We start from the raw sequence: 115,343 nt of genomic DNA on the forward strand, positions 1-115,343 counted from the left end.
TCATAAACTACAAACCGCCACGGCTGGCTGTTCATACTGGAAGGAGCCAGACGTGCGGAATCCAGAAGCTGCTTCATCCACTGCCTCGGAACCTCCTTGTACACACAGAGGTCCTGCAGGTCCATGCGCTTGGCCTCCACGGCCTTTCTGGTATGGCTGCCCCGGCTGTATCCAAATGCCATGAGGATCACAAATTTCAGATTCCCCTTGTGCGGATTCCCTGCCTTTGGCTTCACACCGCCAAAGAAACAGGTCCCCAGCCCTTTGGCACACATAAAGAGCGCAAGCTGCTCCATAATATAACCCGCGTTCATCATGGCCCGGTCTTTCTCCTCTGAGTAAAAGGCAATATAATACGGAGCCTTTATGCCCAGCAGATGTATTCTTTTATTTTGTCCCTTAGTATTATCTATAATAGAAATCTCCGTATGGATACCGGGATTTAACCCTTCAATCTGGCTGTAATACTCTCTGATCTCATTCAGCAGAGCAGCCTTCACCGGTTCCATCTCATAGCTTCGGACTGATTTCCTTGAAAATATCGCTTCGTATAAGTTCATACTCTCACCTTTTAATTTTTCCGTAACAATATTGTAACATATAATCGGGGAATTGCAATGCCTAAATCGAGGGTTTTTCAAATTCTTTTGTATTTTTTTTAAAACTTATTGACAATGGGCTTATAAACGCGTATTATTGTATTAAGCAATTAGTACAGTAATACAGGAGGTGTTACATTATATGTCGTGGAAACTAAATCCAGATCGGCCTGTCTATGTACAGCTGATCGAGCGTATCACAACCGATATCATCGCCGGCATCTATCTGCCGGGGAGTAAACTTCCATCTGTGCGGGACCTGGCACAGACTGCCGGTGTGAATCCCAACACAATGCAGAAAGCCTTGTCAGAGATGGAACGTACGAACCTGGTATACAGCCAGAGAACCAGCGGAAGATTCATTACGGAGGACCTTAGTATGATAGATAGTCTGAAAACAGAACTTGCATCTGAACAAGTCAAAGAGTTTCTTGAAAAAATGGAAAAAATAGGCCTGTCTAAAGAGGACATCATAGGGCTGATCCAAAAAGTGAGCGAGGAGGAGAAAAAATGAGTACGATTTTTGACTGCCGGGGCCTGACAAAACGTTACGGCAATAAACTGGCACTCGACCACATCGACTTATCACTGGAGCGTGGTAAAATTATCGGTCTGCTTGGCCCTAACGGCAGCGGCAAGACCACATTGATCAAACTGCTGAACGGGCTTCTGGTTCCCACTGAGGGTGAAATCTTTATTGACGGCAAGGCACCCGGTGTGGAGACAAAGAAGATCGTATCCTATCTGCCGGAACGCACTTATCTGAACCGATGGATGAAGGTCTCTGATCTGATCTCCTATTTCTGTGACTTTTATGCGGATTTCGACAGGTCCCGGGCTTATGATATGCTGCAGAAGCTGAATATCAACCCTAACGACCGTTTAAGCACCATGTCCAAAGGTACTAAGGAAAAAGTACAGCTCATACTGGTCATGAGCCGCAGAGCCAGCCTGTACTGCCTGGATGAGCCAATCGCGGGCGTGGACCCTGCAGCCAGGGATTATATCCTTTCCACTATTATCAACAACTACGACGAAAATGCAACCATCCTTATTTCCACTCATTTGATCTCCGATGTGGAAAACATTCTGGATGATGTGATCTTTATTCAGAACGGCCATATCCGCATGCAGGACAGTGTGGACAATATCCGCCTTGCAAAAGGCATTTCTGTGGATAGTCTGTTCCGGGAGGTGTTCAAATGTTAAAGAAACTATTCAAATATGAGTGGAGGTCTGTTTCCACACTACTATTTATTGTACACGGAGCGCTTTTAGTTTATGCACTTATCGGGCGTATGGGATATCAAATTTATTTTTCAAAATATCTCTCTGATTCCAGCAACACCGTCATGGGAATCACAACTATGTTTTATGTGACCGTTTATGTTTTGGGGATCATGGCGGTCCTGCTCATGACCATGCTCTATCTGGCGATGCATATACAGAAGAGTTTCTTTTCCGATGAGGGCTACCTGACCCACACGCTTCCGGTATCACCCACACAGCTTTTGCTGTCTAAAATGTTTATCTATTGGATCTGGACAATACTTGACATTATTTTTGTAGTCATCTCCATCGGTATCCTGCTGATCAATAAGGATACCTGGCCTGCTTTCACTCATGTATTGGGGGAAATGTGGCACTCCCTCAGTTCCCTGAGCGGATTTTCGGATATCATGAATACCATTATCTACCTGCTGTCCATTTTCATTGATTTCTTCTGCTTCTCTACGGGGCTGTTGATCTTTGCCATCTGCCTGGGCAGCCAATTTAAGACTCATAAAGTCATGGGGTCCGTACTGTCCTTCTTTGGCATTGTTATTGTAAGCAATATCGTAAATCTTATCATTAGCGGAATCACTCTTCCCGGTGGGATCGGAGCAACCCTAATGGTCACACGTGCCGGTGAGACTGTCGTAAACTATTCTTATATCGTGGAAACTATATGGTATCTCTTAGCCGGTATTTTCTTCTTCTTTGGCAGCAGATACATCTTGTCAAAAAAACTGAATCTGGAGTAAGGTATCAGAAAAAAATGGCACAGAACCTGTTCGCAAGGTTCTGTGCCATCTCTTTTTATATCCTGCTGCAATGGATACAGCATCTTTACAGATACATTTCTTATACCATTCTGATCTTCTGTCCCACAAGGCTCTTCACTGAGTAATTACCGTTTCCACCTTCCACATGTACCAGGATCTCTCCGTCACAGCACCGGGCATGGGCTTTCATTACGGTATTTCCTTTGCAGTCCGGAATTTCCACTTCCGCCTCTTTTCCATCCGCAAATACGGACAGAAGGAGGGTCACACCGTCCGCAAAATCATACTCCGCTTCCCGGTCATTGTTTCCTATGGGCAGAATAGTATTTTCTTTCACCATGAGCGGCAGAGAATGATAGTCATGGACTTCCTTATACCAGGTTCCGCCTTCCCGTGTCTCCCCTGTGATCAGGTTCACCCAGGTTCCCTTTGGCAGATAGTAATCCACTTCGCCTGACTCCTTAAAGATGGGAGCAGCAAGCAGAGAAGGACCGAACATATACTGGCGGTCCAGTGTGTCGCAGGCTCTGTCCTGGGGGAAATCCAGGAACATGGGCCGCAGAACCGGTGTCCCGTATGTATGGGAGCGCACAGCCTGCCCGTACAGATACGGCATAAGACGACATTTTAGGTTGACAAATTCTTTCAGCACCACGCAGGCTTCCTCATCAAAAAGCCACGGCACGCGGTAAGAGGAAGAACCGTGCAGACGGCTGTGTGAACTTAAAAGCCCGAATTGGCACCAGCGTTTGTAAATATCCGCGGGAGCTGTCTGCTCAAATCCACTGATATCATGGCTCCAGAAACCGAAACCGCTGAGAGAAAGGGACAATCCGCCCCGCAGGGTCTCCGCCATGGAAACATAGGTAGCTGAGCAGTCACCACCCCAGTGTGCCGGGAATTTCTGTCCGCCTACGGTGGCAGAACGGGCAAAGAGGACAGCATCGCCTTTTCCTCTTTCTTCCTCCAAAAGTTGGAATACCGTCTGATTATATAAATAGGTATAGTAATTGTGCATCTTAACCGGGTCTGAGCCGTCAAAATAAGCAATATCCTTTACAGGCACCCTTTCACCGAAGTCTGTCTTAAAGCAGTCCACCCCCATGTCCAAAAGTGTCTTCAGTTTGCTCTGATACCATGCACAGGCATCCGGATTGGTGAAATCCACAAGTCCCATTCCCGGCTGCCACAGATCTGTCTGCCATACACTTCCGTCTGTGCGTTTTACCAGATATCCATTCTTACTGCCTTCCTCAAACAGACAGGATCTCTGGGCAATATAAGGGTTGATCCATACGCAGATTTTCAAACCTCTGTCATGGTACCTCTGCAGCATGGATTTGGGATCAGTAGTCACATTTGGATCCCATTTGAAGTTACACCACTCAAAAGCCTCCATCCAGTAACAGTCAAAATGGAACACATGCAGCGGAATATCCCTGTCAGCCATCCCCTGTATAAACCCGGAGGTGGTGTCCTCATCATAATCTGTTGTGAAGGAAGTGGTGAGCCAAAGGCCAAAGGACCAGGCCGGAGGCAGTGCCGGTTTTCCGGTCAGCTCTGTATATTTTTCCACGGTCCCCATTGGGCTTTGCCCGCTGATGAAATAATAGTCCAGGCGCTCCCCTTCCACGGAGAACTGGATCCTCTCCACCTTCTCGCTGGCGATCTCGTAAGCCACGTCCCCCTCATTGTCCACCAGGACGCCATATCCCTTGTTGGTAATGTAAAACGGTATATTTTTGTAGGCGATCTCACTGGCTGTGCCGCCGTCTTCATTCCACATCTCAACAGTCTGCCCGTTTTTCACAAACGGTGTAAAACGCTCGCCAAGGCCGTATACATACTCATCCACATCAATGAGGAGCTGTTCCACCATATAATTCTTACCGGTTTCCCTGTTATGCATGTGTGCAAGATTGCGGAAGCTGGACTCTGTCAGGAATTTCTCCCCCTCATAAAAAGCAAGCTTGTACGCATTGGGGGTCTTGTGGATCACAGCTTTCAAACTGCCGCTTGCAAAGGTAAGACAATCCTCTGTCTCGGTGATCTCTGCATGGGGATGGTTATTTTTTATTTCCGCAAAAGGCCCTTTATAAAGCGCGCCTGCATGGTGAACGGCAGACACCTTGATAACCCCCTCCATGGGTGTTGAAAGAGTGACGGTCAGCATGGGAATATTAAGGGCATCCCCTCTGCCCGCAATATGCTTTCCGGGAAGATAAACCACAAGTTCATCTCCCTTAACGGTATGGCCCGCGTATTCTACGGCGTAGGCCGGGGTCATTTCGTCTCTTAACAGCCAATATCCATTGGTAAATCTCATAGCTGTGATTCCTCCAGTTCTTCTATTTTTGGTTCATGCTTTTTCAGTACCCGCTCCATAAATTCAGAACAAAGCAAAGCCGCTCCTCCCGGCACAACGATCATGGTATAGGGTATCCATGCCACGATGGCGGCGGAGGATACCAAAATAAACAGCAGCACAACCGTTGTCAGGAAATAACGCCCTGTCATGAACATGGACAGCTTCAAAATCCATCCCATCGGCATTTCAAATCTGGAAAGCGCAGGGAAGGCATAGCAGAGCATGCCTGCTGCATATATACTGACACCATAGTACAGACAGATAAAAAACAATCCTATATATCCTGAAGTCTCTGCCTGCAGGATCCCCACATTTAACTGCAGGATAAACAATACCACCGCAAAAAGGATTTCAAGAAGGATACCGTCCTTTAAATTCCTTCTGTATGATCTCAGAAACTCTTCCAGTACATATCCCTCTTCTTTTTTGATCACCTTCACTGCAGTATAGTACATGGCAGTTGTAGATACACCGATCGTTATGATGGGGAGACATCCAATCAGCCAGAATAAACTCAATACAATTGTATTGAATATCTTATCTATCACCTTTACATATTTACCGTCATAACCAAATATCGTACCATTGCCCATATGTCATCCCTGCTTTCTTTCCTTTTCTTTCACCTGCCGGCAGACAGCCTGCTCTGCCCGGCTGCCGGATCCGTTTAAAAAATGTCTTCCAGTTCCCCTGCCTTTACAAATACCGGAATGCTGTCATACGGAGCAGCGCACGTATACCCGGCACCGCCGTCGTATATCCTGTTGTCATTGATGTTCTTCCATTTTCCCTCCGGCAGATAAACATTCCGTTCTCTGACCCCTTCATACAGTACAGGGCAGACCAGCACTTTACTTCCGAACATATATTGGTCCTCGATCTCCCATGCTTTTTTGTCATCCGGGAAATCATAGAACAACGGACGCATGATGGGTGTCCCTTTTTCATGGGCATCCTGCATCAGTGTCTTCACATACGGGCGCATCTTCTCACGCAGTTCCATATACTTTTTGCAGATTTCGTATACTTCTTCCCCGTAGCTCCACACCTCGTTTTCCGCTCCGCTTATATGTTTTCCTCCTCCCGTAGTTCCAAGAGGCTCTTTGAACGGTTCACGGAATCCGTGCAGCCTCATGACCGGGCAGAACGCACCAAAGGCAAACCATCTGACAAAGCACTCTTTAAATGCATCATCATGGATGTTGCCGCCATGGAAGCCGCCGATATCAGTTGTCCACCACGGAATACCGGCGATTCCCATGTTAAGTCCTGCTGCAAGCTGGTTTCTCAGCGCGCGGAAAGAGGAGTCAATATCACCGGACCAAACAAGCGCACCGTATTTCTGGCTGCCTGCCCATGCGCAGCGGAGAAGATTCACAATGTTCTCCTGCCCCTGTGCCTCCATGCCCTCATACGCCATACGCGCGTAATATTTGGGATATAAATTTCCCACTTCCATATCTGCACCCAGGAAATAGCGGTAATGTTCAAATTCATATCCTGTAAATTCAGGCTCTGCCTCATCCAGCCAGAAGATTTTAATACCCAGGTCATAATAATTTTTCTTTATCTTTTCCCACACATAATTTCTCCCGTCAGGGTTGGTCACATCTATGATGCAGGCATCCCCAAGCTGTCCAATCCGTTTTCCATACTCCGAGCGGGTCAGATAGCCCAGTTCCGTCATTTCCTCATAATTCTCGCTCTCCGCATCCACGGTAGGCCAGATGGATACCATCAGTTCAATCCCCATCTCTTTTAATTCCCTGACCATGGCTGCCGGGTCCGGCCAATAGTCTTGATCGAATTTCCAGTCTCCCTGATGGGGCCAGTGGAAGAAATCTACAACGATGACATCTATGGGAAGGCCTCTCCTCTTATATTCCCTGGCAACCTCCAGAATCTCATCCTGGGTCTGGTAACGCAGCTTACACTGCCAGAATCCCATGCCGTAATCCGGCATCATGGGAACTTTTCCGGTGGCATCCGCATAGGCCTCCTCGATCTCAGCCGGGGTATCCCCCGCGGTGATCCAGTAATCCATCTGCTTGGTTGACTCTGCGATCCATTCCGTAACGTTTTTTCCGAAAGTCACCTGACCAATAGCCGGGTTATTCCAGAGGATCCCATATCCCCTGTCTGACAGGGCAAACGGAACACTTGCCTGTGAGTTCCTGTGAGCAAGCTCAATGATACAGCCCTTCACATTCAGATATGGCTGCTGGTACTGTCCCATACCGTAAAATTTCTCATTCTCATATGCTTCAAACCGAACGGTCAGTTTAAAATTATCGGAGCACTGGCGGGGATGGAAGGTGCGGGGTACGATCTCCAGCGCGCTGGCAAATTTGCCGCTTCCCTCATACATGTCCCTGGTGCGGTCATACTCTTCCAAAAGGAGCTTTCCATCCTGATTATAATATTGAAGCACCCCGTTGTCCATGACTTTACAGGTTAATCTGCCGTTGGTGATAACCGCCTTTTTCCCCTCAATGGAAATCTGTACATCTGTGTCCTTTGGCTCAAGAAGCGCACTGTCTGTATCAGGAATAAATTCACTTCGCTGTGTGGCACGCACACGCAGGCTGTTCTCCCCCCACGGCTCGATCAGGAGTAATTCCTTATCCTGCCTTCTGTATAACTTGTTACCCACTTGTTTCAGCATTCCAATACCTCCTCTTTCCAGAGCTTTTTTAGCCTGTCCAAATCCGTTATCAGGCACACTCCGGTCTTGTTTTCATATTTTGCAAAAGGGCTGCCCCAGTTTTACGTGCAGCAGCCCCTTCCATTTAGAAGTTCAATTCATAATCATCTTAGAAGTTCAATTCATAATCATCTTAGAAGTTCAATTCATAATCATCTTTTGTAAAGAGCGGAATCTGATCAATAGGTGCAGCCACAGCCACTGTCTGTCCGCCCTGATAAGTCTCGCCTGTCCATACATGTTTCCAGGAAGCCCCTGCAGGAAGATATACTTCTTTTTCCTTCTGGCCTTTTTCCATGACCGGGGCAACTAATAGTTCAGGTCCGAACATATACTGTGTCTCATTTTCCCAGCACATTTTGTCCTCCGGGAAATCATAGAACAGAGGCCTCATGACAGGAGTTCCCTTTTCATGGGCTTCCTCCATCAGACTGCGCACATAGGGGCGCATGGCTTCCCGCATTTCAATGTATTTCCTGCAGATTTCATAAACCTTATCCCCGTAGGACCAGATTTCATTGGGTGCTCCGGATACACACGCTGCGCCGCCTGTTGTCCCATACTGAGGCTGATATGGCATACGGTAGCCGTGCAGCCGCATAACCGGGCAGAAGGTACCGTATTCAAACCATCGGATCAGCACTTCATGGAAATCCTCGTCGTAGATGTTTGCTCCGAAAAATCCTCCGATATCCGTTGTCCACCACGGAATCCCCGCGATTCCCATATTAAGCCCTGCTGCGAACTGGTTCTGAAGGCTCTCAAAGGAGGAATGAATATCCCCTGACCATACCAGTGCTCCGTATCTCTGGCTTCCTGCCCATGCACAACGCAGCAGATTGACAATATTCTCCTGCCCCTCTTTTTTCATACCTTCAAAGAAGGTCTGTGCATACATTGCCGGATAGATATTTCCGATCTGGACATTCGGCCCCAGATGATAGCGGTAGTTCTCAAAATCATACACCGTATATTCCGGTTCTGCTTCATCCAGCCAGAAAATCTTCACACCCTTGTCATAATAGTTCTGCTTTGCCTTATTCCACACATACTCTCTGGCTTCCGGATTGGTCGGGTCATACTGGATGGTGTTGCCCATATAAGTGTTGTCAATGCGGACACCTTTTTCCACCCGTGTGAGAAGGCCTTTTGCCTTCATCTCCTCAAAATTCTCACTTTTATAGTCCACCATAGGCCAGATGGAAACCATCAGTTCTATTCCCATCTCCTTCAGCTCTGCGATCATAGCATCCGGGTCAGGCCAGTATGTCTCATCAAATCTCCAGTCCCCCTGTTTCGGCCAGTGGAAGAAATCCACGACAATGACGTCAATGGGAATCTGGCGGCGTTTATACTCTCTGGCCACCTCCAAAAGTTCTTCCTGTGTCTGGTATCTGAGCTTACACTGCCAGAATCCCATGCCGTATTCAGGCATCATGGGAACTTTTCCTGTGGCATCCGCATAGGCTTCTTCAATTTCGGCGGGGGTATCTCCTGCTGTGATCCAATAATCCAATTTCTTAGTGGATCTTGCTTCCCATGTGGTGATATTTTTATTAAAGCTCACACGGCCCACTGCCGGATTATTCCATAAAAATCCATAACCCAGAGATGACAATGCAAAGGGCACGCTGGCCTGTGAATTTCTGTGTGCCAGCTCCAGCTCCGCCCCTTTTACGTTTAAGAACTTCTGCTGGTACTGTCCCATACCGTAAAGCTTCTCCTCAGGATTGGATTCAAACCGCATGGTGAGCTGGTAATCGCCTCCGATGATAGGTTTAAATTCCCTCGCCTCAACCTCCAGAGAACTGCAGGTATCTGCAAACATGTCCTCTCTGTTGCGGACATATTCTTCCAGAAGCACTTCCCCTTTCCGGTTGTAAAAGGTTATCTTTCCGATATTATTTACTACTGCTTTGATATCCCCATTGGTGATCTCTGCGGAAAAATCATGTATCACAACTTTGGCTTCCTGGCATCCCTCCGGTTTACCGTCCAGTGCCCAAAGCTCCTCCGGCATCTGGGGCATCTTGGAGGCGCGGACACGGAGGCTGTTTCGCCCCCAGGGTTCCACAATGACACGCTCCGCATCGTAACGGTAATACAGTGCATGATCCTTTTCCTCAAAATATCCCAGCAAAAACTGATTGTCTGAACGAAAATCTCCTGTTGATGCATCTTCTCTTTTTATAATATCCGTCATTTCTTGTCCTCACTGTTATAATAAACTGCTGCTTTTTATTCTTTCACCGCACCTGCCGTCAGGCCGCCTACAATGTATTTCTGCAGGAAGACAAACAACAGGATGACCGGCAGTACTAAAATCGCTCCATATGCCATGATACAGTTCCATTTTGTGCCGTATTTACTCTGGAATTTATAGATGTTGGCAGTCAATGGACGCATATCCGGTTTCACGTTAAATGTCATGGAGTATGCCAGGTCATTCCAGCCGCCCAGGAAGGATATGACCACAACCGTGATAACACCCGTCTTGATCGCCGGGATCATGATCTTGAAGAAGGACCGGAACACACCACAGCCGTCAATCCTGGCAGCATCATCCAGGGACGTGGGCACACTCTTGAAATATGGCCTCAGGGTTACAACAATAAACGGTACCGATCCGGAAGCGATTGCCAGGGATGGGCCTAAGTAGGTTCCTAATAAATGCAGTTTGTTGAAGATCAAGTACATAGGTGTCAGCATAAGGGATGCGGGAAGCATCTGTGTTACAAGGAAAGTGAGCAGGAATACTTTTCTGCCCGGTACTTTATAACGCCCCATACCGTAAGCTGCCGGAATACCAAATACCAGCGAGATCACCATGGATAAAAATGCAATACAGATACTGTTCTTCAGGGATGACAAAAACTCTGCATCCTGGAAGTTTTTGATCCATGGCTCTAATGTGAAGGTGTGCGGATAATATGTCACCAGCTTGCCAAAAGATTCCGCGTCTGATTTAAACGACATTGCCAGGATCCAGTAGATTGGAAACAGGAACAGAATGGCAACGATAACCGCAATAACACAGTTGATAATATTTTTTCTTTTCTCTTTGGAACTTGTTATTTTTACTTTTCCTGCCATTCTAATCATCCTCCTTTGATATGAGCCGCAAGTAGAATAGTCCGACAATGAACAGACATGCGAATAAAATGATCGCTGCTGTGGAACCTAAGGAAAATTCATACTGTTTGAAGGACAACGTATAAGCATAAGTACCGAGAACATCCGTCGAGTTCAAAGGTCCGCCGCTTGTCATGACAAACATCAGATCGAATGCTTTAAATGTATAAATAAAACCTAACATAAGCACAGATAAAATTGCCGGTTTCATAAGCGGAAGCGTGATATAAAGAAATCTCTGGATCGGGTTTGCACCGTCAACCTCCGCACTCTCATAAATCTCCGTTGAAATTCCTGTAAGACCCGAGGTCAGAAGCAGCATATTAAACGGAATACCAACCCAGCAGTTGACTGCAATGATAGCGATCATAGCCGTACTTCCATTGAGAAGCCATTCCACCGGAGCATTGATCAGCCCTATCTTCATCAACAGATCATTGATCACACCGCTGGATACATCGAACATATTCTTGCCCAGCAAAGCCGTAACGGACATTGGCATCATATATCCCACCAAGATCATACCACGGATCGGGCCGGCAAGTGTAAATTTCTTTGAGAAAAACAGTGCAAAAATAAATCCGATCGTAAACTGGACAACCAAACATCCGATGGTAAAGATAAAAGTATTTTTGAATACCATCAAAAATGTTTCATTGTGAAATAATTCTATGTAGTTAGACAGGCCGACAAAGACATCCGTTCCGCCTTTGAAGGTTTTCACATTTACGTTCCTAAAACTGAGTACAAAGTTATAAACAAGCGGATATCCCAGAACAACCAGCATATAAATGAATCCCGGAAGGATAAAGGTATAACCTTCTCTTCTCTTTTTCGCCGCCATGGACATTTTCATGGATTTCACCCCTCTTCCAAATTCCTATCAATTTCTTTTAAAAAGGTTTAAGATGTATCGCTGTGATACACCTTAAACCTTGTCTTACAGTCAGCATCCAGACTTGTTGTAACCCTTCGGACATCTGAGCGGTTACAGCTTATTCTGTTTTACTTCTGTACAGCAATAGGTGTTTCTTCCAAAATAGGTGAAATCGTTGCCTGCGCCTCTTTCAGTGCTTCTGCCGGGTCTTTGTCACCCAGTAAAGCTGCCTGCTCCGCTTTGTACAGTGCTTCGGAAATTGTAGGCCATGACTCGTGAGGTCCCCTTGCCACTGCAAATTCCATGGAATCGTTGAATACTTTGTATCTTTCATCTGCTGTCCAGAAATCTTTCAGCTCAACTGCGTCTGCACGAACTGGTAATTTGCCTGCGATCTCACACCAGTCTGCAGTGTTCTGTGCGGACTGCATATATTTCAGGAATTCAGCACATTCCTCCACATTCTCGGAACCGCTGCATACGCCGAAGTTCTCACCGCCGATAACTGTAGCCTGCTCCTCACCTTTTGGCATCGGAGCATACTTGTATTCCCATGTCACATCCTCTTTATTATCTGTATCTAAGGTAGCGATCTGCCATGTACCGGATTCCAGCATGGCTGCTTTGCCTGCGATCCAGGCATTATAAGCATCGCCCTGTCCCCAGTTTACAGCTTCTTTACTCATATACCCGTCTTTTACCAGGTCACTTAAAAATGTCAGGGCATTTACTGCCTTGTCGCTGGAGACATCTGTGATGTCTGCGCCTGCGCCATACAGCCACGGTATGAACTGGAATGTTCCCTCTTCGTTTGCGATGGCTGACATAGCAAATCCGTAAACTCCGTTTGCCTCGTCTGTGGTCTTTTCACAAGCTTCTTTGAACTCATCCCATGTTGTGGGCGGATTTTCAATGCCTGCGGCTTTCAGAAGATCCATGTTGCACAGCAGTGCCAGACAGTTTGAGTTATTGGGCAGTCCGTAATATTTTCCGTCCGCATCCATACAACTGCTCAGAGGTCCTTCATAGAACTGGTCCAGATCAGACCATCCTTCCAGATACTCCGAGATATCTGCAAACACACCCAGAGAAATGTAGGAAGCCATATCCGGTGAATCCACCATTCCGATATCGGGCAGCTCTCCTGATACAGCACCGATAGTATACTGTTTCATCAATTCGTCACGTGATACAAAAGTAGGTACAATGTAGATGTCACTCTGCTCCTCGTTGTATTTCTTTACAACTGCGTTTAAGGCGTCAGCCTCGTGCTCAAAATAATGCCAGAGGGTAACTTCTTTTCCGCCATTCGGTTCACCTATGTCTGCTGCGGTGGCTTCTGTTCCTGTTTCCGTCTCCGCCGCCCCGGTATCCGCATCGTCCGTGGTATCCTCTGCCCCGGTATCCGCACTGTCGGTTTTCGTGTCACCGCCTCCGGAACTGCCGCAGCCTGCGGTCATGGTCAGCACCATTGCAGATGTCATGGTCAACGCCAATGTCTTAACAACTTTCCTCTTCATTTTGTTTCCTCCTTTTGTTTTTTCGTTTCTTAGGATGTCATTATTATAGCGTTTATATCATATTTCAAAAACCGACGCTTTTAATATGGGGATTAATTTTTTAGGGTATTTTTTTAATATCGGAGTAAAAAATTAATATTTATTATTTTCCCTTGTATATTTTGTACATCATATTCATATAATAACAGCATTTTACACACAAAAAAGCGAGACATTATCGTCTCGCTTTTATAAACTCCGTCACATTGACTCCAGTCTCTTCCTTAAAACATTTGTTGAAATACTTTGGGTCTGAAAATCCTACACTATACAGCACTTCGTCCTTTGAAATTTCCCCTTCCAGCAGCAGCTCCTGGGCTTTCTCGATGCGGTACCTTCTGAGAAATCTGGAAAAATTCTCCCCCACGTCCCGGCTGAACAGATAACTGAAATATTCCGCACTGACTCCCAGGTCTGCAGCCAGGTCTTTCTGAGAGATCTTAGAGGCATAGGAACATTCTATAATATGCATTGCCTTTAAGATCAGCGGGTGCGCGTTGGGGTATCTGCTTTTTAAATCCCTGTTCTCCTTATCCCAGGTAACGCTGCTGCATTCTTCCAGCCTGTGGATCACGTCCTCTATATCTTCAGGTACCAGGGGTTTGACCAGATAATCCGTAACCCCCAGAGAGATTGCCTGCCTGGCAAGTTCAAACTCCTCATACGCACTGATAATAACAAATTTTATCTTCATATCCTGGGCTCTGGCAGCCCTGATCAGCGATATTCCATCCATATAAGGCATTTTAATATCAGTAAAGACCACATCAGGCTCCAGAATCTTCATAAGTTCAAATGCTTCTTTCCCGTCTGCAGCCTCACCGACTATTTCGTGCTTATCTGACACCATCATGATCAGATTTCTAAGGCCTCTGCTTGCCCTCTTCTCATCTTCCGCAATAAGTATTCTCACATCAATTCCTCCTCCTGGCATATCTCACTTTCGCTCTGCTTTTTCAGCTCTGATTCCGGGATGGGAATCCAGAATGTAAAGGAGGTTCCGGATTCCGGACATGTGTGCATCTGAATATCCAGGTTTTCTCCATAATACATACGCATTCTTGTAACAACATTCAAAATTCCGATGCCTACCTTTTGACGCTGCAGTACAGGCGCCTTTCCTTTTGACTCCAGGATATTCTTTATGACTTTTTCCGTATCTGCATCAATTCCGCTTCCATTGTCCTTTATCTCTATCCTCAAACGGCCTTTTTCCTCCGACACGGTAATTTTGACCATTCCTCCCTCATGCCTTCCCTCAAACCCATGAAGGATAGAGTTTTCTACAAAAGGCTGGAACATAAGCTTGCAGCACGGCCAATAACCATATTCCTCCTCAAAATCAATAGAATATTCAAATACATTCTCAAATCTTGTCTTCTGCAGGTAGAGGTACTGGTCGATCCAGGCAATCTCCTGGTACAGGTACACATCCTGGCATTTCTGGTCAAAGGTATAGCGGAGGATATTAGACAGCTTCTTGATGAGGACAGATACCTGCCTGTTTCCCGCTTCTATGGCTTCATAATTAATAGTGCCCAGAGTATTGCATATAAAATGGGCATTTATCTGGGATTCCAATGCCTCCCGCTCGGCCTGGTGCTGCCGTTCGATGGAAGCAAGCGTCTCCTCATGCTGCCTTCTCATAGCTATGTTCTTTTCTTCCAGAGCTTCTATCATTCGGTTGTACTCGTCTGCCAGCTGCCAGATCTCATGTTTTCCTTCTATGGATATCTTACTGTGAAAATTTCCCTTTTTTACAGTTTTAATGGACTCTGAAATCTTTGTGACCGGCTTTAGCAGATAGCGCATAAAGAAAACCGTCAGAAATATGTAGGCAGCCAGAATCAAAATATAGATGATCACACCCCTGTTATAGATCTGGTCCACATGTTCCTGCATTTTCCGTTCATCCATCAGAATGTTCATGGTCCATCCGAAATAGCCCAGCTGGCGGCTGATGACCTGTATATCATCATCCCGCACCAGGTCATCTTCTGAGGTGCCGATATATTTGTCCATATTATGATACAAGATCTGTCCATTCTCGTCTGCAATGTATCCCTGGGCATATTTCACTTTCGGTATCTCCACTGTGTTCAGAAATTCTTTGAAAACATCCATATTATAGCTGACGATCAGGACATACTTCACCTTTTTCAGACCGGTCCTGTTGCCAATCAGGGGATAAGCCACGTGAAAAAGCTTCAGGTCAGAATCCTGGGGATGCACTCCCGGCTCTGTGGATGCCATGTACAGAGGGATGTAATAATTATTTGTATTATTCATGACTTCCTGATACATTTCACGCAGATACTTATCATTGTCACTGTCCCACATGGCCCCATCTGAGCGCTTATACCTGTCGTACTGGCACATCAGGCCATCTTCACCTACAATGGCTACCGCCACCGTATTTTTTATATAATCATAATCTGACAAAGTGTTATATAACGCATTATATCCGTTGCTGTCATAAAAGGACTGCACCCGGTTATAGATATCTGAGGATACCACCATCTCACTGCCGAAATTTATATGTTCTTTAATGGAGTAATTCACATTTTTCTGAACGGATACCAACACCGCATTTTCTGTTTCAAAGCTCTGATCCACCAGGTAATTCAGGTATTCATTTTTCAGATATCCCTGAAATACAAGGGCCATTACCAGGACCGCCAGTGAAAATACAAGAACAAATGAAGATACGATATGCTCTTCAAAATATGTTTTTATCTTTCTGTATAAATGCATGGGACCCCTCTTCCTTCTTGGCGGCGTCCATACCGCTTACTCTGTCTTACTGTCTGCCGCCTTCACTTCCTCTGCCACCACCAGGATCTGCCCGTCCACATCCTTTTTGAACTGTTCCCAGGCATCCGGATGGTCTACAAAGTATTTGGGGCAGATTTTCTCTGTCACATCATAATGGCGGATAACATCACTGCTCTCCAGGCCGAAACGGTAGCAGAGCCATCCCACCAGTTTGACCAGAGAATCATATGTTGCCTCCGTAAATTCACCGGTCTCGTCCTTGTGACAGCACTCAATGGACAGCGTATCATCATTGCGTGAGTTGGATGCATAGGCAATCTCTGAGCTGGGGATACACTGGACGATCTCCCCCTCAATGCCTATGACAAAGTGGCTGCTTACTTTTGTCTCATGGCTGTCTTTCAGTCCTTCAAAATAGTTTCTGTTTTCCGCTGCCGTACTTCCCGGATTGGCCGTATAATGCACCACGATACCCTTTATCTTCTTCAGGGGGATACCGGGCCTTGAGTATTCATTCACATCCAGCAGATTGACCTCAAAAGGCGGCGCCCCTATAAAACTGCCGTTCTCCTGCGTAACCTGTGCCTCCAGTTTATCCAGCCTGGCATCCTCTACCTTCCCTGTCACGATTTTTATGACCCCTGCTGCAAAAATAATCCCCAGAAGAACCAGGCCAAAAAGCATAAGCCTTCTGTTTCTCTGTTTCCTTCTGTTTACCCTTCTGTAATCTCTCCTGCTATGACCTCTCCTTTGTCCCATAAGCGTTTCTCCCCATTATCTATGTACTTTTCCCGCAACTGTTTGTCCCCACTATCTATGTACTTTTCCCGCAACTGTTTCTCCCCACTATCTATGTACCTTTCCCGCAACTGTTTCTCCCCACTATACAGCGGGGTGTACGTTTCTCTTCACGGCTGACTTCCCCTGCAAAAGGCAAAAGGCTGTTGCCACTTTAGCAACAGCCTCTGTTCTTGTATCAATAGGAGATACACACTGCCCGTGCTTCCTATTATTCGTCTACACTGTAATTCGGTGCTTCTTTTGTAATGTGAATGTCGTGCGGATGAGATTCTTTCAGAGACGCAGCTGTGATCTTCACAAACTGTCCTGTCTGTTTCAGAGTCTCAATATCTTTTGCTCCGCAGTAACCCATACCGGAACGGAGACCACCCACTAACTGGAAGACTGTATCCTCCACATGGCCTTTATAAGCAACTCGTCCTTCTACGCCTTCCGGAACCAGTTTCTTAGCATCCTGCTGGAAGTAGCGGTCCTTGCTGCCGTTCTCCATTGCGGCGATGGAGCCCATACCGCGGTAAACTTTGTATTTTCTTCCCTGGTATAACTCAAAGTCTCCGGGGCTTTCGTCACATCCTGCGAAGATACTGCCCATCATGCAGACATTGGCCCCTGCTGCAATGGCTTTTGTCATATCTCCTGAATATTTGATACCGCCGTCTGCGATAATCGGAATGCCCGCCTCTTTTGCTACAGCATAGCACTCCATAATAGCCGTGATCTGCGGTACGCCGATACCTGCAACCACACGTGTGGTACAGATGGAACCGGGACCGATACCAACCTTCACAGCATCCACACCGGCCTCGATCAGGGCTTTTGTTGCTGCTCCGGTTGCCACATTGCCTGCAACTACCTGCAGATTCGGATGTTTTGCTTTGATCTCTCTGACAGCTTTGAGAATGTTGGCAGAATGTCCGTGTGCAGAATCCACAACAATGACATCAACCTGTGCCTCCACTAATGCGTCCACACGGGCCATAACATTGGCTGTGATGCCTACTGCGGCACCGCACAGCAGTCTTCCCTGCTCGTCCTTTGCGGATAACGGATATTTAATCTGTTTCTCTATATCTTTAATGGTAATAAGACCTTTTAAGTTGAAGTTTTCATCGACAATCGGAAGTTTTTCTTTTCTTGATTTTGCGAGGATCTTTTTCGCTTCCTCTAAAGTTACACCTTCTCTGGCTGTGACCAGATTCTCTGATGTCATGCTTTCTTTGATCTGCTTGCTGAAGTCCTCTTCAAATTTCAGGTCGCGGTTGGTGATGATTCCCACCAGCTTCCTGCCTTCTGTGATCGGAACACCGGAAATACGGAATTTCGACATTAAATTGTTGGCATCCTCCAGGGTATGCTCAGGTGAAAGGTAGAAGGGATCTGTGATAACACCGTTCTCGGAACGCTTTACCTTGTCCACCTCGTCCGCCTGTGCTTCCACAGACATATTTTTATGGATGATACCGATACCTCCCTGTCTCGCCATGGCGATCGCCATACGGTATTCGGTAACGGTATCCATCCCTGCACTCATCATCGGAATGTTTAACTTCACTTTTTTTGTCAGATTAGTCGACAAATCAACTTGATTGGGGATCACTTCAGAATATGCCGGAACCAGCAGCACATCGTCGAAAGTAATGCCTTCACCAATAATCTTACCCATTTTCGTTCTCCCTTCGTTTGTTTATAGTAAAATAATATAACAAATTACGACAAACCTGTCAATCCGTAAAAACTTTTCTCGGACAGCTTTTTTCAATATTTTTGATCAGTTCCATGTCCGGCTCGATCAGCACTTTACAGACTTCTTTGTCGTCAGGGATGATCATTGCATAAATCTTATGGGATGGATTTCCGGATGAAAAATCGTAAACTTTAATATTTTTATTGTGGTTCTGGTAGTCCAGGCGATGTGACTGCACGGGAGCCATAAGTTCCATTTTTGAAAGATCAAGGCTCTTGATCCTCTTCCTTTTTGCTCTGGAAGCGATCCTGTCAATGTCCAGCTCTCCGTTCACATAGAGATATTCAAATTCCAGGTCCAGGTTCGGCAGCAGAAAATACGCAGCCACTCCCAGCACTACAGCTACAACCAGGGCAATGGGCGTAAATAAAATACCGACAACTGCTGCCAGTACGATCAATGCGATAACCAGTACCTTGATTGCTTTCTCCTTTATGGTCTGCTCTTTTTTCACGAGCAGTTCTGAGTACGCGTCGTTCATGTTTTCCTCCTTAGGTATCAGCTTTTGCTTATAAGTCTATCACAAAGAAATGCCGGTGTCCATATGACACCGGCATAAGAAATGTGAATTTTCTATTATATATTACATCATTCCCATTCCAGGAGCACCGCCTGCCGGCATAGCCGGTGTTTCTTCTTTGATGTTGGAAACAACAGCTTCAGTTGTCAGCAGAGTACCTGCAACACTTGTTGCGTTCTGCAGTGCACTTCTTGTAACTTTTGTAGGATCCAGGATGCCTTCTTTTACCATATCCACGTATTTCTCGTTCAATGCGTCAAAGCCTACACCTGTCTCAGCTTCTTTTACTTTGTTGATGATCACAGAACCTTCCAGTCCTGCATTTGCTGCAATGTGATACAGAGGAGATTCCAGAGCTTTCAGAACTACTCTTGCGCCTGTCTTCTCGTCTCCATCCAGTCCGGCGATAAGTTTCTCAACTTCTTTGGATGCATGGATATAAGCAGATCCGCCGCCTGCGATGATACCTTCCTCAACCGCTGCTCTTGTAGCGTTCAGAGCGTCTTCCATACGCAGTTTTGCTTCTTTCATCTCAGTCTCAGTAGCAGCACCTACACGGATAACTGCAACGCCGCCAGCCAGTTTTGCAAGTCTTTCCTGTAATTTTTCTTTATCGAATTCAGATGTTGTCTCAGTGATCTGATGTTTGATCTGAGCGATTCTTGCATCAATATCAGCTTTGTTTCCTTCGCCGTCAACGATAACGGTGTTTTCTTTCTGCACTTTTACAGATTTTGCACGACCCAACTGCTCCATGGTCACGTCTTTTAATTCCAGACCCAGTTCGTCGGAGATAACTGTACCATTTGTCAGGATTGCGATATCCTGCAGCATTTCTTTTCTTCTGTCACCATATCCCGGAGCTTTTACAGCAGCTACGGAGAAGGTTCCTCTTAATTTATTTACAATCAGAGTTGTCAGAGCTTCGCCCTCAATGTCCTCTGCGATGATCAGCAGTTTGGCACCGGATTTAACGATCTGCTCTAATACAGGCAGTAAATCCTGGATGTTGGAGATTTTCTTGTCTGTGATCAGGATATATGGATCGTCCAGAACTGCTTCCATTTTGTCCATATCTGTAGCCATGTATGCGGAGATATATCCTCTGTCAAACTGCATACCTTCTACCAGGTCCAGCTCTGTCTTCATGGTTTTGGACTCTTCGATGGTGATAACACCGTCGTTGCTTACTTTATCCATAGCATCTGCAACCATTTCTCCCACTTCATCATCACCTGCGGAGATAGCTGCTACTCGTGCGATCTGGTCTTTTCTTTCAATCTTACCGCTCATCTGCTGAATGGCATCAACTGCAACTTCTGTTGCTTTTTTCATACCTTTTCTCAGGATGATAGGATTAGCTCCTGCTGCCAGGTTCTTCATACCTTCATTTACCATTGCCTGTGCCAGAACGGTTGCTGTTGTAGTACCATCACCAGCTACGTCGTTTGTCTTGGATGCAACTTCTTTGATCAGCTGTGCGCCCTGATTTTCAAATCCGTCTGCCAGCTCGATCTCTTTTGCGATAGTCACACCATCGTTTGTGATAAGCGGAGCGCCGAAAGATTTATCCAGAACAACGTTTCTTCCTTTCGGTCCTAAAGTTACACGAACAGTGTCAGCTAACTGGTTTACACCACTTTCAAGGGCAGCTCTTGCTTCTGCACCGTATTTGATTTCTTTTGCCATGATTCGATTCCTCCTGAAATTAAAAAATGTCTATTTCTGTTTTCTGGTTTTATTCTTCCCCTGCTGCCTGTTATTTTACAACGGCAAGGATGTCGCCCTGTTTTACGATGATGAACTCTTCATCGTCCAGCTTCACTTCTGTACCGGCATATTTAGAGTAGATCACCTGATCGCCTGCAGCTACTTCCATTTTAACTTCTTTGCCGTCGATCACTCCGCCCGGTCCTACTGCTACCACTTCTGCCTGCTGCGGTTTTTCCTGTGCCTGGCCCGGTAACACGATCCCGGATTTTGTGGTCTCTTCTGCAACCAACTGTTTTAATACAACTCTGTCTCCTAATGGTACTAATTTCATATCTATTGCCTCCTTTTAAAATTCTCTGCTTGTTATTAGCACTCATTTGATTCGAGTGCTAACCGTTAGTCATATATTAGTGAATCCGGCGCATTTCTGCAACTTCTTTCATCTGCGAATAATCAAGTCAATACTAATTATTTCTTATTTTTGCTCGATTATTCTCTTGTTTTCTCATCTTTTTAATTTTCATTGAATTTTATATTTATTTTAGAATCTTTATATTTCCGCATGAAATCCCCTTCCAATGGGATGATCCATAGCAAAAGTTTAGCCAAAACCCGCCCTCTGCATACAGTCTTTCCCCGAAAAATATAAAAACCCAAAGAAAACCGGAGGTTATTTCCTACTATATGAATAACCTCCGGTTTTCTTGCCCTAAATCACTGTTTAATTACTGCTTTTTTACCAGCTTGCGCTTTTTGATCTCTTCCAGTTCATCAAAGATCACTTCATTGAGCACTTTGATATAGGTTCCCTTCATGCCTGAAGACCTGGATTCAATCACTCCTGCACTCTCAAACTTCCTCAGTGCATTGACGATCACAGAACGGGTGATCCCCACTCTGTCGGCGATCTTACTTGCCACCAAAATCCCCTCGTCCCCATCCAGTTCATCAAAAATATGGATGATCGCTTCCAATTCTGAGAAAGAAAGCGTATTGAATGCAGATTTCACTACCTGAATCTTCCGGTTCTCCTCTGCATTCTCCTCATGTACAGAGCGCATCATCTCCAGACCCACAACGGTTGTGCCATACTCGCTCACAATAATGTCCTCGATATCATACCCCTTCTGATCTCTGTACATAAAAAGGGTACCCAGCCTCTCACCTGCAATATCGATCGGACTGATAATTGCCATATACTTACTGATGTTCTCTCCTTCAAATCCTAATGTCTGAAGATTCACATTCTCCTTTGTCGACAGCACGCCAAGCAGACGCTCATTGAGCAGTTTATCAATATAACCGCCCACTTCACTGTCAATCAATTCCGTAATCTCCTCCACACCCGGACAGGTACCCACACCAAGCACCTTTCCTTTCCGGCTGATAACCAGGATATTGGAGTCTAAAGTCTCCACCATCACCTCACAAATATCGTTGAACAGCACCTTAGAAGAATTGTTGTTATGAAGCAGTTTGTTAATCTTTCTGGTTTTATCCAATAACTGTACGCTCATAGCGACCTCCTTTCACTCTATTCCTACAGAATATAACCGCTAATTTCTATTCTCTATATCCTTTTTTATTTTAACACACAATTATTCTGAAATCAATGCATGATTTTTTTATTTTCTGTCTATTTATCTCTTTCCCACAAACTTAACTTTCAAAACAATTGAAATTTCCCCGACTTCCCTTTCTTTCCCCGCCTGTCAGATACTTTCCCCTTTTCTCCAACTCTTCCCCCACCAAACACACACCACCTTATCCCACCACTTCCCCCTCAGCAGACCTTTTCCCACTACTCTACGTCCGCAGGTTTTTCCCACTACCAGATACCTGCCGCACAAAGTCCCTGGAGGGCATTGGAGGCAGATGGCTGGATGGACTTATGGGAAAAAGCGGGAAGAATGGGTGATAGAATTTGCTTCACAAAAGCAAATTCTAAGGATAGTTGAGCAGACAAAACATCAGTTTTGTCTGCGGTTCTATCCGGTTCACCCATTCTTCCCGCTTTTTTCCATTAGTCCATCCCCATCTGCCGACTGGCCTCCAGGGACTTTGTGCGGCAGGTATCGTCCGCCTTAAACAACCACCCGCCCAGCCACATACCTCATTCGACAACACTCAGCCTCTAACTGCTAAGCCTCCTGCTGCACCTCCTCTTTCTTACGCACCATCACAAACCCACAATGCTCATCCGCACACACAATCTTATTCCCCTTCTCCAGCATATACCCTCCGCAATTCGGGCACTTCTCCTTAGAAGGCTTCTGCCATGACATAAACTCGCATTCCGGATTATTCTCGCACCCATAATACCGGCGCCCTTTCTTACTCCTACGGAGTACCACATCCTTCCCGCAAACAGGGCAGGGAACTCCAATCTTCTCCAGATAAGGCTTTGTATTCCTGCAGTCCGGAAATCCGGGACACGCCAGGAATTTCCCGTGAGGGCCATATTTGATCACCATATTCCGCCCGCACAGATCACAGATCACATCTGTCACCTCATCCTCTATCTTGACTTCCTCCAGTTCCTTCTCAGCCGTCTGCACTGCCTCCTCAAGGTCAGGATAGAAATTCCGTATCACAGTCTTCCACTGCACGATCCCTTCCCCTACACTGTCCAGCAGCTCCTCCATGGTGGCAGTAAAATACACATCCACAATACTGGGGAAAGATTTCTTCATAATATTGTTAACGACTTCGCCCAGCTCCGTCATATACAGATTTTTATTTTCCTTTGCCACATAACGCCTGGCAATAATGGTGGTGATGGTGGGCGCATAGGTACTTGGGCGTCCGATCCCCAGCTCCTCCAGCGCTTTTACAAGGGCAGCCTCCGTATAATGTGCCGGCGGCTGTGTAAAATGCTGCTGTTCATGGAAGCCCTGGAAAGAAAGCTCTGTGCTCTCATCCAATCCCTTAGCCAGAAAAGCGTTCTCTGTCTTTTCCTCATCCTCCTGCACATAGACAGCCATAAAACCGTCAAATTTCAACTTGGAGGCAGCCATCGTAAAATAATACTCCCCGCCCTTGATCTTCACAGACGTAGTCTCGTATTTGGCATTCTGCATTCTGCTGGCTGTGAACCGTTTCCAGATCAGCTGATACAGCCTGAACTGGTCCCTGCTCAAGGATTCCTTCAGGGAAGCCGGCGTCCTTGTAATATCTGTGGGACGGATGGCTTCATGGGCATCCTGGATTTTTTTCTTTTTGTCATCCTTCTTCTCCTGGGTCAGTGTGTAATCCGGCCCGTACTGGGAAGTAATGTACTCATGGGCGGCTGATTCAGCCTCCTCAGAGATTCTGGTGGAGTCTGTACGCAGATAGGTGATAACACCCACGGTACCGTTCCCCTTAATGTCAATGCCTTCATAGAGCTGCTGCGCCAGGCGCATAGTCTTCTGTGTGGAAAAATTCAGCACCTTGGACGCTTCCTGCTGTAAGGTACTGGTCGTAAATGGAAGAGGCGGTTTTTTGCTCCGTTCGCTCTTCTTTACCTCAGCCACCTCATAGCTGACGCCCTCAAGTCCTTCCAGTATCTTGTCCAGCTCTTCCCTGGAACCGATGCTCATTTTTTTGCTTTTATTTCCATAGAATTTGGCGATCAGCGGTTTCTTTTCCCCTTTTACGGCAAATTCTGCGTCCAGTGTCCAGTATTCCTCCGGAATAAATGCATTGATCTCATCCTCCCGGTCACCGATGATGCGCAGGGCCACGGACTGTACACGGCCTGCACTTAAGCCTCTTTTTACTTTTGCCCAGAGTACGGGACTGATCCTGTAACCAACCATACGGTCCAGCATTCTTCTGGTCTGCTGTGCATCCACCAGGTTCATATCAATATCGCGGGCCTCTTTAATAGAAGCTTTTACTGCAGTCTTGGTTATCTCATTGAATGTGATTCTGCGCATTTTCTTCTCGTCCAGTTTCAGCGCTTTGGACAGATGCCAGGAAATGGCTTCCCCTTCACGGTCAGGGTCAGTTGCCAGATATACCTTGTCCGCCTTTTTAGCCGCCTTGCGAAGTCCCGCCAGGATATCCCCCTTTCCTCTGATCGTTATATATTTAGGTTCGTAATCATTCTCCACGTCGATTCCAAGCTGGCTTTTGGGAAGATCCCGCACATGTCCGTTGGACGCCATGACCTCATAATTTGAACCGAGAAATTTCTTGATTGTCTTCACTTTCGCCGGTGATTCCACAATCACTAAATATTTCGCCATCTCAACCTCCCGTTCTGGCATAATAATTTTTGACTGGCTCTGCTACAAGCCCCTTCAATTCCAGTTTCAATAATATTTCCTGAATTTCCCCAGGATTTAGTTCTACCTGAAGGAAAATCTCTTCCAGATATTTTGGCCTCAAATCCAGACAACTATACACCATTTCTTCCCGGCTTGCAAGCCTAAAGTTTGATTTTGCTTCCAAATCTGCTTTTAATTTATCTGAGATCTGAAGTTCATTTAGAATAATATCTACGGAATTTGCAATGCCTGCACCTTCAAAGATCAGGTTGTTGCATCCCTCACTGAGGGCATCTCCCAGGCGCCCGGGAAGGGCATAGACGCTGCGCCCCTGCTCCAGTGCAAAGTTCACAGTGATCAGGGAACCGCTTTTCCTTCCCGCTTCTATGACCAGCACCAGATCCGCCAGCGCGCTGATGATCCGGTTCCTTCTGGGGAAATGATAGGGAAGGGCCGGCGTCTGGGGTTCATACTCTGAAAGTATGCCTCCCTGAATCGGAATCCTTCTATATATATCCATGTTCTGCCTGGGATAACAGATATCCACCCCGCTTCCCAGAACCGCGAATGTTTCCCCGCCCCCGTCCAGAGCACCTCTGTGTGCCCAGCCGTCCACACCCCTGGCCATACCGCTTATGATCTGGATCCCGTACCGTGACAGCTCTTTTGCAAAATAATATGCCTGGGAACTGCCGTAACTGCTGCACCGCCTGGCTCCCACGATCGCCACACTCTTTTTTTGGCTGTCAGGAAGCTTTCCCTTCACATATAAATATTCCGGCATGTCCTCAAAATATCTGAGCTTCTCCGGATATGCCCTGCCCGTTTTCGGACAGCAGAAGATTTTCTCTTTTTCCATGTACTTTATACCTTCCTTTTCTCCAGGCCCCTGTAGCAGACTGCCTCACTGATCTGTGCCTCCTTGATCTCTTCCTCACCGTCCAGGTCTGCAATGGTACGTGCTGTCTTTAAAATCTTATGATAGGCCCTGGCACTTAAATTCATCATTTCGTAAGCTTTTTCCAAAAGACGCCGGCCTTCCCGGCTGACACTGCAGTATTTTTCCACCTGTTTCCCGGAAAGTTCCGAATTATAGCAGATACCCAGCCCCTGATACCGGTCTTGCTGTGCCAAAAACGCTTTTTCTACCTCTTTCATAAGCTCTGCCGAACTCCGGCCAATGTTCCCGCCGGAAATCTCCCGGTAAGTCATACAGGCCGCTTCTGCGCAGAGGTCGATTCTGTCCAGTATGGGGCCGCTTAATCTCCCCGCATACCTGCTGATATCCCTGTCCGTACAGGTACACCGCTTCAGATCCGGGTACCTGCCGCAGGGACAGTGGTTCATGGCAGCCACCAGCATACAGTGCGCCGGAAACTCATAAGAGCCTCCGGTTCTGGCGATCATCACCTTATGCTCCTCCAAAGGCTGTCTCAATATTTCAATAGAATTGTGGGAAAACTCGGGAATTTCATCCAGAAAAAGAACCCCTCTGTGGGAGAGTGTGATTTCCCCCGGCCTTGGGATCCTGCCGCCTCCGGCCAGCGCCTGGGGAGTAATGGTATGATGAGGGGAACGAAAAGGCCTTGCGGACATAAAGGGCTGGTCTTCCGACAAAAGCCCTGCAACACTGTAGATTCTGGAAACTTCCAGACTCTCCTCCCTGGAAAGCTTTGGCATAATGGTGGGGATCCTGCGGGCGATCATAGTCTTGCCCGCCCCCTGGGGACCGGTCAGAAGTAAATTGTGAAACCCGGCTGCCGCGATCAATGCCGCGCGTTTCACGGTTTCCTGTCCCTGTATTTCTCCAAAATCCACATTGTAAACAGGTTCGGACAACTCCTGGTTCCCATAGGGCATCTGTTCCCTGACACCCCACCGCTCTTTTCCTGACGCGTCCAGAAGATCCTGCAGGGATTCCACCCCCAGAACCCTTATCTTTCCTGTTGCCAGCGCCTCCCTGCAGTTACTTTTGGGCACAATGCAGAGCCAGCATCCCTTTTGTGCCGCCGTCTCCGCCAGAGGAAGGATTCCTCTTACCCGGTTCACCCTGCCGTCCAGACTTAGTTCACCGGCCAGCATGACCCCTTTCAGTTTCTCCTTCTCTATGAAGCCAAAAGCTGCCAGAAGTGCTGCCGCAATAGGCAGGTCAAACCGGTTCCCCTCCTTCCTCACATCCGCTGGCGCCAGATTCACCGTGATCCTTTTGGGCGGCAGGCTGATCTTTGTATTCCTGATCGCTGTCCTTACCCGTTCCTGAGCCTCCTTTACCTGGGAGGACAGATACCCCACCATGTTAAATACAGGCAGGCCGCTGCTCACATCCGCCTCCACCCGTACCGGGACGCAGTCCACCCCGCAGATCGCTGCCGACATCACACTGCTGAACATACAGATACTCCTTTCCCCCGCAGCAGGCAGAAATACCCCTTTCGGTGCGGGTATAAACATTTTCAATTTTAAAATATAAGTTTTGAAATAACGGTGGAATCACCTGGAAAGAAATGCGGGAACCCGCTTTCTGACTTATCCTTACTGTATCACATTTTTTCTTCCTGTGCAACGAAAAGAAGAGAGGAATCTCCCCCCTCCTTATTTCTTGATACAGCTTTTCCTATACTCTCTTGGTCCCATACTGCACTTCTCCTTAAAAATATGGGAAAATGCCAGTGCATCCCTGTACCCCACCCGGGCAGCCACCTCCCCGATGGTATACTCTGTATCCCGCAGCAGTTCCTTTGCCCTGTCCAATCTCACTTGGAGAAGATACTGCTGAGGGGGACATCCTATTGCACTTCGGAACTGCCTGGTAAGGCCGCTCCGGTTCATTCCGTATTTTTTAGCAATCTGCTCGACTTTCAGATCCTGCTCCATATGTTCCTTCATGTATGCAGCGATCTCCTGCATTTTCTTTAACCTGTCATTTCCCGCCGCGTGCGGAAACTGCCCCTTTGAATACCTGTGGTCTTCGATCAGGTCGATCCATATTTTCGTTATGCGGCAGCTCTGTTCCAGACATTCCACATACCCGTCATCTTCTGACTCCAGCATACTCCGCACGGTTTTTATCAGTTCTGCCATACCATTGACGAGATGGTACGGAGCGTCCTCAAAAAAACCTGCCTCCCGGGCGCACTCCGCCACCTGGGCACCACAGGAACAAAGACGGATATAATAGAAGAGATCCTGCGCATTCCCTGCGGCTTTCACATCCGTTTCCGGGAAGACAGCCAGCACATTTCCTTCGGCCGCTTCATATTCTATTCCACCTGCCGTTATACTTCCGCGCCCTTTGGTTATGATATATAAAGCGTATTCCCCGCTTCCTGTCCGGTACGTTTCTATGCCCTGCCCCAGGCAGTTCCATTCCACAGACCGCAGACTTATGCTGCCCTGTACACAGTCTTTGCCCTGCTGCTGACTTTTGTTATTTCCGCCCATATAAACAGCCCTCTGCCTCTACTCTTTTTCCTAAGATTATAGGTCAATTTCACCCTAGAGTCAATAGGTCACAACGCCATAATTGATTATCAATGGAAAGCCATTAATAGAAAGAAATGAGGTGTATCAATGAAATCCAGATTAAAAGATTTAAGAATGGAAAAAGGATATACACAGATCAAAATGCAGCATCTGACCGGCATTGACCAAAGTGACTACTCTAAAATTGAAAACGGAAAACGCTACTATACCTTTGAACAATGCAAACGAATCGCCCTGGCACTGGATACCAGTATGGACTATCTGGCAGGCCTTACAGACGATAAAAAACCTTATCCAAGAAGCACAAACTGAATTTTTTGGCAGCCTACCCGTCCCTAAATGAGTGGGAAAAGCACAATTTGACGGATTTGCACATAGACTATAATTAAATCCCTTTGAGGTAAAGCTGCTTGAAAACATTTCTTAAGCCCTTGACTTCCGAAGAAGAGAAATATTATCTTCAAGAATACAAAAGGGGCAGCCAGGAAGCTAAAAATATTCTCATAGAGCGCAATCTGCGCCTTGTTGCACATATTGTGAAAAAATATCAAGGGGTTGAGGAAGATTTAGATGATTTGATCTCAATTGGAACCATTGGGCTTATCAAAGCCATTCATACATTCAATGGAGAGAAATCCAACCGTCTCTCCACCTATGCTGCGCGCTGTATTGACAACGAACTGCTTATGCTGCTGCGTTCCAAGAAAAAGACCAATAAAGAAGTTTCCCTCTACGAACCGATCGGAACAGACAAAGAGGGGAATGAGATAAATCTTCTGGACGTGATCGAGAATGAACCTGTAGACGTGGTGGATCATTATTCCCTGAAAGAGGATATCAAAAAGCTCTACAGCCTCCTGGACCAGGTCTTGAACGAACGTGAACTGGAGGTTCTGAAACTGCGGTACGGACTCTACGGAGAAAAGGAACTGACGCAGAGGGAAATAGCAAAGCGGCTGAATATCAGCCGCTCTTATGTCTCCCGTATTGAAAAAAATGCTGTCCTAAAGCTCCGGAACTGCTTCCTTCCGTCTTAAAATGTCGTACAGATCAAGCCCTTCACCCAGGTCCACATACAGAATCTGCTGGGGATGCGGGGCGCTCTCACAGGAATTCCCTTCCTCATCATATATGGCCTTCACAGTCACCGGGCGGTTCTCTCCGTCCGGTTTCATGACCTCTATCGTCTCTCCCACGAGGAATTTATTCCTCTGGGTGATGCGGTACAGCCCTTCCGAAGTCTTATCCTCCAGATATCCCAGATAGGTATAATCCTTGGCATAGGTATTACTGTCATATATCTGCGCTGTCTCATCCGGTTTTCCATAGAAAAATCCTGTGGTAAACTGCCTGTAGGTACAACCCATGATCTGTTCCTGGTACCAGGGCATATTCTTTTTATAAAGCTCCGAACTGTCAAAATAGTCATCAATGGCTTTTCGGTAGGTCCTTGCCACCGTTGCCACATACAGGGCTGTCTTCATACGCCCCTCTATTTTCAGGCTGTCTATTCCCGCTGTGAGAATATCATCCATATGCTCGATCATACACAAATCTTTGGAATTGAAGATATAAGTCCCTCTCTCATTTTCAAAGACAGGCATATATTCTCCCGGTCTGGTCTCCTCCACAATGGAGTATTTCCAGCGGCAGGGGTGGGTACATGCCCCCTGGTTCGCATCTCTTCCTGTGAAGAAGTTGCTCAGCAGGCATCTTCCCGAATAAGAGATACACATAGCTCCATGGATAAAGGTTTCTATCTCCATATCCCTCGGAATATGGGCACGGATCTCCCGGATCTCCTCCAGGGAAAGTTCCCTTGCGCATACCACGCGCTTTGCTCCCAGCTCATGCCAAAACCGGTAAGTACCATAGTTGGTATTGTTGGCCTGTGTACTGATATGCCGCTCGATTTCCGGGCAGACTTCTTTTGCAATCATAAAAACACCGGGGTCTGAAATGATCAGCGCATCCGGCTTTATCTCTTTTAATTCTTCAAAATATTCCCGCACACCCTCCAGGTCCCTGTTGTGGGCCAGGATATTGGCAGTCACATACACTTTCACCCCATATCTGTGGGCAAACGTGATCCCCTCTGCCATATCCTCCATGGAAAAATTCCGGGCTTTTGCCCTCAGTCCAAATACTTCACCACCGATATATACGGCATCCGCGCCGTAGATAACAGCGATCTTCAGGACTTCCAGGCTGCTGGCGGGAATCAGTAATTCTGGTTTTTTTCTCATTTTCCTCATCCTGTTTTTATTTCTTTATACTCAAAGTCACTCCATCTCCCAGAGGCAGAATGGATGTTTCCAGTTCTTCATGGTTCTTCAGCACATAGAGATACTCCCGCATCCGCTTATAAATGGTACGGTTCCTGCGCTCCACGGCAAAATGAGACTCTATTAAATCCCCATCCTGAAGCACATTGTCAGATACCAGGATTCCCCCGGATGGCAGAAGTCTTAACACCTCGGGCAGAAAATGGATATACTGTGCCTTGGCAGCATCCATAAAAATAAGATCAAACGGCCCCTCAAGGGTTTTCAACACCTGGGCAGCATCCCCGCAAAGCAGGGTGATCTGCTCTTCTCTTCCGGCCCGTTTGAAATTTTCCCGTGCTATGGGGATCCGTTTCTCATAGTTCTCTATGGTGGTGATCTCACACTTTGCCGGCGCGTATTCGCTCATCAGAAGTGTGGAGAACCCAACAGCAGTCCCCACCTCTAAAATGAGGCGGGGACGTTTTATCTGAAGCAGTACTTTCAGGAAACTCTGCATCTCCCTGCGGATAATGGGCACCCTGTCCTCCCTGGCTTTTCTCTCCAGTTCATTGAGAAAGGGGGTGTTGCCCCGGTCCAGGGAATTGATATAAGTTACCATTCTCTCGTCAACTATCACTTTTACTTCCTCTGCTATTCTGCCTGCTGGCCTTCCTGTCCTTCACCGGTACCGGCATCTTCACCTTCCCCGGCATCTTCACCTTCCCCGGCATCTTCACCTTCCCCGGCATCTTCGCTTTCCGGCTCTGTGCCGTCTTCTCCGGTCGTCTTGGAGGTGTCCTGCACAGCGGAATTGCCGTCTGTACCGGAGCCTTGGGTAGGCTGGCCGTCCACATTTTCACGGGACAGGATCGCCATCATATCATCTGCCGTCATATTGGTATTCAGAATGTAGGTACCTGCCTGCAGCTTGTCCTTATAATTGGACAGCTTTTCCTGCACCACAAAGACCTTTGCATCCTCGATCAGCCCTTTTTTCTTCAGGATCTTGCCAATCTGATAAACAGAGGAACCATCCTTGATCACTACCGTGATGTCTGTTCCCTCCCCCTCAGCCACAGGAACTTCATTAAAGATCGCATATCCGAAATCATAGGCAGATTTGCCCACAAAAATGACGGCAAATACAATACAGGCATAAACTGCCAGCCTGAAAAAACCACTCGCCATAATAGATGCCGCACCCTGTTTTCTGATTCCTTTTGCCATGTTGTTCTCCTTATTCTTAAAGATCCGGAATATCCAGCTGTATTCCCTGATGGATGGACGCATCAATACTTTGAAGCTGTCTGCACAGCGTAAGCTCCGCTTCTAAAAAACGGTTCACCTCCGGTATCCTGCACAGCTCATCCATCTTGCTGTCTACATCATCAATCGCATCATAGAGATTGATCTCATCGCCTTCCGCCTGAATCTGATAATTCAGCTTGCGCAGTTCATCTACCTGTTCTTTCAGCCCCGGGATTGCCTTGATCTCCTCTAGAGCCGTGCAATACTGCTTGTAGACAACGCCGTTCTTGATCGCATGTACCAGCTTGTCCACGCAGACGTCGATTATACTCATTTTCCTAAGCCTCCATGATGATCGGCAGGATCATGGGGTTTCTCTTAGTCCTCTTCCATAAGAATTCACCCAGGGAGTCCTTGATGACATTCTTGATTTTGCCCCAGTCTGTTATATGCTTATCCAGGCACACATCTATGGCGTCCTCCACCACGATCCTGGCCTCATCCATCAAATCTTCGGATTCCCTCACGTACACAAATCCCCGTGAGACAATATCCGGTCCTGCCAGAAGACGGCTGGAACGCTTCTCCAGGGTCAGCACCACGATCATGATACCATCCTCTGCCAGATGCTGGCGGTCACGCAGCACGATATTTCCCACATCGCCCACGCCAAGCCCGTCAACCAGGATAGCTCCTGTGCGCACTTTGCCTGTAACTTTGGCCGGCTCCTCCTCATTCAGCTCCAGCACGTCGCCGGACTGCAGGATAAACACATTTTCCTTGGGGATCCCCAAATCCAGGGCAAGTCCTGCCTGGGCTTTCAGATGACGGTATTCACCGTGCACCGGAATGGCGTATTTGGGTTTTACCAGGGAATAGATCAGTTTGATCTCTTCCTGGCAGGCATGTCCGGATACATGGGCATCCTGGAAGATAACGTCCGCACCTTTCATGCTCAATTCATTGATAACCTTGGATACTGCCTTTTCATTGCCCGGAATGGGGTTGGAACTGAAAATGATCGTATCATTCGGTTTGATGGTCACTTTTTTGTGAATGCTGGCTGCCATTCTGGAGAGGGCTGCCATGGATTCTCCCTGGCTTCCCGTGGTGATCAGCGTAACCTTCTCATCCGGATAATTCCGAAGCTGGTCAATCTCGATCAAAGTCTTGTCCGGGATCTTCAGATACCCCAGCTCAGAGGCCGTGCCGATAACGTTTACCATGCTCCGGCCCTCCACAGCCACCTTCCTGCCGTACTTGTATGCAGAATTGATGATCTGCTGCACCCTGTCCACATTGGAGGCAAAGGTCGCGATAATGATCCTGGTATTCTTGTGCTCTGCAAATATATTGTCAAAGGTCTTTCCAACCGTGCGCTCAGACATGGTAAATCCCTTGCGCTCCGCATTGGTACTGTCACACATCAGTGCCAGTACACCCTTCTTTCCGATTTCCGCAAACCGCTGCAGGTCAATGGCATCTCCGAATACAGGAGTATAGTCCACTTTAAAGTCACCGGTGTGCACCACGATTCCCGCAGGGGAATAGATTGCCAGTGCAGACGCATCCTGGATGCTGTGGTTTGTCTTGATAAATTCTATACGAAAGCAGCCCAGATTAATGGACTGTCCATGTTTGATCACTTTTCTCTTGGTACTTCTGAGCAAATTGTGCTCTTTAAATTTATTTTCGATTAATCCGATCGTAAGCTTTGTTGCATAGATGGGTATATTGATCTCCTTCATTACATAAGGAAGTGCACCGATATGGTCCTCGTGACCATGGGTGATAACGAATCCTTTGACTTTGTCAATATTGTCCTTCAGATAAGTGATGTCCGGTATCACAAGGTCAATTCCCAGCATATCGTCCTCGGGAAATGACAGACCGCAGTCCACTACGACAATACTGTCCTCATATTCAAAGGCAGTAATATTCATTCCTATCTGTTCCAACCCGCCCAAAGGAATGATCTTCAATTTTGAGTTGTTGTTTTTTTTCAAGTTAATTCCTCCAATTTCTCCGTTCAATTTTCAAATTCAATGTCCTCTAACATGGCCTCAAAGACTTTGTAAACCGCATCGTATTCCGTATCGTCCTCCACGAACACGTAGCAGCCTTCTTCGTCGCCATCCTCTGAAATGTCCTTTAAAATATATGCCGCTGCCCCTTCATCGTCCGAATCCTCAGGGTCCACTACCAGCAGATATACGCTTCCGTTCACTCTTGTCTGTTCCAGAATCCCTAACTCCAATTCTGTTCCGTCTTCTCCATCAAAAATAATTGTCTCCATACATTCTTCCTTTCTGTCGTTCTTTTCACGTGCATAAACGCCCAAACCCGGAAACGAGCCTTCTTTCCCTCAATAATCCAAATACGGTATCAAGCTGAAATCAAACTGTACCCGGGTTTGCTTTTGCATCCAGATAGCCCTGCAAAATAAACACTGCAGCTATCATATCCACGTATTTACTTCTGTTCTCTCGCCGTACACCGCTTTCCATGAGCGTACGGTTGGCCTCAACAGTAGTCAGCCTCTCATCCCACATGATCACAGGCAGACCGCATCTTCTCTCCAGCATTTCCTTCAGCTCAAGAGACTTCTGCGCCCGTTCTCCTATGGTGTTATTCATGTTCTTGGGAAATCCAAGAACAATCTCTTCCACCTGATATTCGCTTACAAGCTCCTCAATCCGGCGAAGGGATTTTCTAAGTTTATTTTCATCTTCCCGACGGATAATTTCGATTCCCTGGGCAGTAAGACCCAGAGGGTCGCTGATCGCCACCCCTATTGTCTTAGAGCCATAGTCAAGTCCCATGATCCTCATCATCAGTCACGCTTCCAGGATTCGTTTTTGATATACTCCTTCAAAAGCTCCTCCACTAACTCATCACGTTCTACTTTCATGATGGTGCTTCTGGCACCTTTGTAGCTGGTGATATAAGTCGGATCGCCGGACATGATGTAGCCAACAATCTGGTTTACCGGATTATATCCTTTCTCCGCCATGGCATTGTACACCAGGTCCAGGACTTCCTTTACCCGGACTTCCGGTTCTGTCTTAACTTTGAAATACTGTGTATTTCCTAAATTATTCTCCATAATCTCTCACGCCCTTATCTAAACTTATAACTATTCGGAAGCTGCCGCCGGATAGTTCTCTAAACCATACCCTTATTCTAATATATCTTGAAGGGAAATTCAACCATTATATTGCGCAAATAAAAACGCCATCTTCGACAAATCCGCCAATTTTGCCAATTTTTATGCAATTCTCAAGGTTTTCTTTTGTATCGGCTGCCACTTTTAAATACTCTCTGGTATGCCCGATCCAGTATGTTTTGCCACGGATCTCAGCCTGTTCCTCAAAGAGGATCTCCACGTTTCTGCCGAGATAATATTCCATAAATTTCTGCTTCTGCTGTCTTCCCAGATCGATCAGAATATGGCTTCTGGCTGCTTTTACTTGTTCCGGTATCTGTCCTTCCATTTGGTCGGCCCGGGTGCCTTCCCTTCTGGAATATTTGAAGATATGGGTCTCGTAAAAGTCCACGCTCTCTATCATAGCTCTGGATGCCTCAAAATCCTCCTCCGACTCCTGTGGAAATCCAACGATCACATCCGTGGTGAGAGCCGGATGTTCAAAATATTTCCGCAGCAGTGCACAGCCGTCCAGATATTCCTGTGCTGTATACCTTCTGTTCATGCGTTTTAAGGTGGCATCACAGCCGCTCTGCAGGGACAAATGGAAATGAGGACATATTTTAGATAAGCTGCTTATAGTTTTGACAAATTCTTCCGTAATAATACGGGGTTCCAGAGATCCGAGGCGAATTCTTTTCACACCTTCGATCTCATGGACAGCCAGAATGAGCTGCAGAGGGGAATCCTCACAGTCCACGCCGTAGGAGCTTAAATGGATGCCTGTAAGGACAAACTCCTGGTATCCGTTCTCCACCAGCCGCTTCACCTCGTCCACGATCTCCGGCCTTCTGCGGCTTCTCACCCGCCCTCTCACATAAGGGATAATACAGTAGCTGCAGAACTGGTTGCACCCATCCTGCACTTTCAGATAGGCCCTGGTGTGCTCCCCTGTGGAGGAAAGCTGCAGATTCTCGTATTCCACCGGTCTCTTTAAATCAATCAGTTCTTTATCCTGGCCCTTTTCCCTGTCGTACTGCCTGAGCACTGTGAGTAAATCCTGCTTTTTATTGTTGCCCAGCACAATGTCTATGGCCGGGTCAATCTGTACCTCATCTTTTTTGGCCTGTACATAACAGCCTGCTGCCACCACTATGGCATCCGGGTTCATCTTCTTTGCCTTGTGGAGCATCTGTCTTGATTTGCGGTCAGCAATGTTTGTGACTGTGCAGGTGTTGATAATATATATATCCGCTCCGGGCGCAAAAGGCACGATCTCGTACCCTGCCTGTTCCAGCATCTGCTGCATGGCCTCTAACTCGTATGCGTTGACTTTACAGCCCAGATTGTGCAATGCTACTTTCATTTTCATCCTAATCCTCTTTATCATAAAATTCGTTAAGCGTTTTGACGAATAGTCGTCAGATTCTTTGTATTTTATTTCTCCCTTTTTTATATTGACTTTTTTTGCCATAAACGGTAACATAAGTCTTGTAAGAAGCAAAAAACGGAATAGGTAAGGGAGGATTTTTCCAATGAAAACAGTAAAAATTTCACTGAATTCTATCGACAAAGTAAAATCATTCGTGAATGAAATTACAAAATTTGATTATGATTTTGATTTAGTATCCGGAAGATACGTTATCGACGCTAAGTCTATCATGGGTATCTTCAGCTTAGATTTATCAAAAGCTATTGACTTGAACATCCATGCAGCTGATGGCGCTTTAGATGACATCTTAACTGTGTTAAAACCATATTTAGTAGACTAATCGAGATTCATTCCGACAAAGCAACAACCGGGGCTGCCTGAGGGCAGTCCTTTTTTTCATTCCTAAGGAAAACCCTTTGGGGCAGATGCCGGAATCCCACATCCCGGCACCGCTGTTCTTATTCACAGATGATCGTCTCCGCTGTACTCACAGCTTCCTCCATCATCACTTCTATCTTCTCCTGAAGCTTTTCCTCAGAGCGTTTGATCACTTTCAAACTTGGCTTTGTAACAGGATGTTTGGCAACAAATATGGTACAGCAGTCCTCAAAGGGCAGGATAGATGTCTCATAAGTGTTGATCTTCAGCGCCACGTCCACGATCTCCTGCTTGTCAAAGCCGATCACCGGACGGAATACAGGCATGGTACATACCTCATTTGTAGCGGCAAGACTCTGCATGGTCTGGCTAGCCACCTGGCCGATACTCTCCCCTGTGATCAATCCCAGACAGCCGTCCTTCTCGGCAAATGCCTCCGCAATCTTCATCATATAACGGCGCATAATGATAGTCAGCTCCTCATGAGGGCATTTTTCATAAATATATAGTTGAATATCCGTGAAATTGACCACATGCAGACGGATGGGACCGCTGTAGCGTGCCACCAGTTTGGCCAGGTCCACGACCTTCTGTTTCGCACGCTCACTGGTGTACGGCGGTGCGTGGAAATACACAGCGTCAATACTAACCCCGCGCTTTGCGATCATGTATCCGGCAACCGGGCTGTCAATACCGCCTGACAGAAGGAGCATTGCCTTTCCACCGGTTCCCACAGGCATTCCCCCCGGTCCCGGGATCACCTGGGAGTACAGATATATCCTATCCCTGATCTCCACATGGATAAACACATCCGGCTTGTGCACATCCACTTTCATGTTCGGGCACGCATCCAGGATGGCTCCGCCAAGCTCTGCGTTCAGCTCCATGGAATTCATGGGATAACTTTTCTTGGTTCTTCTCACATTCATTTTAAAAGTCATGTCTTTGCTGCCGTATACTTCTTTTGTATAGGAAACCACAGCCTCTGCAAGCTGGTCATACCCCTCATCCTGCAATACAACGGCAGGACAGATGCCGTAGATACCAAACACACGCGTAAGCGCCTCCACAGTCTCCTCATAATCAAATTCGCTGCGGGCAAATACATAGATCCTGCCTCTTTCCTTCACCACATCAAAGGACCCGTCCACACTTTTCAGCACACGGCGGATCTGGTCCACCAGAGCGTCCTCAAAAATATACCGGTTCTTTCCTTTGATGGCTATCTCTGCATATTTTATTAAAAATGCTTTATACATAACTTATTCCTTTCCCTTATCAATGCCTTGCATACTTCCGAAGCACAGGCAGTACGGTTCTGATCTCCTCCAGTGTATGATCCAGCTCCTTTTTTGTGGTAAACTCACTGAGGCTGAAACGTATGGCGGACTCTCTGCGTTCCTTGTCCGCGGATATAGCAGTCATAGTGGCGCTTGCAGCCCGCTTGTGGCTGGAACAGGCGCTTCCCGCGGACACATAGATACCTTTTTCCTCCAGGGTATGCAGAAGCACTTCACTCCGCACCCCCAGGAAGCTGGCGTTCACTATATGGGGTGCCCCGTCCTCGGGCGCAGGCCCGTTGATGACTACCCGCTCCATGGCAGACAGGTTTTCTGCCAGATAGGATTTGAGTGCTCTCAGCTTTTCTATCTTTTCCTCATGATCTTCATATACCATGCGTGCTGCAATTCCAAGTCCCGCGATCCCCGGCACATTATCTGTACCGGAACGCATACCTTTCTGCTGGCCGCCGCCCAGAATAAGGGGCTGGATCTTCACCTTTTCACTGACATATAAAAAACCTACGCCCTTTGGCCCGTGGATTTTATGGCTGCTCACAGAGAGCAGGTCGATCCCCGCGCGTTTGGGATAAATCCTGTATTTTCCATAGCCCTGTATGGCATCCACATGGTACACCGTCTTAGGATTCTTCTCATGCACCAGCTTTGCCACGGCCTCCACAGGCACTACGGCTCCCACTTCGTTATTCACATACATGGTGGATACCAGGATGGTATCCGGGCGGATGGCTGCCTCCAGCTCTTCCATGGAGAGATTTCCTTTCTCATCCACAGGGATCACGGTCAGATCGTAACCCTGCCCTTTCAGCCAGTCAAGAGGTGCCGAAACCGCTGCGTGCTCAAATGATGTGGTAATGATATGCTTACCCTGACGGCAGTTGGCAAGTGCCGTGCCCACCAAAGCCCAGTTGTCTGATTCTGTTCCTCCGGAAGTGAAGAAAATCTCCTTTTCCTGTACTTTCAGAGTTTTGGCAATGGCTGCTGCTGCTTCCTTCACATACTTTTCCGCCTCCACGCCCTTTAAATGCATAGCTGACGGGTTGCCGTAATCCTCGGTCATGGTCTTCACCACAATGTCCTTTACTTCATCAAAACATTTTGTGGTGGCTGAGTTGTCCAGATACGCTTCCATGTTATTCCTCCAATGCAAACATCAGGACAGAGAGGACTGTAAGCCCTGCTGTCTCTGTCCGCAAGATTCTTTTTCCCAGTGTGATGGCCTTTGCTCCCATTTCCACTGCCATACGCACCTCTTCCTCGTCAAACCCGCCCTCCGGTCCAATGAAAATGCCGATAGACCCGCCCGGTTCTATCTGAGCAATGATCTCCTTGGTCTTTCTCATGCCTTCCGCCAGCTCATAGGGAAGAAGCACTATGTCCAGTTCCTTTGCCTGTTCTATCGCCTGGCTAAAACGCATGACAGGTTTTACTTCCGGCACATACATGCGTTTTGACTGCTTCGCCGCGCTGCCTGCAATGGCCTGCCAGCGGCGGATCTTGTTCTCTTCTTTTTTGCCTTCCAGCTTAACCACGGCCCGCCTGGTCGCCACGGGAATGATCTCATGCACGCCCAGTTCCACAGCTTTCTGGATGATCAGCTCCATCTTATCACCTTTTGGAAGCCCCTGAAACAGATAAATCCTGGAAGACAGCTCATAACCGGCCTCCTGCACATACATCACATGCGCCAGGACTTCCTCTGTTCCCATCTCCTCAATGTAACAGGCATACTCCAGATTATCCCCGGAGCTTATGAGGATCTCCTCACCTGTCTTCATGCGCAGCACATTTTTTATATGGTTCACATCACTGCCCTGAATGCGGATGGTATGCTCCTCCACCTGGGAAGGCTCTACGAAAAAACGGTACATGGATCACACTCCTTAATTCTTTCTGGCGGTCACAGACACCCACTCGCCCTGATAGGTCACCTCCAGGACCTCAAGGCCGGCATCCTTCACTGCCTTCACCACAGTTTCTTCCTTATTATCAATAATTCCTGACGTGATATAAATGCCGCCCTTTTTCATCTGGTTCAGAATGACCGGAGTGAGGGGTACCAGCACATCGGCCAGAATATTGGCAGCCACAATATCGTATTTTTCATATCCCACCTTGTCCTGGACGGTTTTGTCATCAATGATGTTTCCGATCATCATGTCAAAGCGCTCAGGCGGAATATCATTTACTTCCTTATTTTCCCCCACAGCGGGAACTGCACAAGGGTCCAAGTCTGTCCCCACAGCGTGTTTTGCTCCCAGTTTCAGGGCTACGATGGAAAGGATGCCGCTTCCGGTGCCCACATCCAGAAGTTCTGTCTCGGGCGTCACATATTTCTTGAGCTGACGGATGCAGAGCTGTGTGGTCTCATGCATCCCCGTGCCAAATGCAGTACCCGGGTCAATATGGATGATCATGCGGTCTTTGTCCTCATCCTTCACCTCTTCCCAGGAAGGAATGATCAGGATATCATCCACATAGAACTGTTTGAAATACTGTTTCCAGTTGTTGATCCAATCCTTGTCCTCTGTCTGGGAGGTGGTTACGGTTCCCTCACCGATATCCACAAAATTGCGGAGTTCCTCTAATTCAGCTTCCACTTTTTGCAGCATTTCCTCCACGTTTTCATCCTCATCCAGATAGAAATTCAGATAGGCCACCCCGTCATCCTCCGGCATGTCCGGCAGGATATCCACAAACATCTGTTTTTTATCCTCCTCGGTCAAAGGCTGTTTATCCTCTATCTCCGCACCCTGAATGCCGATATCCGCCAGTGTGGATATAATAATGTCCTCCGCGTCGGTTCTTGTTTTCAGTGTGAATTTATTCCATTTCATATATCATATTCTCCTTTCCGGCTGCCTCTGCAGTCCGTGAGATCAAACTATACAAATAAAAACACCAGGGAGATCGTGGCTGCCGAAAGCACGGTAGACAAAATGATCCCCTCGGATATGGTCGTTGTTTCTTTCCCATACTGCTCTGCCATCATCATGGGCATGTTCGCCACCGGCAGAGACATCATAAGTACAATGGAAGCCCTCATAATATAATCCGGCAAAAACGGTTTTAACAGCAGGGCCAGGGCTATAGGCACTGCAATAAAACGGATGGCAGTAAAAAGCAGAAGCCTTTTGTTTTTAAACACACTGCCCAGATTCATTCCCACCAGAGACATGCCGATCACGAGCAGGGATAAAAGGGTGCAGGCATTGCCGCAGTAATTTACCAGTGACTGCAGATCCGCCGGGATCTTTATATTGAACCAATAGATAATGAATGCAAGGATGCAGGCAATAAATCCGGGGCTGAAGATATCGGTCCAGGACTGCTCCACCCCTGCTACGCCTTTTTTCACCAGCATGATCCCAAAGGTGAAGATCACCACATTGAACAGAAAGTTAAAGACGATCACATACACCATGGATTTCGGCCCAAGCACTGCAGACGCCACCGGCAGTCCGATAAAACCCAGATTGCCGAATACGGTCATCAGAATGTATGCCTCTCTCTGGGAAACAGGCACCCGCAGGATTTTTGTCAGAGTATATCCCAGTATTATGAGAAAGGCAAAACAAAGAATGCCGATCAGGGCAACCAGGCCCACATTTTTTCTGGATATGGAGGTCAGGTCGCTGAACATGCTGGAAATGATCAGAGCCGGGGAGCAGAGGTTTAATACCAGTGCTGACATGTCTTTGGATGCAGCGGAAGATATAATGCGCCTTTTGTGCAGGAAAAATCCTGCCATGATCAATGCGAATATTATTATCATCTGCTTCATAACTACAAGACCGCTCATTTTTTATACACTCTCCGCTTTTGTATTCAATATTCCTATTATATATAAAAAATTTGAGGATTGCAATGATAAATAGAATTGGGTTTTAGAAATGCGATTTAGAATCAAGGGGGGACGGAAACAGGGCAGGAAGGGGCCGGGGATGTATCTTTGCAGCCGCTCGACGTTCCAGAACCTGTGAACTAACCAATAACTGCGGCTAAGACGGTCACCAGAGGGTTCCCGCCTAAGTCTCCGTAATTGGTGGATTTCACAGAACCTTCCACTTAGCCTCGCTGCTGCAAAGATACATCCCCGGCCCCTTCCTGCCCTGTTTCCTGGTTTTCTATGGCGGTAGATAGTATTTAAAAATAAAGATCATATTTTTACTGTTTTTTCGGATATTCTTCCTGCTGTTACTCTGGCTTTTCTGCAGAGAAGGACAGTAAAAAACTGGAATACGGTGAGTAGGAGCAGGCTTGCGAGTTGTGCCTGTAGTGCACCGTGGAATATGGTGTTGATCACGGCGAAGGCGAAGAGTCCCGCACATCTTCCCACTACCACGAATACCTCGTGGAATGCCAGAAGTTCGGGTGTGTACTGCTCTGCTTCCGGTACGCTTTGGGATATATCAAAAAAGGTTGTGTAGCAGGATATTTCTATCATACCCGCGAAAAATGCATTGATGACGGCAAACACTACCACCATCACCGGGTTGACGTCCCATAGGCTTATCAGGGAAACGCCGGTTAGGATGCAGATAGCGGCCACCATGTATTTCTGCCTATTGTCAGGCCGTATAAAATGGCTCATAAACCAGAAGCACAGAATGGAGGCCGCGCCGCTCAAAAAGGAATTGCACCCGATCAGAAACTCGTTTTTTACCAGTTGGTATAGGATCATGTTGAGGATGAACATGAAGGTTCCCTCCCGGACACCTTTCATGGTCTCTCCCAGCAGGCCATAGAGTATTTGGCGTTTTTGGCAGATTAGCTTCAGGAATTTCAGATAGTGTACTCCGGGCTTTTCCCGGTGCCGGATTTCATTTGGAAGCCGGAAAACTGCCAGCAGTGTTGCGAACGCCACCAGGAAAGCCACTATGAAAACAACCACATAGCCTTTTACACCTCCGATAAGAGAGATCAGGCTTCCTGAGAAAAGGGGGACCAGCAGATTGACTGCCGCGCTGAAAATGCTGATGATCCCCATGCCGCTGTCTCTGTTCCAGGTCTCTGTGCAGGACAGGATCATCCTGCCGTAGCTGATGTAATAAAATCCGTCTGCCATGCCGTTGGCAAGCCCAAACAGCATATAATACTGCCCCACCCGGTCCTGAAAAAGGATGTAGCACAGATACAGAAGGTTGTATCCCAGAATACCGATGACGGCTGTGACTTTGCTCTGTGTCCGGTGCATGATGTGGGCAGATAAAAGCATCATGACGGCGCAGGCAGCAAAGATTGCGCCATTGTAAAACAGAGTGGAATTGATGCTCCCTGTCTGGTTCATCAGCAGTGTATTGATAAAGATGCCGGGTATTCTGGTAAATACCAGGAACAGGGTGTGTACCAGAAGGAACTGGTAGTAATGGTGCCCCAGCGCGGTTCCCCCCAGCACATATTTGATTTTTCTTTTTATGCTGTGTTCTCTTTTCACTACATAAATGCCTCACTTAGCCCATGCGGCTAAAAGTAAATACTCTTGCTGTTTTAGGTTCTAATTTAATATGGAGACACTCCGTATCCGCTTTATATTTGTAATCGGTTTTCATATCCACGGGATACATGCATCTTACATCTTTTACCTGACAGCCATTCTTCTGAAGGGGGATGCGGAATTCTTTTTCCCCTTCACCTTTGGTCCTCCATACAGCCAGGTAGCATCTGTCCCCGCACTGCATTCCATAGCTCAGGTATTCGTCAGAAAAGGATGCAAGCCCTGTGGGCCAGAAGGGAAGGCCTTCTTTAATGTCTTCTCGTATCTCTTTATATAAGCGGATACCATCCGTCACATGGCGCATCCTGCTATCCCCGATCTGTCCCAGATACCCGCTCTGGTGGATGCGCAGAAGCATGGCATTTACCATGTTGAAGACAGCCTCCTCGTCTGTTCCCCGGATGAGAGGATAGGACCAGATTGCAGCCTGTTCCGGCGCACACGCTGTAGCACAGTTTGCTGCAATGGCTGCCATTTTTATATAATCTGTCTGGTCTGTGACAGACTGGATGCTCTGCCTGGAGAGCATGGAATACTCCATGCGCATACCGCCGCTGCTGCAGTTTTCGATGATCAGATCCGGATAGGTTTCAAACACCCGGTCAAGCCAGGCCAGATATGCACGGTTGTGCTCCAGCAGTCCCGCGCCGGCGCTGTCTGCATCCCGGTCTGTACCCACACCGCAGTCTATGTTATAGTCCATCTTAATATAGCCAACCCCGTATTCCTCCACAAGACGTCTGATCACGCCCATGGCGTACTCCTGCACCTGGGGATTTCTGAAATCCAGCTGGTATCTGCAGTGGTCAATAATGGCCTGCCCGTTTCTCTGGAAAAACCAGTCTTTTGGCACCTTATCCACCATAGGGCACTTGGTTCCCATGACCTCCAGCTCTAACCACAGGCCGGGTATCATATCGCGGCTTCTGATATATTGAATGACCTCCTCGATCCCCCCCGGAAACCTTTTTTGACTGGGCAGCCATTCTCCCACGCCGTCCCACCAGTGACCGTCAGAATACCACCCGCAGTCCACACAGAAATACTCACATCCCGCCTCTTTCGCCGCGTCGATCAGGGGCTTTAACACCTCTGTTGTGGGGTCACCCATCAGACAGTTCATATAATCATTAAAGATAACCGGAAGCGTCTCATTGTCCTTGTTCTGCCTCCTGATCCTTCTCCTGTACTGTGTCATGGCTCCTATGCTCTCCTGGAATTCCCCGCCTGTCACGGCAACCGCACAGGGAACGGAGGTAAAGCTTTCCCCCGGACGCAGGTTAATCATCCAGCCGTTTTCCTGGAACGTGGGGCCTGAGATCTGGAGATACAACTGCTCCCTGATATCGCTGATCTCCCAGTGCCAGGAGCCGCTGGTCTCTATCTCCCAGGTCATGGACGTGTCCGTCTCTGTGTTGTAATAACAGCCCATCGGCAAAAATTCGTCACACCCCCAGCTTCCTGTCTTGCTGTAGGAGATGCGTTTCATGGAAAAGGTGTTTACAACGTCATATCCCAGTTCGTTCAATGTATATTTTTTCCACTGTGCCTCCCCAAACCATGTATTATGGGGAATGTAAAGCAGCCCATTCTTGTCGCGGGGCTGTTGGCATCCACCGGAAAGGCCCGTAAAGGCAAAGGAGGACAGGTACTCCACCGCGTAGGTTCTTTTCCCCTGGTTTTTCAGCTCGTTCCAGCACCTCACAACAGGAATATCGTTGTAGAACTGCATATGTGTGATCAGTTTCAATCCTTCATAGTCCTGCTGTATCTCCAGCTTCCTGCCATATTCATTTTCATGATCCGTATGGGTCTCATATTTCATAAGCAGGGATGGGCTGCTACCTGTGTGTTTATTTCCGTGATGGTCGCACTGGTCAAATCCGCTGGCCTGCATCTCTGCCAGTGTGCAGACATGCAGGTCCTCCTGCGCAGTCTCTGTCCTCCCCGGACAGCGGGAAAAGTGGGTGAACGCTGCCGCCTTTCCTTTTTCCAGTACCAAATTCATATAAATGCCGTTTTCAGCAATCTGCATTGTTGTTTTCTCCTTTATTCTAATTAATCGTGGGGCAAAAGCCCCCAGGCGGGAAAGTGTGTGTTTTCCCACTGTGCTCATGCCGTATATCAGCCCTTGATCCCCGTCTGGGCAATTCCTTCAATAAACTGTTTCTGACACAAAATGTAGATGACAAGCATGGGCACCGTGGCAATGACACTGCCTGCCATCATGGCCCCCTTGTTGGTGTGGCACACACCCTGCAGAACACTCAGGCCTGCGGAAAGGGGCATATGATTCAGATCATTATTGGCGATCAGGGGCCACATCAGATCTTTCCAGGCAAACAGGGCCGTAAAAATAGCCAGGGATGCAATGGTGGATCTTGTGATGGGGACCATGATCTTTATGAAGGTCTGCCACGGATTGCAGCCATCCAGTATGGCAGCTTCCTCCAGTTCCTTTGGCAGAGACATGTACTGCTGCCTGAGCAGGAAGGTTCCAAAAGCACTGACCAGAGCCGGGAATACCAGGGCAAATACGGTATTCAGCATATTGATCTTGGACAGCATCATATACTGGGGAACAATGAAGATCTGTCCCGGCACCATCATCTGCAGCAGCACGATCCCAAACAGAAGGTTCTTAAAAGGGAACTGGAGTCTGGCGAACCCGTAGCCGGCCATACTTGAAAAGATCACCGCGCACAGCACTCGCCCTGCTATCATCAGCAGCGTATTTCCATACAGCCGCAGAAATGGCACTGCGTCCAAAGCCTGGCGGAAATTCTCTGTATTTTCAAAACTGGACGGAAAAATCCGCATGGGTATCATCATCTGCTCCCCCACTGTTTTAAAGGAGGACAAAACCATCCAGAAGAACGGAAAAAGCATAATGATACTGCCTGTTATCAAAATAACATGTGTTCCTACATGTATTTGTCTCTTTGTCTGCATACTTTTTTCCTCCTAATCGTAATGTACCATCTTTTTCTGGGCTGCGAACTGTACTGCCGTAAATATCATGATCACACAGAGGGTGATAATGGAGATGGCGGAGGCATAGGGTTTATCCTGTACCACAAACGCCTCCCTGTAATACTGAAACATGATGGTCCGCACAGAATCCATAGCTTTTGATGTGTTGTTTCCATAAAGCATGTAAATAAGGTCAAACTGGGTCAGAGAACCGATAAATCCCGTTATTGTCAGGAAGAATACACTGGGTGAAATAAGCGGCACGGTTATCTTAAAAAGCTTTACAAAACCATTGGCGCCGTCAATGGCTGCCGCCTCATAATAGGTTTTCGGCACGTTTGTGATCGCCACGATCAAAATGATGATCTGCTGCCCCATTCCGCCCCAGATAGCAATAATGACAATGGACAGCATGGCGTATTTGGGATCATTTAACCAGGAATGGGTCCGGAATCCCAGTCCTCCCAGAAGCTGGTTCAAAGCTCCGAACTCTGTATTATAAAGCCAGGACCAAACCATGGCCACTGCCGCGGGAGCTGCCACCATAGGCGTAAAATAGATTACCCGGTACACACCGGTACCCCTGATCTTTTTGCTCATAAGCCATGCCAGCAGCAGACTGATAAATATCCCTCCCGGCACCGACAAGGCCGAGAATACTAATGTATTTCTGAGGCCGATCCACACTTCCCTATCCTGGAATACCCGGATATAATTCTGAAGTCCGGCGAATATATACTCGTCAAATCCTGTACTCTGGGAAAAGCTTAGGATCATGGTCTTGATAATAGGATAAATATTCAGAATCAGCAGTCCGATGATGGTCGGCGCGATAAAGAAATACCCCCAGAGCCATTTCTTTACTTTTCTTTTTTTCATCTCTTCACCCTCCATTAGAACAGGGCTGCCCAGCACACCCGGCTGAAGGCAGCCCCATTATCAGAGTCTATTTTTCTTTTGCAAGTATCTCATTCATTTCTTTGGATGCATCTGTGAATCCCTCTTTCGGAGAGATCTCTCCGTTCAGGATCTTTGCCACATAGTCGTTCATCACTGCCTCCCACTGGGATTTTGATTCTGTGCCTACAAACTGCACGCCGTAATCCAGGCCGTCCAGAATAACTTTTGTATCGTACTCCGCTTCATGCGCCTTGCTCCAGTCTTCTTCCACACCGTTAAAAGCCGGGATCGCAGGGCCGTTTACGGCATCCTTCATTCCCTGTTCGCTGCTGGCATATGCCACAAATTTCTTAGCCGCGTCCATATTTTTGCAGTTCTTTGGTATGGACAAGGCGATTCCGTTACTCTGGGTGGCTTTCACACCTTCCGGTCCGGCCGGGAGCGGTGCAATGGCGAACTTATCTTTCATGATCTCATTGTCCGTATAATTGTTGAGCTGCCAGTTTCCCTGGAACTGCATGGCAACGGTTCCGGTGGCAAACATGCTGATATAATCCACTTCCGCCTGCATTTCCTGGGACGGAGAATACTGCTGCAGCTTTACGAAAAAGTCCATAGCCTCAATAGATTTGGGATTGTCCAGGCCTGATACGTTCTTTGCCTCGTCAATGATGCTTCCGCCGTTCTGATAGAGCAGATTCCCCCAGCTCTCCTGGCTGTTATTGTAGGCATTAAATCCGTAAATCCCTTTTTCTTTGTCCGTAAGTTTCTGCGCTGCTTCCTCTAAGTCAGCCCAGGTCCAGGAGTCATCCGGATATGCCACCCCGGCATTGTCAAAAATCTCTTTATTATATACCAGTATCACGCAGTCCTTATCTTTCGGAACACCGTAGTGTTTATCCTCCGTTGTGAAAAGCCTGGTGATCCCTTCCGGGTAGTTGTCATAGCTGAAGGTATCGTCTATCTCCGCCAGGTCATCAAGCTGCGCCAGCTTATCCCCATTCACATATTTTGCAATCGTATTGGTGTGCATGGTTACAATATCCGCCATGTTTCCACTGGTGGCAGCTGCCTCCAGCTTTGTCCAGTATTCACCCCAGGGCGTGATCTGGATCTCCACTTTGATGTCCGGATATACCTTATTGAAACCATCGATGGTGGCCTGGATGGAATCCTTCTGGTTTTCATTCCACGTTGCATAGGTGAGCGTCACACCGTCTTTGCTGCTCCCTGTCTTCTCCTTTTCTCCTCCCCCTGCATCGCTGCTGCCTGTGCCGCATGCACACAGAGAACCTGCCATAAGTGCTGCCAATAAGAAACTCCCATACTTTTTATTCTTCATGATTCTTCTCCTGTTCCTTTATTTTTTTCGTTTTTGCTGCTGCCCGCTGTGCACACACGGTATATGTATTTCCTGCTGCTTATGTATGGAATTATAATATTGTAGCCTCCCTTTTTGCTACCTTCAAAAATTGCATATTGCCAAATGTAACAAGCTATTATCTATGACATACTTTTGCTTTCTCAAATGATATATTTAAACACAAGGCTTTTCGTTAATTTGTATATTTTTCATATAAAAGGAGAGGATAAGGATATGAATTATGAATATGAGATTCTAGATGCGGCAAACGTTCTTTTGCCGGAAGAGATATTTTATCTCAATCTGACCCACCATGATATGGAATATCATGTACATGCCCCAGGGTCCGTGGAATTAAATTATATAGTAGATGGTGAATGTTTCTATGACATTGACAGTGAGATTTTCCCTGTCAAAAAAAGAAGCCTGATACTTGTAAACGGACATATCCCCCACAAACTCATCTGTACATCCCCCTGTATCAATATGAGTATCAACTGCTATCAGCATACACTTTCACCCAATTTTGGTACACTGTGTGACCTGATCACAGCTTATCCGGCGCTGGCTGCTGTTTTGGACAGCCTGAAAACAGGCATTATACTCCCCAATGCCAAAAATATATACCCGCTGATGCAGCTCATCTTTCATGAATTTGGTCATGGCAAAGACCCTTATTATATGAATCTGCTGCTCAACAATGTGCTTATTCTCATACAGAAGCAGATGTCCACCACGGACCCCACTCCGGCACAGATTTATGTGGAAAAGGTAAAGAATTATATCCATTACCATTATTTCAGTATAAAAGATATTGACGAGATCGCAGACTTTGCCGCACTGAACAAGGTCTATCTGCAGAAAATCTTCAAGCGTGAAACCGGCACAACGCTCTGGAATTATCTCACCCGGTTCCGGCTTGATAAAGCGGCATATCTGCTGTGTAATTCTGACATTCCTATTGGGGATATTGATGAGATGATAGGGATTAATTCAAGACAAAATTTTTATCTCCTGTTCAAAAAAATATACGGTATGTCACCTTCCGAATACAAACGGATCCACAAAAAGTCTTAAAGTGAATTGGAAGATCCCCCTCAGAAACAGTGCATCACACGCTGCTCCTCCTCCATGATCCAGACAAAAAAGCAGAGATATAATCCCCTAAAAAGATTATATCTCTGCATCGATTCAGAAACTAAATTGACCGGGGCCAAACCGCCCACAAAGTGTGACACAAAGCTTGCCGAAAGCAGTTATCAGACACACGCTAACGTATTGGCGCCTATGCCTCTTCGTAGCTGACTTCCATATGGACCTTGCCTGATTTTTTACGGAAATACGCATAGGCAAGACCAAAGATCAGTACCACTACATTGGCTACGAATTCCCACGGTTTCAGATCACTGAACAGAAGCAGTGTCTGTAAGATCAGGGAAATACCGCCCACGACTGCCCAGAACAGCAGCATGCCGTTGCTTACATGGAACCTGGATTTCTTCCACACATCTGGAATCTTCTTGATCATGTTGTAAGAAGTAAATGCCAGTATGGCGAAGAATACATTGTTCAGGATTACTGCCATGTTGCCGATTGTGGAGATCGGAACATTGAACAGGATAACGATCACACATTCCACATAGAACATGGTCAGGATAACGGTAGGAGTCTTGTATTTCTTATGGATGGTGGCAACCTTAGGCGGGAACCATCCGTCAACTGCTGCCTGCAGGATTGGCTTTGTAACCCAGCCAAGAGCAGAGTTCAGTGTTGTGGACAGGGCGAACATAGCACCGCCGACAATAAAGAACACATGCAGCGGATACGGCAGAACTTCCGCGGATACCAGAGTCAGCGGCTGATTGGCAACTTCCGCAACCGGAAGAACACCGGACGCAACCACTACCAGGCCCGCATAGAAAACAGCGATGATACAGGTAGCCACAATAATAACAAACGGGACATCCTTGGTGGGATTCTTACACTCCGCACCCAGATGGATCACAACGTTTGCACCACCCACTGCCCAGGTAAAGAGCGCGCCTGCCGACAGCATGGATTTCACACCGTGAGTCATAAATTCGGGCTGCTTAAAGTAATCCGCAGTTACATGGGGTAATCCAAATACGATAAATGCTGTAAGTGCCAGGATCATGATCAGCATCATGGCGTTCTGCAGTTTGGCTGCCCCCTCAATTCCCATCAGGTTTGTCACATAGAAGACGGTCAGCACAATAAGCGCGATAAGCTGGCGCACGAAACCATTAGCAGCCAGAGCCGGAATCAGGCCCAGCATGTAATCTGCAAAACTCAAAGCATACATTGCCAGGGCCGTCCAGGACAGGATATGGACAATAACGAAAAATCCCGCACTGACATCATTGCCGAGAAGCGCAAGCTGTGTATAAAAACCACCTCTCAGACGAACGGTACCGGCTACAAATATCAATGGAATATTGGTGAAAATTGTGAAAATGGCGGCGATCAGCATGGAAATGCTGGCTGACCTTCCCGTCATGGCTATACCGATACCAACCATAGCGAAGATACCGGAGCCGATCGTCTGTCCGATACCAATGGACAGCAGCTCTTTTCTGCCTAAAACTCTCTTTAGTTCTTTGGTTGAAGCAACTTCAGACATATATTCCCTCCTCTTTTACAAACTAATATTGCATATAGACATAACTGCGCATCGCTAAATCAAGCGGGCGCAAAACTCCTCTATGTACCACCCTGCCGGGAGAGCTTTACGCTCCCCGGGGGCAGTACATCAGAAAAGAGGGTGTAACTGTAAAGGTAATGAACAGTTACAAGGGTTATGTCTATGTCCTGCCGTTACGCGTTTTTCCCTGCAAAATATCCGCCGCTTACTGCCTGCAGGATCTTGCCCGGTTTGATACAGTCACCTACGGTAATGAATTCAGCATCGTTTGTGCGGAGTTTCTCCACCTCGTCGATCTTAGATCTCATACCCACAGACAACAATACCGTGTCTGCCGGATAGATAACTTCTTTGCCGTCTTTGTCTTTTGCATGTACTCCGTCATCCTCAATGGAGGTAACGGTAACTTCTGTATATGGATGTAAATTCTCTGTGCGTTTTTCGTATTCCATCATCATGGCTTTCAGATGCAGGATCGGTGCATCGGGCGCCAGTTTTTCCTGCATTTCCAGAACCGTAACATCTTTTCCTTCCATAGCAAGGGCCAGGCCTTCCTCACATCCCACAAGACCGCCGCCGATCACTACTACCTTTTCTCCGAATTCCAGACCCGGATCGCGGAGCTGGGTAACTTTTACCACATTTTCTCTGTCAACTCCCGGGATCCTGGGGATAATAGGTTCTGCACCCACTGCACATACCACGGTATCCGGTGCGATTTCCTGAATCAGTTTCGGCGTGGCAGTTGTATTCAATCGTACCTGGATGGCTTTTCTCTCCACCATGCGGATCAAATACTGCATATATTTTCCAAGATCCTCTTTGAAAGAAACATCATGAACAGCCACATTGAGCATACCGCCCAGACGGTCTGCTTTTTCAATCAGAATGACCTCGTGTCCCTGCTCCTCAGCCTTCAGAGCTGCCTGCATTCCGCCAGGGCCTCCGCCGATCACCAATACTTTCTTAGGCAGCGGTTTTGGCTGATACATGCCTTCCTTTAAGTCGCGTCCCACTTCCGGATTCACCACACACTGGGAAATGCCGGAACACATATCTACATAAGGAACGAAATCCAGTGACAGACAGTGATTACATCTCACACAGGGGCGTACTTCGTCGAAGCGTCCTGCTTTTGCCTTGTTTGGGAATTCCGGGTCTGCCAGTATCTGACGTCCCACGTAGATCACATCTGCCTTGCCGGATGCGATGATATCTTCCATCTCTGCCGGATCGGACAGGGATCCTACGGTTGCGATGGGGGTCTTCACATGTTTCTTGATGGCCTCCGCCAGGTATACATTGACACCATGAGGCAGGAATGCTGACGGGAACATACGGCATCCGGAGTTCACATCGCGGAAGGAAGTAGCGGATACATGGATCAAATCTACTTTTCCGTCCAGCATCTTGGCAAATTCAATAGCATCATCAAGGCCGTAACCGCCTTCCATAAATTCATCACCTGAGATACGGATCTCAATGGGGAAGTTTGGCCCTACGGCTTTTCGGATACGGTCAATGACCATAAGCGGGAATCTGGCACGGTTTTCAATGGAACCGCCGTATTTGTCTGTTCTTGTATTGTACAGCGGAGATAAGAATTCGCTGAGCAGCCATCCATGGCCGCCGTGTACCATAACCATATCAAATCCGCCGAATTTAGCTACATATGCACCATGTGCAAAGGCATCTGCGATCTCGTTCATGATGTCTTCATCCATAGGTGTTACATCCACGCCGTATACACCGGGCTGTGCACTTGGCCCATAGATGATCCCGTTGGTATACTGGGGATGGGCACGGGCACCGCTATGTAGGATCTCAATATTGGCCAGCGCATTGTGCTGATGGATCCTGTCTGTCAGCTGCAGATGTGACGGCATAAATCCCTCATTGTCCAGGTTACAGAGATTGCCGTGAGCACTTCCTGTGTGGGCATGGACCAGGGTCTCGCCTCTTGTGACAATGGCAGCACCACCTTTTGCGCGGTTCTCAAAAGCTGCCAGGTTCTGCTCGGATAAGAATCCTGATGTGTTAGGTTCTGATCCCATAGGAGCAGTTGCGATACGGTTTTTCAGGGTTACGTTTCCGATGCGTAACGGGCTGAATAAATGTGGATAGTTAGTTGACATAATAGCACCTCATTTCTCTTAATTGGTATATATTAATTGTTTTCATACCGTGTCAACCTTTCCGATTGGCTTATACTGATACTAGCACAAACCCGGTGGTTAATCAATATATTTTTATTTTTTCAGCATTAAAGTTAATTTTATATTTATATTTTTGTATAATTTTCACAATAAATCAAATTCGCATCAGCATACTAATATATTCCAATTTATTTTTTAATATATACCAAATGCACATCACGTCATTAAGCTATACCAGATTCTTTTTCCAGAAGTTATTTCGTCTTACAACATATATATTCGGCAATCCATAAAAAAGAAGACTAGCCCGGGAAAGAAAAGAAGAGCTGTGCACCAATATCAGGTGCAGCAGCTCTTAAATGGGCACAGCCCGGAGGCAGAACGCACTTAGTAACTGCCCCATCCTTTATCGTGTTATACCGTTTTTTTTCCCTCCGCCAAGGGGGATTCCCCTGTTCCTTTCTCCAGCCACCTTTTAAAGGCCTGCCCCCGCAGATGGAACAATGACCCCTGGTCCGCATATTGGTGAAACGGAAAACTGCAGATTTCCTTCTTCTGGCACAGAAGCTGTATCTCTTCGATCAGTCCGTCCTTGTAGGAAGGATTCTGGGGCAGAATGACAGCCTGGTACCTGTTGGAATTGCGTTCCAGCTCGTATATACAGCTTTTAACGGGAATATATGCGTAAGGGCTGACCACTCCGAACTCCTTCAAAAAACATTCCACACTGAAGCGGTACCATTCGCTGCCATAAATCACTGCAATCGGTTTTTCCCCCTGCAGTTTGGCAATGTTGCTGATCGTCTCATTGGATACGGAGAGGACCACCTTCTCCACAGGTATTTCATCCCCGCCTTCCACCACATGCTTCACGGTTGCCCAGACCTCATCATGATGATTGATGGTGGTTGCGAACAGATCATATCTTTCCCTGTTTAATATCCCGGGATTTTCCCTGATCTCATCTATGAGATACGCGTCTGCACGTACATTGCAGAATCTTGCGATCTCCTCCGCCGTATCCTGCAAAAACTCCTCACTGCAGTCTATCCACGCAAGTTTCAGACGTTCCCTGTCAGGGATGTGCTGCCAGGCGCTCTCCACGAACATCCGCTCGATCTCTCTTCTTCCTTTGCCCATGGAGGCCAGTTTATCTATAACCTCCTCCATGATCCCGCATACTTTATCGTCCAGTTCTGCCCGGCGGCTGGTGTCTACATAGGTTCCGCTCCCCTTTTTCGTAGCAGCATAGCCTTCCCTGCACAATTCTTCATAGGCCTGTTTCACTGTGTTGCGGGCCACATGCAGAGTCTCACTGAGCTTCCGTTCAGGCATAAGCCGCTCCCCTTCTTTCAGGGTGCCGTCTTCAATCTCTGCCATTAGTTTTTGTGCGATCTGCAGATACACGGGCACTTTTCCGTTTTCTTCCGGTATCCAGTTCATATTTCCTCATTCCCCTTCTGTCTGTCCATCTTCTCTGCCACTTCCACCATGTGCATCCAGGACCCCTGGTCAATCTCATATTCCATGGGAATGATCCTGCACTTACTCTTTCTGGCCCTTGATACCACCTGCAGTGTCCACGCGCTTGCGTATTCTATGTAGTCGGGCGGAATGATCAGGGGCATACCCTGAAGGCAGTATTTATCAATGTCCTCTTTCATTTCTTCCTCGCTGGAACAAATCTGCCGGTTCGTTTTCCCCAGAAAATGCAGGGTCCTCTGAACGTTTTTTAAAAATGTGGCACTTCTGTATAAGATACATATGGGCTGCCCCTCCGGTATGGTAGCCAGACGGGCTATTGTTTCCCTGCTCTCCACCAATGCAAAGGTCTCCGTGGGGATCCTGATGGCATCCGCATACCTTATAAATTCCTGGTAATGGCTCTGGGAGATAAACGCCAGGTTACATCTGGAGCTGATCACCCTGTTCCCGGAAAGCAGATCCTCCAGTACATACGTCTCCACCATCAGATTCGGGATAGACTCCACCACCGGAGCGATGGAGTGCAGGGTTTCGATATTACATTCCACCAGTGCCGCGCAGGTTTTTTGTTTTTCCTGAAAACGGCTGACCAGCTTTTGCTGTGCCAGAAGAAACAGCTTATTCATGGGCATACCGCTTTCCGCCACTTTTGAGAACATTTCCTCCACAATAGCGGCGGGATCTTTTTCCAGTGTCACGCCTTTTTGCGGCCTTTCCTGCACATAGGCACCTCCGCCCCGGACCTTCTGCACAACACCCCTGTCCTGCAGCCAAGTATACGCCTTTTTCACCGTGCCCACCGATAATCCGGCTGCCTCTGCCATTCTGACTTCCGAGAGAAGACGTTCACCCGGAACCAGAATGCCCTCCGCTGCCTGCTGTTCTATCTGCCCGGCAAGCTGAAGATACAGCGGTACGGCACTGCTTTTATCCAGTTCTATTTTTTCCATTTCAACAACCTTAAACTTTCTTTTATCTGTAATAAATTGTAACTATTCAGTAGGTCTGCGCATCCACTGCGCTGACCGTAAGAAAGTGTACCACGGCCAAGCAAAAATCCCATCGCCAAAGGCGATTCTGCATGGATTTTTGCCTGTAACTGTGAGGGTACAGAACCGTTACAATAAGTTTATTGTATCATATCCCCCCAAGTAAAAAAAGAGTTCTTGACATTATCATAGTACGGAGCATACAATTGTTGTATATACAATAATTGGAGGTGCAATAAATAATGCTGATGCGCTTGTTTTCTTATATGCATCAATACAAGAAGTTCGCGGTCCTTGCCATTTTCTGCGTTGCCGCGGAATCTGTCTTTGAATTGATCGTTCCCCTTATTATGGCAGATTTAGTGGACGTGGGAGTGGCGGCAGGTGACAAGAATTACATCTATATGAAAGGGATCCAGATGGTGATCTGCGCTGCCATAGCCCTGGTTCTAGGAATCGGAAGTGCAAGGTTTTCCGCGCTTGCAGGACAGGGACTGGGGGCGGAACTTCGGAAGGCGGAATATGAAAAACTGCAGGGATACTCCTTTGCCAACATTGACCATTTCCGGGTATCCTCACTGGTCACCCGCCTGACCAGTGATGTGACAAATATCCAGAATTCCGTCTCCACAGGCCTGCGTCCCTTCTGCAGGGGACCCGTAATGCTTGTGGCAGCCACCGGAGTCGCGTTTTCTATCAACAAAAGGCTTGCCCTGGTCTTCCTGGTGGCTCTGCCAATATTGGGAATCCTGCTGTTCCTGATCATTTCCCATGTAAGACCCTTATACACCAAAATGCAGGGGGCGGTGGACACGGTGAACCGGATCATCCAGGAAAATCTGACGGCTATCCGGGTGGTAAAAGCATGTGTGAGAGAGGACTATGAGATCTCAAAGTTTGAAAAGGGGAATGAAAACCTGAAAGCCCAGTCTGAACACGCCTTCCGGTTAGCCGCACTGAATATGCCAGCAATGCAGTTTGTCATGTACGGGACCATTTTAAGTATCCTCTGGTTCGGAGGAGACTTGATCAAAGGCGGTGAGATGCAGGTTGGGGAACTGACCGGTTTTCTGAGCTATGTGCTGCAGATCCTTAACTCTCTGATGATGATCTCCAATGTCTTCTTAATGCTCACGCGCTCCGTGGCGTCCGGGACACGTATTTTGGAGGTCATTGACGAAAAAATTGATATTACGGATGAAAACGCCCGGGATATCCAGGTCAAAAAAGGAGAAATTGAATTCCGGCACGTATGGTTTAAATACAAGAAAGAGGCAAAGGAATACGTGCTCACGGATATCTCTTTCCATATCCAACCGGGGCAGACGGTTGGGATCATAGGTCAGACCGGTGCTGCCAAAACAACGCTCATCCAGCTTATTCCCAGGCTCTATGATGTGGAAAAGGGGGCTGTTATGATAGACGGCATCCCGGTCCGGGAATACTCCCTCAAACACCTGCGTGATGCCGTGGCTGTGGTCTTACAGAAAAACACCCTGTTCTCCGGCACGCTTCTCTCCAACTTAAAATGGGGAAAAGAAGACGCCTCCATGGAGGATGTAAAAGAGGTCTGCCGGATTGCCTGCGTGGACGAATTTGTGGAGCGCCTTTCGGATGGGTATGAAACAGAGATGGGGCAGGGAGGTGTGAATGTCTCCGGAGGGCAGAAACAGCGGATCTGCATAGCCCGGGCATTGTTGAAAAAGCCCAGGGTACTGATCCTGGATGATTCAACCAGCGCGGTGGACACTGCCACGGAAGGGCTCATACGGCAGCGGATGCAGGAATTCCTTCCTGATATGACCAGGATCATCATTGCCCAGAGGATATCTTCCGTAAAACATGCTGACCAGATCATCATTCTGGATGACGGCCGTATCAGCGATATCGGAACGCACCGTGACCTTCTGCAGCGCAGTGAGATCTACAGACAGATATATGAATCCCAAAAGGAAGGAGCGGATCTGTAATGGCAAAATTTGTAGGATATAAAAGACCCAAAAACACCAAAAAGACACTGCTGAACCTCTTTCATTATCTGGGGATGCATAAATGGCTGTTTGTCCTGGTGGCCCTCCTGGTACTGATAAGCACCGGTGCAAATATAATGGGAACTTATCTGCTGAAGCCCGTCATCAATCAGTTCATCCTGCCCGGCAACACCCCGGGACTTCTAAAAGCAGTGGCAGCCATGGGCGCTATGTACGGATGCGGGGCACTGGCTACCCTGGGATATAACCAATTAATGATAAAATCATCCCAAAAGGTGATCAAGGAAATCCGGGCAGATCTGTTTGCCCATGTCCAGAAACTGCCGCTGCGGTATTATGATGCCCATACCCACGGTGAACTGATGAGCCGCTTTACTAACGATGTGGATACCGTCCAGGAAGCAATGAATAACAGTTTTGCCATGATAATACAAAGCTTTATGATGCTTACCGGTACGGTTGTCATGATGATGGTCTTAAGCGTGAAGCTTTCCTTGATCGTAGTATTTTTCCTTCTTCTTATGTTTGTGTTCATCAAATTTAACGGAAGCAAAAGTAAAAAATATTTCCAGAGGCAGCAGGCCGAGATTGGCAGGATCAATGGATTTGTGGAAGAGATGATGGCCGGACAGAAAGTGGAAAAAGTGTTTAACCATGAGGAAAAGGATTTTCAAACTTTCTGTGAGATGAATGAGTCCCTGAGAAAGGAGTCCTCAAACGCCCTGACCTTCGCAGGCCTGATGGTGCCTACCATCGTAAGCCTGTCCTATGTAAACTATGCGGTCTCCGCCTGTGTGGGCGGTCTGTTCACCGTATTCGGTATGTTGGATATCGGAAGCCTCGCCTCTTATCTGGTCTATGTAAGGCAGAGCGCCATGCCCTTAAACCAGTTCACACAGCAGGTGAATTTCTTGTTGTCAGCCCTATCCGGTGCAGAACGGATCTTTGATATGATGGAGGAAGCCCCTGAAATCGACCAGGGGGATATCACCCTTTGTAATGTGGAAACAGAACAAGGCATACTGAAAGAATGCAGCAGGCATACTGGACAATTTGCCTGGAAAGTCCCCGGAAAGGAAGGGGCAAATCTGGTTTTGCTGAAAGGCGATGTGAAGTTTAAGAATGTTGTATTCGGATATGGCCAGGAAAAAATAATTTTAAACAACATCTCCCTGTACGCAAAACCGGGACAGAAAATTGCCTTTGTAGGTTCCACTGGTGCAGGTAAAACAACGATCATTAACCTTATTAACCGTTTCTATGAAATCCAGTCAGGCGTGATCACCTACGATGGTATTGATATTAAGAGGATCCGGAAGGATGATCTAAGGCGTTCCCTGGCAATGGTCATCCAGGATACGCATTTATTCACAGGAACCATTGCAGAGAACATCCGATACGGAAAACTGGATGCAGACAACAGGGAAGTCCATGAAGCGGCTGTGATCGCCAACGCAGATTCTTTCATCAGGAGGCTTCCTGAAGGGTATGACACCATGCTGTACGGTGATGGGAGCAACTTATCCCAGGGACAGCGGCAGCTTCTGGCTATTGCCAGGGCTGCCATCGCCAAACCACCTGTATTGATCCTGGATGAAGCCACCAGTTCCATTGATACCAGGACAGAACGGCTGATCGAAAAGGGAATGGATGCGATTATGGAAGGCAGAACCGTATTTGTCATCGCGCACAGGCTGTCCACCGTGCGCAATGCCAAAGCCATTCTGGTATTGGAAAAAGGGCAGATCATTGAACGGGGCAGCCACGATGAACTGCTGGAACAAAAAGGACGCTATTATCAACTGTATACAGGACAATTTGAATTGGAGTGATGGAAATGGAAAAGAGTAAGATCAGAAAAATACTGCACAGTATGGACATGGAACGCAGAAAAACAGTAAGGCCAAAATTCCAGGAGCTGGGCCTCACTGTGGGCGAAGGGCAGGCGAAGATCCTGAAATGCCTCCTGGAGCAGGGAAGCATGACACAGCGCCAGCTCGCAGACAAGTGTATGCTGGATGTGACGACCATGTCCAGAACCCTGGACAAATTACAGGGGGCCGGATATCTGTTAAGAACAGTCAACCCCTCCTGCAGAAGATCCTTCCTGATCTGTATCACGGAAAAAGGAAAAGAAAAGGCTGCCAGTGTGCAAAAAATATTTTCCGATCTGGATGAACAGATATGGCAGGGAATATCAGAAGACGAAATGGAAGTGCTGTATCATACACTCCAGAAAATCATGAAAAATTTTAAGGATGACTAAAGTGTTCAAAAGTCATAGGCATTTTTACCACAAAAACAAGGCACTGTGGAATGTTCTCCACAGCGCCTTGTTTTTATGAGTCTTCAAAAGTCTCTTTCAGTTTGTCCATAAATCCTTTTTTCTTTTTCTCTGTGCTGCCGGACGGACGGTTGCCGCATGCCTCATCAAATTTTCTGAGCGCTTCCTTGGCATCCTCATTCAGCTTGGTCGGCACCTGAACCACCAGTGTTACATAGTGGTCGCCGCGCACGCTCTTATTCCTCAGAGAAGGCACACCTTTGCCTTTCAGACGCACCTTGGTGTCTGTCTGGGTCCCGGGCTTCACGTCATACATCACGTCCCCGTCCACTGTGCTGATGCGCACTTCGCCGCCCAGAGCAGCCTGGGCAAATGTAATGGGAGCGGTAGAGAATATGTTCATATCCTGTCTCTGGAAGATCGGATGGCGGGACACCACAACTTCCACCAACAGATCTCCTCTTGGTCCGCCATTGGTTCCCGGTTCGCCTTTATCCCTGATACGGATACTCTGTCCGTTATCTATACCTGCCGGTACGGATACCTGGATTTTCTTTCTCTGGTTCACATATCCGGTTCCGCGGCAGTCCGGGCATTTATCCTTGATCACCTTACCGGTTCCGTGACACTCTGGACAGGTCTGTACATTTCTCACCATACCAAACATGGACTGCTGGGTGTATACCACCTGGCCTTCCCCGTGGCATTTCGGACAGGTTTCCGGGGAAGTTCCCGGCTTTGCGCCTGTTCCGTGACATGTATTACAGTTTTCCTTCAGATTCAGATCCAGCTCTTTTTCACAGCCGAACACTGCTTCCTCAAAAGTAATGCGCACAGATGCCCTCACATTGGCACCTTTCATAGGACCGTTGTTGGCCCTTCTTCCGCCGCCGCCGAATAAATCACCGAAAATATCGCCGAAAATATCACCCATATCGGCACCGTCAAATCCGCCGAAGCCTCCAAAGCCTCCTGCTCCGCCGGCACCGCCGTTTTCAAAGGCCGCATGGCCGAACTGGTCATACTGTCTTCTCTTATCCGGGTCACTCAAAACGCCGTAGGCTTCTGTAGCCTCCTTGAATTTTTTCTCCGCTTCTTTGTCTCCGGGGTTTACATCAGGATGGTACTTCTTTGCCAGCTTACGGTATGCGCTTTTGATCGTGGCGTCGTCAGCGCCTTTGTCCACGCCTAAGACTTCATAGTAATCTCTTTTATCTGCCATTGGTCTTATCCCTTTCTAAACATACAGTCAGGCATGGAGTGCTGTAAACACCCCATGCCATCCAAGTCATTTACTGACAAAGCTATTTTATACTTCTCTGTAGTCTCCGTCAACCACATCATCACCGTATGCTTCATTTCCTCCCTGAGTACCGGCGCCTGCGTCCGGACCCGGACCTGCCTGTGCTCCCTGGGAAGCCTGTGCCTGCTCATACATCTTAGCGAAGAGTTTCTGTGCGCTCTCCATCAGTTTGTCTTTGCCGGCTTTGATGTCAGCAACCTGAGCATCTGTGATCTCGTCTGTGTTTGCACAGCTGTTTAACAGTTCTTTTAATGCATTCAGATCTGCTTCCACTGCAGTCTTGTCATTGGCATCCAGCTTGTCGCCTGCTTCTTCCAGCGCTTTTTCTGTCTGGAATACCATAGCGTCAGCGTCGTTCTTGGTGTCTACAGCCTCTTTTCTCTTCTTATCCTGAGCTTCATACTCAGAAGCTTCTCTTACTGCTTTATCAATATCATCATCGGACATATTGGAACCTGCAGTGATGGTAATGTGCTGTTCTTTTCCTGTTCCCAGGTCTTTTGCAGATACGTTTACAATACCATTGGCATCAATATCAAAGGTAACCTCGATCTGCGGAACACCTCTTCTTGCAGGCGGGATTCCATCCAGACGGAACTGTCCGAGGGATTTGTTGTCTCTTGCAAACTGTCTCTCACCCTGTACCACGTTGATATCCACTGCGGTCTGGTTATCAGCTGCTGTGGAGAAGATCTGGCTCTTCTTGGTAGGGATCGTAGTATTTCTTTCGATCAGTCTTGTAGCGATACCGCCCATGGTCTCAATGGACAGGGACAGCGGAGTAACATCCAGAAGAAGGATATCGCCTGCACCTGCATCGCCTGCCAGCTTACCACCCTGTACGGAAGCACCCAGAGCTACACACTCATCCGGATTCAGGGTCTTGCTCGGCTCTTTGCCTGTGAGCTGTTTTACTTTATCCTGTACAGCCGGGATACGTGTGGAACCGCCTACTAACAGTACCTGGCCCAGTTCGGAAGAATTCAGGCCTGCATCAGACAGCGCACGGCGGACCGGCTCTGCTGTTCTCTCTACCAGATCATGTGTCAGCTCATCGAATTTTGCTCTTGTCAGGTTCATATCAAAGTGCAGAGGTCCGTTGCTGTTCATGCTGATGAACGGCAGGTTGATGTTGGTCGTGGTTGCGGAGGAAAGTTCTTTTTTCGCTTTCTCTGCAGCCTCTTTGATTCTCTGCATTGCCATTTTATCTGCGGAAAGGTCTACACCTTCGGATTTCTTAAACTCAGCGATCATGTAATCTGCAACTTTCTGGTCAAAGTCATCACCGCCCAGACGGTTGTCGCCTGCTGTGGATAATACTTCGATAACGCCGTCGCCAATCTCAATGATGGAAACATCGAAAGTACCGCCGCCCAGGTCGTATACCATGATCTTCTGCTCTTTCTCATTGTCCAGGCCGTAAGCAAGTGCTGCTGCCGTAGGCTCGTTGATGATACGTTTTACTTCCAGACCTGCGATCTTACCGGCATCTTTGGTTGCCTGACGCTGAGCGTCGTTGAAGTAAGCCGGAACTGTGATAACTGCCTCTGTCACTTTCTCACCCAGGTAGTTTTCTGCATCGCTTTTCAGCTTCTGAAGGATCATTGCGGAAATTTCCTGCGGAGAATATTTTTTATCGTCAATGGTCACTCTGTAATCTGTTCCCATATGTCTCTTGATGGAAGAGATGGTTTTATCTGCATTGGTAACAGCCTGACGTTTTGCCGGCTCACCTACCAGTCTTTCTCCTGATTTTGTAAAAGCCACAACAGACGGTGTGGTTCTTGCGCCTTCTGCATTGGCGATCACTACCGGCTGTCCGCCTTCCATAACACCTACACAGCTGTTTGTTGTACCTAAATCAATACCTATAATCTTACCCATGATAAATTCCTCCTGAATTTAAAATCAATTACTTTTTCTGTTTACAGCGGTTTTTCGCTCCGCCAAAGCGTCTCATCTATAAGATAAAATCCAACGGGCTGTTCCGCCGGAGAATTTGAGTTGCGCCTCAGGCGCACCTTCTGAAACTAATTGGCAACCTTCACCATGCTGTGTCTCACTACGTGGTCTTTGTAAAGATAGCCTTTCTGGAATTCTTCAACTACCTCATTCTCTCCGGCTTCTTCATCCTCCACATGCATGACAGCATTGTGGTAATCCGGATTGAATTCCTGTCCTACTGCTTCAATGGGCTTTACGCCGATCTCTTCAAAGACGGTCATCATCTGCTTGTAAATCTTTGTCATACCGTCAGCAAAAGGACTTTCCTTTTCATTCTCCGGAACTGCTGCCAGACCTCTTTCAAAGTTGTCAACCACCGGAAGAATCTTTTCAATCACTTCACGCGCACCAATCTCATACATGGATGCTTTTTCCTTCTCTGTGCGCTTTCTGAAGTTGTCGAACTCTGCCATCTGGCGTTTTACCATATCGGTGAGTTCCTCTATCTTTTCATCTTTTTTATCTTTTTTCTTTTTACCAAACAGGCCCTTTTTCTCTGTTGACTTTCCTTTTCCCTGGTCAGCCTGCCCGTCTGTCTGCTCTTCTGTTTCCTCCGCAGACCGGTCATCAGCCTCACAGGCCTCTTCACAGGTGGCCTCCTCTGCCAGAGCCTTGTCGTCTTCCTCTAATATTTCTTCTGCTTTCTCTTCAGAAGCCGCATCCGGCTGCATCTCTTCATATAATTCCTTTTCTTCTGACACGAATCCGTACCGCCTTTCTAGGTTTTCTTAAATATATTGTCCAACTGCGTCTTCAGCGTTTTCAAATTGTCCACTACGTTCTCGTAATCCATACGCTTGGGGCCGATAATACCGATGGTACCCTGCATCCCGCCTCCCAGATCGTATGTGGCTGTCACAACGCTGCAGTCTTTCATAGTCTTTACAGGGGTTTCATTTCCAATGTATACCTGAATGCCGGTATTTTCTTCGGAATTCATAGTATCTTTTACTAAATCTACCAGCTCCTGCTTTTCCTCAAAGGCGGAAATCAGTTCACTGGCTTTTGAGGTGTCCGCCAGCTCCGGATACTTGAAAATATTCGTGGTGCCGCTGGTATATATCTCCACCTCATCATCATCCACCGCAATGGCATTGGCCACCGCGTCAATGACGCTTCCCACAACAGCGCTGTGGATGCCTGCCTGTTCTTTCATCTTGGTGATCATGCCCAGGTTAATCTCCTCAATGGTGAGGCCGTTTAACTGGGTATTGAGAAGCAGGTTCAGCTTCAATATTGTGTCATCATCCATAGGCTCCTGAAGGGTGATCATATGATTCTTTACGATATTTCCTTCAATCACCAGAACTGCCAGCAGCTGCATCTCAGCAACCCTGGAAAGCTGAATGAATTTTAATTTGTTTCTGTGATACGTCGGGCCTGTGATCATGGTTGCGTAGTTGGTGTTGGATGCCAGAACCCTCACCACCTGTTTGAGCACCTTCTCCATTTTGTCGGTCCGCTCGATCATCATTTCCTTGATCTCCGAAACTTCCTGTTCCTTCTCCCGCATCAGCTCATCCACATAGAGACGATAGCCTGTGTCTGAGGGAATCCGTCCTGCTGAAGTGTGGGGCTGTACAATATACCCCAGTTCCTCCAGGTCTGACATCTCGTTCCGGATGGTCGCAGAGCTGAGATTCAGGTCAGTGTATTTTGAAATCGTTCTCGAACCAACCGGTTCTCCGGTCTCCAGATACGTCTGGATAATGGCTTTTAATATCTTTCGTTTCCGCTCATCCAGTTCACTGTCCATTATTATCTCCTTTCTGCTTCTGCATTGATAGGGCCGGATCTCTTTTCCGGTGTTGTTAGCACTCGTTTGTGTGGAGTGCTAACATCTATGTTCTAAAGATAGCACCAGCGTGTTTATTTGTCAAGGGCTTTATATTTTTTTTAGAAAGTTTCAGAATCTGCAACAATAGGTAAAGTAGAAACGGCATACAAAAAACAGAGGGGCTGTATATACTTAACAGCATTCCCTCTGTTTTGTTATAATATATCAGAAATTTTTGCCGGTGGTCATTTATTCAATGGGTACCACGTAGAGATCATCCTCTGTGAGCAGCTTGTCACCTTCCGGATAAGATTTTACAAACAGAAGGCTTTCCACTTGATCCGGGTCCAGGATCCGGTCAATCCCATACGTGAGCGCGTACGCATCACTGTCCTCTGACAAATACCCGGAACTGCCCGGTCCCCTGTACAGGTACATGTAAGTGGTTCCATCCTTCATCCTTACGCCTGTCAGCCACGGAGCTTCCGCATATGTTTTGGAAATGGTCTCTTCACCGGATTCATTATATCCTTTTTCTTCTATCTCCTGTCTTGGAAAATCATATACGACTCTCATGGAGATAGGAGATATTTCAACCTGTTTTACAATGGCTTTGCTGTCCCCCAGCTCTTGATCCGGACTGCATTCCCGCACCTGGTCCGAACCACCCAAGGTCCAGGTAAAGCTCCAGGTATCCTCTATATCCGGTATATGACCGTCTATGGTGATCTCCCCCAGGTTTTTCAGTTCAACAGAAATAGGTTTCCCGATAAAATATCCCTTTTCATTTTCTTTTGCCAGTGTGATCTCGTACTCCAGGCTGCCGTCCTCCCGGACATATTTTTCCAAAGGTCCATCCTCCGGGAGCGGCGTTCCATCCGCATATACGGCTTTGCCGTCATTTCCCTGAACCAGACCGTTGTAGAACCCTCTCGAAATACTGAAATCTCCGTCAGAGGCGTCCTGACCGTCAATACGGATCTGCACATCTTCAAAATCCGGCTGTTTTCCCGCCTCAGGCTCATATCCTTCTACTTTGAATGCCAGATGCACGTAATAGTTATCCACAATACTCTGCAGAGCCGTGACTTTTATCCCTTGCTCGCTAACACTTTGGTTCACAGGTGACGCCATATTATCTGCTTCCAGTTTATGCATTTGTTCCTGTTCCGCTTTCATCCCCTCTGACAGCCCATGGCTCCACTGCATATAGACTGCGGCTCCCGCTGTAACCGTTCCAAAAGCAAGAACAGCCGCTGCCACGAGAATCCATATCTTCTTTTTCGGCATTCTGCCTGATGATCTTTTCACTGCCATTTTCCCTTCCACGCGTCTTTTTTGCGCATCCTTTTTTATAGAAGCAAAAGCATCCTCTGCTTTTTTCTGTACTGTTTCAGGAATCGGTACATCCTGTCTGAGTTTTTCAAATATATCCTCTTCTCTCATACTCATATCAATCTTCTCCTTTCCGCTTCCGGATAATATTCCTTAGCCATGGTTTTTCTGGCCCTGGCGATCCTGGTCCTAACCGTTGCCTCCGGGATATCCAGGATCTGGGCAATCTCCGACATTTTAAAGCCTTCCACATAATACAGGATGACCACTGTGCGGTACTTCTCATCCAGAATGCCCAGTGCTTCGTTCCACTCCAGATTGCTGTATCCCTCCTCATTTATCTCTACATCGGGCATCTCCTCCGTGAAAGAAAGGTTCTCTTTTTTGTTCCGTATATCCTTGCATTTGTTGATCAGGATCCTGGTCATCCAGGTACGAAAATACCTCTCTTCCCTGAGCCGGTCTATTTTTTCCCAGCAGGTGAGGATGGTTTCCGAGATGGCGTCAGCTGCGTCCTCCTCATTGGAAAGCAGAGAACGCGCAGCTTTATACATATTCTGCATCTGGGACTGCATCAGTTCCGTGAATGCATCCGCATCCCGCTCCTGCGCTTTTTTTATAAGATCATTCATATCAGGTTCCTTTCTTCCGCACGTACGTTTCCACATGTTTTTCATGTTTCTGCTTATTAGACAGGAAGTTTGCCGGAAATGTTTCAAACTATTTGATATTTTGTAAAACAGGAAGATTTGATGACGTGCGCCCATTCCGCCGGCGGACTTTTCTGTATAACAAAACAGCCGGCGGACCGTTAGAAACGATGCGCCAGCCGTATATCATACTGCTGCTTTTTTATTAAATACTTTATTGATAACAAATACCACGATAACCAGCGCCGCAACGGCAAATCCCAGGGAAGCGGCGCTTTTCGTTGCCCCTGCGATAATAAAAGCAATGAGAGCGATCACACCGTTCACCAGCGCGTAGGGAAGCTGGGTCCTTACATGTTCGACCAGATCACATTCTGCACCTGTGGAGGACAGAATGGTGGTATCAGAGATCGGGGAGCAATGGTCTCCGAACAGGCCGCCGGAGAGAACCGCGCCCACTGCTATGGCAAACGGTATGGAGAATGCCTGAGCCATTGGTATGGCAAGAGGCATCATAATTGCGAAAGTTCCCCAGGAGCTGCCTGTGGAGAAGGACACAAATGCCCCAAACAGGAAGATAGCCGCAGGAACCAGCGCTGCGGAAAAGCTCATGGATTTCAGCACATCCACAATGAACTGTGCCGTACCCAGCTCACTGATCATGCTTCCCAGAGACCAGGCAAGGATCAGGGTGATGGCCACGTCCGTCATGCCTTTCATACCGCCCACATATACTTTGAAGGTCTCACTGAAGTTCATAACCTTAAAGAGGCATATCATAAGGATCAGTACCAATGCCCCGAAAAAGTATCCCATGGTAAGCGCAACCCTGAATTCATTGCCGTCCACTTTTTTAAAGGGAAATCCCAATGGCGCCAGCGTAGCAAACAATGTTACGAATACAACTACAATAGGAAGGATCACCATAATGGGTTTTGCGTTCTTTTTGGAATATGCTCCGGTGTTCTCCTCTTTCTCCACATGCTCTTCAAAGCTGTAATCCGCCTTTTCTTTTTCAGCCTTTTGTTCTGCTTTTTTCATCTGGAAAAAGTCTATCTTTGTAAAGGCTATGAGCGGAATCATGAGGATAGCCAGGATGGCGTAGATCTGGAAGGGAATTGCCCGGACAAATGTAGTGTAATCCGATGCTTTTACCCCCAGGTTATCAAACTCTGATTGGATAAGCCCCATAATGTATACGCCCCAGCCGATAAAAGGAATCAAAATAGCCACCGGTGAGGACGTGGAGTCCAGGATCCAGGCCAGTTTTTCCCTGGAAATCTTCAGTTTGTCAAACAGAGGCCGAAACACAGGCCCTACCAGAAGCGGGGTGCCCAAATCCGAAAAGAAAATAATGATGCCCCCGGCCCAGGCGCAGAGCTGTGCTTTCAGCTTTGTGTTCACATAGCGGTATGCACTCTGTCCAAAAGCCTGTGCCCCTCCTGACTTTTCCATGAGTTTGATAAATCCGCCGATAAAAACAACAAGTACGATCACACCTGCGTTATAGCTGTCTGTAAGCTGCACGAATAAATAATCACCAATCATGGATTTCACAGCCAAAAACGGATTACCATGGCTGAAGATCAATACACCGGTAAGCCCTCCGCAGAAAAGGGAAAGGATCACATTTCGGCTTTTGATCGCCAGGATAACGGCTATGACAGGCGGCAGTAAACTTAAAATACCGTAATTCATAGGTTTCCTCCCAATAATAATATTTTCACATAAGAAAAGGCCTTGGCTGGATATTTTTAAACAGCCACGGTCCTGTATTACCGTCCCGCCCGGGGACAGTCCATGAGTAATATTACATTATTCTGAATAAATTTACAAGAAATTTATTTTATATCTGCACCGCAGTGTCTGAAAATTGATTTCGGCAAACAGTGTATCACCATTTGCCGAAATGAATTTTCAGGCACACTCCGGCTCAGACTCATCAGCTCTCTGAAATCTCTTCCAGATTTTTTCTAAGCTCTATCATCTTATCACGCAGCTCTGCTGCCATCTCGAAGTTCAAATCTGCTGCTGCTGCCCGCATCTGTTTTTCTACATCCTGAATCAGCTTCTTCAGCTCTTTCTTGTTCATGGACTCCGGGTCTTTCATCAGCTTGTTCTCCGTCTCTGCCACACTCTTGGAGATGCTGATCAGATCACGGACCGCCTTCCTGATCGTCTGCGGTGTGATGCCGTGGGCTTCGTTGTACTCCTGCTGCAGCTTACGGCGGCGCATGGTTTCGTCAATGGCAAGGCGCATGGAGTCCGTTATTTTATCGCCATACATGATAACACGCCCATCCGAGTTACGGGCCGCACGTCCAATGGTCTGGATCAGGGATGTCTCAGAACGCAGGAAACCTTCTTTATCCGCATCCAGAATCGCCACAAGGGTGATCTCCGGGATATCCAGACCTTCACGGAGAAGGTTAATACCTACCAGAACATCAAACACATTTAACCGCATATCACGGATAATTTCCGTACGTTCCAGGGTGTCGATATCTGAATGCAGGTATTTAATGCGGATGCCCAGTTCTTTCATATAGTCCGTCAGGTCCTCTGCCATCCGCTTGGTCAGGGTGGTTATGAGAACCTTATTGCCTTTTTCCACCTCTTTGTTGACTTCCCCCACAAGGTCGTCGATCTGTCCCGCAACAGGGCGCACCTCCACCATGGGGTCCAGAAGTCCTGTGGGGCGGATGATCTGCTCAGCGCGCAACAGTTCATGATTTGCCTCATAGTCTCCTGGCGTGGCAGATACAAACATGATCTGGTCTATTTTGTTCTCAAACTCCTCAAAATTCAGAGGTCGGTTATCAAGGGCTGACGGCAGGCGGAAACCGTAGTCAACCAGTGTGCTCTTCCTGGAACGGTCACCTGCGTACATACCTCGTATCTGGGGAATGGTCTTGTGGGATTCATCCACAATGATCAGATAGTCATCCCCAAAATAGTCCATGAGGGTATAGGGCGCCTCCCCCGGTTCCAGACCGGATAAATGGCGGGAATAGTTCTCGATCCCCGAACAGAATCCCGTCTCTTTCAGCATTTCTATATCAAAGTTGGTCCTCTCGGAAATCCTCTGTGCTTCCAGCAGTTTGTCCTCACTGCGGAAATAGTCCACCCGCTCTTTTAACTCCTCCTCAATATTCACAGCCGCCTTCCGTATCTGCTCAATGGGAACTACATAGTGAGAGGCAGGGAAAATGGCAATGTGATTGAGCTGGGACTTGATCTCACCGGTCAGGGTGTCAATCTGTGTGATCCTGTCGATCTCATCCCCGAAAAATTCCACCCGCACTGCCATGTCTGTATAATCCGCCGGAAAGATCTCCAGCACATCCCCGCGCACGCGGAAGGTACCGCGGTGAAAGTCCATGTCATTTCTGTCATACTGGATGTCGATCAGCTCCCGCACCACGTCATCCCTGTCCTTTTCCATACCCGGACGGAGAGAGATGATCATGTTCTGGTAATCCTTGGGGCTTCCAATGCCGTAGATGCAGGAAACACTGGAAATAATGATAACATCCTTCCGCTCACTCAGGGAGGATGTAGCGGAGAGACGGAGCTTGTCGATCTCATCGTTGACTGAGGAGTCTTTTGCTATATAGGTGTCGGATGAGGGGACGTAGGCTTCGGGCTGGTAGTAGTCGTAATAACTGACGAAATACTCCACCGCATTATTCGGGAAGAATTCCTTGAACTCTCCGTAGAGCTGTGCAGCAAGGGTTTTATTATGGGCAATAATGAGGGTCGGCTTCTGGACTTCCTGGATGACATTGGCCATGGTGTAAGTCTTGCCGGAGCCTGTGACCCCTAGTAAAGTCTGGCATTGGTTGCCTTCCCTGAATCCTTTTACCAGTTCTGCTATAGCCTGCGGCTGGTCACCAGTTGGCTGATATGGGGCTTTTAAATCAAATTTATTCATGGTTAAAACCTCCTTTGTGACTTTTGATACGTTCACAGTCAGCCATACTCCTGCGCTGTGATTCGTAATGAAATCCTCAAAAATATAAAAAAGTTGTGTCTTATAGTGAACTTTACGAGTTGAAAATATAAAAGTCACAAAAATAATATTCGTAACGGAATACAAAATACTCTGTTGAGTATTCATTATTCATTTATTAAATTTTGTCTTCCAACAACATTTGTAATTCTTCTTTACTAGGAAGTACTGTTTGATATTTACTCGCAAATATCTGATTATTATTCTTGGGTAATGTCATTTCTACAATAGCATCTTTCTTATCTTTACAAATAATAATTCCTATCGTTGAGTTTTCATCATCTAATTTAACTTTTCGATCATAATAATTTACATACATCTGCATCTGTCCTATATCCTGATGCTTTAACTGCCCAATTTTCAAATCAAACAATACAAAACAACGCAGTAAGCGATTATAAAACACTAAATCAACTCTAAAATGTTCTTCTTCAAATGTAAATCTGACCTGTCTGCCTGCAAAGGTAAATCCTCTTCCTAATTCTAATAAAAACTTCTGCAAATTATCTATAATTTTATTTTCCAACTCTGTTTCAGAATAAGTAACCAATTCTGGAAGCCCTGTAAATTCTAAAATATATGGATCTTTGAATATATCTTCAGGTTTCTCAATCATCTGTCCTTCTGTTGCAAGGCTCATTACTTCATCCTTATTTCTACTTAAGGCAAGTCGTTCATACAGAGAACTTCCATACTGGCGTGCCAGTTCATCTTTACTCCATCCATTTCTATATGCTTCTATTTCATAAAAATGGCGTTCTTCAATATTAGTTATTCTCATTAAAATAAGATAGTGTGACCAACTCAAATAGAATTTACGTCCTTCTTTTGTATTTGTTAACTTTTCAGATTGGGGAAACGACGTTTCCCCAATTGAGTCCTTAGAATAAACCAAATAAAATTTCCGCATTAATTTTAAATTATCGTACGAATAACCTCTTCCAAATTTTTGTGTTAATCTCCCTGATAATTCTTTTAATATATACTTTCCATATGCTGCACGTTCTTTACCACCTTGCTCTTCCTCGATAATCATTCTCCCTGCTTCATAATAGGAATATACCATTGTCATATTCACTGCTGCCGACAAATTTTTCTTCGCACTCAGAAATAATTCTATGACTTTATTATAAAAAGTTTCATTTTGAATATTATCCATACATTCACACCCTTTCGATATTGACTTGCAATTGTTGCATTCCACACATACATCTTTAATTACCGGATCAGCCTCATGCACAATCTCTTTAGCTTCATCAATCGTAAATAAACATTAGGGAAACAAATCTAATACTCAGCTTAAAACGATATAGGATATACATAAAACAATCCTCTGCACTATGTACAGGGATTCATAATTGTCATAAATTATAGCATAGTCCGATTGAAAAGTATAGACATAAGCGGAACATTTGTTCTTTTCTATTTTTATCTTTTAAATAAAATACACGTGAAACCTCTGCATTTGCCTTAGCATTGGTTAATCCATCTATTTTTAATCATCAAAATGTCCCACAGGCATTTTCAGCTTCTCAAATATAAAAATCGCCGTTTCCTAAGAAGCGACGATTCTGTCTTTCTCTAATTTATTATTTTTAGACAGCATGGGAACAGGGACAATAGGGTTGTCTCTATATGATTTGTAGAATTCGGATCACTAAAAGAGTATTCTCCGATTTCATATTGACCAAGCACATTCTCCGCATAAAACCTGTATCAGCGCTGCAAACACTCCTGCTCCAGCTTTATTCCCTTTTCTTTCATATAAGCAAGCACATCCCGGTATTCACAGTTCTCCGTACATTTCTCTATCAGCTCATCCAGCCTTTTTCTATCGTTTACTGTCAGTTTCTTTGCATATCGGGCATAAGTTTTCAATTCTTCAATTCCCATATGATATGGCTGGAAAGTGATCTGTGTCTTTCTGCATAAATCCTCATAGATTTCAAAACCTCCTACATCAATATCCCCGAAATGCAGATACTGGGCTGTGGGCATATGTTGGTGGATGGATTGCAGGAGTTTCCTTCTGACGGTGTTGTGATAACCTCCCAGATAAATGATAATACTGTCTTCCTCCGCCCAGCCAAAAAAGGTAGTCAGATTTTCTATTGTGATCACTTTCCGGGTGGTTGGCTTACTCCGGATTCGCAGTGTGCCGATATCCTCACCCGATACTCCGATACCCTGGCGGAGACGGGAAAGTTCCAGTCCTGTATTGTCATTTTCCCCGAAATACAGGGTTCCCTCCCCTTTCAGATATACATAATCAGGGGTATGGTAAATGGAATAATCTGCTAAAATAGAATAGTTATCCGTTTCCCCCTCTTTTCCTCCGAAACGCCTGAATATTTTTCCGGTTACGCCTAAAAGAGACTCCATTTCTTTGGAATCTCCAAACAGACGTATTGAAAACTCCCGGATATAGCAAGTCTTTTCATTCGCTTCAATCGCTGCCACTGCCTTGATGAGCCTGTGTATTCTCTGCTTATCTTCCAAATCTATATATTCCTTTACCGACTGGCCACCGGAAATACGTGCAGTGAGGTATTGGAGAAAAGCGGTGGCTGTGGGTGTCTTGTATTTCTCTTCTAAATCTGCCAAAAGCTTAATCGTATTGTTCTCCAGCTTTATTCTGGGAATTCTCCCCACATATCTGTATATAATATCTACATTTTCTTCCCTTAACAAAATCTTCTGCAGAATATGATCTTCTTTCCCTTTCTTCCACTGAACTGTAACAAAGCCTTTGCATTCCATCTCCCGGACACAGGCATGGATATCTTCATAGGCCAGAGAGCTTTCGTCAAAATATTCCGGCATTGTTTTTTTCGTAACAGGAAAACAAATATGCACTGCCACTTTGTTTTCCTTTCTGGACAGAAGACTGTTCTCGTAGGAATCCAGAAGTGCATGCAGGATCCGCTTTTCATACAGCGCCATTATAATACTCCTCCACATAACTTGTCTTCTCGTCGGTCATGACAAGAAGCGTCTCCTCCATGGCAGGTCCTATGTACTGAATCTTATCCGGGGGTGCTGCGATGATGATCTGCAGCGGAAGGCGTCTTAAAAACTCCAGAACCCCGCCAATCCTCTCATCATCCATATTATTAAATGCTTCGTCGAACATAACAAGCCCCGCTGCTTCCCCACCTATGTTATTACTGTACAACTGCACAAAAGATGCCGCCACTGTCACATAGAAAGGTGTCTGTGTCTCTCCGCCGCTCTTTTCCTCACACACCTTTGAATAATAAGAATAATTATCGTCGCTGTGGATGATCTTGATGTCATAATCCATATAAGTACGGTAATCTGTAAACTCTTCCAGGGCTTTTTCGTTATTATCATTATCCAGGGCAAGCCGTTCAAACAACTCGTCTATGACCTCTTTATGGGTCTCATGGAACATTCCGCTGAATATAGACTCTCCCGAAACGGCATTGAAATCATCCATGATCATCTCATAATAATTTCGGTGGCGCTTGCTGGGCATATAGAGAAATTCGTATTTTTCATTGCTGAATGCAATATCTTTCAGTGCTTTATTCAGTTCTTTAAACTCTCCCTGTGCCTGTTTCATATTTTCCTGCAGCTTTGCAAGAAACTGCTCCCGAAATTCCTCCTCGGCGGCCTTCCTGGCAGACTCCACCTTTTCCTCATATGCCAGAAGTTCAGACGTTTTCAGACGGTCATAGGTTGCTGCAAATTCAGGAAATCCGGCCATGGTGGGTGCGGCTCCAAAGTCATGCTCCGTTTTATACGCAAGCATCTCCTCTGTCATCTGGTTCTCGGCCTTTTCCCTGTTGGTATTATTGGCTTTCCGCCGTCTGTCATAATTCTCCCTGAATTGGTCGTAAGATTTCTGGGATGTCTGCTTCTCGTATTCCTTCTTCCATATGACGAAAGTATCCCCAGCTCCGGCTGCAAGCCGTGCAACCGCAGCACTTTGGCCGGCCTGGCTGAGAGTCAGATTTTCTGCCTGCTCTCTTTTGGAGATGATGTTCTCGCCGATCCTTCCAATCTTCTGATTATATTTTCCAATCTGGGATTCCAGTTCTTTTCTCGCCTTTTCCAATGCATCTAACTGGATCTGCTTTTGGATCAAGGTTGCGTTCTTCTCCAGCGTTTTTATGTTCTCCCTGCATTTCTTTATGGACATCTGCACAAGGGACAATTTTGATAATACATCCACACGGTATTTGATATCCACATCATCGTCTGTAGACAATGGTTCCTGAACAGATTCGATAGCCTGCAGTTTTTTCTTCTTAGCATCAATATCCCCGCAGAGTTCTTCCCACTGCATTTTTGCCAGTTTCAACTGTACTCTGAACGCATTCTTCCCGATGAATGGCACTTTAAAAATCTCCGGTTTGATGGCGCTTGCCACTCTGTTCTGATATTTCATGCACCCTTTTGTGATGGATGTGGGGTATTTCTTCAATTCCTCATACCGCTCACACATCTGTACTTTTCCGAGTACCATATTGATAAAACGCCTGGCGTATTTATTGCCGGATGTGACGGCTGAAGCAAGTGTTCCTGCCGGTGCGTTATCATAGGCTTCCAGATTCTGTGTATTGATCAAACCCACGCCGAAGGCTTTTCCGTCTCTTTTCAGGCGGTCATAGATACCGAGAGCGATATCAAAGTTTTCAGGCTCCACCAATACATAGAATCTCTGGGTATTCAGATAGCCTTCCACCGCATTTCTCCAACTCTCATCAGCGATCTCCAATGTCTCGCACAGTACATATGGTTCCGGCTTCCTTCCGATCCTGGCAAATTCCGTCCGGATCGCCTCCATCAGGCGGTTCACTGCCTCCGGATAAGAAAGTTTTCTGCGTTCCAGGTCCGCAATCTTTTGCTCCAGTTCTTTTCTCTGTATCTTCTTTTCATTTAACTGAATTTCTATCTCCGCTTTTTTATGCTGGATCTTCTGGTACATTTCCCCTTTATAGCGGATAACTTTTTCTGCCACTTCCTTTGCATAGACAACATCCTGAATGTTCTCAAGGCGCTCAAAAAGCTTTGCGTATTCCTCCACGCATCTGTCCACATCACTGACCTGCAGCAGTTTATATGCCTTATCAAGGGCTTTCTTAACGCTGCCCTGCAGCACTCGTCTTTCTTCCAGATACTCCTGCTCCCGGTCTTTTAATTTATCCAGTTCTTTTTTTTGTTCTTCCAGAGCACGGAATTCCGCTTTCTGTTTCAGCTCTACACGGAGAGCTGTCTCTATCTCCTGTTTCTGTTCCTTTTCTTCTGTCGCGGACTTTAATTCCCGTTTTGTCTCTTCCAGCCTGTATTCCTCGGCTTTTTCCTCCCTCTGAAGGGTCTTAAGCCGCTCTCCTGTGATATCCAGCTCTGCCTGTGACAGGAAGTATTCGTACATATTATCTTTGTGAAGACAGTCCAGAGCTTCCTCATGATACTTCTCTATCTGCTCCAGCCTAGCCATTCTTTTCTTTACTGATTCCAGGGTCCGGCCTAAATCCTGGTAACTGCGGACATTCTCCCGCAGAATGTCAATATTCACTTCTTTTTCATCCAGCACATAGGAATATACAAAATCTTTAATATCATTGATAGGCTTAAATGCCAGAGCTTTCGGTATCAGGCTGAAAAATTTATCCTCGATCCTTCCAAACCTGGCCTTGATCATCCGTTTGGCTTCTGTCTGTGTCTTGCACCAGATTTTAATCTTTTTATTCGCAGCACGGAATTCCGTAATGGAACGGGGTGTCTTACCTCGAAAAAACATATCCTCGGTCAGACGGACGTCATCTATCAGGTAGCGGGCTGTGGTCTCCTGCCCCTCCGACGATGAATCAATGACTGCACCTACCACAAAGTATTTCTTTTTGCTCTCCTCGTAGAACTCCAGGGCAATATGGGCGCTGATCTGTCCCGTCCGCTCATAGGGCTGGTTTTCTTTTCCTGTCTTGCAGCGGATGTAACCGGTTAGCTTCCGCTTACCATTTTCATGAGCAGCCTTATTAAATGCATTGGCCGAACAGGTCACAACAAATTGAATGGCATCCAGCAAAGTGGACTTTCCGGCTCCGTTTTCCCCTGAGATCAAGGTGGATCCGCCGAAATCAATGGTACAGTTACTAAACCGGTGCCAGTTTATCAGCTTCATTCTCGTCAGTTTCTTCATCGGCCTGTTTCCCTTTCCTGTAAATTTCCAATTTCTCGTATGTCTGTTTAATATCCTCCACCCTTACCGCCATCAGAATGGAGTCGTATAGCAGCAGCCGGGATTCCTCATTTCCCAAATCTTTGTCCAGCAGTTCAATCAGCTGGAATCTTCTGAACAGATTCAGGGTATTGCGCATGGTCATCTTATCTATCATCTTCTCCCGGATCCCAAGGCTCAGGAATTTGTCCTGTATATCCCCCAGATTAACAATGACTTCATCACTTACCGACAGTTCTCTCTTTTTTTCATCATAGAGAATACGGAGGATCAGCAGGATCACCGATTCAAACAGTTTGAGGTTCTGGCGGTTATAATTCTGCGGGTTCACCAGCTGCACCACTCCATACTCCTCATTGATCTCCAGTCTGTATCCCAGAACGCCCAGAAATTCCTGATATTTTTCCCTGTGCCTGAGCACAAAATAATAATCCGATTTGTTTGTTATATTTCCTTTGCATAAAAAGCAGCAGCTAAGCAGGCGGTTACCGATGCGCTTAAACTCTTCTTTCTCTCTCTGCAGCATCCCTTCCAGTAAATCCACGTTATTTCCTCCATATTTTGAAATCTTTGAATCGGAATCCATTCACTTCCGTCTCATTTTCCACTGTTATCCGGTAATTCATATTCTTTCGCTGGCCATAGAGCCGGACATAGATAACTTTCACAAAATCTTCCACACTGTCCATGGGCAGCTCGGACGCCGGGAGTACCTTTTTGTCGCCCATCTGCGTGTCTATATAGTTCCCGATCTTTTCAGGACTCAGGATCCTCTGCATCTTTTCCATCATTTTCTTCATTTTTTCCTGGCGCTGTCCCATATCCGGCTCAAGGACTTCCAACTGCTGGGGGATAAACTCCTTTCGCCCTTCTATGGGTGAATAAAAAGAATTCTCATCCAGAAAACTACAGCTATAGATGCGGATCAGGTTTTCCAGAAATCCCAGCTGATAGATGCCGCCAAGTTCCATCTGCTCCTGATTCATGATCTCATTTATACCGATCAGGATTTCTTTTAACTGCCCTCTTACGTCCTCATTTCCTGACAAGAGAAACTTCGCCCTGTTGATGGCTGCCCTCTGATACTGGGTATTCTTCTGATTGATCTCCGTGAGAATTTCATCCATATTGCGGAAAGCCTCTATAATCTCATGCAGGAAGCGGTAAACTGCCTCCCTGGCTTCCTCCTGTGATATTTCCTGAAGCCCTGCGATCTCAGCGGATGTCTTTTCCATGTACGACCTGCTTCTGCTCTTTGCCTCCAGCCGCTCAATGATCTCCGGCCGAAACTTGGATACATTGTCGGATGTCATCAGCCGGTGATAGGCCTTGTCCACAATATTGGTTATGTAATCGTTAAAAAGAGCATCCATAATTTCAGACACTGTCTTGTGTTTTGTCAACTCGTCAATATAATGCTTGATATTGGAATTCAAATTTTTCAGTCCTGTGATCAGGAGGTCTGTATTTTCCATGATCTGCATCAGTACGATCCCCGGATTATCCGTACTGCTTCTGACAAGTGTATATATGGTATATATATATCCCTGGTACTCTGTCTGCTTTCCCTCTTCAATTTCCAGGAGTGTCTTGATAAGGCGCACAGAATACTCCTTGAAATTGACTCGCTGCACATAACTCTTATCTGTCTCTATCTCGATCCAGCCATAGTTTTCCAGCCTTCTCAGGATGCCGTTTGCCTTTCCTCTGCTGTCGGACTGGGCAAAGTCCTCCTCTACCACCTCAGCCGAAGCTGACTGGTCAAAATAATACTGCAGCTCGTCCACCAGAATTTCTCTTTCCACGCCAAAAGAAAGCTGATGATCCATAGTGGAAAACAGCTTACAGATACATTCCCAGTATACAATTTTATTCGGAGATGCCAGGGGAGCAAAAAAACTCCCCGGTAAAATATTAAACATAGATCACTCACCGTATCCTATTTATTTATACTTCATTATACTACACATCATTTCCATTTAACAGGATAAACGTATAGAGGTATCTTTGCTGCGGTACTGCCGCGTTACTGTTCACAGGCCACTGTACCGGGAGGCGTTTTCATGCCGGAAGCATGAAAATCCCGAGGCGGCCAGCGCGATATGGGGCAGAATGCTCCATATCTGTGCATCGCGAAGCGTGTTACCGGACACGGAGTGAACAGTAACACTGCCGCCGGAATTCAGATGGCTTCATTCCATATTTCTCCGCGAATATCTTATTAAAATAATACCTGTTGGAATACCCCTGCCGCTCACATATTTCTGCAATACTCAGATCCGTATCCCGCAGCAATTCTGCTGTCTTTTGTATTAGGAAGTCTCTGCCGTATGCGGAAAGCGTTTTTCCTGTATGTCTTTTCACAATACGTTCCACATAGTCTCCGTTATAGCCTGTAATCTTCTCTATATCTGTCCGTGAAAAAATTCCATTCTTTTTTTTGTACGCCTCGGTAATTTGATATATGATCTGCTCCTCATTGGACAGTCTTGCCCAATGGATTTCTTCCTTATAGATAGAATCGTTCTCCAGCATTTCAAAAAAATGGCAGAGTAATGCCTTCATCATATGACTTTTCCCTGAATGCGTCCCGGAGATTTCTGTGATCATTTGATTCATGATCTTTAAAAGGGGTTCTATGGAATCCTGATATAAAATTCGGTAATCCGCATATACCTTGGCATCATACAATGGATTTTTCTTATTCTCGGAAAAAAATACATCAAAAACAGTTCCTATAGAATGGGGTCTGCCCTTTCGATCATAGTAATAATTTGTATCAAACGCATCATGTATGTACTCTTCTTTGATAAGAAAAAGAACAATCTCCGTATCTTGTTCCATGAGTTCCATATGATGTATATTCCTATTGCAAATACAGCAGTCTCCTTGATTGTAAATAATATTCTCATCTTCGATCCTCATAGTTAATTGCCCGGAGAGCACAAACGTCAATTCGTAGAAATTATGGGAATGAAGTTTTCTGGACTGCTCGGTAAACTCCGTATACTGTCTCTCTTTTAATATCCTGTTGTTTTCACTGAATTCTTGATAAACCATAAGATCCGCCCCAATATTCAGTGACTCGTATATGACCAGATACGGCATATTAATGTCAAAATATTGATATACGGAACTACTCTCATCAAAAAGAATGAGATGGGAACCGTTCATATCCTCTGACTGCATAATTTCTCTTTCGGCAGGACGCTCCTGAAAATAATCGGTGGAATTCTTTGAAAAAGTCGTTTTTAGATACATATTAAGTTTTCCTTCTCTATTTTCGATATTTTCATATTCTCTCCACATTATATAATGAATTTACAAGCATCACAAGTACATTTCATTTATCACACTCCGGTACAGTGCTGTACCGGATATAAAGATCCAAAGGAGGAAAAGGTTCATGATCATTTATGTAGACATCCATGCATGTAGAGATGGCAACGGTACAGAACAAAACCCGTTTAAGCACATTAACGATGCGGCTCAGGCTGCTAAACCGGGGGATGAGGTCATTGTGGCCCCTGGTATTTACCGGGAATATGTCAACCCGTTACATGCCGGTCATGAAGACAAACGCATCACTTACAGAAGCCGGGTCCCGCTGGGTGCGGTGATCACAGGCGCAGAAAAAGCTATCGGCTGGAAACACTATAAAGGCAATGTCTGGATGTTCCGTGTGAACAACAATACATTCGGCAATTACAATCCCTATACGACTCTTATTAAAGGGGACTGGTACTTCGGACCCTTTGTCAGACACACCGGTGCCGTTTACCTGAATGACCGGCAGCTCTATGAAACACAAACTTTAGAGGAATGTCTGGAAGGTAATGTATATATCCATTCCTGGGAACCGGAATGGTCTGTATATAAATGGTATACCGAGCAGGATACAGAAAAAAATGAAACTGTTATCTATGCAAACTTTCAAGGAAAAGATCCAAATGAGGAGGATGTAGACATAAGTGTACGGCGCAACTGTTTTATGCCCTCCAAAACAGGGGTGGATTACATAACCGTCAGCGGCTTTGACATCAATAAAGCAGCAACTACGTGGGCTCCGCCTGCAGCATACCAGGATGGCATGATCGGACCGCATTGGTCAAAAGGGTGGATCATTGAAGACTGCGAGATCAGCAACAGCAAATGCTGCGGTATCTCTCTGGGTAAATATTATGATCCTGAAAATGACCACTATTTTACCAACAGACATGTAAAGAGCGCAACGCAGATGGAACGGGATGCCGTCTGCCGCGGTCAGTATCACGGCTGGACCAAAGAGCGTATCGGCTCTCACATTGTGCGCCGCTGCCACATTCATCACTGTGAACAGACCGGTATCGTGGGCCGGTTAGGATGTGTGTTCTCCACCATCGAAGATAACCATATCCACCATATCAACTGTATGCAGGAGCTGGCCGGTGCGGAAGTCGCAGGCATCAAGCTTCATGCGGCAATTGATGTCACCATGAGGAGGAACCATATCCACCATACCACCATGGGAATCTGGTGCGACTGGGAAGCCCAGGGCACACGCATCACACAAAATCTGTTTCACGATAACAATGCTCCCAGTGAAAATATCCCCCTGGTTCCGGGAGGCATGTCAAGCTGCGACGTATTCGTTGAGGTTAGCCATGGGCCCACTCTGATCGATAATAATATCTCTCTTTCCAGGATTTCTTTTAAACTGGCATCGCAGGGATGCGCTATCGTGCATAATCTCTGCCTGGGGCCCTTAAGTTCCATTGGCAGCGGTTCCGATATGCTCTTGGCAAACGGTACTATGGCTCCCAGATACACCCCTTATCACATTCCGCATAGAACAGAAGTAGCCGGGATGATGACCTTCCTTCACGGAGATGACCGTATATATAATAATATTTTTATTCAGAACTGGCCTGTAAAACCTACGGAAACAAAAGAAGATATGGGATTCATCATGCGAGACAACCAAATTCAGGGAACCAGCGTTTTTGATGATTTTCCCACTTATGAGGAATGGATCGTTCCCTTTGAGCTGGACAATCCCCAGCCTGATATGTTTACCATGCAGGATCATCACTTTGGAAAACTTCCTGTGTGGGTGAGTGGTAATGCGTATTTCAATGGTGCAAAAAGCTGGAAACAGGAAACGGACAAATATGCCCTGGATACCCCAAAAGCATATGTTACTCTAATTGAAAAAGATGGCAGCTATACAATTGAGACCAATGTTTACGATCTTCTTGACGGCTGGTCCACCGGTATCATCAACAGTGATGTTTTAGGCAAAGCCTTTGAGCCTGAACAGCGTTTTGAAAATCCTGACGGCAGTACAATTGTCTTTAACCGCGACTTTTGCGGGAATCTCCGGAGTTTAAACGCTATTCCCGGTCCCTTCGCAAATGCTGCTGCCGTGATCGATCTATAGTCATACAGAAAGGATAAAAAAATGGAAGAGAAAAAGTATTTAAATCTATTTAATAAAGTCGGCTATGGAAGCGGCGACTTTGCCGCAAACATGGTCTATAGTATGGTTTCCAGTTTTGTAATGATCTACCTGACCAATACCATTGGCATGGCTGCCGGCATCATCGGTACCCTTATATTAGTTTCCAAACTGACTGACGGTATCAGTGACATCATCTTCGGAAGTATACTGGACAGAACCCATACAAAAATGGGAAAAGCCCGTCCCTGGATGCTGTGCTCCTATATCGGTAATTCTGTGGCTTTGATCGCCCTCTTTGCAATCCCTGCAGGTATTGGCGCCAATGCTCAGTATATTTACTTCTTTATTGCCTATACTTTATTGAACGCGGTCTTCTATACAGCCAATAATATTGCATATTCTGCCCTTACTTCCTTGATCACCAAAAACAGTAATGAGCGCGTGCAGATGGGTACGTTCCGTTTTATTGGTGCCACACTGGGCAATGTCCTGGTCTCTAACTACACTCTGGTTATGGTTGAAAAATTTGGTGGAGGGGCTGCGGGCTGGAAAACAACAGCAATTATCTTTGCGGTCATTGGTCTGGTTGTGAACACGATCTCCGTATTTTCTGTCAAAGAGCTTCCCGAGGAGGAACTTATGGACGGTGTCAAGGTATCCGGTACAGAAAAGATCGGATTCCTGGAGACTTTGAAGCTCCTGCTCTCCAACAAATATTTTGATATGCTGGCTATGCTGTATCTCCTGTTCTATCTTATGATGGGTGTATCCATGGGAGCGGCCATCTATTACTTCACTTACAACTGCGGCGACGCAAACTTCTTTGGCAAAATGGTATCCATGTCTTCCATTGCAAGTATCATAGGGTTATTGCTGGCACCATCTCTTGTTAAAAGATTCAAAAGCATCCGCATTATAAACCTTGGATTTTTCCTGGTAAATCTCGTTGTGCGTATCATATACATGGTATTTGCCATTTCAAATAACGCGCCTGTCCTTGTGGGGATGTATGGTCTGGTCTCTCTGACATGCTGTACACTTGGCGGAACCTTCAACGCCCTTGTATCTGAAGCAGCGGATTACAGTTTTCTCAAAACCGGAAAACGTCTGGATGGTTCTATGTACTCCTGTACCTCCTTTGGCATGAAGGTGGGTGGCGGAATTGGCTCCGCACTCAGCGGCTGGTTACTGGCTGCTGCCAAATTCGATGCTTCTGCGCTGACACAAAGTGCCGGGTGCTCGAATATGCTGACTTTCATGTTCGCGGGAATACCTGTGATCATTACTGCAGCCATCGTCTTTATTTACTTCAAACTTGATGTAGAAAAGGCGAATACAAGACTTCGCGCTGAAAAGGACCGTTCACATTAGTACGAGACGGGTCAAACGGCATCCCTCTGCGGACACATCCGGCCTGGCTTGTAAGCAGCCGGTCTGAAAATCCCTATAACCAAAGAACATGGGAAATCTTAAAAGAATTTGAACAGATGGGAATCACATCATCTGACGGCAACGTAATTTTCCCAAGCGGAAACGCACTGAAATATCTAAGTGAATATTTTGATCCGGAAGAGCCAGATAATCCTTATGCGGAAAATCCCCTAGATGTGCGTACGATCAACATTTCTCCAAACGGTGATACTCTTAACGATAACGTGTATCAAAAAGACATTATAAATATTATTGATGATTATATGCCGAAGAGAATATAACGCCCTTTTTCTTTTGCAGGGCCAAAAAACTGTGCAGGAACAGGGTTTTGCCGGAGATAATTTTTTATCCGGCAAAACCCACTTAAATCTGACCGCTTCCTATAATTCCCCTTTTAATTCACGTTCCGCCAGCTCCTCCATGATCGCAGGATACCTTTTATCCAGCTTATACAAGGACAAGGTAATGATCACAACCACCCATACGATCACCGGGCCTAATTTATAAATATTCATGATCATATCAATGGCACTTTGCGGCTGGACCGCTGTACCTGTGGTGGAACTGATATAACCGGCCAGTGACAACAGACCGGTCATACCGGCGGAAGCCAACCCCGAACCGATTTTTGTCCCTACGGAACCGCCTGCAAATATAAGGCTTTCCTGCCTGAGATGTGTTTTCCACTGTCCAAATTCCACCACGTCCCCTAAAAGGCCGAAGACAATGGAATTCAGCGGTGCAAGCCCTATGGCTCTGATCACACAGCTGAGGGCCATCCAGGCAAAGCTGGTGGGATTCAGGAAAAAGATGATCTGGCCTGCCAGTGCAAGACAGGCTCCTGCCAGCGACATGTTCCTTTTTCCAAAACGTTTTAACAGGACCGGACAGCAGAAGGTAGCGGCCACGATCAGAAGTGTCTCTGTCAGATAAAGGGCGCTGTACATCCAGGTGTCATTCCCAAATATATATTTACAGTAATAAGGCAGGATCGTTCCCGTAATGCCGTAGATCACGTTCTGCATCATCCATAATATGAGCACTGCCCAGAAATATTGATTTGTTATCAGCGCCTTAAATGCCTTTTTCACAGGGATCTTCTCCTGATTCTGCTGCGCTTCAATATGAACGGTCTCCTCACAATTCTTAAAACAAACAAGAAGCAGGATCAATGCAACGGCTGCCCACAGAGCCATTGTCATGACCCAGGCTGACTGTGTATCCCCAAACAGCTTCACCAGAGGGAGTGTGCAGGTAACAGCCAGGATACGTCCGAAGGGTGACATTCCCATCCTCACAATGCTCAACATGTCCCTCTCCCCGGATATTCTTGTCATCATAGCCGAAAGGCTTCCATAGGGAAGATTGATCGCCGTATAACAGATCGTGGTGCAGAAGTTATAAGTGACAAACATATAAAGAAATTGTACCATATTTGTGGAATGCGGTACGGTAAACAATAAAACCGCTGAAATTGCGTAAGGAACACTCATCCATAAGATCCAGGGTCTTGACTTTCCCCATTTTGAATTCGTCTTTTCTACAATGAATCCCATCACAACATCAGAAAATCCGTCAAAGAGACGTGAAAGTAACATGACCATTCCTACCGTTGCGGCACTTACCCCCACATAATCTGTATAAAATAACGTAAGTACCGTGCTGATCATACCAAAGACTACGTTACATGCCGTATCACCGCAGCCATATGCAAATCGCGTTTTCCATGAGAGTCTGCCGTTTTTGACAGACTCCCCGTTCATATTTTTCATCTCCGCTTCCTTTCCTGTCCCTGCCTAAACCCCAAGCAGTTCTTTTTCAATCCGTTCTCTTGCCTCGGGTGCCTGTTTTTCCATCTTTTCGGGGAATCCGAACATGGATACGCAGGCAATCGTATCGCCGCCTGCTTTTGGAGCATCTTCTTTTAACTGGGCATGAGCGAAATCCATTTCTCTCAGTGTTTCAAAGATACCCTCAAAATCCACATCCCCTTCTCCCATCGCCAGATGCTGATGGATCGTCACATCCGCTTTTCCTCTGCCGTTCAGCCACGGCGGATTGGCAATATAACGGCAGTCTAAGGTCTGGTTAAAGGTATCCGCAAACAAAACATGTGTCAGCTCTTCCCCTGCATACCGCAGCATGGAGCGCACGTCTCCCTTTCCCTGGTCATAGAAAAATCCGTGGGGAGAGGAATAGACATATCCAAGATTTCTTGAGCGGAAGGATTTCACCATATCACAGGTTTCATTATTTAATTCACAAAAATCATAGGGATGGGACTGAATCTCCACACGTATGCCTTCACGTTCCATGATAGGCAGAAGCTCTTCCATGGAGCGGAACCACATGCCGTTACAGATCTCCTGTTGGTTCGGGTCACCTGAGAGTTCTGTATTAATGACTTTAACCCCCATGTCTCCGGCAATCCGGATCATCCGTTTCCAATTATCCACCGCAAATCTTCTCTGTTCTTCCGTGGGTCCTGACCATCTGTATACGACAATGAAGGAGGAAATCTCCACTCCGGTTTCCCGGAGTGCCTTTCTGTACTCTGCCTCGCATTCTTTGGAAAACAGCGGATGCTTATAAAAAGGATTGATCCTGGGGTGGGGAGACTGTTCGATATATTGATATCCCCAGTCGGCCACCTGGTGTACCATGCGGTTGATATCCATCTGTTTTGCCAGAACGTCTACATCAAATGCAATTTTCATTCCTTTCTCCTCCCTCCGTTTATCTGTAATCTACCCACGCTGCCCCATGATCCGCAGAACGCACACAGTTCTCTACCCAGCGCACACCTTCTGCTCCCGCATGTACGTCAGGATACCAGAAGTCCGCTTTTTTCCCTTTATCTGCCGCATCCATAGCCTGTGCAAATCTGCTGTACAGGTTACTCCATGCCTCAAACAAACCTTCCGGATGTCCCGCGCCGATCCTGTCCTCTGTACAGGAGGAATCATCCAGATAATCCATTCCTCTCTCCAGTACACGGACCGGTTCTCCCTGTACCTCATAGGTTAACTGGTTTGGTCTCTCATCCCACCATTCCAGGGATGCTTTTTCTCCGATCACGCGCACCTTCTGTCCGTGCATGGAACCACAGTTCACGCAGCTTGACCAAACATATCCGACGGCACCGTTGTCATATTCCATGATGGTCATTGCATTATCCTCCAGCGGCGCTCTGGATTCTACAAAGGACTGGCGGCTGCACATCAGACGCCTGATCTTCATATCCGGCAGCATCACCTCGGAGAGGTACAGCGGATGCGTCCCCACATCGCCCAAAACATAGGATGGTCCTGCAACCTTAGGGTCTACCCTCCATTTGGTGGAAGCGGTATTTTTCTCCACCGCCACATTGTGGAAGCCATGGGAAAACTGCATATTTACAATGCGGATTTTTCCCAGCATTCCTTTCTCTATCAGCTTCCTTGCCTCCTGGATCATCTGATGTCCCGCATATCCATAAGTCACACCCACAACTTTGTTCTGTTTTTCTACCAGCGCTTCTAATTCTTCTGCCTCCTCTGTGGTAAAACAAAGCGGTTTTTCACATACCACATGAAGTCCTGCCAGCAAAGCGGCCTTTGTGATCTCAAAGTGGGTTCCGTTTGGAGTTGCTACTGATACAGCCTGGATGCCGTCTTCTCTCTTTGCTTCCTCGGCAAACATGGTTTTATAATCCGGATAACACCTGTCTTTGGCCACATGAAGCTCTTTCCCAAAGGCTTTCCCTCTTTCCGGATCAATATCAAAGGCTCCTGCCACCAATGCAAAGTTAAAATCTCTCAATGCCGCGGAACGATGGATATAACCGATCTGGCTGCCTTTTCCTCCGCCTACCATTGCCCAGCGGATCGGGTTTTCAATTTTCTTCTCTCCATAATACATGATCATTTCCTCCTGCTATTTTTCTTTTTTTTAATCTATATCTCATATCCTACGCTTTTTAAATATGTAACACTTTCTTTTACATCCCGCAGGCTTGTATCTGAATTCCTGGGGTCTCTCTCCTGCTCGATGGTAATATATCCGTTATAGCCAATCTGCTCCAGTGCTTCCTTGATTCCGGGATAATCCAGCGTCCCTTTGCCGATCGGGCACATGGCGCCTTTCCCGCAGCCTTCAAAAAACCGGATCCGTTCCCCTAACACTTCCCGGTAGACCTTCTCGTCTACATCTTTGAAATGGACATAATCCAGATTGGATGCGCATTTCTTCAACCATTCGACCGGATCCATACCGGAGTAATACAGATGCCCCGTGTCCAGACAGAGGCCTGCGAGTTCATAAGGGATATCTCTTAGGATCCTCTCAATTTCATCTGCAAATTCAATGTATCCTCCCGCATGGGGATGGATCACCGGGCGTACTCCGTATTCTGCCGCTTTTTTACAGATTCCTTTTATATGACTTATCATCCCTGACCACTGCTCATCTGACAGACGGGGTGCCTTATGGGAATGTCCTGCCGCATAATCCCTTTCATCATGTCCCCAATCCATGATCGTCATATAGGGCGTAGGATAATGCTGCCCTTTATGTACCGGAAGAGGCGGAAGTTTTGTGATGAGGGAGCAGATATCCTCTGTCTGTCTCAACAGATTTACGTAATTCCTTTCATCCACCAGATCATCAAAAATAGTGCCTGCCACAATAGACAAACCGTTTTTATCAAGCTCCTTTGACACTGCCTCCACGTCAATTGGCAGAAAACCGTAAGGTCCTAATTCAATGGCCCGGTATCCTGCTTCGCCTGCCTCCTTTAATACTCTCTTCCATGATGGGAGATAGGGATTCTTGACATCATCCACACCCCAGCAGCAGGGTGCTCCGCAAATATTCATACCCATACTTTCCTCCTTAAATCCATTTTTAATTGCTGTACTGGTATTGTTCGTGTTGCCTTTGATACTTTTAATTATAGTTATTTTTTTCCTCTCTGCCTTCACTATGCTGTATAAAAAAGCCAAAACTTTATATAAATATGGCAGTTTTTTCATCATTTTCGCACCAACACTTCACTATCCTGTACAATATGCCTGATGAAACAAAACGATGGGTCCGGTTCGGCGGACTCGCCCGCCAAAGTGCGGCTCCTTACGGCCATCTTCCTGCGCGATAAAAAAAGACTGCAATCCGGTGATCACCATAACCGTTTTGCAGTCCATTTCTCAAATTTATACAAGCCCTGCCATGAAATTCTTATGACTGGTCCTGTATGCCTTTCATTTCTTCCTTATAAAATTCTCTGTATCTGATCGGCGACATTCCCACAACCTTAGAAAACAAGGTGCTGAAATAATTCGTATTGTCATACCCCACGATCGAAGCAATGCGGGTGGCGGAGTGATCTGTTGATATGAGCAGAGTCTGGGCATGTCCGATCCTCCTGCGGATGATGTACTGGATGGGTGTTCTCCCTGTGGCCTTCTTAAATATATGGGATACATATGTAGCGGAACAGCCCAGGTCATCTCCTATCATGTCCAGCGTAACCTCTTCCATAAAGTGTTCATTCAGATAGTTCCTGATCCGCAGTACCATCTGCTCCTCCTCTGATTTTTCTGCGTCAATAAGCGGAAAGCTGTCCAACTGGCTTGTCAGCACAATAAAAGCGGAACACAAAAGCTGTGCCGCAAGCTTGCCTTCCGTATTGGTGCCTTCCAGTTCAAACATCTGTTCACACATGGATCGCAGCATGGGAAACAGGTGTCCCGACTGCCTGACACTTGGTTCACTTGGAGATGTAAGGCAATTAGGGGGAAGGCCGCGCTTATGCAGATTTGTAATGCCTATACAGTAATCACCTATCTCATTCTCTGTCTCTGAGACCACTTCATGCAAGTCTCCCTGATTGTAATAGATGACGCTGCCTTCGGAAAGGGGATAGGACTTCCCGTCCACATAATATTTTCCTGTTCCCTTATACACCAGCAATAACTCACAGATGGAATCGTGTCTGTGCAGGGGGCGCTGGATGGTTTTCCTGGCATGGCTCTGTCTGTTGACATAGACCATGGTGGGCATCTGGCCTCTTTCAAAGGCTGTGCTGATCCTGCAGTTCGTATCCGGATAGAGCATATCTGCCTCCTTTCTATTCTTCCATAAATACTATATTACAGAAAGTATAGCAGAAAAGAAGACAGATAAAAAGAGGATTTAGTCAAGCCCCAAACCGTACCGGGCTGCAAAATAAGCCGTCTGTCCTAACAGCTCCTTCACATCATTCAGTTTCCTACCTTCCAAAGGGATGAATCCGGTTGCTTATGGTTCCGTAGTTCTGGTATTATATCTTTAAGTTTATTGCAACAAAGCAAAAGGCAAAATACCTGGAAATAAGTCATCAGCCATGGAATCACCGTACTTTACAGAACTTCCCCTCAAATTCTACCGACAGGGGATGTATAAACGGCTCAAAAAACGGTATTCTGTGTTTAAGAGATACAGAAGGAGGCTCACATAATGGATCAGTTAGAAATCGGAATGTTTATTGCAAAGAAAAGAAAGGAAAGGAATTTCACACAGGCACAGCTTGCCGAGAAACTGGGGGTTTCCAACAAGACCATATCAAAATGGGAAACAGGGAAATGTATGCCTGACTATGGTATTATCCAGTCTTTATGTAAGGAATTGGAGATCACAGTGTCAGAATTGATCGACGGAGAAGAGACGGAACCTGACAGTATACGTGTTTATGACGATAACCAGGTTTTGGATCTAATCAAAAGGATACAAAATCTGGAGAATCAGAAAGTATCACTGTACGGTATTATTTTAATGACCATGGGGATTGCTCTTTTTGCGGTCCATTTCTCTATCGGAGGAAGTGATGTGAAGGATTTCTTTTCCGGATTATTGATGGGACTGTCTATCGGGGAAATGCTGGTTGGTGTTTTTGTGACAGTGATTGGATTTTCCAGACAAAAATAGAAAATGACGCTGCCGCCATATGAGGCCATGCAATAGAGGCCTTATATGGCGGCAGTATGATTTTTCTGCATACGGATGTCACACCGGTCAGTCTTCATCTGGCAGATTCTGATGCCTTTGAGCATTGCTGCAATGAGACAAATCATGACCTGAAGCTAATTTATTTAAATCTTCCACCACTTTATCAAGCTGTCGGTTCGTAATACCACTAAAACTCCTGAGTGCACGCAGAGGAAGGCCACGTAATACACTGCTGACCAACCTGTTGGCATCCTCATCCCCATCCTCAAAATATGTCAGATATGGTTTCAATTGACTGCGCACATATTCCCCTGCGGCCCTGTTTTCCAGCAGTTCTCCCACCGTAGTATTCTTGTCATAGATCACAGGTTCTTTTATCTTTTTTACCAGCTGTACGCTTTCTTCCAGACAGATATTTTGTGAGGAACTGCCGATCAGGATCTTATATTCTCCCTCAGCCGCATACCAGTCTTGGATATCCGTCCTATACCAGGCAAAGGAGCGCTTATTTAATTCCATGGTCACAGTCTTGGTTTCCCCGGGTTCCAGCTCTATTTTCTCAAATCCTTTCAGTTCTTTGGATGGTCTTACCGCACTGCCTGTCAGATCCGAAATATAGAGCTGTACTACTTCCTTTCCGGTCATACTGCCTGTATTGGTGATATTTACGGATACCCTCACCGCTTCCTCTTCCGTAAACTCCCTCTTCGATATCCGGAGTCCGCTGTAGGCAAACGTCGTATAACTCAAACCATGCCCAAAAGGAAACAGCACTTCCCTTTCCACGGAATCATAATAACGGTATCCTACAAAAATCCCCTCCGCATACTCAACGGTTTTTCCTCTGCCCGGAAACTGCAGATAGGATGGATTATCCCGGAACCTTACAGGGAAGGTCTCAGCCAGCTTTCCGCAGGGATTTTTTATTCCGTACAGTATATCTAAGACTGCCTTTGCTATCCCTTCGCCTCCCAGATAAGCCTCAACGATGCCCTCTGCCCCGCCTGCCCAGTCCATCTCAACGGGAGAGCCGTTCTGGAGCACCACGATCACATGGTCATTTACTTTGGTGATCTCCTGTATAAGCCGTTCCTGGCAGGCAGGAAGTCTCATATGCTTTCTGTCATAACTTTCCGATTCGTACAAGTCCGGAAGCCCGGCAAAAATCACCACTTTTTCCGCCTGTGCGGACTGCTCCACAGCCCGATCAAATTTCTCCTGCTCCCACTTGTCACTGTGGGCGCAAAATCCTTCTGTATATCTGATATTCCCATATGCTCCGGCAAGTTCCATGATCTCGGGGACTTTATGGGCATTTATATGAGAGCTCCCACCTCCCTGATACCTGGACTTTTTCGCAAAACCGCCCACAAATAAAACCGTTTCCTTTTTATGGAGGGGAAGCACTGACTGGTTCTTTAGCAAAACCACACACTGGGCGGCTATATCTTCCGCTTCCCTGTGGTCCTTTTCCCTGTCAAATAAAGCGTCCTCTGTCTTATTTTCTGCACATGCAAAGACAATCCCAAGAAGCCGTTCCACTGCGCTGTCCAATATGCGCTCTTCCAGCAAGCCATCCTCTACCGCTTTGATGATGAGCTGGTCATTGGTGGCATTTCCGCCCGGCATCTCCAGCTCCAGACCTGCGGTGAGTCCTGCGATCCTGTCATTGACGGCTGCCCAGTCTGACATCACGAAACCCTCAAATCCCCATTCATCCCTTAAAATACCGGTAAGCAGATTACGGTTTTCAGAAGCATAGGTACCGTTCAATTTATTATAAGAACACATTACGGTCCACGGTTTGGCTTTTTTTACCGGAATTTCAAACCCGGGCAAATATATTTCCCGGAGGGTCCTCTCATCTACTCTGGAATCACCCACCATTCTTTCATATTCCTGGTTGTTTGCAGCAAAATGTTTGACTGACGCCCCCACATGCTGCGACTGCAGCCCTTCTATATAAGCTGCAGCCAGCTCTCCTGTCACATACGGGTCCTCTGAAAAATACTCAAAATTCCTTCCGCATACAGGGGAACGTTTGATATTCACTGCCGGGCCAAGCAGGATGCCCACCTCTTCCGCCCCGCATTCATTTCCAAGGAGCATCCCCATCCTTTTTATCAATTCCCGGTCAAAAGAACAGGCTGCCGCGCACGCCGCCGGGAAGCAGACAGCCTCCACACTTTTTCGGAGTCCCATATGGCTTGCCTGTTTCTCCTGCTTCCTGAGTCCGTGAGGCCCGTCACTGACAGCTACCGCAGGGATATCCAGCCGTTTTACTGCCTGGGTGTGCCAGAAATCACCTCCTGAACACATACCCGCCTTTTCTTCTAGTGTCATCTTTTCCACTATCTGTCTTATTTTCATAACTGCCTTTGTCTCCCTGTAGTCTGTCATCCCTTGACAGCTCCTGTGACCATGCCTTTGATGATCTGCTTGCTGAACACAAAGTACAGCACAACGATAGGAGCCATGGTTATCAGCATAGCTGCCATGATCTTCGGATAATCCGAAGAGAACTGCCCCGTAAACTGTGTCATGGCAAGAGGCACTGTCTGGAGTTTCGTATCCCGGATCAGTACAAGGGCAAATGAAAATTCATTCCAGCATCCAAATGTCTGTACAATGGCTATGGTAGCCATGATCGGCTTACAGATGGGCATGATGATCCTGAACATAGTTGCAGAAAAGGAACAGCCGTCTATGGCGGCAGCTTCCTCCAACTCCGTGGGGATTCCCTTGATGAATCCCTGTGTCAAAAACACGCTGGTGGGCATGCCAAACGCGACGTACGGTATGATCAGCGTAAACCACCTGTTGGAAATCCCCAGATTGTTGAACACTACATAGATCGGCACCAAAAGGGAATGAATGGGGATCAGCATTCCCATGAGGAGCAGAAGCCATATGAACCTGCTTCCTTTAAATTTAAATCTGGCCAGAAAATACCCCACAAGGAATCCAAAGAGCACGATCAGACAGACAGCCAGCACTGTGGTCCTGACACTGTTCAGTACAGATTCCCCGATATGATAATCCGGGTTCGTCAAGATCCTGGTGTAATTCACCCATGTGGGATTTGACGGCAGACTGATGATATCCGCGTTGAATTCACGTTTTATTTTCAATGAGGAATAGAACATCCAGATCAAAGGGAAGACACATGTCAGTGAAAAAATGATCATGACCGCATTCAGCGGCACTGCCAGTATGGTGTTTTTTATGTTCATTCCTTTACTTTTTTTCTTCATGCTCATGCCACCTCATTATCCCTGTTCACAAATTTCATAATCAGCTGCATCCCTCCGATAATGAGTATACTCAGCACAAAGATCCCCACTGAGATTGCGCTTCCGTACCCCATGTTCTGCTGGGTGAAGGATACTTTATAACCATACAGAGCCATAACCATGGATGAATTCCCCGGACCTCCGCTGGTCATGACAAAAATATTGTCAAAGGCCTTCATATTGCCTGCCACACACAAGATCACACATACCACAAGCGTATTTTTGATCAGGGGCAGCACCACATGGACAGCCCTCTGGATACCATTTGCACCATCCAGCTCCGCTGATTCCAGCACACTCTTGTCAATGGCAGATGTGGCGGAAAGCAGGATCAGCATGTAATATCCTATGTACTGCCAAATCAGGGGAATAGCCACCAGTGTCATGACCAATTTTGGATTGTTCAGCCAGACCTGTGTATGCTCCTCCTGTCCTATTGCTGTCAATAACCAGTTCAGCAATCCCCTCCGGCTGTCATATATCATGGTCCAGATAAAGCCCGCCGACACTGCGGAGATGGTGCTCGGGAAAAATCCAAATGTCCTGTGAATGCCCTTCAACCTGATATGTTTGGAACAGATGACCATGACAAAGATAAAGGCAATCCCCACCTGCCCGAATACACACAGGACTACCAGATATAAATTGTGGGAAAACGCCTCCCAGAACATGGAATCTTTCAGCAGGGCTGCGTAATTCTCCAGCCCGATGAATGTTCTGTTCGGCCCGCCTTTCCATTCAAAAAAGCTATAGTAGGCAGCCGTTACCAACGGTACAAAGACCGAAAAAATATAGAGTGCCAAAGGAATGCATAAATACCCTACTAAGAGTTTAACTTTAGGCTTACGCGATATCATATATCTGTCTCCTCTATCTGCCGGACAGTTTTATCTGACCGGCAGTTTTCTATCATTATTCGTAAGTGTCATCAATAGTTCTTTTCATAGGCTTCCTGGGTCTCTGCCGCAACATCCTCCGGTTTTTTATCCCCGTTGAGCATGCTCTGCACACCTGTATTCAGCACATCCCACACTGCTCCGTTTACATAGGAATCATAAATATCACAGACCTCGGTATCCACATACTGATAGTTATAAAAATCCTGTGTGTAGCTGTCAAATCCATCCAGGTCCACGTTTTCCACAACACTGAGTCCCTGCAGGGCTGAACTTTTTGCTACCATATCCGCATATTCGGCTCCTGTCAGGTAACAGGCAAGATCTGCTGCCGCTTTCATTTTCTCCGGATCATCTTTTAATTTTGCATTCAGAGCAACTGCGTATCCAAGTCCAATATCCTGGGTGTTTTCAGCACCTTTCGCACCTTCCGGCTGAGGAAGGACTGCAAACCCTGTATTAGCAAACAGTTCTTCATCCTCCTCCTGTAGAGCGGAATGTAAATATGTTACATCCCAGTTTCCGCCGATAAAAGCAGGTGCGGTTCCCGCTATATAATACTCTCTGGCGTCTTCATTTCCGATGGCATTAAAGTCTTCATTAAACACACCGGAATCAAAAATGTCTTTCGTGAAATCCAGAGCCGAGACAAAGGTATCATCTGTAAATTTGGCTCCGTTTTTGTCTATGATGGATTTAAACCATTCATCCCCGGTGAATCTGTTTCCGATCACTGACAGAAAACAGGAATTGATCTGCCACTGGCCTCCGTTTCCGAATGCAATGGTGTCCGTATATCCGTTTTCTTTAAAATATTTATCTGCTTTCTTCACCTCTTCCCAGGTAGCCGGGAACTCATCAAAGCCTGCATCCTTCCATGCCGCCTTGTCATATACCACGACACTGCAGCTGCTTCCTGTCAGTGCAGGAAGACCGTAGACTTTATCCTCCACTGTGTATGGTGTAAAGTAAGCACTGTTATAGGTATCATAATAAGGGGAAGATTTCACGATCTCACTCATGTCTAAGATCAATCCCTGCTCCGCCCAGGTCTTTGTGTTCATGCCCTGTATCAAAAATACATCGGGAAGATCCCCCGCAGCGGCCTGTGTGGCGATCTGCGTTTTATAATCGTCATTGGATAAGACATTCTGGGTCAGAGTGATATCAGGGTTTTCTGCTTCCCAGTTGCTGATGACAGTTCTGAAATCCGACGCGCTGCCGCTTTCCGCTGATTCCTCCGCCGTGGAAAAATGCATCAGGGAAAGTTCTCCTGTATACCCTTCACCATCATTTTCGGCCTTTGTTTTTTCCTGAGTTTCTGCTGTTTGACCGTTCTCTTTTTCCTCTGTCTCTTTTTGGCATCCTCCCAGCATGGTTCCTGTCATTGCCAGGGTCAATATGGCTGCAACTGCTGTTTTTCTTTTCCTCATGTTTCATTTCCTCCTGAAATCATTCTGATATTTGCTTCTATTTGCCGACATTCGCTTTTATTTGCCGTTATCCACTTCTATTTACCGTTATCTACTTCACAGAGCCGCCACGGATTCCCCGGGTTCCACAACGCCATCCACGATTATGCTTTCCGAGCCTGCTGCTGCCTGGGGAAATTCAATCCTGTTGATGAGTTTATTCCCCGCCTGTATCCCTATTGTAATGACATCCTGGCGTACCGTGGTGATCCTTGGCCTCACCATACCGGCTATATTTAAACCGTCGAATCCTGCGATGGAAATGTCATCCGGCACGGCAAAACCGGCTTCCTGAAAAACATTCATTGCCCCCACAGCCGTGAAGTCATCAGGATATAAAATACAGGTGGGTTTGTTCCTGAAGTTCATGATGATCTTTGTCAGGGCATCCCCTTTTTCACAATCACGGTAAGAACATGTCAATAGATATTCCTTGGGTATTTCCAGGTTATTTCCTGCCATAAAATCCTTATATGCCTTTACTCTTTTTCTGGTCACTTCACTGTAAGTCCCATGGATATACGCAATCTTCCTGTGCCCTTTCTCATAAACCATCTGCATGAGCCTGCTCATATCTCCATAAGAATTGGACAGGATACTCACATGCTTATGGGTAACATGGTCGATGACCACCGTGGGAATATCCGCATCCAGAAGTTCCTGGACTTCCGGCATCCTGGTGTCTGCGCACAATATGAATACCCCGTCAAAATTCAGATATCTGCACTGTTCCATATAGGTAAGACGTTTTGATGTACCGGCGGCATTAAAAAAAGTCATGAAATATCCTTTTTCCTCAACCGTATCTTTAAAGCTGTTCAAAATCCTTATAAAATGCTCATGCATCAGATTGGAACCTGTGGTTTCTGAAAATAAGACCCCTATATGACATGTCTTCTTACTCTTCAAAGAGGCCGCCATATAGTTGGGAACGTAATTGAGTTCTCTTGCCACCTTTTGGATCTCTTCCTTTTTTGCCTGCCCCACATCCTCTTTATCGTTCAGCGCTTTGCTGACTGTAGATATTGATACCCGGCATATTTGGGCTATATCCTTCAATGATACACAATCCGAATCCATCCCTCCTCTTCCTTTGGCATATCGTACATTCTTTCGGGTTACTAAATCGTTTTTGTTAACCATATTGTAAGTTTACCCCATTGTTTTCGCAATATTTTTCGATATTATCATGCAATACGCACAATACATCAGCAAGTAACCACCTCATTTATGCAAACAATGCACAAATCCATCTTTTAATTTCATATATCAGCTTTATCATTTACGAAACAGTTTCGTAAGACCATCCTTCCCATAGCTTATATATTTGTTTCTATGACTATATCCGGGCATCTCTGCAGTACCTAAATCGTTTTCGCCTTTGTACCGGTCCATAGAAATCCTGCTCCGCAAATCTGAAAGCAATCTCCACAAATCTTCTATTGTTTGGAATAAAAGGGCAGGGATTCCTGCCCTAAAACTTTCACATCTCTATCTCGTCCTGATCCAAACCTGCATTTCTCCTGCTTTCCTGTTATTCCACAGAAAATAAGGGACTGCCCTGATCTCTGTCTCCGTTTCTTCCGTATCATATGCCATATAAAGTTCACCGGAATCTGTTTTGTTTATCCTCCTGACCCCTTTTCCCACCAGCATGACGGCTCCTCCAAACTGCTCCATTGCCCTTTCCTCCAGCGGTCTGTCTGCCATGATTGAAATCTCATTCAGGTATTTCCCGTTGTCAGTCTCCTCTATGCAATATACAAGGGGACCTCTGACGATTGCCGCTTTTTGGGCATTATAATGTACATTCCTGTTGGAAGCCATAAATTTGGGCTCCATTTCCAGCTCCAAGTCAATGACGGTCTGCCTGCTGAAATCTTCCTCAATGTAAATATAACCATTCTCCTGCACAGGGACCATGACTTCCCTTCCGTCTTTCACCACCCGGTAACTTCCGCTCCATTTGGGGATGCGGACTGCCAGCCTCAAGGGGTTCTTCGTATCAGACTGTACTTCCAGCCTGATTTGATTCGTCCACGGATATCCTGTGGTCTGTTTTATGGACAGCGTTCCGCAGTCCAGCCTGATGTTTGCCCGGCTACCCAGGAAGAGATGTACATACGCCGTGTTCTCTCTGGCTGCATAGATGTACTCCCACAGATCAGGAATCGTTCTTGCGATGTTGGGGGGACAGCAGGCACAGGCAAACCACTTCTGGCGCACCGGTTTCACATGATATCTCTCCGGATTTCCCAAGCAGTTCTCAGGGACCACCTCCAAGGGATTCACGTAGAAAAACCGGTTTCCCTCATAGTTCATTCCGCCGAGCACGGTATTATACAATGCCTGTTCCATGACATCTGCATATGTCCGGTCAACCTCTGTCTTCAGCATCCTCTGGGCAAAGAACATAAGCCCGATAGATGCACAGGTCTCCGCATAATTGGTATCATTAGGCAGATCATAAGCTGCGGTAAAGGCTTCCCCCGAATGCGTGGCTCCGATGCCGCCGGTGATATACATCTGTTTCTTTACAATATCATTCCAGAGATCCTTACAGGTGTCAAAAAGTTCCTTTTCCCCTGTCAGAGACGCAATATCAGCCATGGCCGTATACATATATACGGCTCTTACCGCATGTCCCGCCGCCTCTTTCTGCTGTCTTACCGGAAGGTGGAACTGATTGTAGGTCTTATAGGAAAACTGGTTATAGCGGATATTCGGCTCTCCCTGTTTTGCTTTATTCCAGAAAGAGATCTGCCCTCTTTTCTCAAACTCCTCCTCAAAAAAGCTATCCGTTCCCCTGGCATCCAGAAAGAATCTGGAAAGCCTGAGATACTCCTCTTTTTTCGTGCACGCGTAGAGTCTTACCAGTGCAAGCTCAATCTCCTGATGTCCCGGATAGCCGTGATTTTTCCCTTCCTCCGGCCCGAATACCGTACAAATATGGTCTGCAAGCCTGCAGGCAATGTCCATGATCTTCTGCTTTTTTGTTGCTCTGTAATAGGAAACCGCACTCTCTATAAAGTGGCCGGCACAGTACAGTTCATGGCATTCCAACAGGTCCGTCCACTTCTGATCCGGCTCTTCAATGGTAAAATAAGTGTCCAGATAACCGTCACTTTCCTGTGCCTTTTCTATAATATCAATGACGGAATCCGCTTTCGCCTCCAGCTCTTTGTCCCGCTTGATAAGCAGGATATTCCCCACTGCCTCCAACCATTTATATACATCACTGTCTTGAAATACCTGACCGTAAAATGCACCTTCCATCTCCCCAGCTGCGATCCTGAAATTATCAATGGCGTGACTTGGCTCGGAATCTGCAATCTTGTCATTTAAAATATCCCACTGATAAGGAATGACCTCATTTTTCACCACCTGGATATAGCGGTTCCAGAATGTACTGTCGATTCCGCACTCCTCTTTCTTCAACAAACGATACTGTCCCATTTTTATCCTTTTCCTTCCTTTATTTAATATCAAAGACGCTCCGTACCTTTAGCCCATCCACACTTCCACGGATAACCTTTAATCTTCTGCAGTCCGCATGCAGATCAAAATAATTATCCGAAAGTACCAGATCCTCATTTTCATTCTGCACCTCCACATTCTTTGCATAGGCTTTTGCAGAGACTACGATCTCCCCATTCTCCGCATAAACTTCCAGCCCGGGGTCCTGATACTCAAAATGTTTCGGAAAGCAGAGGACCAGGGAAGAATCAGATATTTTCATTCCGTCCTGATACAATTCATAACTGATATATTCATGATAGATATCCATATCCTCCAGTTCTGTCTTTTCCAGCCATTTTGAGGACAGCGGCGGAACCGTAACACACACGCTTTCCTGCTGGATCATACTGCCGTCTCTGTTCCGCAGTGCCCAGCGCACTTCTGCACGCTGTTCCTCCATGGTCTCATTTGCCACATTTAAATGGATGCTTTTCTGCAGTTCAAAAGGCTGGGGATTGACATTATCCTGCTGGGTCATCTGCCCCTCCTCCTGGCAGGATAACAGCAGAGGCGCAAAGAAACGTTTCGCATAATAATGCAGCGCTTTCCAACGGCCAAAATAATCAATGGAGGACCAGGATGCCACCGGCCAGCAGTCATTTAGCTGCCAGTAGACTGCTCCCATACACCTGCCCCGGTTTCTCCTGAAATGTTCCACGCCATATTTGATGGCATCTGCCTGCAGTAATTGGGAGGTATAGAGCAAGGTGGAAAAATCGGTGGGATACAGATAGTTCTGGCTGATGTAATTCATGATCTTTCCGTTGGCGGTGCCGTTACGCTGATGTTTCTCCATGACATAGGAAAAAATATTCCTGTCTTTTGGCTCTGTAAAGCTTTCTATTGTCTTCAGGCAGGGAAAAGACTGAAAGCCAAATTCACTCACATACCGGAAATAGTAGTTCCTGAATTCCGTGAACGGTTTATCCGAGTGCCATACTTCCCAGTAGTGCACATCCCCCCGGTCCGGGTCATTGGGGTTATCAAAGCTTCCTCCCGAGGACGGACTTGCGGGCCAGTAAAAGGTCTCCGGGTCTGTCCTTTTCAGGATTTTGGGAATCACATATTCATACATTTTGATATAATCTGCTTTCTGTGCCAGGCTGCTCACCCACTGCCCCTGGTCTACGAACATCTCCATCTCATTGTTGCCGCACCACAGACCAAGGCTTGCATGATGCCGGATACGCCTTACATTTTCTTCTATCTCGTGGGTAATATTCTCCTCAAATTTCTCACTCAGATCATACACCGCACACGCGAACATCAAATCCTGCCACACCACCAGACCCAATTCATCACAGATATCAAAGAAATAATCATGGGGATAAAAGCCGCCGCCCCACACACGGATACAGTTAAAATTGGCGTCCCTGCAGTCCGTGAGAAGTCTTCTTGTCCTCTCCTCCGTGATATTTCCTAAAATGTTGTCCTCCGGAATATAGTCCGCGCCCATGGCAAATATTTTGACCCCATTGATCTCATGGGCAAAGCTCTCTCCATACGCATCTTTTTCCCTGGAAATAGTCATGGTGCGCAGACCGATCCTGCGCTCCCACGTATCAGCGGCAATTCCTTTGACCAGCATTTCCACACGGACGGTATAAAGATTCTGTTTCCCATATCCGTTGGGCCACCAAAGTTTTGGCTGTTCTATCAGAATACCCTCAGTCTTCTCAGTCACAGTCAGCGTTTCTCCATCCGGGGAAGTCACCGCGACTCTGTAAGATACGGATTCCGGCTCCGTAGATACTTCCGTTTCCGGAAAAAGAGACAGGTATACGCCTTCCTGCGCATGGTTCTGCCGGACGTAGACAGAGCATAGGCGCCCCTCCTCCACACCGATCAATTCCACGTCTTTCCATATCCCTGCATCAGGCAGCCTGGGACCCCAGTCCCACCCATACATACAGTGCGCCTTCCTGATCTGGGGAAATCCATCCAGGGCATGGGAAGATCCAAGAGTCGTACACGTAGCAAATGCCTCTTCTGCTGCCTGGATCGGGGAATGGAAATGAATCTTCAAGTGGTTGACCTCTTCTTTCAGCAGCTCCTTTACAGGAAACTCATAGCAGCGGTGCATGTTTTCCGTCTTTCCGAGGATCTTTCCGTTCAAGTATACATCCGCGATCGTATCAAGCCCATGGAACATGAGCATGATCTTTTTACTTCCAAGCAGTCCTGCATCCGGGATAAATGTGCCTTCATAAATATAATCCTTCCGCATAAGATCAAAAGCTTTTGTCTCATTGGCTCTGTAATATGGGTCCTCCATTTCTCCAAGACGCAGCAAATCCTCATATACACTTCCGGGTACGGCTGCCTTCCTTTTCTCTTCGCCTCCTGCTTCATAGAAATACCAGTTACTGTTCAATTTTTGTATGTACATATTTCGCTCCTCTATTCGTTTTCTGCTCACTACCCCTTGACAGAACCTGATGAGATTCCTCCCACAATGTATTTCTGCCCCAGAATAAATACTACCAGTACGGGAATCAGCGTCAGGATGATATCCGCAGACACCAGATTCCATGCATTCTCAAAAGCACCAAAAAAGTTATATACCGCCAAGGTCATGGGCCATTTCCTGGAATTGTTCAGAAAATACAAGGGCATGGTAAAATCGTTCCACACCGCCATAAAATTCAATACAAACAAGGTTGACAAAATGGGTTTTAACAACGGCAGTATGACTTTGATAAAAAGCTGATGGGGCCTGCATCCATCAATGACCGCTGCCTCGTCAATCTCCCGTGGTATGGTGCCGATGAACCCATAGGAAAGGAAAAGGCTCAGTGGAATATTGATCGCCGCGTATAAAAGAATGATACCCAGCCTGCTGTTCACCAGATGGAACATCTGCATCACTTTCATAAGCGCCACATTGTTGATCGGTATCGCGATTCCGGAAATGATGAAATAGTACAGGAAATTATTGATGCCTTTCCTGTTTCTTGATATCACATAAGCCGCAGCCGAAACGCATACAACGATGATCACCACACTGCACATGGCATACAACAGCCCATTGAAAAAGGATGAGACCAGTTTTCCCTGCTCAATGACAGTACCATAGTTCTCAAGGACCCATTTTTTCGGCAGTGAAAGGGACATAGAGTTGGATTCTCCCTGTGTCTTAAAAGAATTTACAAATAATACGATCACCGGTATCACCACAATGAGACTTACTGCTGCACTGATGATATTTGCCAGCACATGCCAGAAGGTTTTTCCAAAACGTGCCATCAGTTCTCCACCTCCTTATTCTCCATTGACTTTATGATAAAATACAGAAGCGCCAGCACAATGACAAACAGCACACTGGAAAGTGTTGTCCCCATAGCCAGATTCCCACGGGAAAACTCTTTATACACTGCTGTATTGATAACGCCGGTAGCATTTCCCGGACCTCCGTTGGTAAGGGAATAGATCATATCAAATACCCGAAGTCCATATGTCACATTCAGGATTGTCACATTGACAAGCACTGGCTTTAACAGCGGAATGGTGATCAGTCGAAATTTCTGGAAAAATGTAGCTCCGTCGATGCTGGCGGCCTCGTAATACTCTGGTGATATGGACATCAGACCCGCAATGATCACCACCATGATATATCCCATACCTTTCCAGGTATCCACTGTCATCACTGTGGGAAAAACGAGATTCAAATCTGTAAGCCAGTTTTTTGCCAGGGCACCAAGCCCTATATCGTTGAGAAAATGATTCAAAAATCCTGTGGTAGGGTGGAGAAGGCTCCGAAATACCAGTCCCACCACAAGATATGACATAACCTGCGGCGTAAATATGATCATCCGATGAAAATTTTTGAATTTCATGAATTTCTGTGTGAGTAGCAGCGCAAGGGCAAGTCCTGCAATCGTCTTCATAACTGTGGTGACGACAGTAAATAAAAGCGTGTTTGTTATGTAGCTGAAATACTCTGAATTACCTGTGAAGATTGCCTTATAATTTTTAAGCCCCACAAAATGCAGTTCATTGCTGAAATTATTCCAGTCGGTAAACGAATATACAATTCCCAAAATCCCGGGCAGAAGGCATAATAGAGTAAACAGCACAGCAGCCCCGCCGGCATAATACCATGGATATAATTTTTTCCGGTTCATTATTTCCCTCCGTTTCCATAAAGCAGATGCCTCATCATCTGACGAGGCATCTCTTATCTATATTAGTTACTCCATCCGGGATCGTTCTGTAGTTTTGCCTGCTCATTGCGTCTCTCTACCAGTGCATGCAGCACATCTTCCGGTGTCATTGCCCCCGTGAACATGGCCTCCATATCCTTTCCGATGTCCATCCACTGGAAATCAATATAGTCCACCGCGCTCTGGGCAACTGTTGTCTTCTCCAGGGAATCAATATATGCCTGGTCCTCTTCTGTATATCTGCCCTTGATCTCCGGCCAACAGAGGTCATTGAGATTAGTTTGGCCCTCCAGCCTCTTCTCAAGATTTTCAGGCCTTGCGAGGAATTCAAAGAATTGTTTTGCCTCTTCTGTATATTTGCTGTCTTTATTGATGAAATATGCATTAGCAGCAGGTTTTACACCAATACCGGTGTTGTCACCCCAGGGCATCACAAACGCTCCCAATTTTTCCGATGCTTTAAAATCAGGATAGTCAGCTTCAATCTGTCCCCTGAATCCAAGTTCTGCAATCGTCATCGCACATTTCCCTGATGCCATGGCCTCTCCTGCATTCTCCCACGCATTACTCAGATAGTCCTCGCCGAAATATCCCGCCTGCGCGCACTCATTCATCTGCTCTAAAATTGTAAGTATGGACTGCATATCTTCCAGCTTTACTTCATTGGCGTTTAATTTATCAAATACATTCTTATCGGTTTTTGTCCATAGACCACTTGTCTCAAAAAGTGGCAGGACCTGATGCCACCCGTTGGTGGTCGCCTCATAAATAGGAGTGATCCCTGCTTCTTTTATGGTTTTGCACGCATTTTTGAACTCTTCGTATGTCTTTGGCGCTTCCAGCCCTAAATCAGCAAAAATGTCTTTGTTATACAGATAGAAATACATTTTTGCGCCGGGGAAGGTGATGCCATAAGTCTTGCCGTCTACAGAAACAGCCTTTTTTGCATTTTCCTCCATTCTTCCTACCCATTCCTGGTCAGACAGATCTACGCAATACTCATCCACTCTGACGCTGGAGGTCATATGGACCGGTGTGTCAATGCACAGAATATCCGGCGCCTCTCCCGAATTCAGCTTTACACGTACTAAATCCTTCCACTGTGCATCCGGAGAAATCTGGAAATCTACTTTTATTCCCGTCTCTTTTTCAAAATCCTTAGCAAGCTCCTGCACAGTACCTGTGGTAGGCAGGCCGCTCTGGTGGCTTCCAAATGTAAGTGTGACTTTCTTGGCGCTGCCTTTACTGCTCTCCTCTTTGTCCGAACCACATCCTATCAGCAGTCCTGCTGTACAGGTAAGTGTCAATGCTGCACACAGCGCTCTTTTTATCCTTGCATTCATCCTTCTATTCTCCTTTTCTTTTCCTGGCCAACATTTCCCTTTTTATCGATAAAATTTGTTGTTGCATCCATAATAGCATCTGACTGTAAAAAAAAGAATGGACGAATCTGAACTACGGCCTGTACTTTTTTGAACAGTATTGTAAAATCGCCTTTATCTGTGATATGATGAACGAAACTTTTCACTGAAAGGAGGCATCCTATGCATAAACCGCAGAAGCTGTCTCAGAGGATCTACCTTTTTCTCATATATGGTCTGCTTATATTTATTCTGCTCGTCTGTTTTTTTATTTTTACTTATTATGACTATCAGAAGAATATGATATCCGAGGATGCGAAGAATTCTACCAATATGTGCTCCTCCGTACGTGAAGCAGTGACCACACAATTAGACCAGATGTCAACGATTTCGGTCAATATCGTCTACTCCAATGCGATCAAGAGTAATTTTAATGAATTTTCAACATATTATCAGGAAAGCGGAAACACCCCCAATCTATTGATTGCTTCCCGAGAAAAAGCCCTTGCCATACACGATATTGTCACTGCCATGATCGGTGCCTTTCAATCTGCCTCCGATGTAAAAATGTATACCATGGATGGGTATGAAATCGAACTTGGCTATCGGATGTCAATAAATACTGTTGATGTTAAAAGTCTCCCATGGTATAAAGAAACTCTGGCCCTTAAAGGACACAAATATATAACAGCACCTGCACTCGACGATTCCCTGCCGGCAACAGGGTATAATGAAAAGTCGAAAAAATTCATCTCCCTTACCCGTGCTTATCTCGACGCCAATAATGAACCGGAAGGATTTGTGGAGATCATCCAGGACTGTAATACCATATTCTCGCTGGCAAGCCAGCTGCAGGAGGAAAATAAGGACAGCAGGATCATCATATACAATGAGGAAAATGAGCAGGTCTTCCCTTATGACAGTTCAACAGAGGAAAACTACGCTTCTCTGATTCAGGAGAAAAACCTGACAGAACATACAAGCCATAGGATAACTGGAGCCGACGGCAATGAATATTCCATCATGTATCAGACAATCTCCGATTATGGCTGGAATGTGGTCCATCTAAAACCATACAGTGAAATTCTTGCCCCCATCGTGGCTTACCGCAACCGCTTTCTTCTCATTGCCGCAAGCGCTGTATTTCTCACGCTTATCATATGCTACGTTATCTCCAAACAGATGACTAAACCGCTCAGGAATCTGACTGCTGCCACAGAGAAGATCACGATCAACCGGGTGCTTGATGAGAAAAAAGTTAACCTAACCTCCGTTGATAGCAATATCAAAGAACTTTCCATCCTCTGCAACTCTATACGGGATATGTATGAAAAGCTCCGGGCCACCACACAAGATGCCCTGCTCGCAAAAAATGAGGAGGACAGAGCCCACCTGCAGGCCATGCAGTCCCTCATCAATCCCCACTTTTTATATAACAGCCTGACAAATATCAGTATCATGGCCGAGGAGGGAATGAATGAGGATATTGCAGATATGTGCAGCGCACTATGCGATTATATGAGGTATATCTCTTCCTCTTTGGATATGATCGTGGATATAAAGACAGAAGCTTTTTACACGGAAAAATATCTGGACTGTATGAAATACCGCTTTGCGGATGACTTAATCTTTCATATTGATATTGATGCAGAAAGTGAACCTGTGCTGATTCCTAAATTAATCATCCAGCCCTTTGTGGAAAATGCATTCAAATACGCATTTACCAGTTCCGGACCATGGATGTTGTTTCTCCATTCCTATGTAAAAGAACAATTTTGGTATATTGAAATCAGAGACAACGGCGGCACTTTGAGCGAAGAAAAAAGAGAACAGATCCTCAGTTCCCTGAAGATCTTGGACGCAAGAAAGGATTTAAAATCGCTGAAGATTGGCGGCCTGGGAATGAAGAGCACCTATCTTCGCCTGAATCTGTTATATGGGGATGATATGATCTTTGATATCTCTTCAAGAAAATACAGAGAAACCGTCTTCACCATTGGCGGCCCCATTTTATTAAAGGAGGATTATAATGAAAAACTCACGGATCTATAAATGTATCGTAGTGGAAGATGAAACTCTGATCCGAAAAAATCTGATCAAAAAAATAACTTCGCTCAATCTTCCCATTGAAATAGCAGGGGAAGCCACCAACGGAGGTGATGCCATAAAACTGGTGGAAAATTTATATCCCGACCTGGTCCTGTCTGACATAAGGATGCCGAATTTCAGCGGGCTTGAACTGGCAAAATATATCCACACCAATCACCCCAGTATTTACGTTGCGATCATCAGCGGCTACAATGAATTTTCCTATGCACAGGAGGCAATCAAATATTCGGTTATGGATTATATATTAAAACCGGTAAAAATCGAAGAACTGAAAGAATTCTTTCATAAGTTCCTGATCCATATGGATGCAAATGAACAGACGCTTGACAGCTATAAAATTGACAGTACGGATTTGGACAAAGAGGAATTGTGTGCTCTAATAGAACACTTTATCCAAGATAATTATAAAAAAGATATTTCCATGCAGGAACTCAGCGATAAATTCGGATTTACCCCGGAATATCTCAGTAAAATATTCAAAAAACACAGCGGTGACACTATCACCAAATACCTTACAAAAATAAGAATGAACGAGGCCAAAAGGATCCTGGTTCAGAGCAGGGATATTGAAATCCAGAAGGTGGCGGAATTAGTTGGTTACAGAGACGGGTTTTATTTCAGCCGGGTTTTTAAAAATCAAGTCGGTGTCTATCCCAGTGACTTCAGAAAATCTGTGTAATAGCGTAATATATACTTTCATGAACTGAAAACAGCCAGGGAGTACAATTCCCTGGCTGTATTTGTAAATCCTCACCGCAGAGGCCTCAAATTTTCTTTATATCTCCGATCCAGCCCCACCCTGATTTCAGGATATTCCTCATCCAGCCTATAAAACCGCAGCACAACTGCCAGCCCCCCGCACACAGCCAGGGGAATCAAAATAAACCCAAGCGCTATAAACGGTTTCCGGCCAGCCATCTGCGCAGCAGTCTCAGCCAGTTTTCCCGGATTTACTGCAAGCGCTGCCAGGTTCTGCCTTACCACACTTGCTAAACCGGCTCCCACCGCTATGACTGCCGAGATAACTGTCACAGGAAATACCGCGCGCGCCCTTCCCGTAAAATGGTCCACATGGTCAAAAACATCCGGCTCCATAGCCCAAAGCATTGCCCACATAAATCCGCTGCCAATCCCCTCCATTACAAGCGCAGGGTAATAGGCAGGCCGCATTTTTAAACTGACAAGCATCAGAATGCAGGCCGCCCCATAGACTGTTGTGCCCAGCAGTGCACATTGCCTTTTTGTCATTTTTCCGGTCAGAAACGGTACCGCCAGATATGCCGCTGGGGGCACACCGTATGTAACAGCCTTTACAAAATCAGCATTTGCAGGTTCCCCCAAAACCCAGTATGCGTATTCTCCTTTAAGAAAGGAAAAAACAGAGACAGCGAACATCAGCATTCCCCCATAAAGCAGCAGGAGCAAAAAGTATCGGTCTTTAAAAAATGCCTTCAAATCTTCTCCGCATTCTTTTATACTCATTTTCTGGCTGTCCGGAACAGGGGGAAGATATGTCTCTCTCAAAAATATGCTTCCAAGCAGCATAGAAGCCAAAATCACTGCCGTAAAAACAAGCACATATTTTCTGCCGCCGTCACCCCCCTGAAGCCCCGGAGCTGTGAAGCTGCCAACAATAAAACCGGTGCAGATCACAGCCATTCCTCCGGCAACCCCTTTCACCGAGGCAAGATTCGTCCGCTCTGCTGCATTTTTGGTCATCCCTGCCAGCAGCGCATCTGCAGGAAAGAGCAGCAATTTCATACCAAAACACCATACAAAAAATATGATTCCCACATATACCGTTTCAATCCCCACAGCAGCCCTTGGCACATGCAGGCTCATCAGTGTGCTTGCAGCCACTAAAACAATCCCTGTGTATATCCAGGGTTTACTGCGTCCCGATTTTTTCCTGGTTCTGTCTATGACCAGACTTAAAATAAAAGCAGCAAAAAAAGCCCCTGCCAAACCAATTACCATTATGGCCCGTGCCGCATCCCCGGAAATTTCCGTGTTCTCCATCATATATGACATTATACCAGCTGCTGTAAGAAACGACAGCATCTTACTGCCGAACGCCACCGCTCCAAAACTTCCCCTCTGTTTCCGGATAAAAGTCTTTTCATCTGCTGACATATTACCCATAAATTTTCCTCCCCTCTTTGGTTCTCTCTCCTTTTACTGGTTCCTCCTTGTAAATCACGCCATAATATCTGTTAATACTTATTACCATTATATAATTTTCAGTCAAATTCTACAACCCCAAACCCGCCTCATCCCTGCCTTTTTACCACAAAAAAAGCCCGGACACACCTCTCATGTCCGGACTTCTTGCTCCTCTATCCACGCACCTGTATAGTCCGTGATCCCCTTCCCCGTATTTGGGTGCCGGTTGGAATAAACCTCATCGGCTCCAAATACAGCCAGCAGGGTGATACACACAGGGATCAGTATCTTATAGGGTATTTTCCTAATGAGATCATCCAGAAGCGGCGCAGCCACATAGACAATAGCCATTCCTCCCAGTCCAAAGACCAGAAGGCCTTCCGCGCAGATCCTCCCATTCAGATTGAGAAAATATCCGCTGTAATCCCACCACTTCTCTCCATTGTGGGTAATCTCCAGGAACCAGGAAGTAAAGTATTCCACACAGCCGCACAGCACAATGGTCAAGAGAAATTCCACCAGAGGCTTTTCCCTGAATTTATTCAGAACCGCCAAAATCATGACGCCTCCGGTTCCATAAATAGGCAGCCAGGGACCATGCAGAACTCCCCGGTTCACAAATACACCGTCTGTTATGAGATGCAGGCTCACTTCCCACACCCATCCCATAAAGGAAAATGCAAAAAACAGCAGGATCACAGACCACACGGAATAGCGGCGCATATAACGCAGGGTCTCCAGCTTCTGACGCTTCCCTGCCTCCGGGATGGGAAACAGTCTTTCAGGGTAGACCACCCCTTCCACCGCTGCTTTTATCATCTGATATTTTGCCTGTCCGTTCCGGTATTCTTCGTAAGCACGCTCATCCTGCCTGTTGATCACTGTGATTCCAAGAACATTTGCAAGAAATCCTGCAACCCCTCTCAGTTTCTCAGGCTCTTGCTCCTCTTCCTCCCAAACGGAAGCAAGGGAATCCCCATACGCCTCGAAAATCACATCTCCATCAGCCTTTTCAAACAGATACCTGTCATTCAGAAGCTCACAGCCCTCTATTTTCTTTTCCTTTGCCAAATCTCTCATCTGGACATAAAATTCGCTGAACGCTGCTGTCTTGTAAGGGTTGGAGTAAAAAATGGCAGTCAGGCCAAAGGTCAGACTCCCCAGCATATCCCAGCCCCAATAAGTAAGTTCAAAGACAAAACATTCCCATTTATGCCCATGCATCATCTTTCTTGAGAGATTGACAGCTTTTTTAGGGGAAATATCCGGATTTTCGGCCGCAATGTATGGTACCAGAAAATAAGAATACCGTTTGATGATACCGCCCACGATCGTCAATGCCCACAACATCTGATACAGGGATGCCAAAGCCATGGTAAGAGACACTTTTGTCCATCTCTTCACCCTGAGCAGGAAGGCAAAACGCTGGATAGTCAGCTTCTCATACACACGGCCTTCCAGAAAAATACGTCTGGATACCACGGTATACATATTGAACAAAAAGACCCAGGCCCCCAGGGCCAGCAGCAGACTCAGCACAATAAAAAGAAAGACTGTGATCCCCGCTGATCCCACCATGGAATTCACGGCAGCGATCAGCGTAACCAGGATAGAACCCGATGTAACGGAATTCACAAACCCTGCCAGGACACCTCTGCTTCTTCCCAGAGCCGCACTGCCTCTGCCTTCCTTTGTGTTCTGCACTGCCTGTTCTTTCAGTTCTTCTGACAGCTCCCGGCTCTCCTCCTCATTCCCCTGCAGTGCATCCAGCACCACATCTGACAGATTGGGCTGTCTGCCCACAATCCCTGTAACCGTTGTCTCCGGGCTGCGCTCCTCTCTGGATTCGATCTTTATCCCATCCAGAGAACCGGAAAACTCAGTTCCCAGTATAGCCGCAGCAACGCAGACCGTCACAAACATCAGATAATGCTTCCGCAGAGACTGTCTGGCTTTTTGCTTCATCTCTTTTCTTGTCAGCATACTTTCTTCCCTCACCCTTTGTCCTGTACTGTCCGCATAAATCCTCCACTCTCTGCGGAACAATCTGTTTTTCATTATAGCATCCGCCAGATGTGATCACAACCTCGAAAGCGCAAAAAAACAGCAGCATGGCCTTTTTATGCCCTGCTGCCGTAAGAAAATCCCGGATTAAATTTATTGTCCTCACCGCATAATGATATAAGCCGTATATCCTCCATAGAGCACCAGAAGCGCAATGGCCTCTCCTCTGCTGATCTTTTCTCCCTTTTTCGCCAGGACGAAAAGTATGATACTCATGAGCAGCAGCACCGCTCCGTCATAGATAGACTCCATACGGATAGCCATAGGGGATATTGCTGCTGATGCGCCGATGATGAGCAGAATATTGAATATATTGGAGCCAATAACATTACCCATAGCCAAATCATTCTCGCCTTTTGTGGATGCCACCACAGAGGTCACAAGCTCCGGGAGGGAGGTGCCGATGGCCACAATGGTCAGTCCGATCAGTGTCTGGCTCATGCCAAAAGCGGCAGCAATTTCACTGGCGCTGTCAACGACTAATTCCCCGCCTATAATGATCATGGCAATACCCAGAACAGCATATACAATGCTCCTGACAGGGGTCAGCTTTTTCCCGATATTTTCCTCCTCAGGCCTAACGGTACGCGTCTTCAGCGCTGATTTTATCTGCATATACAAAAATCCGGCGAACAGCAGAACCAGTATCAGCCCCTCCAGACGTCCAATCTGCCGAACTCCCTTTGTCCCTCCAACGGAAAACATACAGAATAAAAGCAGAAGTCCTGTGACAAGGATGGAGAAAGGCATTTCTTTTTTCAGCAGCCCGCCCTGTATTTTCATAGGCAGGACGACACCGCAGACGCCGATAACAGCCAGGCTGTTAAACAGATTGGAGCCAATGACATTACTGATGGCAATATCATTATTACCTGACAGGGAGGCCATGATACTGACGGAAGCCTCCGGTGCACTGGTCCCGAACGCCACGATCGTCAGACCGATGATAATGGATGGAACCCGCAGTGTCTTTGCAATGGAAGAACATCCGTCTACAAACAGATCAGCTCCCTTCACCAGGAATACAAAGCCCAGCAGCAGCCATAGATACATCATATTATTTTTTCCTCTTTTCTTAATTTGTAAAATTGGGATAACCATTGGATCGGTCCGTGCCTCTACTGCGCTGACCGCACATCGCCAAGGCGATTCTGCATGGATTTTTGCCTGCAACTGTGAAGATACTGATCTCTTACAATTTTTGTCACAAAATTCCATCATTACCTATAATATGATGAATCTCCCTCCCAGTCAAGGACTAAAGAAGGGGATGTTCCGCTCTTGCTTTCAGGCGTTCCCAGCGCCGGTCCACCTCTGCCTGGATCTCCTCTGCTACACCGCTGTAGGACGCTTCCGTCAGATGGCGTGTTCTGCCCATAAGTTTAAGCCAGTCTGTAACCGGAATCCTTTTCTTACTTTTTTCCGGATCATAGTTCAATGTGGTGATCCCGTTTTCTATCTCATAAAGCGGAAAATAGCAGGAGTTCACGGCTGCTTCTATGACTCTCCGCTCCGTATTGGGTTTATCTCCCCAGTTTAAGGGGCAGGCGGAAAGTGTCTTGATATATGCGGTTCCGAAACGTGATGCATACTCTTTGGCTTTTGCCGCTTTTTTTATAAAATCCGCCGGGTTTGACTCTGCTGCCGTTGCCGCATACGGCAGGTTTGTAGCAGCCATGATCATAGGCATATCCTTGTGAAAAAATGTTTTTCCGTACTGTTCTTTTCCGATATGGGAGGTGGCGCTTTTGGCACCTTTAGGTGTGGAATAGGATAACTGGTACCCGGTATTCATATAGCCCCCGTTGTCGTACTCGAATAGGATCAGATGGTCATTTCTGAGGGCCGTTCCCAGCGCGGAGCCCATGCCGATATCCATACCGCCGTCACCGCTGACCATGACAAAAGTAATGGCTTCGTCGGGCAGTTCCCCACGCCTGCGCCGCTGCTGAAAGGCCTCCACAACACCTGCAAGCGTTGCGGCGCCGTTCTGGAACAGATTATGGATATAGGGAACACGGAACGCTGTCTTGGGATAAGAGGTGGTGACCACCATGCCGCAGCCGGTCTGAAACAGAAGTACCACATTTCCCTCAATTCCTTTTAACAGCAGGTTTACATTTACCGGGATTCCGCAGCCCGGGCAGGCGCCGTGTCCGGGAGCCAGACGTTTTGGCATGACTGTGCTCTCATTCACTCTTCCCCCGGACACCTTCATTTGACCGTTTTCATCCGTCTTTACGGATATATAGCCCGGACTGGCTTCCTCTTTGCTGATGGGGTTAAAATACTGCTGTATCTGCAGGCTTTCATCCCCGGGATAAACACCCAGATAATCAAATGCAGATGCCTTGCCGTCCAGACACTGCCGGAAGAGTTCTAATGCATCCTGCACATAAAAGTCCCTTCCGCCCAGTCCGTAAATACGGCTCAGGACCCTTGCCCTGCTGTTGCGGTCCTTCAGAGCTGCCTTCAGCTCCAGGGTCATATTTCCCCCTCCGGCACCGTAGCTGTCCTGTCTGTCCGCTGCCAGTAT

The 115,343-nt window shown here is 46.5% G+C and carries 93 protein-coding genes (2 of these 93 running past the window's edge); 16 read left to right on the forward strand and 77 right to left on the reverse strand.

Annotated elements, in window-relative coordinates; all coding sequences use genetic code 11:
* Positions 1 to 560, reverse strand: the 5' portion of a protein-coding gene (locus tag CI595_RS04480) for a nitroreductase family protein (protein ID WP_095172087.1). 205 nt of this gene lie to the left of the window's left edge; only the first 560 of its 765 coding nucleotides appear in the window; the start codon lies at positions 558 to 560; the stop codon falls past the left edge of the window.
* A gap of 181 nt (positions 561 to 741) precedes the next feature.
* Between CI595_RS04480 and CI595_RS04485 the strand changes: the two genes are divergently transcribed.
* The 3 genes from CI595_RS04485 to CI595_RS04495 are packed head-to-tail and all read left to right on the forward strand — an operon-like array spanning position 742 to position 2,623.
* Positions 742 to 1,113: a GntR family transcriptional regulator gene (locus tag CI595_RS04485; RefSeq protein ID WP_095172088.1), complete on the forward strand. Its 372-nt coding sequence runs from the start codon at positions 742 to 744 to the stop codon at positions 1,111 to 1,113.
* A complete protein-coding gene (locus CI595_RS04490; protein WP_095172089.1) occupies positions 1,110 to 1,808 on the forward strand; it encodes an ABC transporter ATP-binding protein in 699 nt (232 codons plus the stop codon). Before CI595_RS04485 ends, CI595_RS04490 begins: the two co-directional genes overlap by 4 nt.
* On the forward strand, positions 1,802 to 2,623 hold the full coding sequence (locus CI595_RS04495) for a hypothetical protein (RefSeq protein WP_095172090.1): 822 nt from the start codon (positions 1,802 to 1,804) through the stop codon (positions 2,621 to 2,623). The genes CI595_RS04490 and CI595_RS04495 overlap by 7 nt, the downstream gene beginning before the upstream one ends.
* 100 nt (positions 2,624 to 2,723) lie before the next feature.
* Here the strand turns inward: CI595_RS04495 and yicI are convergent, their stop codons facing one another.
* The 19 genes from yicI to CI595_RS04590 all read right to left on the reverse strand — a co-directional run bounded on the left by yicI (position 2,724) and on the right by CI595_RS04590 (position 28,531).
* Positions 2,724 to 4,970 carry an alpha-xylosidase gene (yicI, locus tag CI595_RS04500; protein WP_095172091.1) on the reverse strand — a complete coding sequence of 749 codons (2,247 nt, stop codon included), beginning with the start codon at positions 4,968 to 4,970 and terminating at the stop codon, positions 2,724 to 2,726.
* Positions 4,967 to 5,605: a YesL family protein gene (locus tag CI595_RS04505; protein WP_095172092.1), complete on the reverse strand. Its 639-nt coding sequence runs from the start codon at positions 5,603 to 5,605 to the stop codon at positions 4,967 to 4,969. The genes yicI and CI595_RS04505 overlap by 4 nt, the downstream gene beginning before the upstream one ends.
* A 74-nt stretch (positions 5,606 to 5,679) precedes the next feature.
* Positions 5,680 to 7,677, reverse strand: coding sequence for a glycoside hydrolase family 31 protein (locus CI595_RS04510; protein ID WP_095172093.1), 1,998 nt, complete (start codon positions 7,675 to 7,677; stop codon positions 5,680 to 5,682).
* A gap of 172 nt (positions 7,678 to 7,849) precedes the next feature.
* Positions 7,850 to 9,919 (reverse strand): glycoside hydrolase family 31 protein, encoded by a 2,070-nt coding sequence (locus CI595_RS04515; protein WP_095172094.1) that lies wholly within the window; start codon positions 9,917 to 9,919, stop codon positions 7,850 to 7,852.
* A gap of 35 nt (positions 9,920 to 9,954) precedes the next feature.
* Positions 9,955 to 10,809, reverse strand: coding sequence for a carbohydrate ABC transporter permease (locus CI595_RS04520; RefSeq protein WP_095172095.1), 855 nt, complete (start codon positions 10,807 to 10,809; stop codon positions 9,955 to 9,957).
* A 1-nt stretch (position 10,810) separates the two neighbouring features.
* On the reverse strand, positions 10,811 to 11,704 hold the full coding sequence (locus CI595_RS04525) for a carbohydrate ABC transporter permease (protein WP_095172096.1): 894 nt from the start codon (positions 11,702 to 11,704) through the stop codon (positions 10,811 to 10,813).
* A gap of 149 nt (positions 11,705 to 11,853) precedes the next feature.
* On the reverse strand, positions 11,854 to 13,245 hold the full coding sequence (locus tag CI595_RS04530) for an ABC transporter substrate-binding protein (RefSeq protein ID WP_095172097.1): 1,392 nt from the start codon (positions 13,243 to 13,245) through the stop codon (positions 11,854 to 11,856).
* 214 nt (positions 13,246 to 13,459) lie between these two features.
* Positions 13,460 to 14,197, reverse strand: a complete 738-nt coding sequence (locus CI595_RS04535; RefSeq protein WP_162291806.1) for a response regulator transcription factor — start codon at positions 14,195 to 14,197, stop codon at positions 13,460 to 13,462.
* A complete protein-coding gene (locus CI595_RS04540) occupies positions 14,194 to 16,038 on the reverse strand; it encodes a sensor histidine kinase (RefSeq protein WP_095172099.1) in 1,845 nt (614 codons plus the stop codon). The genes CI595_RS04535 and CI595_RS04540 overlap by 4 nt, the downstream gene beginning before the upstream one ends.
* A 36-nt stretch (positions 16,039 to 16,074) precedes the next feature.
* Positions 16,075 to 16,818, reverse strand: a complete 744-nt coding sequence (locus CI595_RS04545) for a peptidoglycan recognition protein family protein (protein WP_095172100.1) — start codon at positions 16,816 to 16,818, stop codon at positions 16,075 to 16,077.
* A 250-nt stretch (positions 16,819 to 17,068) separates the two neighbouring features.
* Positions 17,069 to 18,523: an IMP dehydrogenase gene (guaB, locus tag CI595_RS04550; protein WP_095172101.1), complete on the reverse strand. Its 1,455-nt coding sequence runs from the start codon at positions 18,521 to 18,523 to the stop codon at positions 17,069 to 17,071.
* Between the two features lie 58 nt (positions 18,524 to 18,581).
* Entirely contained in the window at positions 18,582 to 19,085 is a 504-nt protein-coding gene (locus tag CI595_RS04555; protein WP_095172102.1) for a DUF6106 family protein, read from the reverse strand.
* A 102-nt stretch (positions 19,086 to 19,187) separates the two neighbouring features.
* Positions 19,188 to 20,813, reverse strand: a complete 1,626-nt coding sequence (gene groL / locus CI595_RS04560) for a chaperonin GroEL (protein WP_095172103.1) — start codon at positions 20,811 to 20,813, stop codon at positions 19,188 to 19,190.
* A gap of 70 nt (positions 20,814 to 20,883) precedes the next feature.
* Positions 20,884 to 21,168, reverse strand: coding sequence for a co-chaperone GroES (locus CI595_RS04565; protein WP_065543099.1), 285 nt, complete (start codon positions 21,166 to 21,168; stop codon positions 20,884 to 20,886).
* Between the two features lie 394 nt (positions 21,169 to 21,562).
* Entirely contained in the window at positions 21,563 to 22,354 is a 792-nt protein-coding gene (codY, locus tag CI595_RS04570; RefSeq protein WP_018596076.1) for a GTP-sensing pleiotropic transcriptional regulator CodY, read from the reverse strand.
* Positions 22,355 to 22,978: 624 nt separating this feature from the next.
* Positions 22,979 to 25,069, reverse strand: coding sequence for a type I DNA topoisomerase (gene topA / locus CI595_RS04575; protein WP_095172104.1), 2,091 nt, complete (start codon positions 25,067 to 25,069; stop codon positions 22,979 to 22,981).
* 1 nt (position 25,070) lies between these two features.
* On the reverse strand, positions 25,071 to 25,949 hold the full coding sequence (gene dprA, locus CI595_RS04580) for a DNA-processing protein DprA (RefSeq protein WP_095172105.1): 879 nt from the start codon (positions 25,947 to 25,949) through the stop codon (positions 25,071 to 25,073).
* Positions 25,950 to 25,954: 5 nt separating this feature from the next.
* Positions 25,955 to 27,481 (reverse strand): YifB family Mg chelatase-like AAA ATPase, encoded by a 1,527-nt coding sequence (locus CI595_RS04585; RefSeq protein WP_095172106.1) that lies wholly within the window; start codon positions 27,479 to 27,481, stop codon positions 25,955 to 25,957.
* Between the two features lie 201 nt (positions 27,482 to 27,682).
* On the reverse strand, positions 27,683 to 28,531 hold the full coding sequence (locus CI595_RS04590; RefSeq protein ID WP_095172107.1) for a helix-turn-helix domain-containing protein: 849 nt from the start codon (positions 28,529 to 28,531) through the stop codon (positions 27,683 to 27,685).
* A 129-nt stretch (positions 28,532 to 28,660) separates the two neighbouring features.
* Here CI595_RS04590 and CI595_RS04595 point away from each other — a divergent pair, with 129 nt between their 5' ends.
* On the forward strand, positions 28,661 to 28,885 hold the full coding sequence (locus CI595_RS04595) for a helix-turn-helix domain-containing protein (protein WP_095172108.1): 225 nt from the start codon (positions 28,661 to 28,663) through the stop codon (positions 28,883 to 28,885).
* Between the two features lie 98 nt (positions 28,886 to 28,983).
* Positions 28,984 to 29,610, forward strand: a complete 627-nt coding sequence (sigK, locus tag CI595_RS04600; protein WP_065543105.1) for an RNA polymerase sporulation sigma factor SigK — start codon at positions 28,984 to 28,986, stop codon at positions 29,608 to 29,610.
* On the opposite strand, the gene CI595_RS04605 is transcribed toward sigK, so the two are convergent.
* The 9 genes from CI595_RS04605 to mtaB form a co-directional block, all read right to left on the reverse strand.
* The gene (locus CI595_RS04605) at positions 29,578 to 30,819 is read right to left on the reverse strand and encodes a peptidase U32 family protein (RefSeq protein ID WP_095172109.1); all 1,242 of its coding nucleotides are present in this window, start codon (positions 30,817 to 30,819) and stop codon (positions 29,578 to 29,580) included. The two genes, sigK and CI595_RS04605, sit on opposite strands and share 33 nt — an antisense overlap.
* A gap of 16 nt (positions 30,820 to 30,835) precedes the next feature.
* Positions 30,836 to 31,477 carry an O-methyltransferase gene (locus CI595_RS04610; protein WP_095172110.1) on the reverse strand — a complete coding sequence of 214 codons (642 nt, stop codon included), beginning with the start codon at positions 31,475 to 31,477 and terminating at the stop codon, positions 30,836 to 30,838.
* Positions 31,478 to 31,491: 14 nt separating this feature from the next.
* Positions 31,492 to 32,067 carry an endolytic transglycosylase MltG gene (locus CI595_RS04615; protein WP_095172111.1) on the reverse strand — a complete coding sequence of 192 codons (576 nt, stop codon included), beginning with the start codon at positions 32,065 to 32,067 and terminating at the stop codon, positions 31,492 to 31,494.
* A gap of 16 nt (positions 32,068 to 32,083) precedes the next feature.
* The gene (locus CI595_RS04620; protein WP_018596065.1) at positions 32,084 to 32,422 is read right to left on the reverse strand and encodes a YlbF/YmcA family competence regulator; all 339 of its coding nucleotides are present in this window, start codon (positions 32,420 to 32,422) and stop codon (positions 32,084 to 32,086) included.
* A gap of 4 nt (positions 32,423 to 32,426) precedes the next feature.
* Complete coding sequence (locus CI595_RS04625; protein ID WP_029470224.1) at positions 32,427 to 34,094, reverse strand: ribonuclease J; 1,668 nt, start codon at positions 34,092 to 34,094, stop codon at positions 32,427 to 32,429.
* A gap of 23 nt (positions 34,095 to 34,117) precedes the next feature.
* Positions 34,118 to 34,384 carry a DUF1292 domain-containing protein gene (locus CI595_RS04630; protein ID WP_065543109.1) on the reverse strand — a complete coding sequence of 89 codons (267 nt, stop codon included), beginning with the start codon at positions 34,382 to 34,384 and terminating at the stop codon, positions 34,118 to 34,120.
* A gap of 100 nt (positions 34,385 to 34,484) precedes the next feature.
* Complete coding sequence (gene ruvX, locus CI595_RS04635; protein WP_033142399.1) at positions 34,485 to 34,919, reverse strand: Holliday junction resolvase RuvX; 435 nt, start codon at positions 34,917 to 34,919, stop codon at positions 34,485 to 34,487.
* Between the two features lie 2 nt (positions 34,920 to 34,921).
* Positions 34,922 to 35,194 carry an IreB family regulatory phosphoprotein gene (locus tag CI595_RS04640; protein WP_018596061.1) on the reverse strand — a complete coding sequence of 91 codons (273 nt, stop codon included), beginning with the start codon at positions 35,192 to 35,194 and terminating at the stop codon, positions 34,922 to 34,924.
* Positions 35,195 to 35,300: 106 nt separating this feature from the next.
* The gene (mtaB, locus tag CI595_RS04645) at positions 35,301 to 36,605 is read right to left on the reverse strand and encodes a tRNA (N(6)-L-threonylcarbamoyladenosine(37)-C(2))-methylthiotransferase MtaB (RefSeq protein WP_095172112.1); all 1,305 of its coding nucleotides are present in this window, start codon (positions 36,603 to 36,605) and stop codon (positions 35,301 to 35,303) included.
* A 163-nt stretch (positions 36,606 to 36,768) separates the two neighbouring features.
* Between mtaB and CI595_RS04650 the strand changes: the two genes are divergently transcribed.
* On the forward strand, positions 36,769 to 37,005 hold the full coding sequence (locus tag CI595_RS04650) for an HPr family phosphocarrier protein (protein ID WP_018596059.1): 237 nt from the start codon (positions 36,769 to 36,771) through the stop codon (positions 37,003 to 37,005).
* Positions 37,006 to 37,123: 118 nt separating this feature from the next.
* Here the strand turns inward: CI595_RS04650 and thiI are convergent, their stop codons facing one another.
* The 10 genes from thiI to CI595_RS04700 all read right to left on the reverse strand — a co-directional run bounded on the left by thiI (position 37,124) and on the right by CI595_RS04700 (position 49,056).
* Positions 37,124 to 38,302, reverse strand: coding sequence for a tRNA uracil 4-sulfurtransferase ThiI (gene thiI / locus CI595_RS04655; protein WP_095172113.1), 1,179 nt, complete (start codon positions 38,300 to 38,302; stop codon positions 37,124 to 37,126).
* Positions 38,303 to 38,321: 19 nt separating this feature from the next.
* Positions 38,322 to 39,476 carry a cysteine desulfurase family protein gene (locus CI595_RS04660; RefSeq protein ID WP_095172114.1) on the reverse strand — a complete coding sequence of 385 codons (1,155 nt, stop codon included), beginning with the start codon at positions 39,474 to 39,476 and terminating at the stop codon, positions 38,322 to 38,324.
* A gap of 1 nt (position 39,477) precedes the next feature.
* The gene (locus CI595_RS04665; RefSeq protein WP_095172115.1) at positions 39,478 to 40,215 is read right to left on the reverse strand and encodes a 16S rRNA (uracil(1498)-N(3))-methyltransferase; all 738 of its coding nucleotides are present in this window, start codon (positions 40,213 to 40,215) and stop codon (positions 39,478 to 39,480) included.
* Between the two features lie 12 nt (positions 40,216 to 40,227).
* Complete coding sequence (gene prmA / locus CI595_RS04670) at positions 40,228 to 41,181, reverse strand: 50S ribosomal protein L11 methyltransferase (RefSeq protein ID WP_095172116.1); 954 nt, start codon at positions 41,179 to 41,181, stop codon at positions 40,228 to 40,230.
* A 47-nt stretch (positions 41,182 to 41,228) separates the two neighbouring features.
* Complete coding sequence (locus CI595_RS04675; RefSeq protein WP_095172117.1) at positions 41,229 to 42,146, reverse strand: AEC family transporter; 918 nt, start codon at positions 42,144 to 42,146, stop codon at positions 41,229 to 41,231.
* Positions 42,147 to 42,503: 357 nt separating this feature from the next.
* On the reverse strand, positions 42,504 to 43,781 hold the full coding sequence (locus CI595_RS04680) for an MFS transporter (protein WP_095172118.1): 1,278 nt from the start codon (positions 43,779 to 43,781) through the stop codon (positions 42,504 to 42,506).
* A 16-nt stretch (positions 43,782 to 43,797) separates the two neighbouring features.
* The gene (locus tag CI595_RS04685; RefSeq protein ID WP_095172119.1) at positions 43,798 to 45,876 is read right to left on the reverse strand and encodes a glycoside hydrolase family 36 protein; all 2,079 of its coding nucleotides are present in this window, start codon (positions 45,874 to 45,876) and stop codon (positions 43,798 to 43,800) included.
* A gap of 89 nt (positions 45,877 to 45,965) precedes the next feature.
* A complete protein-coding gene (locus CI595_RS04690) occupies positions 45,966 to 46,793 on the reverse strand; it encodes a carbohydrate ABC transporter permease (RefSeq protein WP_095172120.1) in 828 nt (275 codons plus the stop codon).
* 12 nt (positions 46,794 to 46,805) lie between these two features.
* Complete coding sequence (locus CI595_RS04695) at positions 46,806 to 47,693, reverse strand: carbohydrate ABC transporter permease (RefSeq protein ID WP_095172121.1); 888 nt, start codon at positions 47,691 to 47,693, stop codon at positions 46,806 to 46,808.
* A gap of 67 nt (positions 47,694 to 47,760) precedes the next feature.
* Positions 47,761 to 49,056 (reverse strand): ABC transporter substrate-binding protein, encoded by a 1,296-nt coding sequence (locus tag CI595_RS04700; protein ID WP_095172122.1) that lies wholly within the window; start codon positions 49,054 to 49,056, stop codon positions 47,761 to 47,763.
* 255 nt (positions 49,057 to 49,311) lie between these two features.
* Between CI595_RS04700 and CI595_RS04705 the strand changes: the two genes are divergently transcribed.
* A complete protein-coding gene (locus CI595_RS04705) occupies positions 49,312 to 50,154 on the forward strand; it encodes an AraC family transcriptional regulator (RefSeq protein ID WP_095172123.1) in 843 nt (280 codons plus the stop codon).
* Between the two features lie 208 nt (positions 50,155 to 50,362).
* On the opposite strand, the gene CI595_RS04710 is transcribed toward CI595_RS04705, so the two are convergent.
* The 4 genes from CI595_RS04710 to CI595_RS04725 all read right to left on the reverse strand — a co-directional run bounded on the left by CI595_RS04710 (position 50,363) and on the right by CI595_RS04725 (position 56,330).
* On the reverse strand, positions 50,363 to 51,718 hold the full coding sequence (locus CI595_RS04710) for an APC family permease (protein ID WP_095172124.1): 1,356 nt from the start codon (positions 51,716 to 51,718) through the stop codon (positions 50,363 to 50,365).
* Between the two features lie 194 nt (positions 51,719 to 51,912).
* Entirely contained in the window at positions 51,913 to 53,874 is a 1,962-nt protein-coding gene (locus tag CI595_RS04715) for an oxidoreductase (protein ID WP_095172125.1), read from the reverse strand.
* Positions 53,875 to 54,309: 435 nt separating this feature from the next.
* The gene (locus tag CI595_RS04720; RefSeq protein WP_095172126.1) at positions 54,310 to 55,338 is read right to left on the reverse strand and encodes a FadR/GntR family transcriptional regulator; all 1,029 of its coding nucleotides are present in this window, start codon (positions 55,336 to 55,338) and stop codon (positions 54,310 to 54,312) included.
* Positions 55,335 to 56,330, reverse strand: a complete 996-nt coding sequence (locus CI595_RS04725) for a GntR family transcriptional regulator (protein ID WP_095172127.1) — start codon at positions 56,328 to 56,330, stop codon at positions 55,335 to 55,337. The genes CI595_RS04720 and CI595_RS04725 overlap by 4 nt, the downstream gene beginning before the upstream one ends.
* A 281-nt stretch (positions 56,331 to 56,611) precedes the next feature.
* Here CI595_RS04725 and CI595_RS04730 point away from each other — a divergent pair, with 281 nt between their 5' ends.
* From CI595_RS04730 to CI595_RS04740, 3 genes are read left to right on the forward strand one after another with little or no spacing between them, the layout of a single operon-like run.
* Positions 56,612 to 58,339: an ABC transporter ATP-binding protein gene (locus CI595_RS04730; RefSeq protein ID WP_095172128.1), complete on the forward strand. Its 1,728-nt coding sequence runs from the start codon at positions 56,612 to 56,614 to the stop codon at positions 58,337 to 58,339.
* Positions 58,339 to 60,192, forward strand: coding sequence for an ABC transporter ATP-binding protein (locus CI595_RS04735; protein ID WP_095172129.1), 1,854 nt, complete (start codon positions 58,339 to 58,341; stop codon positions 60,190 to 60,192). Before CI595_RS04730 ends, CI595_RS04735 begins: the two co-directional genes overlap by 1 nt.
* 5 nt (positions 60,193 to 60,197) lie before the next feature.
* Entirely contained in the window at positions 60,198 to 60,626 is a 429-nt protein-coding gene (locus tag CI595_RS04740) for a MarR family winged helix-turn-helix transcriptional regulator (RefSeq protein WP_162291807.1), read from the forward strand.
* Between the two features lie 73 nt (positions 60,627 to 60,699).
* Here CI595_RS04740 and dnaJ read toward each other — a convergent pair whose 3' ends face one another.
* The 14 genes from dnaJ to CI595_RS04810 all read right to left on the reverse strand — a co-directional run bounded on the left by dnaJ (position 60,700) and on the right by CI595_RS04810 (position 81,194).
* The gene (gene dnaJ, locus CI595_RS04745) at positions 60,700 to 61,866 is read right to left on the reverse strand and encodes a molecular chaperone DnaJ (RefSeq protein WP_095172131.1); all 1,167 of its coding nucleotides are present in this window, start codon (positions 61,864 to 61,866) and stop codon (positions 60,700 to 60,702) included.
* Between the two features lie 87 nt (positions 61,867 to 61,953).
* A complete protein-coding gene (gene dnaK, locus CI595_RS04750) occupies positions 61,954 to 63,831 on the reverse strand; it encodes a molecular chaperone DnaK (protein WP_095172132.1) in 1,878 nt (625 codons plus the stop codon).
* A 146-nt stretch (positions 63,832 to 63,977) separates the two neighbouring features.
* A complete protein-coding gene (gene grpE, locus CI595_RS04755; protein WP_095172133.1) occupies positions 63,978 to 64,652 on the reverse strand; it encodes a nucleotide exchange factor GrpE in 675 nt (224 codons plus the stop codon).
* A gap of 17 nt (positions 64,653 to 64,669) precedes the next feature.
* A complete protein-coding gene (gene hrcA, locus CI595_RS04760) occupies positions 64,670 to 65,707 on the reverse strand; it encodes a heat-inducible transcriptional repressor HrcA (RefSeq protein ID WP_187143997.1) in 1,038 nt (345 codons plus the stop codon).
* A gap of 270 nt (positions 65,708 to 65,977) precedes the next feature.
* On the reverse strand, positions 65,978 to 67,180 hold the full coding sequence (locus CI595_RS04765; RefSeq protein ID WP_095172135.1) for a DUF4179 domain-containing protein: 1,203 nt from the start codon (positions 67,178 to 67,180) through the stop codon (positions 65,978 to 65,980).
* The gene (locus CI595_RS04770) at positions 67,177 to 67,695 is read right to left on the reverse strand and encodes an RNA polymerase sigma factor (RefSeq protein ID WP_095172386.1); all 519 of its coding nucleotides are present in this window, start codon (positions 67,693 to 67,695) and stop codon (positions 67,177 to 67,179) included. Before CI595_RS04770 ends, CI595_RS04765 begins: the two co-directional genes overlap by 4 nt.
* Before the next feature lie 204 nt (positions 67,696 to 67,899).
* Positions 67,900 to 69,411: an SLC13 family permease gene (locus CI595_RS04775; RefSeq protein WP_095172136.1), complete on the reverse strand. Its 1,512-nt coding sequence runs from the start codon at positions 69,409 to 69,411 to the stop codon at positions 67,900 to 67,902.
* Between the two features lie 244 nt (positions 69,412 to 69,655).
* On the reverse strand, positions 69,656 to 71,647 hold the full coding sequence (gene uvrB / locus CI595_RS04780) for an excinuclease ABC subunit UvrB (RefSeq protein WP_095172137.1): 1,992 nt from the start codon (positions 71,645 to 71,647) through the stop codon (positions 69,656 to 69,658).
* Between the two features lie 196 nt (positions 71,648 to 71,843).
* Complete coding sequence (locus CI595_RS04785; RefSeq protein ID WP_095172138.1) at positions 71,844 to 72,884, reverse strand: PDDEXK nuclease domain-containing protein; 1,041 nt, start codon at positions 72,882 to 72,884, stop codon at positions 71,844 to 71,846.
* 557 nt (positions 72,885 to 73,441) lie between these two features.
* Entirely contained in the window at positions 73,442 to 74,668 is a 1,227-nt protein-coding gene (locus CI595_RS04790; protein ID WP_162291808.1) for a Wadjet anti-phage system protein JetD domain-containing protein, read from the reverse strand.
* Positions 74,655 to 77,894, reverse strand: coding sequence for an ATP-binding protein (locus CI595_RS04795; RefSeq protein ID WP_095172140.1), 3,240 nt, complete (start codon positions 77,892 to 77,894; stop codon positions 74,655 to 74,657). Before CI595_RS04795 ends, CI595_RS04790 begins: the two co-directional genes overlap by 14 nt.
* Positions 77,848 to 78,477 carry a DUF4194 domain-containing protein gene (locus CI595_RS04800; RefSeq protein WP_095172387.1) on the reverse strand — a complete coding sequence of 210 codons (630 nt, stop codon included), beginning with the start codon at positions 78,475 to 78,477 and terminating at the stop codon, positions 77,848 to 77,850. The genes CI595_RS04795 and CI595_RS04800 overlap by 47 nt, the downstream gene beginning before the upstream one ends.
* 1 nt (position 78,478) lies before the next feature.
* Positions 78,479 to 79,855, reverse strand: coding sequence for a Wadjet anti-phage system protein JetA family protein (locus CI595_RS04805; RefSeq protein ID WP_095172141.1), 1,377 nt, complete (start codon positions 79,853 to 79,855; stop codon positions 78,479 to 78,481).
* A gap of 220 nt (positions 79,856 to 80,075) precedes the next feature.
* Positions 80,076 to 81,194, reverse strand: a complete 1,119-nt coding sequence (locus tag CI595_RS04810) for a helix-turn-helix domain-containing protein (RefSeq protein WP_162291809.1) — start codon at positions 81,192 to 81,194, stop codon at positions 80,076 to 80,078.
* 145 nt (positions 81,195 to 81,339) lie between these two features.
* Here CI595_RS04810 and CI595_RS04815 point away from each other — a divergent pair, with 145 nt between their 5' ends.
* From CI595_RS04815 to CI595_RS04825, 3 genes are all read left to right on the forward strand, one after another.
* Entirely contained in the window at positions 81,340 to 83,352 is a 2,013-nt protein-coding gene (locus CI595_RS04815) for a right-handed parallel beta-helix repeat-containing protein (RefSeq protein WP_095172143.1), read from the forward strand.
* A gap of 21 nt (positions 83,353 to 83,373) precedes the next feature.
* Positions 83,374 to 84,744, forward strand: coding sequence for an MFS transporter (locus tag CI595_RS04820; RefSeq protein ID WP_095172144.1), 1,371 nt, complete (start codon positions 83,374 to 83,376; stop codon positions 84,742 to 84,744).
* Between the two features lie 116 nt (positions 84,745 to 84,860).
* Entirely contained in the window at positions 84,861 to 85,085 is a 225-nt protein-coding gene (locus tag CI595_RS04825; protein WP_095172145.1) for a hypothetical protein, read from the forward strand.
* A gap of 99 nt (positions 85,086 to 85,184) precedes the next feature.
* On the opposite strand, the gene CI595_RS04830 is transcribed toward CI595_RS04825, so the two are convergent.
* The 5 genes from CI595_RS04830 to CI595_RS04850 all read right to left on the reverse strand — a co-directional run bounded on the left by CI595_RS04830 (position 85,185) and on the right by CI595_RS04850 (position 90,897).
* The gene (locus CI595_RS04830; RefSeq protein ID WP_095172146.1) at positions 85,185 to 86,576 is read right to left on the reverse strand and encodes an MFS transporter; all 1,392 of its coding nucleotides are present in this window, start codon (positions 86,574 to 86,576) and stop codon (positions 85,185 to 85,187) included.
* Positions 86,577 to 86,600: 24 nt separating this feature from the next.
* On the reverse strand, positions 86,601 to 87,521 hold the full coding sequence (locus CI595_RS04835) for a sugar phosphate isomerase/epimerase family protein (protein WP_095172147.1): 921 nt from the start codon (positions 87,519 to 87,521) through the stop codon (positions 86,601 to 86,603).
* A gap of 19 nt (positions 87,522 to 87,540) precedes the next feature.
* On the reverse strand, positions 87,541 to 88,704 hold the full coding sequence (locus CI595_RS04840) for a Gfo/Idh/MocA family protein (RefSeq protein ID WP_095172148.1): 1,164 nt from the start codon (positions 88,702 to 88,704) through the stop codon (positions 87,541 to 87,543).
* 35 nt (positions 88,705 to 88,739) lie between these two features.
* The gene (locus tag CI595_RS04845) at positions 88,740 to 89,666 is read right to left on the reverse strand and encodes a sugar phosphate isomerase/epimerase family protein (protein ID WP_095172388.1); all 927 of its coding nucleotides are present in this window, start codon (positions 89,664 to 89,666) and stop codon (positions 88,740 to 88,742) included.
* A 352-nt stretch (positions 89,667 to 90,018) separates the two neighbouring features.
* Positions 90,019 to 90,897: a helix-turn-helix transcriptional regulator gene (locus tag CI595_RS04850; RefSeq protein WP_243135095.1), complete on the reverse strand. Its 879-nt coding sequence runs from the start codon at positions 90,895 to 90,897 to the stop codon at positions 90,019 to 90,021.
* 381 nt (positions 90,898 to 91,278) lie between these two features.
* On the opposite strand from CI595_RS04850, the gene CI595_RS04855 reads away from it, so the two are divergent.
* A complete protein-coding gene (locus tag CI595_RS04855) occupies positions 91,279 to 91,746 on the forward strand; it encodes a helix-turn-helix domain-containing protein (RefSeq protein ID WP_095172149.1) in 468 nt (155 codons plus the stop codon).
* Positions 91,747 to 91,833: 87 nt separating this feature from the next.
* Here the strand turns inward: CI595_RS04855 and CI595_RS04860 are convergent, their stop codons facing one another.
* The 11 genes from CI595_RS04860 to CI595_RS04910 all read right to left on the reverse strand — a co-directional run bounded on the left by CI595_RS04860 (position 91,834) and on the right by CI595_RS04910 (position 106,638).
* Complete coding sequence (locus CI595_RS04860) at positions 91,834 to 94,167, reverse strand: glycoside hydrolase family 3 C-terminal domain-containing protein (RefSeq protein ID WP_243135096.1); 2,334 nt, start codon at positions 94,165 to 94,167, stop codon at positions 91,834 to 91,836.
* Positions 94,164 to 95,021, reverse strand: coding sequence for a carbohydrate ABC transporter permease (locus CI595_RS04865; RefSeq protein ID WP_243135097.1), 858 nt, complete (start codon positions 95,019 to 95,021; stop codon positions 94,164 to 94,166). The genes CI595_RS04860 and CI595_RS04865 overlap by 4 nt, the downstream gene beginning before the upstream one ends.
* Positions 95,022 to 95,023: 2 nt before the next feature.
* Positions 95,024 to 95,917 carry a carbohydrate ABC transporter permease gene (locus CI595_RS04870; protein WP_187143998.1) on the reverse strand — a complete coding sequence of 298 codons (894 nt, stop codon included), beginning with the start codon at positions 95,915 to 95,917 and terminating at the stop codon, positions 95,024 to 95,026.
* Positions 95,918 to 95,988: 71 nt separating this feature from the next.
* Positions 95,989 to 97,389: an ABC transporter substrate-binding protein gene (locus tag CI595_RS04875; protein ID WP_243135098.1), complete on the reverse strand. Its 1,401-nt coding sequence runs from the start codon at positions 97,387 to 97,389 to the stop codon at positions 95,989 to 95,991.
* A 96-nt stretch (positions 97,390 to 97,485) separates the two neighbouring features.
* A complete protein-coding gene (locus CI595_RS04880) occupies positions 97,486 to 98,508 on the reverse strand; it encodes a LacI family DNA-binding transcriptional regulator (protein WP_162291810.1) in 1,023 nt (340 codons plus the stop codon).
* 411 nt (positions 98,509 to 98,919) lie between these two features.
* Positions 98,920 to 100,884 carry a glycoside hydrolase family 127 protein gene (locus tag CI595_RS04885; RefSeq protein WP_095172151.1) on the reverse strand — a complete coding sequence of 655 codons (1,965 nt, stop codon included), beginning with the start codon at positions 100,882 to 100,884 and terminating at the stop codon, positions 98,920 to 98,922.
* Between the two features lie 19 nt (positions 100,885 to 100,903).
* Positions 100,904 to 103,336, reverse strand: a complete 2,433-nt coding sequence (locus CI595_RS04890; RefSeq protein WP_095172152.1) for a beta-mannosidase — start codon at positions 103,334 to 103,336, stop codon at positions 100,904 to 100,906.
* A 29-nt stretch (positions 103,337 to 103,365) separates the two neighbouring features.
* Positions 103,366 to 104,193: a carbohydrate ABC transporter permease gene (locus tag CI595_RS04895; protein ID WP_095172153.1), complete on the reverse strand. Its 828-nt coding sequence runs from the start codon at positions 104,191 to 104,193 to the stop codon at positions 103,366 to 103,368.
* A complete protein-coding gene (locus tag CI595_RS04900; protein WP_095172154.1) occupies positions 104,193 to 105,071 on the reverse strand; it encodes a carbohydrate ABC transporter permease in 879 nt (292 codons plus the stop codon). The genes CI595_RS04895 and CI595_RS04900 overlap by 1 nt, the downstream gene beginning before the upstream one ends.
* Positions 105,072 to 105,133: 62 nt before the next feature.
* On the reverse strand, positions 105,134 to 106,453 hold the full coding sequence (locus CI595_RS04905) for an ABC transporter substrate-binding protein (protein WP_095172155.1): 1,320 nt from the start codon (positions 106,451 to 106,453) through the stop codon (positions 105,134 to 105,136).
* Positions 106,450 to 106,638: a hypothetical protein gene (locus CI595_RS04910; RefSeq protein WP_095172156.1), complete on the reverse strand. Its 189-nt coding sequence runs from the start codon at positions 106,636 to 106,638 to the stop codon at positions 106,450 to 106,452. Before CI595_RS04910 ends, CI595_RS04905 begins: the two co-directional genes overlap by 4 nt.
* Positions 106,639 to 106,654: 16 nt before the next feature.
* On the opposite strand from CI595_RS04910, the gene CI595_RS04915 reads away from it, so the two are divergent.
* Both CI595_RS04915 and CI595_RS04920 read left to right on the forward strand, forming a co-directional pair.
* Positions 106,655 to 108,523: a cache domain-containing sensor histidine kinase gene (locus tag CI595_RS04915; RefSeq protein WP_243135099.1), complete on the forward strand. Its 1,869-nt coding sequence runs from the start codon at positions 106,655 to 106,657 to the stop codon at positions 108,521 to 108,523.
* The gene (locus CI595_RS04920) at positions 108,501 to 109,259 is read left to right on the forward strand and encodes a response regulator transcription factor (RefSeq protein WP_095172157.1); all 759 of its coding nucleotides are present in this window, start codon (positions 108,501 to 108,503) and stop codon (positions 109,257 to 109,259) included. Before CI595_RS04915 ends, CI595_RS04920 begins: the two co-directional genes overlap by 23 nt.
* A gap of 71 nt (positions 109,260 to 109,330) precedes the next feature.
* Here the strand turns inward: CI595_RS04920 and CI595_RS04925 are convergent, their stop codons facing one another.
* The 4 genes from CI595_RS04925 to CI595_RS04940 all read right to left on the reverse strand — a co-directional run.
* A complete protein-coding gene (locus CI595_RS04925; protein WP_095172158.1) occupies positions 109,331 to 110,722 on the reverse strand; it encodes an MFS transporter in 1,392 nt (463 codons plus the stop codon).
* A 171-nt stretch (positions 110,723 to 110,893) separates the two neighbouring features.
* Entirely contained in the window at positions 110,894 to 112,801 is a 1,908-nt protein-coding gene (locus tag CI595_RS04930; RefSeq protein ID WP_243135100.1) for a DUF975 family protein, read from the reverse strand.
* 108 nt (positions 112,802 to 112,909) lie between these two features.
* Entirely contained in the window at positions 112,910 to 113,863 is a 954-nt protein-coding gene (locus tag CI595_RS04935; RefSeq protein WP_095172159.1) for a calcium/sodium antiporter, read from the reverse strand.
* 202 nt (positions 113,864 to 114,065) lie between these two features.
* Positions 114,066 to 115,343: the 3' portion of a thiamine pyrophosphate-dependent enzyme gene (locus tag CI595_RS04940; protein ID WP_205728109.1), read on the reverse strand. Its footprint extends 948 nt past the window's final position; only the last 1,278 of its 2,226 coding nucleotides appear in the window; its start codon lies beyond the right edge, outside the window — the gene reads right to left on this strand; the stop codon is at positions 114,066 to 114,068.

The sequence above is a fragment of the Blautia hominis genome, from assembly GCA_002270465.1.
Classification (GTDB): Bacteria; Bacillota; Clostridia; order Lachnospirales; family Lachnospiraceae; genus Blautia; species Blautia hominis.

Excerpts from the sequence above, each read along its gene's own strand:
- CI595_RS04485 (WP_095172088.1), top strand. The coding sequence starts at position 742 with ATGTCGTGGAAACTAAATCCAGATCGGCCTGTCTATGTACAGCTGATC.
- CI595_RS04490 (WP_095172089.1), top strand. The coding sequence starts at position 1,110 with ATGAGTACGATTTTTGACTGCCGGGGCCTGACAAAACGTTACGGCAAT.
- CI595_RS04495 (WP_095172090.1), top strand. The coding sequence starts at position 1,802 with ATGTTAAAGAAACTATTCAAATATGAGTGGAGGTCTGTTTCCACACTA.
- yicI (WP_095172091.1), bottom strand. The coding sequence starts at position 4,970 with ATGAGATTTACCAATGGATATTGGCTGTTAAGAGACGAAATGACCCCG.
- CI595_RS04505 (WP_095172092.1), bottom strand. The coding sequence starts at position 5,605 with ATGGGCAATGGTACGATATTTGGTTATGACGGTAAATATGTAAAGGTG.
- CI595_RS04510 (WP_095172093.1), bottom strand. The coding sequence starts at position 7,677 with ATGCTGAAACAAGTGGGTAACAAGTTATACAGAAGGCAGGATAAGGAA.
- CI595_RS04515 (WP_095172094.1), bottom strand. The coding sequence starts at position 9,919 with ATGACGGATATTATAAAAAGAGAAGATGCATCAACAGGAGATTTTCGT.
- CI595_RS04520 (WP_095172095.1), bottom strand. The coding sequence starts at position 10,809 with ATGGCAGGAAAAGTAAAAATAACAAGTTCCAAAGAGAAAAGAAAAAAT.
- CI595_RS04525 (WP_095172096.1), bottom strand. The coding sequence starts at position 11,704 with ATGAAAATGTCCATGGCGGCGAAAAAGAGAAGAGAAGGTTATACCTTT.
- CI595_RS04530 (WP_095172097.1), bottom strand. The coding sequence starts at position 13,245 with ATGAAGAGGAAAGTTGTTAAGACATTGGCGTTGACCATGACATCTGCA.
- CI595_RS04540 (WP_095172099.1), bottom strand. The coding sequence starts at position 16,038 with ATGCATTTATACAGAAAGATAAAAACATATTTTGAAGAGCATATCGTA.
- CI595_RS04545 (WP_095172100.1), bottom strand. The coding sequence starts at position 16,818 with ATGGGACAAAGGAGAGGTCATAGCAGGAGAGATTACAGAAGGGTAAAC.
- guaB (WP_095172101.1), bottom strand. The coding sequence starts at position 18,523 with ATGGGTAAGATTATTGGTGAAGGCATTACTTTCGACGATGTGCTGCTG.
- CI595_RS04555 (WP_095172102.1), bottom strand. The coding sequence starts at position 19,085 with ATGAACGACGCGTACTCAGAACTGCTCGTGAAAAAAGAGCAGACCATA.
- groL (WP_095172103.1), bottom strand. The coding sequence starts at position 20,813 with ATGGCAAAAGAAATCAAATACGGTGCAGAAGCAAGAGCTGCCCTTGAA.
- CI595_RS04565 (WP_065543099.1), bottom strand. The coding sequence starts at position 21,168 with ATGAAATTAGTACCATTAGGAGACAGAGTTGTATTAAAACAGTTGGTT.
- codY (WP_018596076.1), bottom strand. The coding sequence starts at position 22,354 with ATGAGCGTACAGTTATTGGATAAAACCAGAAAGATTAACAAACTGCTT.
- topA (WP_095172104.1), bottom strand. The coding sequence starts at position 25,069 with ATGGCGAAATATTTAGTGATTGTGGAATCACCGGCGAAAGTGAAGACA.
- dprA (WP_095172105.1), bottom strand. The coding sequence starts at position 25,949 with ATGGAAAAAGAGAAAATCTTCTGCTGTCCGAAAACGGGCAGGGCATAT.
- CI595_RS04585 (WP_095172106.1), bottom strand. The coding sequence starts at position 27,481 with ATGTTCAGCAGTGTGATGTCGGCAGCGATCTGCGGGGTGGACTGCGTC.
- CI595_RS04590 (WP_095172107.1), bottom strand. The coding sequence starts at position 28,531 with ATGGGCGGAAATAACAAAAGTCAGCAGCAGGGCAAAGACTGTGTACAG.
- CI595_RS04595 (WP_095172108.1), top strand. The coding sequence starts at position 28,661 with ATGAAATCCAGATTAAAAGATTTAAGAATGGAAAAAGGATATACACAG.
- CI595_RS04605 (WP_095172109.1), bottom strand. The coding sequence starts at position 30,819 with ATGAGAAAAAAACCAGAATTACTGATTCCCGCCAGCAGCCTGGAAGTC.
- CI595_RS04615 (WP_095172111.1), bottom strand. The coding sequence starts at position 32,067 with ATGGCAAAAGGAATCAGAAAACAGGGTGCGGCATCTATTATGGCGAGT.
- CI595_RS04620 (WP_018596065.1), bottom strand. The coding sequence starts at position 32,422 with ATGAGTATAATCGACGTCTGCGTGGACAAGCTGGTACATGCGATCAAG.
- CI595_RS04630 (WP_065543109.1), bottom strand. The coding sequence starts at position 34,384 with ATGGAGACAATTATTTTTGATGGAGAAGACGGAACAGAATTGGAGTTA.
- ruvX (WP_033142399.1), bottom strand. The coding sequence starts at position 34,919 with ATGAGGATCATGGGACTTGACTATGGCTCTAAGACAATAGGGGTGGCG.
- CI595_RS04640 (WP_018596061.1), bottom strand. The coding sequence starts at position 35,194 with ATGGAGAATAATTTAGGAAATACACAGTATTTCAAAGTTAAGACAGAA.
- mtaB (WP_095172112.1), bottom strand. The coding sequence starts at position 36,605 with ATGAAAATGAAAGTAGCATTGCACAATCTGGGCTGTAAAGTCAACGCA.
- CI595_RS04650 (WP_018596059.1), top strand. The coding sequence starts at position 36,769 with ATGAAAACAGTAAAAATTTCACTGAATTCTATCGACAAAGTAAAATCA.
- thiI (WP_095172113.1), bottom strand. The coding sequence starts at position 38,302 with ATGTATAAAGCATTTTTAATAAAATATGCAGAGATAGCCATCAAAGGA.
- CI595_RS04660 (WP_095172114.1), bottom strand. The coding sequence starts at position 39,476 with ATGGAAGCGTATCTGGACAACTCAGCCACCACAAAATGTTTTGATGAA.
- CI595_RS04665 (WP_095172115.1), bottom strand. The coding sequence starts at position 40,215 with ATGTACCGTTTTTTCGTAGAGCCTTCCCAGGTGGAGGAGCATACCATC.
- prmA (WP_095172116.1), bottom strand. The coding sequence starts at position 41,181 with ATGAAATGGAATAAATTCACACTGAAAACAAGAACCGACGCGGAGGAC.
- CI595_RS04675 (WP_095172117.1), bottom strand. The coding sequence starts at position 42,146 with ATGAGCGGTCTTGTAGTTATGAAGCAGATGATAATAATATTCGCATTG.
- CI595_RS04685 (WP_095172119.1), bottom strand. The coding sequence starts at position 45,876 with ATGCAGATTGCTGAAAACGGCATTTATATGAATTTGGTACTGGAAAAA.
- CI595_RS04690 (WP_095172120.1), bottom strand. The coding sequence starts at position 46,793 with ATGCAGACAAAGAGACAAATACATGTAGGAACACATGTTATTTTGATA.
- CI595_RS04695 (WP_095172121.1), bottom strand. The coding sequence starts at position 47,693 with ATGAAAAAAAGAAAAGTAAAGAAATGGCTCTGGGGGTATTTCTTTATC.
- CI595_RS04700 (WP_095172122.1), bottom strand. The coding sequence starts at position 49,056 with ATGAAGAATAAAAAGTATGGGAGTTTCTTATTGGCAGCACTTATGGCA.
- CI595_RS04705 (WP_095172123.1), top strand. The coding sequence starts at position 49,312 with ATGAATTATGAATATGAGATTCTAGATGCGGCAAACGTTCTTTTGCCG.
- CI595_RS04710 (WP_095172124.1), bottom strand. The coding sequence starts at position 51,718 with ATGTCTGAAGTTGCTTCAACCAAAGAACTAAAGAGAGTTTTAGGCAGA.
- CI595_RS04715 (WP_095172125.1), bottom strand. The coding sequence starts at position 53,874 with ATGTCAACTAACTATCCACATTTATTCAGCCCGTTACGCATCGGAAAC.
- CI595_RS04720 (WP_095172126.1), bottom strand. The coding sequence starts at position 55,338 with ATGAACTGGATACCGGAAGAAAACGGAAAAGTGCCCGTGTATCTGCAG.
- CI595_RS04725 (WP_095172127.1), bottom strand. The coding sequence starts at position 56,330 with ATGGAAAAAATAGAACTGGATAAAAGCAGTGCCGTACCGCTGTATCTT.
- CI595_RS04730 (WP_095172128.1), top strand. The coding sequence starts at position 56,612 with ATGCTGATGCGCTTGTTTTCTTATATGCATCAATACAAGAAGTTCGCG.
- CI595_RS04735 (WP_095172129.1), top strand. The coding sequence starts at position 58,339 with ATGGCAAAATTTGTAGGATATAAAAGACCCAAAAACACCAAAAAGACA.
- CI595_RS04740 (WP_162291807.1), top strand. The coding sequence starts at position 60,198 with ATGGAAAAGAGTAAGATCAGAAAAATACTGCACAGTATGGACATGGAA.
- dnaJ (WP_095172131.1), bottom strand. The coding sequence starts at position 61,866 with ATGGCAGATAAAAGAGATTACTATGAAGTCTTAGGCGTGGACAAAGGC.
- dnaK (WP_095172132.1), bottom strand. The coding sequence starts at position 63,831 with ATGGGTAAGATTATAGGTATTGATTTAGGTACAACAAACAGCTGTGTA.
- hrcA (WP_187143997.1), bottom strand. The coding sequence starts at position 65,707 with ATGGACAGTGAACTGGATGAGCGGAAACGAAAGATATTAAAAGCCATT.
- CI595_RS04765 (WP_095172135.1), bottom strand. The coding sequence starts at position 67,180 with ATGAGTATGAGAGAAGAGGATATATTTGAAAAACTCAGACAGGATGTA.
- CI595_RS04770 (WP_095172386.1), bottom strand. The coding sequence starts at position 67,695 with ATGAATGATCTTATAAAAAAAGCGCAGGAGCGGGATGCGGATGCATTC.
- CI595_RS04775 (WP_095172136.1), bottom strand. The coding sequence starts at position 69,411 with ATGAATTACGGTATTTTAAGTTTACTGCCGCCTGTCATAGCCGTTATC.
- uvrB (WP_095172137.1), bottom strand. The coding sequence starts at position 71,647 with ATGAATAAATTTGATTTAAAAGCCCCATATCAGCCAACTGGTGACCAG.
- CI595_RS04785 (WP_095172138.1), bottom strand. The coding sequence starts at position 72,884 with ATGGATAATATTCAAAATGAAACTTTTTATAATAAAGTCATAGAATTA.
- CI595_RS04790 (WP_162291808.1), bottom strand. The coding sequence starts at position 74,668 with ATGGCGCTGTATGAAAAGCGGATCCTGCATGCACTTCTGGATTCCTAC.
- CI595_RS04795 (WP_095172140.1), bottom strand. The coding sequence starts at position 77,894 with ATGAAGAAACTGACGAGAATGAAGCTGATAAACTGGCACCGGTTTAGT.
- CI595_RS04805 (WP_095172141.1), bottom strand. The coding sequence starts at position 79,855 with ATGTTTAATATTTTACCGGGGAGTTTTTTTGCTCCCCTGGCATCTCCG.
- CI595_RS04810 (WP_162291809.1), bottom strand. The coding sequence starts at position 81,194 with ATGTATCTAAAAACGACTTTTTCAAAGAATTCCACCGATTATTTTCAG.
- CI595_RS04815 (WP_095172143.1), top strand. The coding sequence starts at position 81,340 with ATGATCATTTATGTAGACATCCATGCATGTAGAGATGGCAACGGTACA.
- CI595_RS04820 (WP_095172144.1), top strand. The coding sequence starts at position 83,374 with ATGGAAGAGAAAAAGTATTTAAATCTATTTAATAAAGTCGGCTATGGA.
- CI595_RS04825 (WP_095172145.1), top strand. The coding sequence starts at position 84,861 with ATGGGAATCACATCATCTGACGGCAACGTAATTTTCCCAAGCGGAAAC.
- CI595_RS04830 (WP_095172146.1), bottom strand. The coding sequence starts at position 86,576 with ATGAAAAATATGAACGGGGAGTCTGTCAAAAACGGCAGACTCTCATGG.
- CI595_RS04835 (WP_095172147.1), bottom strand. The coding sequence starts at position 87,521 with ATGAAAATTGCATTTGATGTAGACGTTCTGGCAAAACAGATGGATATC.
- CI595_RS04840 (WP_095172148.1), bottom strand. The coding sequence starts at position 88,704 with ATGTATTATGGAGAGAAGAAAATTGAAAACCCGATCCGCTGGGCAATG.
- CI595_RS04845 (WP_095172388.1), bottom strand. The coding sequence starts at position 89,666 with ATGGGTATGAATATTTGCGGAGCACCCTGCTGCTGGGGTGTGGATGAT.
- CI595_RS04850 (WP_243135095.1), bottom strand. The coding sequence starts at position 90,897 with ATGCTCTATCCGGATACGAACTGCAGGATCAGCACAGCCTTTGAAAGA.
- CI595_RS04855 (WP_095172149.1), top strand. The coding sequence starts at position 91,279 with ATGGATCAGTTAGAAATCGGAATGTTTATTGCAAAGAAAAGAAAGGAA.
- CI595_RS04860 (WP_243135096.1), bottom strand. The coding sequence starts at position 94,167 with ATGACAGACTACAGGGAGACAAAGGCAGTTATGAAAATAAGACAGATA.
- CI595_RS04865 (WP_243135097.1), bottom strand. The coding sequence starts at position 95,021 with ATGAAGAAAAAAAGTAAAGGAATGAACATAAAAAACACCATACTGGCA.
- CI595_RS04870 (WP_187143998.1), bottom strand. The coding sequence starts at position 95,917 with ATGATATCGCGTAAGCCTAAAGTTAAACTCTTAGTAGGGTATTTATGC.
- CI595_RS04875 (WP_243135098.1), bottom strand. The coding sequence starts at position 97,389 with ATGAGGAAAAGAAAAACAGCAGTTGCAGCCATATTGACCCTGGCAATG.
- CI595_RS04880 (WP_162291810.1), bottom strand. The coding sequence starts at position 98,508 with ATGGATTCGGATTGTGTATCATTGAAGGATATAGCCCAAATATGCCGG.
- CI595_RS04885 (WP_095172151.1), bottom strand. The coding sequence starts at position 100,884 with ATGGGACAGTATCGTTTGTTGAAGAAAGAGGAGTGCGGAATCGACAGT.
- CI595_RS04890 (WP_095172152.1), bottom strand. The coding sequence starts at position 103,336 with ATGTACATACAAAAATTGAACAGTAACTGGTATTTCTATGAAGCAGGA.
- CI595_RS04895 (WP_095172153.1), bottom strand. The coding sequence starts at position 104,193 with ATGGCACGTTTTGGAAAAACCTTCTGGCATGTGCTGGCAAATATCATC.
- CI595_RS04900 (WP_095172154.1), bottom strand. The coding sequence starts at position 105,071 with ATGAACCGGAAAAAATTATATCCATGGTATTATGCCGGCGGGGCTGCT.
- CI595_RS04905 (WP_095172155.1), bottom strand. The coding sequence starts at position 106,453 with ATGAATGCAAGGATAAAAAGAGCGCTGTGTGCAGCATTGACACTTACC.
- CI595_RS04915 (WP_243135099.1), top strand. The coding sequence starts at position 106,655 with ATGCATAAACCGCAGAAGCTGTCTCAGAGGATCTACCTTTTTCTCATA.
- CI595_RS04920 (WP_095172157.1), top strand. The coding sequence starts at position 108,501 with ATGAAAAACTCACGGATCTATAAATGTATCGTAGTGGAAGATGAAACT.
- CI595_RS04925 (WP_095172158.1), bottom strand. The coding sequence starts at position 110,722 with ATGGGTAATATGTCAGCAGATGAAAAGACTTTTATCCGGAAACAGAGG.
- CI595_RS04930 (WP_243135100.1), bottom strand. The coding sequence starts at position 112,801 with ATGAAAAACAGATTGTTCCGCAGAGAGTGGAGGATTTATGCGGACAGT.
- CI595_RS04935 (WP_095172159.1), bottom strand. The coding sequence starts at position 113,863 with ATGATGTATCTATGGCTGCTGCTGGGCTTTGTATTCCTGGTGAAGGGA.